Source organism: Streptomyces sp. NPDC093510, assembly GCF_040683555.1.
In the GTDB taxonomy this organism is placed as follows: Bacteria; Actinomycetota; Actinomycetes; order Streptomycetales; family Streptomycetaceae; genus Streptomyces.
In genome coordinates this window covers 1-115,343 of record NZ_JBFBEE010000009.1, presented here as the reverse complement: position 1 = coordinate 115,343, position 115,343 = coordinate 1, and the positions used below count along the sequence as shown (strand labels likewise).

At 71.5% G+C, this 115,343-nt stretch carries 97 protein-coding genes and 1 tRNA gene (1 of these 98 running past the window's edge); 59 read left to right on the top strand and 39 right to left on the bottom strand.

Translation table 11 applies throughout. From position 1 onward, the window contains the following. Nucleotides 1–2,412 carry the 3' portion of an endopeptidase La gene (gene lon / locus AB0N81_RS16305; RefSeq protein ID WP_365358621.1) on the top strand. 9 nt of this gene lie to the left of the window's left edge, so only the last 2,412 of its 2,421 coding nucleotides appear in the window; its start codon lies off the left edge, out of view; the stop codon is at nucleotides 2,410–2,412. Nucleotides 2,413–2,497: 85 nt separating this feature from the next. On the opposite strand, the gene AB0N81_RS16300 is transcribed toward lon, so the two are convergent. Continuing rightward, nucleotides 2,498–3,331 carry a lysozyme gene (locus AB0N81_RS16300; protein ID WP_365358969.1) on the bottom strand — a complete coding sequence of 278 codons (834 nt, stop codon included), beginning with the start codon at nucleotides 3,329–3,331 and terminating at the stop codon, nucleotides 2,498–2,500. A 259-nt stretch (nucleotides 3,332–3,590) separates the two neighbouring features. Here AB0N81_RS16300 and AB0N81_RS16295 point away from each other — a divergent pair, with 259 nt between their 5' ends. Next, a complete protein-coding gene (locus AB0N81_RS16295; protein ID WP_365358619.1) occupies nucleotides 3,591–4,124 on the top strand; it encodes a MarR family transcriptional regulator in 534 nt (177 codons plus the stop codon). A 95-nt stretch (nucleotides 4,125–4,219) separates the two neighbouring features. Here AB0N81_RS16295 and AB0N81_RS16290 read toward each other — a convergent pair whose 3' ends face one another. Continuing rightward, nucleotides 4,220–5,065, bottom strand: coding sequence for a hypothetical protein (locus AB0N81_RS16290; protein WP_365358617.1), 846 nt, complete (start codon nucleotides 5,063–5,065; stop codon nucleotides 4,220–4,222). Between the two features lie 359 nt (nucleotides 5,066–5,424). On the opposite strand from AB0N81_RS16290, the gene AB0N81_RS16285 reads away from it, so the two are divergent. From AB0N81_RS16285 to AB0N81_RS16265, 5 genes are read left to right on the top strand one after another with little or no spacing between them, the layout of a single operon-like run. Next, on the top strand, nucleotides 5,425–8,379 hold the full coding sequence (locus AB0N81_RS16285; protein WP_365358615.1) for a nitrate- and nitrite sensing domain-containing protein: 2,955 nt from the start codon (nucleotides 5,425–5,427) through the stop codon (nucleotides 8,377–8,379). An 8-nt stretch (nucleotides 8,380–8,387) separates the two neighbouring features. Next, nucleotides 8,388–8,957 carry a roadblock/LC7 domain-containing protein gene (locus tag AB0N81_RS16280; RefSeq protein WP_365358613.1) on the top strand — a complete coding sequence of 190 codons (570 nt, stop codon included), beginning with the start codon at nucleotides 8,388–8,390 and terminating at the stop codon, nucleotides 8,955–8,957. Continuing rightward, nucleotides 8,954–9,382: a DUF742 domain-containing protein gene (locus AB0N81_RS16275; RefSeq protein ID WP_365358611.1), complete on the top strand. Its 429-nt coding sequence runs from the start codon at nucleotides 8,954–8,956 to the stop codon at nucleotides 9,380–9,382. Before AB0N81_RS16280 ends, AB0N81_RS16275 begins: the two co-directional genes overlap by 4 nt. Then, nucleotides 9,363–9,986 (top strand): ATP/GTP-binding protein, encoded by a 624-nt coding sequence (locus tag AB0N81_RS16270; RefSeq protein ID WP_365358609.1) that lies wholly within the window; start codon nucleotides 9,363–9,365, stop codon nucleotides 9,984–9,986. The genes AB0N81_RS16275 and AB0N81_RS16270 overlap by 20 nt, the downstream gene beginning before the upstream one ends. Before the next feature lie 42 nt (nucleotides 9,987–10,028). Further along, nucleotides 10,029–11,267 (top strand): styrene monooxygenase/indole monooxygenase family protein, encoded by a 1,239-nt coding sequence (locus AB0N81_RS16265; protein ID WP_365358607.1) that lies wholly within the window; start codon nucleotides 10,029–10,031, stop codon nucleotides 11,265–11,267. Here the strand turns inward: AB0N81_RS16265 and AB0N81_RS16260 are convergent. The 4 genes from AB0N81_RS16260 to AB0N81_RS16245 form a co-directional block, all read right to left on the bottom strand. Further along, nucleotides 11,237–12,388, bottom strand: a complete 1,152-nt coding sequence (locus AB0N81_RS16260; protein ID WP_365358605.1) for a C40 family peptidase — start codon at nucleotides 12,386–12,388, stop codon at nucleotides 11,237–11,239. The two genes, AB0N81_RS16265 and AB0N81_RS16260, sit on opposite strands and share 31 nt — an antisense overlap. Nucleotides 12,389–12,671: 283 nt before the next feature. Next, a complete protein-coding gene (locus tag AB0N81_RS16255; RefSeq protein ID WP_365358603.1) occupies nucleotides 12,672–12,944 on the bottom strand; it encodes a hypothetical protein in 273 nt (90 codons plus the stop codon). Nucleotides 12,945–12,978: 34 nt separating this feature from the next. After that, nucleotides 12,979–13,704 carry a TetR/AcrR family transcriptional regulator gene (locus AB0N81_RS16250; RefSeq protein ID WP_365358601.1) on the bottom strand — a complete coding sequence of 242 codons (726 nt, stop codon included), beginning with the start codon at nucleotides 13,702–13,704 and terminating at the stop codon, nucleotides 12,979–12,981. 164 nt (nucleotides 13,705–13,868) lie between these two features. Beyond that, the gene (locus tag AB0N81_RS16245; RefSeq protein ID WP_365358599.1) at nucleotides 13,869–14,807 is read right to left on the bottom strand and encodes a diiron oxygenase; all 939 of its coding nucleotides are present in this window, start codon (nucleotides 14,805–14,807) and stop codon (nucleotides 13,869–13,871) included. A 126-nt stretch (nucleotides 14,808–14,933) separates the two neighbouring features. Here AB0N81_RS16245 and AB0N81_RS16240 point away from each other — a divergent pair, with 126 nt between their 5' ends. Beyond that, a complete protein-coding gene (locus AB0N81_RS16240; protein WP_365358597.1) occupies nucleotides 14,934–16,040 on the top strand; it encodes a ferritin-like domain-containing protein in 1,107 nt (368 codons plus the stop codon). Between the two features lie 23 nt (nucleotides 16,041–16,063). Here the strand turns inward: AB0N81_RS16240 and AB0N81_RS16235 are convergent, their stop codons facing one another. From AB0N81_RS16235 to AB0N81_RS16210, 6 genes are all read right to left on the bottom strand, one after another. Next, nucleotides 16,064–17,524: a penicillin-binding transpeptidase domain-containing protein gene (locus AB0N81_RS16235; protein WP_365358595.1), complete on the bottom strand. Its 1,461-nt coding sequence runs from the start codon at nucleotides 17,522–17,524 to the stop codon at nucleotides 16,064–16,066. Beyond that, nucleotides 17,521–18,894 (bottom strand): FtsW/RodA/SpoVE family cell cycle protein, encoded by a 1,374-nt coding sequence (locus tag AB0N81_RS16230; protein WP_365358593.1) that lies wholly within the window; start codon nucleotides 18,892–18,894, stop codon nucleotides 17,521–17,523. Before AB0N81_RS16230 ends, AB0N81_RS16235 begins: the two co-directional genes overlap by 4 nt. A gap of 62 nt (nucleotides 18,895–18,956) precedes the next feature. Beyond that, nucleotides 18,957–19,316 carry an SH3 domain-containing protein gene (locus AB0N81_RS16225; protein WP_365358591.1) on the bottom strand — a complete coding sequence of 120 codons (360 nt, stop codon included), beginning with the start codon at nucleotides 19,314–19,316 and terminating at the stop codon, nucleotides 18,957–18,959. Between the two features lie 93 nt (nucleotides 19,317–19,409). Further along, a complete protein-coding gene (locus AB0N81_RS16220; RefSeq protein WP_365358589.1) occupies nucleotides 19,410–20,756 on the bottom strand; it encodes a HAMP domain-containing sensor histidine kinase in 1,347 nt (448 codons plus the stop codon). Further along, nucleotides 20,753–21,499, bottom strand: a complete 747-nt coding sequence (locus AB0N81_RS16215; protein ID WP_365358587.1) for a hypothetical protein — start codon at nucleotides 21,497–21,499, stop codon at nucleotides 20,753–20,755. The genes AB0N81_RS16220 and AB0N81_RS16215 overlap by 4 nt, the downstream gene beginning before the upstream one ends. Nucleotides 21,500–21,570: 71 nt before the next feature. Then, entirely contained in the window at nucleotides 21,571–21,849 is a 279-nt protein-coding gene (locus AB0N81_RS16210) for a sortase (RefSeq protein WP_365358585.1), read from the bottom strand. A 349-nt stretch (nucleotides 21,850–22,198) separates the two neighbouring features. On the opposite strand from AB0N81_RS16210, the gene AB0N81_RS16205 reads away from it, so the two are divergent. After that, a complete protein-coding gene (locus tag AB0N81_RS16205; protein ID WP_365358583.1) occupies nucleotides 22,199–23,008 on the top strand; it encodes a nuclease-related domain-containing protein in 810 nt (269 codons plus the stop codon). A 32-nt stretch (nucleotides 23,009–23,040) separates the two neighbouring features. On the opposite strand, the gene AB0N81_RS16200 is transcribed toward AB0N81_RS16205, so the two are convergent. Together AB0N81_RS16200 and ligD are read right to left on the bottom strand one after the other, a co-directional pair. Further along, complete coding sequence (locus AB0N81_RS16200) at nucleotides 23,041–23,469, bottom strand: nuclear transport factor 2 family protein (protein ID WP_365358581.1); 429 nt, start codon at nucleotides 23,467–23,469, stop codon at nucleotides 23,041–23,043. A gap of 117 nt (nucleotides 23,470–23,586) precedes the next feature. Further along, nucleotides 23,587–24,483, bottom strand: a complete 897-nt coding sequence (gene ligD, locus AB0N81_RS16195) for a non-homologous end-joining DNA ligase (RefSeq protein WP_365358579.1) — start codon at nucleotides 24,481–24,483, stop codon at nucleotides 23,587–23,589. A 69-nt stretch (nucleotides 24,484–24,552) separates the two neighbouring features. Here ligD and AB0N81_RS16190 point away from each other — a divergent pair, with 69 nt between their 5' ends. The 9 genes from AB0N81_RS16190 (at nucleotide 24,553) to AB0N81_RS16150 (ending at nucleotide 47,420) form a co-directional block, all read left to right on the top strand. Further along, nucleotides 24,553–25,710, top strand: coding sequence for a Ku protein (locus AB0N81_RS16190; RefSeq protein WP_365358577.1), 1,158 nt, complete (start codon nucleotides 24,553–24,555; stop codon nucleotides 25,708–25,710). A gap of 267 nt (nucleotides 25,711–25,977) precedes the next feature. Continuing rightward, nucleotides 25,978–26,184 carry an MbtH family NRPS accessory protein gene (locus tag AB0N81_RS16185; RefSeq protein ID WP_365358574.1) on the top strand — a complete coding sequence of 69 codons (207 nt, stop codon included), beginning with the start codon at nucleotides 25,978–25,980 and terminating at the stop codon, nucleotides 26,182–26,184. 55 nt (nucleotides 26,185–26,239) lie between these two features. After that, on the top strand, nucleotides 26,240–27,721 hold the full coding sequence (locus AB0N81_RS16180; RefSeq protein WP_365358572.1) for an MFS transporter: 1,482 nt from the start codon (nucleotides 26,240–26,242) through the stop codon (nucleotides 27,719–27,721). Then, nucleotides 27,714–31,730, top strand: coding sequence for an amino acid adenylation domain-containing protein (locus tag AB0N81_RS16175; protein WP_365358570.1), 4,017 nt, complete (start codon nucleotides 27,714–27,716; stop codon nucleotides 31,728–31,730). Before AB0N81_RS16180 ends, AB0N81_RS16175 begins: the two co-directional genes overlap by 8 nt. Next, on the top strand, nucleotides 31,715–32,803 hold the full coding sequence (locus AB0N81_RS16170; RefSeq protein WP_365358568.1) for a MupA/Atu3671 family FMN-dependent luciferase-like monooxygenase: 1,089 nt from the start codon (nucleotides 31,715–31,717) through the stop codon (nucleotides 32,801–32,803). Before AB0N81_RS16175 ends, AB0N81_RS16170 begins: the two co-directional genes overlap by 16 nt. Continuing rightward, complete coding sequence (locus tag AB0N81_RS16165; protein WP_365358566.1) at nucleotides 32,800–37,794, top strand: amino acid adenylation domain-containing protein; 4,995 nt, start codon at nucleotides 32,800–32,802, stop codon at nucleotides 37,792–37,794. The genes AB0N81_RS16170 and AB0N81_RS16165 overlap by 4 nt, the downstream gene beginning before the upstream one ends. A 32-nt stretch (nucleotides 37,795–37,826) precedes the next feature. Continuing rightward, nucleotides 37,827–41,873 carry an amino acid adenylation domain-containing protein gene (locus AB0N81_RS16160; RefSeq protein WP_365358564.1) on the top strand — a complete coding sequence of 1,349 codons (4,047 nt, stop codon included), beginning with the start codon at nucleotides 37,827–37,829 and terminating at the stop codon, nucleotides 41,871–41,873. 4 nt (nucleotides 41,874–41,877) lie between these two features. Further along, on the top strand, nucleotides 41,878–45,222 hold the full coding sequence (locus AB0N81_RS16155) for an amino acid adenylation domain-containing protein (protein WP_365358562.1): 3,345 nt from the start codon (nucleotides 41,878–41,880) through the stop codon (nucleotides 45,220–45,222). Next, nucleotides 45,219–47,420 carry a beta-ketoacyl synthase N-terminal-like domain-containing protein gene (locus tag AB0N81_RS16150; RefSeq protein WP_365358560.1) on the top strand — a complete coding sequence of 734 codons (2,202 nt, stop codon included), beginning with the start codon at nucleotides 45,219–45,221 and terminating at the stop codon, nucleotides 47,418–47,420. Before AB0N81_RS16155 ends, AB0N81_RS16150 begins: the two co-directional genes overlap by 4 nt. 35 nt (nucleotides 47,421–47,455) lie before the next feature. Here AB0N81_RS16150 and AB0N81_RS16145 read toward each other — a convergent pair whose 3' ends face one another. The 4 genes from AB0N81_RS16145 to AB0N81_RS16130 form a co-directional block, all read right to left on the bottom strand. Then, on the bottom strand, nucleotides 47,456–48,217 hold the full coding sequence (locus AB0N81_RS16145) for an alpha/beta fold hydrolase (RefSeq protein ID WP_365358558.1): 762 nt from the start codon (nucleotides 48,215–48,217) through the stop codon (nucleotides 47,456–47,458). A gap of 130 nt (nucleotides 48,218–48,347) precedes the next feature. After that, nucleotides 48,348–48,977, bottom strand: coding sequence for a YceI family protein (locus AB0N81_RS16140; protein ID WP_365358556.1), 630 nt, complete (start codon nucleotides 48,975–48,977; stop codon nucleotides 48,348–48,350). A gap of 770 nt (nucleotides 48,978–49,747) precedes the next feature. Next, nucleotides 49,748–50,770 (bottom strand): helix-turn-helix domain-containing protein, encoded by a 1,023-nt coding sequence (locus AB0N81_RS16135; protein ID WP_365358554.1) that lies wholly within the window; start codon nucleotides 50,768–50,770, stop codon nucleotides 49,748–49,750. Between the two features lie 220 nt (nucleotides 50,771–50,990). Continuing rightward, nucleotides 50,991–51,062 (bottom strand) — tRNA-Arg (locus tag AB0N81_RS16130). A 201-nt stretch (nucleotides 51,063–51,263) separates the two neighbouring features. On the opposite strand from AB0N81_RS16130, the gene AB0N81_RS16125 reads away from it, so the two are divergent. From AB0N81_RS16125 to AB0N81_RS16005, 25 genes are all read left to right on the top strand, one after another. Beyond that, a complete protein-coding gene (locus AB0N81_RS16125; protein ID WP_365358552.1) occupies nucleotides 51,264–51,782 on the top strand; it encodes a response regulator in 519 nt (172 codons plus the stop codon). Between the two features lie 499 nt (nucleotides 51,783–52,281). Beyond that, a complete protein-coding gene (gene nrtL / locus AB0N81_RS16120) occupies nucleotides 52,282–53,910 on the top strand; it encodes an ArgS-related anticodon-binding protein NrtL (RefSeq protein WP_365358550.1) in 1,629 nt (542 codons plus the stop codon). Nucleotides 53,911–53,936: 26 nt separating this feature from the next. After that, complete coding sequence (gene lysA, locus AB0N81_RS16115; RefSeq protein WP_365358548.1) at nucleotides 53,937–55,328, top strand: diaminopimelate decarboxylase; 1,392 nt, start codon at nucleotides 53,937–53,939, stop codon at nucleotides 55,326–55,328. 113 nt (nucleotides 55,329–55,441) lie between these two features. Beyond that, complete coding sequence (locus AB0N81_RS16110) at nucleotides 55,442–56,734, top strand: homoserine dehydrogenase (RefSeq protein ID WP_365358545.1); 1,293 nt, start codon at nucleotides 55,442–55,444, stop codon at nucleotides 56,732–56,734. A 6-nt stretch (nucleotides 56,735–56,740) separates the two neighbouring features. Beyond that, entirely contained in the window at nucleotides 56,741–57,799 is a 1,059-nt protein-coding gene (gene thrC / locus AB0N81_RS16105; protein WP_365358543.1) for a threonine synthase, read from the top strand. 261 nt (nucleotides 57,800–58,060) lie between these two features. Further along, a complete protein-coding gene (thrB, locus tag AB0N81_RS16100; protein ID WP_365358541.1) occupies nucleotides 58,061–58,978 on the top strand; it encodes a homoserine kinase in 918 nt (305 codons plus the stop codon). 394 nt (nucleotides 58,979–59,372) lie between these two features. After that, a complete protein-coding gene (gene rho / locus AB0N81_RS16095) occupies nucleotides 59,373–61,472 on the top strand; it encodes a transcription termination factor Rho (RefSeq protein ID WP_365358539.1) in 2,100 nt (699 codons plus the stop codon). A 330-nt stretch (nucleotides 61,473–61,802) separates the two neighbouring features. Then, a complete protein-coding gene (locus AB0N81_RS16090; RefSeq protein ID WP_365358537.1) occupies nucleotides 61,803–62,915 on the top strand; it encodes an LCP family protein in 1,113 nt (370 codons plus the stop codon). Nucleotides 62,916–63,075: 160 nt separating this feature from the next. After that, on the top strand, nucleotides 63,076–63,297 hold the full coding sequence (gene rpmE, locus AB0N81_RS16085) for a 50S ribosomal protein L31 (protein WP_098244794.1): 222 nt from the start codon (nucleotides 63,076–63,078) through the stop codon (nucleotides 63,295–63,297). A 128-nt stretch (nucleotides 63,298–63,425) separates the two neighbouring features. Continuing rightward, nucleotides 63,426–64,502 carry a peptide chain release factor 1 gene (gene prfA, locus AB0N81_RS16080; RefSeq protein WP_365358535.1) on the top strand — a complete coding sequence of 359 codons (1,077 nt, stop codon included), beginning with the start codon at nucleotides 63,426–63,428 and terminating at the stop codon, nucleotides 64,500–64,502. Between the two features lie 64 nt (nucleotides 64,503–64,566). Continuing rightward, nucleotides 64,567–65,412, top strand: a complete 846-nt coding sequence (gene prmC, locus AB0N81_RS16075; protein WP_365358533.1) for a peptide chain release factor N(5)-glutamine methyltransferase — start codon at nucleotides 64,567–64,569, stop codon at nucleotides 65,410–65,412. Nucleotides 65,413–65,458: 46 nt separating this feature from the next. Continuing rightward, nucleotides 65,459–66,106, top strand: coding sequence for an L-threonylcarbamoyladenylate synthase (locus tag AB0N81_RS16070; protein ID WP_365358531.1), 648 nt, complete (start codon nucleotides 65,459–65,461; stop codon nucleotides 66,104–66,106). Continuing rightward, on the top strand, nucleotides 66,103–66,756 hold the full coding sequence (locus tag AB0N81_RS16065; protein WP_362990248.1) for a protein-tyrosine-phosphatase: 654 nt from the start codon (nucleotides 66,103–66,105) through the stop codon (nucleotides 66,754–66,756). The genes AB0N81_RS16070 and AB0N81_RS16065 overlap by 4 nt, the downstream gene beginning before the upstream one ends. A gap of 49 nt (nucleotides 66,757–66,805) precedes the next feature. Next, complete coding sequence (glyA, locus tag AB0N81_RS16060; protein WP_365358529.1) at nucleotides 66,806–68,074, top strand: serine hydroxymethyltransferase; 1,269 nt, start codon at nucleotides 66,806–66,808, stop codon at nucleotides 68,072–68,074. Between the two features lie 130 nt (nucleotides 68,075–68,204). Then, complete coding sequence (locus tag AB0N81_RS16055) at nucleotides 68,205–69,527, top strand: MraY family glycosyltransferase (RefSeq protein ID WP_365358527.1); 1,323 nt, start codon at nucleotides 68,205–68,207, stop codon at nucleotides 69,525–69,527. Nucleotides 69,528–69,788: 261 nt separating this feature from the next. Then, nucleotides 69,789–70,226, top strand: a complete 438-nt coding sequence (locus AB0N81_RS16050; protein ID WP_365358525.1) for a hypothetical protein — start codon at nucleotides 69,789–69,791, stop codon at nucleotides 70,224–70,226. Between the two features lie 276 nt (nucleotides 70,227–70,502). Further along, nucleotides 70,503–71,273, top strand: a complete 771-nt coding sequence (gene atpB, locus AB0N81_RS16045) for a F0F1 ATP synthase subunit A (RefSeq protein ID WP_365358967.1) — start codon at nucleotides 70,503–70,505, stop codon at nucleotides 71,271–71,273. 74 nt (nucleotides 71,274–71,347) lie between these two features. Beyond that, nucleotides 71,348–71,593 carry an ATP synthase F0 subunit C gene (gene atpE, locus AB0N81_RS16040; protein ID WP_268773475.1) on the top strand — a complete coding sequence of 82 codons (246 nt, stop codon included), beginning with the start codon at nucleotides 71,348–71,350 and terminating at the stop codon, nucleotides 71,591–71,593. Between the two features lie 41 nt (nucleotides 71,594–71,634). Beyond that, the gene (locus tag AB0N81_RS16035) at nucleotides 71,635–72,183 is read left to right on the top strand and encodes a F0F1 ATP synthase subunit B (RefSeq protein ID WP_365358523.1); all 549 of its coding nucleotides are present in this window, start codon (nucleotides 71,635–71,637) and stop codon (nucleotides 72,181–72,183) included. Next, the gene (locus AB0N81_RS16030) at nucleotides 72,180–73,004 is read left to right on the top strand and encodes a F0F1 ATP synthase subunit delta (RefSeq protein ID WP_365358521.1); all 825 of its coding nucleotides are present in this window, start codon (nucleotides 72,180–72,182) and stop codon (nucleotides 73,002–73,004) included. The genes AB0N81_RS16035 and AB0N81_RS16030 overlap by 4 nt, the downstream gene beginning before the upstream one ends. 111 nt (nucleotides 73,005–73,115) lie before the next feature. After that, complete coding sequence (atpA, locus tag AB0N81_RS16025; RefSeq protein WP_365358519.1) at nucleotides 73,116–74,708, top strand: F0F1 ATP synthase subunit alpha; 1,593 nt, start codon at nucleotides 73,116–73,118, stop codon at nucleotides 74,706–74,708. Nucleotides 74,709–74,728: 20 nt separating this feature from the next. Then, nucleotides 74,729–75,649, top strand: a complete 921-nt coding sequence (locus AB0N81_RS16020) for a F0F1 ATP synthase subunit gamma (protein ID WP_365358517.1) — start codon at nucleotides 74,729–74,731, stop codon at nucleotides 75,647–75,649. Further along, entirely contained in the window at nucleotides 75,649–77,091 is a 1,443-nt protein-coding gene (atpD, locus tag AB0N81_RS16015; RefSeq protein WP_365358515.1) for a F0F1 ATP synthase subunit beta, read from the top strand. Before AB0N81_RS16020 ends, atpD begins: the two co-directional genes overlap by 1 nt. A gap of 131 nt (nucleotides 77,092–77,222) precedes the next feature. Further along, nucleotides 77,223–77,597 carry a F0F1 ATP synthase subunit epsilon gene (locus AB0N81_RS16010; RefSeq protein WP_150172272.1) on the top strand — a complete coding sequence of 125 codons (375 nt, stop codon included), beginning with the start codon at nucleotides 77,223–77,225 and terminating at the stop codon, nucleotides 77,595–77,597. A gap of 144 nt (nucleotides 77,598–77,741) precedes the next feature. Then, nucleotides 77,742–78,191, top strand: coding sequence for a DUF2550 domain-containing protein (locus tag AB0N81_RS16005; RefSeq protein WP_365358513.1), 450 nt, complete (start codon nucleotides 77,742–77,744; stop codon nucleotides 78,189–78,191). Nucleotides 78,192–78,273: 82 nt separating this feature from the next. On the opposite strand, the gene AB0N81_RS16000 is transcribed toward AB0N81_RS16005, so the two are convergent. From AB0N81_RS16000 to AB0N81_RS15990, 3 genes are all read right to left on the bottom strand, one after another. After that, nucleotides 78,274–80,088 (bottom strand): glycoside hydrolase family 18 chitinase, encoded by a 1,815-nt coding sequence (locus AB0N81_RS16000; protein WP_365358511.1) that lies wholly within the window; start codon nucleotides 80,086–80,088, stop codon nucleotides 78,274–78,276. A gap of 246 nt (nucleotides 80,089–80,334) precedes the next feature. Further along, entirely contained in the window at nucleotides 80,335–80,985 is a 651-nt protein-coding gene (locus tag AB0N81_RS15995) for a response regulator transcription factor (RefSeq protein WP_365358509.1), read from the bottom strand. Continuing rightward, nucleotides 80,982–82,172 (bottom strand): histidine kinase, encoded by a 1,191-nt coding sequence (locus AB0N81_RS15990; protein WP_365358507.1) that lies wholly within the window; start codon nucleotides 82,170–82,172, stop codon nucleotides 80,982–80,984. Before AB0N81_RS15990 ends, AB0N81_RS15995 begins: the two co-directional genes overlap by 4 nt. A 182-nt stretch (nucleotides 82,173–82,354) precedes the next feature. Here AB0N81_RS15990 and AB0N81_RS15985 point away from each other — a divergent pair, with 182 nt between their 5' ends. After that, entirely contained in the window at nucleotides 82,355–82,930 is a 576-nt protein-coding gene (locus tag AB0N81_RS15985) for a hypothetical protein (RefSeq protein WP_365358505.1), read from the top strand. A gap of 4 nt (nucleotides 82,931–82,934) precedes the next feature. Here the strand turns inward: AB0N81_RS15985 and AB0N81_RS15980 are convergent, their stop codons facing one another. Genes AB0N81_RS15980 through AB0N81_RS15970 form a run of 3 tightly spaced genes read right to left on the bottom strand, consistent with a single transcriptional unit; the run spans nucleotide 82,935 to nucleotide 85,087 of the window. Beyond that, the gene (locus AB0N81_RS15980; RefSeq protein ID WP_365358503.1) at nucleotides 82,935–83,507 is read right to left on the bottom strand and encodes a cob(I)yrinic acid a,c-diamide adenosyltransferase; all 573 of its coding nucleotides are present in this window, start codon (nucleotides 83,505–83,507) and stop codon (nucleotides 82,935–82,937) included. A gap of 13 nt (nucleotides 83,508–83,520) precedes the next feature. After that, nucleotides 83,521–84,276: an ABC transporter permease gene (locus AB0N81_RS15975; protein WP_365358501.1), complete on the bottom strand. Its 756-nt coding sequence runs from the start codon at nucleotides 84,274–84,276 to the stop codon at nucleotides 83,521–83,523. 28 nt (nucleotides 84,277–84,304) lie between these two features. Next, a complete protein-coding gene (locus AB0N81_RS15970) occupies nucleotides 84,305–85,087 on the bottom strand; it encodes an ATP-binding cassette domain-containing protein (protein WP_365358499.1) in 783 nt (260 codons plus the stop codon). 90 nt (nucleotides 85,088–85,177) lie between these two features. Here AB0N81_RS15970 and AB0N81_RS15965 point away from each other — a divergent pair, with 90 nt between their 5' ends. From AB0N81_RS15965 to AB0N81_RS15950, 4 genes are all read left to right on the top strand, one after another. Beyond that, nucleotides 85,178–85,819, top strand: coding sequence for a TetR/AcrR family transcriptional regulator (locus AB0N81_RS15965; protein ID WP_365358497.1), 642 nt, complete (start codon nucleotides 85,178–85,180; stop codon nucleotides 85,817–85,819). Between the two features lie 158 nt (nucleotides 85,820–85,977). Beyond that, nucleotides 85,978–86,826 carry a 3-hydroxyacyl-CoA dehydrogenase family protein gene (locus tag AB0N81_RS15960; protein ID WP_365358495.1) on the top strand — a complete coding sequence of 283 codons (849 nt, stop codon included), beginning with the start codon at nucleotides 85,978–85,980 and terminating at the stop codon, nucleotides 86,824–86,826. Between the two features lie 196 nt (nucleotides 86,827–87,022). Then, entirely contained in the window at nucleotides 87,023–87,346 is a 324-nt protein-coding gene (locus AB0N81_RS15955; protein WP_030792181.1) for an STAS domain-containing protein, read from the top strand. A gap of 207 nt (nucleotides 87,347–87,553) precedes the next feature. Then, nucleotides 87,554–90,043, top strand: coding sequence for an ATP-binding protein (locus tag AB0N81_RS15950; RefSeq protein ID WP_365358493.1), 2,490 nt, complete (start codon nucleotides 87,554–87,556; stop codon nucleotides 90,041–90,043). Between the two features lie 57 nt (nucleotides 90,044–90,100). Here the strand turns inward: AB0N81_RS15950 and nucS are convergent, their stop codons facing one another. Further along, on the bottom strand, nucleotides 90,101–90,772 hold the full coding sequence (nucS, locus tag AB0N81_RS15945; protein WP_365358491.1) for an endonuclease NucS: 672 nt from the start codon (nucleotides 90,770–90,772) through the stop codon (nucleotides 90,101–90,103). 265 nt (nucleotides 90,773–91,037) lie between these two features. On the opposite strand from nucS, the gene AB0N81_RS15940 reads away from it, so the two are divergent. After that, nucleotides 91,038–91,430: an SCO5389 family protein gene (locus AB0N81_RS15940; protein ID WP_355802756.1), complete on the top strand. Its 393-nt coding sequence runs from the start codon at nucleotides 91,038–91,040 to the stop codon at nucleotides 91,428–91,430. A gap of 73 nt (nucleotides 91,431–91,503) precedes the next feature. Here the strand turns inward: AB0N81_RS15940 and AB0N81_RS15935 are convergent, their stop codons facing one another. Next, nucleotides 91,504–92,541, bottom strand: coding sequence for an LLM class flavin-dependent oxidoreductase (locus AB0N81_RS15935; protein WP_365358489.1), 1,038 nt, complete (start codon nucleotides 92,539–92,541; stop codon nucleotides 91,504–91,506). A gap of 209 nt (nucleotides 92,542–92,750) precedes the next feature. Here AB0N81_RS15935 and AB0N81_RS15930 point away from each other — a divergent pair, with 209 nt between their 5' ends. Continuing rightward, nucleotides 92,751–93,083, top strand: coding sequence for an ATP/GTP-binding protein (locus AB0N81_RS15930; protein ID WP_365358487.1), 333 nt, complete (start codon nucleotides 92,751–92,753; stop codon nucleotides 93,081–93,083). Nucleotides 93,084–93,108: 25 nt separating this feature from the next. On the opposite strand, the gene AB0N81_RS15925 is transcribed toward AB0N81_RS15930, so the two are convergent. From AB0N81_RS15925 to mce, 8 genes are all read right to left on the bottom strand, one after another. Beyond that, nucleotides 93,109–93,897 (bottom strand): ABC transporter permease, encoded by a 789-nt coding sequence (locus tag AB0N81_RS15925; RefSeq protein ID WP_365358965.1) that lies wholly within the window; start codon nucleotides 93,895–93,897, stop codon nucleotides 93,109–93,111. 143 nt (nucleotides 93,898–94,040) lie between these two features. Continuing rightward, nucleotides 94,041–95,234: an ABC transporter ATP-binding protein gene (locus AB0N81_RS15920; RefSeq protein ID WP_365358485.1), complete on the bottom strand. Its 1,194-nt coding sequence runs from the start codon at nucleotides 95,232–95,234 to the stop codon at nucleotides 94,041–94,043. 110 nt (nucleotides 95,235–95,344) lie between these two features. Further along, complete coding sequence (locus tag AB0N81_RS15915) at nucleotides 95,345–96,175, bottom strand: hypothetical protein (protein WP_365358483.1); 831 nt, start codon at nucleotides 96,173–96,175, stop codon at nucleotides 95,345–95,347. Between the two features lie 47 nt (nucleotides 96,176–96,222). Then, entirely contained in the window at nucleotides 96,223–96,993 is a 771-nt protein-coding gene (locus AB0N81_RS15910) for an ABC transporter permease (protein ID WP_365358481.1), read from the bottom strand. Nucleotides 96,994–96,996: 3 nt separating this feature from the next. Next, nucleotides 96,997–97,956, bottom strand: coding sequence for an ATP-binding cassette domain-containing protein (locus tag AB0N81_RS15905; protein ID WP_365358479.1), 960 nt, complete (start codon nucleotides 97,954–97,956; stop codon nucleotides 96,997–96,999). A gap of 68 nt (nucleotides 97,957–98,024) precedes the next feature. Beyond that, the gene (locus AB0N81_RS15900; protein ID WP_365358477.1) at nucleotides 98,025–98,960 is read right to left on the bottom strand and encodes a cellulose-binding protein; all 936 of its coding nucleotides are present in this window, start codon (nucleotides 98,958–98,960) and stop codon (nucleotides 98,025–98,027) included. A gap of 182 nt (nucleotides 98,961–99,142) precedes the next feature. After that, complete coding sequence (gene scy, locus AB0N81_RS15895) at nucleotides 99,143–103,180, bottom strand: polarized growth protein Scy (RefSeq protein WP_365358475.1); 4,038 nt, start codon at nucleotides 103,178–103,180, stop codon at nucleotides 99,143–99,145. Between the two features lie 248 nt (nucleotides 103,181–103,428). Continuing rightward, nucleotides 103,429–103,869 (bottom strand): methylmalonyl-CoA epimerase, encoded by a 441-nt coding sequence (gene mce / locus AB0N81_RS15890; RefSeq protein ID WP_365358473.1) that lies wholly within the window; start codon nucleotides 103,867–103,869, stop codon nucleotides 103,429–103,431. Nucleotides 103,870–104,007: 138 nt separating this feature from the next. On the opposite strand from mce, the gene AB0N81_RS15885 reads away from it, so the two are divergent. Together AB0N81_RS15885 and meaB are read left to right on the top strand one after the other, a co-directional pair. Further along, nucleotides 104,008–105,210 carry an acetyl-CoA C-acetyltransferase gene (locus tag AB0N81_RS15885; RefSeq protein WP_365358471.1) on the top strand — a complete coding sequence of 401 codons (1,203 nt, stop codon included), beginning with the start codon at nucleotides 104,008–104,010 and terminating at the stop codon, nucleotides 105,208–105,210. Nucleotides 105,211–105,252: 42 nt separating this feature from the next. Next, a complete protein-coding gene (meaB, locus tag AB0N81_RS15880) occupies nucleotides 105,253–106,209 on the top strand; it encodes a methylmalonyl Co-A mutase-associated GTPase MeaB (RefSeq protein ID WP_365358469.1) in 957 nt (318 codons plus the stop codon). A gap of 54 nt (nucleotides 106,210–106,263) precedes the next feature. On the opposite strand, the gene AB0N81_RS15875 is transcribed toward meaB, so the two are convergent. Then, nucleotides 106,264–107,001, bottom strand: coding sequence for a PepSY domain-containing protein (locus tag AB0N81_RS15875; protein ID WP_365358467.1), 738 nt, complete (start codon nucleotides 106,999–107,001; stop codon nucleotides 106,264–106,266). Nucleotides 107,002–107,151: 150 nt separating this feature from the next. Here AB0N81_RS15875 and AB0N81_RS15870 point away from each other — a divergent pair, with 150 nt between their 5' ends. Together AB0N81_RS15870 and AB0N81_RS15865 are read left to right on the top strand one after the other, a co-directional pair. Further along, on the top strand, nucleotides 107,152–107,817 hold the full coding sequence (locus AB0N81_RS15870) for a response regulator transcription factor (RefSeq protein ID WP_365358465.1): 666 nt from the start codon (nucleotides 107,152–107,154) through the stop codon (nucleotides 107,815–107,817). After that, nucleotides 107,814–109,262 (top strand): HAMP domain-containing sensor histidine kinase, encoded by a 1,449-nt coding sequence (locus AB0N81_RS15865; RefSeq protein WP_365358463.1) that lies wholly within the window; start codon nucleotides 107,814–107,816, stop codon nucleotides 109,260–109,262. Before AB0N81_RS15870 ends, AB0N81_RS15865 begins: the two co-directional genes overlap by 4 nt. A gap of 31 nt (nucleotides 109,263–109,293) precedes the next feature. Here the strand turns inward: AB0N81_RS15865 and AB0N81_RS15860 are convergent, their stop codons facing one another. The 4 genes from AB0N81_RS15860 to AB0N81_RS15845 form a co-directional block, all read right to left on the bottom strand. Next, complete coding sequence (locus AB0N81_RS15860; protein ID WP_361722552.1) at nucleotides 109,294–109,770, bottom strand: MarR family transcriptional regulator; 477 nt, start codon at nucleotides 109,768–109,770, stop codon at nucleotides 109,294–109,296. Nucleotides 109,771–109,888: 118 nt separating this feature from the next. Further along, nucleotides 109,889–110,644 carry an AIM24 family protein gene (locus tag AB0N81_RS15855; protein ID WP_365358461.1) on the bottom strand — a complete coding sequence of 252 codons (756 nt, stop codon included), beginning with the start codon at nucleotides 110,642–110,644 and terminating at the stop codon, nucleotides 109,889–109,891. Between the two features lie 47 nt (nucleotides 110,645–110,691). Then, nucleotides 110,692–111,342, bottom strand: coding sequence for an AIM24 family protein (locus AB0N81_RS15850; protein WP_365358459.1), 651 nt, complete (start codon nucleotides 111,340–111,342; stop codon nucleotides 110,692–110,694). 1 nt (nucleotide 111,343) lies between these two features. Beyond that, entirely contained in the window at nucleotides 111,344–111,982 is a 639-nt protein-coding gene (locus AB0N81_RS15845; RefSeq protein ID WP_365358457.1) for an AIM24 family protein, read from the bottom strand. A 167-nt stretch (nucleotides 111,983–112,149) separates the two neighbouring features. Between AB0N81_RS15845 and AB0N81_RS15840 the strand changes: the two genes are divergently transcribed. The 5 genes from AB0N81_RS15840 (at nucleotide 112,150) to AB0N81_RS15820 (ending at nucleotide 114,996) form a co-directional block, all read left to right on the top strand. Beyond that, nucleotides 112,150–112,500, top strand: coding sequence for a DUF3817 domain-containing protein (locus AB0N81_RS15840; protein ID WP_365358455.1), 351 nt, complete (start codon nucleotides 112,150–112,152; stop codon nucleotides 112,498–112,500). Beyond that, nucleotides 112,497–112,790 (top strand): MTH1187 family thiamine-binding protein, encoded by a 294-nt coding sequence (locus tag AB0N81_RS15835; protein WP_359331887.1) that lies wholly within the window; start codon nucleotides 112,497–112,499, stop codon nucleotides 112,788–112,790. Before AB0N81_RS15840 ends, AB0N81_RS15835 begins: the two co-directional genes overlap by 4 nt. 156 nt (nucleotides 112,791–112,946) lie before the next feature. After that, nucleotides 112,947–113,660 (top strand): hypothetical protein, encoded by a 714-nt coding sequence (locus AB0N81_RS15830; RefSeq protein WP_365358453.1) that lies wholly within the window; start codon nucleotides 112,947–112,949, stop codon nucleotides 113,658–113,660. A gap of 29 nt (nucleotides 113,661–113,689) precedes the next feature. Then, on the top strand, nucleotides 113,690–114,346 hold the full coding sequence (locus tag AB0N81_RS15825) for a DUF4166 domain-containing protein (protein WP_365358963.1): 657 nt from the start codon (nucleotides 113,690–113,692) through the stop codon (nucleotides 114,344–114,346). Next, on the top strand, nucleotides 114,343–114,996 hold the full coding sequence (locus AB0N81_RS15820) for a TetR/AcrR family transcriptional regulator (protein WP_365358451.1): 654 nt from the start codon (nucleotides 114,343–114,345) through the stop codon (nucleotides 114,994–114,996). The genes AB0N81_RS15825 and AB0N81_RS15820 overlap by 4 nt, the downstream gene beginning before the upstream one ends. Nucleotides 114,997–115,343: the final 347 nt, after the last annotated feature.

Genomic DNA, 115,343 nt, shown 5'->3' with positions numbered 1-115,343 from the left:
GAGTCCACCTCGTACACACCGCTCACTCTGCCCGTGCTGCCGCTCGACGACGAGGTGGTCCTGCCCGGCATGGTGGTTCCGTTCGACCTGTCCGACGCCGACGTGCGCGCCGCGGTGGAGGCCGCACAGGCCGCCGCCCGGTCCAGTGGCGACAGCAAGCCGAAGGTGCTGCTTGTTCCGCGCATTGACGGGACGTACGCCGCGACCGGCGTCCTCGGCACCGTCGAGCAGGTCGGCCGGCTCTCCGACGGCGACCCGGGCGCCCTCATCCGCGGCCGGAGCCGCGTGCGCATCGGCGCGGGCACGACCGGTCCCGGCGCCGCCCTCTGGGTCGAGGGGCAGCAGGTCGAGGACTCCGTGCCCACCCCCCTGCCCGGCGCCGTCACCGAGCTCGTCAAGGAGTACAAGGCGCTCGCCACCAGCTGGCTGAAGAAGCGGGGCGCCTGGCAGGTCGTCGACCGGGTCACCCAGATCGACGACGTCTCCGCCCTCGCCGACAACTCCGGATACTCCCCCTTCCTCACCACCCAGCAGAAGATCCAGCTCCTGGAGACCGAGGACCCGGTCGCCCGCCTCAAGCTCGCCACCGAGCAGCTGCGCGAGCACCTCGCCGAGCAGGACGTCGCCGAGTCCATCGCCAAGGACGTACAGGAGGGCGTGGACAAGCAGCAGCGCGAGTTCCTGCTGCGGCGCCAGCTCGACGCGGTCCGCAAGGAGCTGCGGGAGATCAACGGCGACAGCAAGGACACAGCAGAGGAGTCCGACGACTACCGCGCCCGCGTCGAGGCCGCCGACCTGCCCGAGAAGGTCCGCGAGGCCGCGCTCAAGGAGGTCGACAAGCTGGAGCGCGCCAGCGACCAGTCGCCCGAGGGCTCCTGGATCAGGACGTGGCTGGACACCGTCCTCGAACTGCCGTGGAACGAGCGCACCGACGACGAGTACGACATCAAGGGCGCCCGGAACGTCCTGGACGCCGAGCACGCGGGCCTCGACGACGTGAAGGAGCGCATCACCGAGTACCTCGCGGTCCGCAAGCGCCGCTCCGAGCGCGGCCTCGGCGTCGTCGGCGGACGCCGCGGCGGCGCCGTGCTCGCCCTCGTCGGCCCGCCCGGCGTCGGCAAGACCTCGCTCGGCGAGTCCGTGGCGCACGCCATGGGCCGCAAGTTCGTGCGGGTCGCGCTCGGCGGCGTGCGCGACGAGGCGGAGATCCGCGGCCACCGTCGTACGTACGTGGGGGCGCTGCCCGGACGCATCGTGCGGGCCGTCAAGGAGGCCGGGTCGATGAACCCGGTGGTGCTCCTGGACGAGATCGACAAGGTCGGTTCGGACTTCCGGGGCGACCCGGCCGCCGCCCTCCTCGAAGTCCTCGACCCCGCGCAGAACCACACCTTCCGGGACCACTACCTGGAGGTCGAACTCGACCTCAGCGACGTCGTCTTCCTCGCCACCGCCAACGTCCTGGAGGCGATTCCGGAGGCCCTGCTCGACCGTATGGAACTGGTCAGGCTCGACGGGTACACCGAGGACGAGAAGGTCGTCATCGCCCGCGACCACCTGGTCCCGCGCCAGCTGGAGCGGGCCGGGCTCGACGCGGAAGAGGTGACGCTGGACGAGAGCGCGCTGCGCAGGCTCGCCGGCGAGTACACGCGCGAGGCCGGCGTACGCAACCTGGAGCGGTCCGTCGCACGGCTGCTCCGCAAGATCGCGGCCCAGCACGAACTGGGGGACAGGGAGCTGCCGTTCGCCGTCACCGACGAGGACCTGCGCGATCTGATCGGGCGGCCGCACCACGTGCCCGAGTCCGCCCAGGACCCGGCCGAGCGGCGCACGGCGGTGCCGGGCGTGGCGACCGGGCTCGCGGTCACCGGAGCGGGCGGCGACGTCCTGTTCGTGGAGGCGTCGCTCGCGGACCCGGAGACCGGAGCGTCGGGGCTCACGCTCACCGGGCAGCTGGGCGACGTCATGAAGGAGTCGGCGCAGATCGCGCTGAGCTTCCTGCGCTCGCGCGGCGCGGAGCTGGAGCTGCCCGTCGCCGACCTGAAGGAGCGCGGCGTGCACATCCACTTCCCGGCGGGCGCCGTCCCCAAGGACGGACCGAGCGCGGGCGTCACGATGACGACGGCCCTCGCGTCGCTGCTCAGCGGGCGGCTCGTCCGTACGGATGTGGCGATGACCGGTGAGGTCTCGCTGACCGGCCGGGTCCTGCCGATCGGCGGCGTCAAGCAGAAGCTGCTCGCCGCGCACCGCGCCGGGATCACCACGGTGATCATCCCCAAGCGGAACGAGGCGGACCTCGACGACGTCCCTGCCGAGGTCCTGGAGAAGCTGGACGTGCACGCGGTCACGGATGTGCGCCAGGTGCTCGAACTGGCGCTCACCGAGGCCGAGGTGAAGGTTCCGGCCGCCGCGTAGGCGTCATCGCGTAGACGTCATCGCGTAGGCGTCATGGGGGAACGGTGGCCGGCCCGGCAACGGGTCGGCCACCGTTCACGCGTGCTCAGCCGTTCGCGAGAGCCTGCACCCTGTCGTAGGCGCCGTTGAACTTGTTGTGGTCGCCGACCGTCGGCCCCGACGAGGTGTACTGCCACATCGTGTGGAAGCCCCAGCCGGCCGGGAGTTCACCCGGGCTGGTGTTGTAGCGGGCGATCCACAGCGGGTTGCTCGCGCCGAAGCCGCTGTAGTTGCCGGTGCACTGCTTCCACCAGCTGGTGGCGGTGTAGATGACGGCGTCGCGTCCGGTGCGGGCCTTGTAGGTGTTCAGGAAGTCCCTGATCCAGCTGACCATCCCCGACTGGGTCTTGCCGAAGCAGGCCGCCCCGTACGGGTTCCACTCGATGTCCAGCGCGCCCGGCAGCGTCCTGCCGTCGCGCGACCAGCCGCCGCCGTTGTCCACGAAGTAGTTGGCCTGGGCGGCGCCGCTCGTGGTGTCGGGCGTCGCGAAGTGGTACGCGCCGCGGATCATGCCCACGTTGTACGAACCGTTGTACTGCTGGGCGAAGTAGGGGTTCTTGTAGTACGTCCCCTCGGTGGCCTTGACGTAGGCCCACTTCACGCCGCTGTTCCAGAGCGTGGACCAGGCGACGTTGCCCTGGTGGCTGCTGACGTCGACGCCCTCGGTCTGCGTGGCGCCGCCGCCGCTGGGCAGACCGCCCTGGCCGTCGTGCTCGATGACGCCCTGGCCGAGGCGGGCGGAGCCGCGCGGCGGTACGTCGTCCGCCTGGGCCGCCGTGGGGAGCGTCAGGAGGAGGGAGAGGGCGGAGAGTGCTGCGAGGAGAACCCCCGCCGGCGACAAGCGCGAGCGGCGGGCCGGTCCGGGTCTGTGCACGGGCATGGGGATGCCTCCGAAGGCCTCGGTGGTGCGCTGGGGGGACCTTGCGACATGTCGCATGGTGTGAACATGTCACTTGAAAGCTACGCACGTAGACCGCCGCGGGGGAAGAGGGACAGAGTTATGCCGTTGGTCCACTCCTGTGGCGGTGACGGCCGAGCGGCACCGTCTCCACCTTGCGAAATACTGGTCAGACCGCTGCCGCCACGGCCGCGGCGCGAGGGCCTTCCGGCGATAACTTTCAGAATCGGGAAAGCGGGACATGGGTGCTGCAGAAGAGGACGTGAAGCGCGGCGCGCGGGGCGACATCGGGCAGGGCGGGCAGGAGACGCAGGGGGCACAGGGGGAGCAGGGGCCGCAGGGGGCGGACCGTGAGTTCCTCTCCCTGGAGCGGGAGTTGTCGCTGCTGCTGCGCCGCGCGCGGGCCTCGTCGGGCGAGATGGCGCGCCAGGTCCACCCCGACCTGGAACCCGCCGCGTACGGACTGCTCGTCTGCCTGGACGACTCCGGCCCGCAGCGGGCCACCGACCTCGCGGCCTACATCGGCGTCGGCAAGGCCACCATGAGCCGCCAGCTGCGGGCACTCGAGGAGCTCGGCCTGGTCTCCCGCGAGCCCGACCCGGCCGACGGACGCGCCTGGCTCATCCGGCTCACGCCGGACGGCCGCACCCGCTTCCGCACGGTGCGCGCCGCCCGCCGCGCCAGCTACGTGCGCAGGCTCGCGAGCTGGGAGCGGGCGGAGGTCGCCGAACTGGCCCGGCTGCTCGGCAGGCTCAACGCGAGCGCGGACACCTGAGCGGCCGCGTCGACGACGTCCGCCTCCCGGTACGCGACGACCTTGCCGCCCTCGCCCATGCCGACCGGCGTCGGCGCACCCTCGTCGGCGCCCTCTCACCATTCCGCGTACACGACCGCCGCGTCGTCGTGCCGCTTCCCGCGCGGGAAGGCGAGTCCGTCCGGGTCCGCGCGCTCCAACTCCCGCACCCGGTCGACCAGGTGCTGCGGCCCCTGCTTGCGCAGCAGTGCGAAGCAGTCGCCCCAGTCGCCCTCGCGGAACGTCTCGACCCAGCGCCCGGCCCCGTCGGTGAGCGCCGCCACCGCCGTGACATCCGCCCGCGGCGTCTCGCCGGTGACGGCGCGCAGGGCGGCCGAGGGGTCGGCGGCGGCCGTGAAGAAGCCGTCCTCGGCGTTGCGCAGCGCCTCGACCGCGGCTCCGTAGGCGCGGCCCGCCTCGTCGCGCTCGGCCGAGCCGCGCGGCAGGGCGCGCACCCGGTCGCGCAGGGCCCGCACGGCGGGCGGCAGTTCGGCGAGGCGGCGGTCGAGGACCGCGGTCACGTCGCCGCCGTGGCCCGCCAGGAGGAGCGCCGAATCGGACAGGACGAGATGTTCGACGCGTTCCGCGTCCCACCGCACCATCACGACCGTTGCCTGAGGCGTACGCGGGTGAGAAAGGTCACAGGTTGAACCATGGGAGTCGGCGGTACGCGCGATGGCCGCCGCGAGGATCTCAGCGAGCGTCATATCCCTGAGTGAAACGGACAGTTCGCCCAGCGCGCCGCCGAGCCGCGCGGTGAACCAGGGGACGGAATGCGGACAGCCCACCGACCCCTCGGGCGGCGTCACGCCGTCCAGGAGGACGAGCGATCCGCCCTGTCCGGACGCGGGAAGCGCGACCGCCGCGTAGTCCTCGTTGGGGCGTGCGGGGTCGCCTGGTTCGGTGGCGAGTTCGATACGCATCCGGCCAGTCTGCACGAGCCCTTCACAAGGTCCGCCAGAAGCCGCTCAAGGGTGGCGGACCAGCCCGTACGGGACGTCGGCGCGCCGGAATTCGACCGGAATGATCACCTCCGACACGGGTGTGGCGGCGCATCCTGCCAAAGCCTGTGGGAGACGTCCAACCGGCGCCCCGTAAGGGCCTCCTGGCGGCCGTTGCGGGACTTGCCCGCCAACTCCCCGCCGATGTTCACTCCTTCGGGTGGCCGGCCAGGCGATGCGCGACCGCCACTCACCGGCACTGGAAGGGTCAGGAGCCGTACCGGGGGGAGCGCTCGTGTTGACAGGTCGTCACCCGGGCCCAAGGGCAGACGAAAACAAGAATGCGAGCACCGGTGCAGAAGATGCGGCCTCGGCGCAAAGGCAAGCAGACGGCCCCGGAAGGGGCCACGCCGGGCGCGAACACTCCGACCGAGCGCGCGCCGGAGGGCACGGACGCGGCTCCCGCGGGCGCGGCTCCCGCTCCGGGCGCGGCATCCGCCCCGGGCGCCAAGGCTGCCGCGGCCGCCGCTGACGCCACCCCGGGCGCCGCTCCCGGCGCCCCCGCCGGACCCTCCGCGGCGCAGCCCGTCCCGCAGTCCTCCGCCGCGGCATCCCTCGCGCCCGCGGTCAACAAGGCGCCCACCGCCCGCGTACGCAATCGGCTGATCGTCGCCGTCGCCGTCGTGGCCGCCGCCATCGCGGGAGCGGGCGCACCCGGCGTCATCGCGGCGTCCGACCGGCTGAACGACACACAGAGCCTGGTGACCCTCGCCGAGCAGACCCAGCAGGCGGTCTCCCTCGGCCACTCGCTCGCCGACGAGCGGGACGAGGTCACGGCGTTCATCGCCTCCGGACGCCCGCAGGGCAAGGGGCTCTCCGAGAGCCGCAGCGCCCGCGTGGACCGGCAGGTCGACGAGCTCCGCGGCGCCGACACTCCTGCCGCGCTGCGCGCCGACCTCGCCGACATCGCCGCCGTGCGCAGAGCGGCGCTCACCGGCAAGAGCACCGCTCTCCAAGCGCACGAGGCGTACACGAAGGTGATCGCCGAACTCCACGGCCTCACCCGCGACCTGGCCGAGCAGCTGCCCCCCGAGGCCAACAAGGGCGCCCTCGCCCTCGCCGACCTCGACCACGCCGTCGAGCAGGCCGCCGCCGCCCGCGGCCTCCTCCTCGCCGCCCTCTCCCTGCCGCGCCCCACCGGCACCCCCGCCGTCGACCCCGTCACCGGCCTGCCCACCACCGGCACCGAGGAGGCCCCGGCCGACGCGAAGCGCCGCGACGAGCTCAGCGGCGCCGCCCAGCAGGCCCGCGTCCGCGAGCTGGCCGCGCTCGCCGACTTCCGCGACGCGGCGGACGACCCGGCCCGCGCCACGTACGAGTCGACCGTCACGGGCGCCGAGGTCGGCGCCGCGGAGAAGTACCTGGAGCGCCTCACCGACCGGCCCACTCTCTCCGCGGACGAGCGGCGCTACGACAGCAAGAAGGTCGACGCCGCGCTCTCCGCCCGTATCGAGACGATGCGCGGCGCCGAGTCCGCGCTCGGCGTCGAGCGCACCAAGCACCTCGCCCAGCTGCGCGACGACGACGTCACGGCGCTTGAGATCCGCATCGCGCTCGTCGGCGTCTGCCTGCTCGTCGCGGTCGGCTTCGCCATGGGCGCGGCCCGCTCGCTGACCCGCCCGCTCGCCGTCCTGCGCCTCGGTTCGGCCCGGCTCGCCACCGAGCCCGCGCCCCAGGAGCCGATCCGCTTCACCGGCCGCGACGACGAGTTCGCCCAGGTCGTACGCTCCGTCAACGCGCTGCACGGCCACGCGGCCGCCCTCACCGAGCGGCTCGCCACCCTCGAATCGGACCGCAAGCACCTCATCGGGCAGCGGCAGTCCATGGCCGACGAGCGCGCGGCGCTCCGCGAGGAGCTCGCCGAGGCCTCCGCGCACCTGGAGCAGGTGCGCCAGTCCATCCACGGCACCTTCGTCAACCTGGCCCTGCGCACCCTCGGCCTGGTCGAGCGCCAGCTCGCCGTCATCGAGAACCTGGAGGACCGCGAGCAGGACCCCGACCGGCTCGCCACCCTCTTCAAGCTCGACCACCTGGCCACGGTCATGCGCCGGCACAGCGAGAACCTCCTCGTCCTCGCCGGTGCCGAGCACGGCCACCAGCACCCCGGCGCGGTCCCGCTCGTCGACGTCGTGCGCGCGGCGGTCTCCGAGATCGAGCGGTACGAGCGGGTCCGCATCGCCACGCTGCCGCCGCACGCCCATGTGGCGGGCTTCGCCGCCGACGACATCAGCCACCTCACCGCCGAGCTCCTGGAGAACGCGACCTCGTTCTCGCCCCCGGACGCCTCCGTCGAGGTCTCCGGCTGGCTCCTGGAGAACGGCGAGGTCATGCTCTCCGTCCAGGACGAGGGCATCGGCGTGCCCCAGGACCGGATGCGGGAGCTCAACGCCCGCCTCGCGGACTTCGACCCCGACGCCGTGCACGACCAGGAGAGCGGGGACGGCCTCGGACTCGGCCTCTACGTCGTGGCGCGGCTCGCGGCCCGGCACGGGGCGCGGGTACGGCTGCGGGACCAGAAGCAGGGCGGCGTCGCGGCGGTCGTGGTGCTGCCCGAGGGCATCCTCGCGGACGCGCCCTCGCCGGCCGCCGTGGTCGCGCCGCCGCGGGCCGGTGAGCCCCTGACCCATCTGCCGGGGTCCGAGGCCGAGGCCAACTCCAACGTGCTGCCGGGGCGGCTGACCGGCGCGCCCGGCGAGGACCCGCTGATCGCGGCGGCCGAGCGGACGCTGGAGACGGCGCTGCCGTCGGCGGAGACCACGATGGAACTCGTGCCGCCGCCGGCACCCGACCCGGAGGCGGCCGCGGAACCGGCCCCGCAGTCGGAGACCGAGCCGGAGACCGAGGCCGCCGAGCCGGAGACCAAGGCTGCCGAGCGGGAGCGGGAGCCGGCCCCGGAGCCGGAAGCGGAGCGTCAGCCGGACCCCGCATCCGCCCTCGAGCCCGCCACGGACCCCGCGCCCCCCAAGTGGGAGCGCGTCACCGACAAGGGGCTGCCCAAGCGGACCCCGAAGATCACCGCGCCCGCCGCCGCGCCGAAGCCGCGTACCGGCTCCGTGGACGCGGAGGCACTCCGCCGCCGCCTCGGCGGCTTCCACCAGGGCGCGATCAGCGGCCGACGGGACGTGGAGGCCGAGATCGCCGGGGGAGAGCCGGTCGGCGAAGAGAACGAACGAGCCGCAGACGTACATCGAGACGCAGACGTAATGGGGGACTCAGTCGAGGAGGCAAGCAGTTGACTGCGCCCATGCGCACGCCCCGTTCTTCCGTCGAACCCGCTGGACCCGCCGGACCCGCCGGACCCGCCGGACCCGCCGGACCCGGCGGGCCCGCGGCGCCCGCCGCGCCCCCCGGGCAGGGTCTGAGCAGGGAAGCCCGCAACCTGCACTGGCTCCTGACGAACCTGGTGGAGGAGGTGCCGGGGCTCCTCTCCGTCGCGGTCGTCTCCTCCGACGGGCTCCTCCTGCTCTCGTCCGACCCCGGGCGGAACGCCGAGCACCCCGCGGCCAGGCCCACGGGCCCCAAGGGCTCCAGCGCCGACCTCGCGACCATCGTGTCCGGACTCGGCTCCCTCACCATCGGCGCCGCCAAGCTGATGGACGGCGGAGCGGTCAAGCAGACCGTGGTGGCGATGGAGGAGGGCAGCCTCTTCGTCACGGTGATCAGTGACGGTTCGCTGCTCGGCGTGCACGCCACCCCGGACTGCGACATGAGCGTCGTCGCGTACCACATGGCGCTCTTCGTCGGCCGCGCCGGGCACGTCCTCACCCCCGAACTCCGCAGCGAACTGCGCCAGTCGATGGAGAGTGCCCGATGAGCAGCAGCAGGAGCAGCAGCCGGAAGACGCCCAAGCTGCCCCAGCGCGGCGGCGACCGAAAACCCGCCCGCGTACGCCCTTACTCGCTGACCGGCGGGCGGACCAGGTTCGGTCACGTGCTGCTCGTCGAGACGTTCGTGGCCAGCAACGCCGCGATCGAAGCGCCCGACGAGCGTCTCGAACTGCCCAAGGGCACGCTGTCGAAGGTCATGCCGGAGATGCGGGCGATCGTCGAGATATGCCGTCGTATGCGTACGGTCGCGGAGATCGCCGCCCTCCTCAAGATGCCGCTCGGTGTGGTCCGCGTACTCCTCAGCGACCTGGCCGATCAGGGAAAGATCCGCGTGTACGGAACGGGCCACGGCCCGGGACAGCCCGACCGCGCACTGCTGGAAAGGGTGCTGAGTGGACTCCGCCGTCTCTGAACTCCTCGAGAACGAGAACGAGGGTCAGTTGCAGGCCTGGCAGACGGACAGGTCACGCGCCCCGATCGCCACGAAGATAGTGGTGGCGGGCGGTTTCGGCGTCGGCAAGACGACGCTGGTGACCGCCGTCTCCGAGATCACGCCCCTCCAGACGGAGGCGCTGATGACGCAGGCGAGCGCCGATACCGACGACCTGAGCGCGACCCCGGAGAAGACGACCACGACGGTCGCCATGGACTTCGGCCGCATCACGCTCGACGACGACCTGGTGCTCTACCTCTTCGGCACGCCCGGCCAGCAGCGGTTCTGGTTCATGTGGGACGACCTGGTGCGCGGCGCGATCGGCGCCGTCGTGCTCGCCGACACCCGCCGCCTGTCCGACTGCTTCCCGGCGCTCGACTACTTCGAGAGCTGTGGCCTGCCGTACATCGTGGCCGTCAACCACTTCGACGGCAGCGAGAGGTTCGAGGAGGCGGATGTGCGCGAGGCGCTGACGGTGCCGCCGCACATACCGGTGCTGATCATGGACGCGCGACAGCGCATCTCGGTGATCGAGTCGCTCCTCGCACTGGTCGGCCACGCGCTCGACGCAACCCCCGAGTAAGAGCTCCTGAGTAAGAGCCCCTGAGTAAGAGAAGGACCCCTCATGCGGAAGATACTTGTCGTCGGAGCCGGGCAGTCCGGGCTCCAGATCGCTCTCGGGCTCCAGGGACAGGGGTACGAGGTCACCCTGATGTCCAACCGCACGGCGGACGAGATCCGCTCCGGGCGGGTCATGTCCACGCAGTGCATGTTCCACACCGCGCTCCAGCACGAGCGCGACATCCAGGCGAACTTCTGGGAGTCGCAGGCCCCGAAGATCGAGGGTGCCGGCGTCTCCGTCGCGGGCCCCGACGGCTCCCGCGTCATCGACTGGGTCGGCAAGCTCGACGGGTACGCGCAATCCGTCGACCAGCGCGTGAAGATGGCGGGCTGGATGGAGACGTTCGCGCAGCGCGGCGGCCAGCTGGTCATCCACGGCGCGGCGGTCTCCGACCTCGACTACTTCTCGCGCACCTACGACCTGGTGCTCGTCTCCGCGGGCAAGGGCGAGCTCGTCTCGATGTTCGAGCGCGACGCGGCCCGCTCCCCGTTCACCGAGCCGCAGCGCGCGCTCTCGGTGGCGTACGTGCACGGCCTCGGCCCGCGCCCCGAGCACCCCGAATTCGACGCGGTGCGCTGCAACCTGGTGCCCGGCGTCGGCGAGCTCTTCGTCATGCCGACGCTCACCACCTCGGGCCGCGCGGACATCCTCTTCTGGGAGGGCATCCCTGGCGGCCCCCTCGACGTCTTCCAGGGCGTCAAGGACCCGAGCGAGCACTTGGCGCTCACCCTCGAACTCATGGAGAAGTTCCTGCCCTGGGAGTACGCGCGCGCCACGAAGGTCGAGCTGACCGACGCGGGCGGCACGCTGGCCGGGCGTTACGCCCCCACCGTGCGCAAGCCGATCGGCCGGCTGCCCGGCGGTGGCCTGGTCCTCGGCGTCGCCGACGTGGTCGTCGCCAACGACCCGATCACCGGCCAGGGCTCCAACTCGGCGTCCAAGTGCGCCGCCTCGTACATCTCCTCCATCGTCGAGCACGGCGACAAGCCCTTCGACGAGGAGTGGATGCAGTCCGCGTTCGACCGCTACTGGGAGACGGCGCAGTACGTCACCAAGTGGACCAACGCCATGCTGGGCGCCCCGCCGGAGCACGTCCTGAACATCCTCGGCGCGGCCGGTCAGCTCCAGCCGGTCGCCGACCGGTTCGCCAACGGCTTCAACGACCCGGCCGACTTCGAGAACTTCTTCTTCGACCCGGACAAGGCCGCCGCCTACCTGGAGTCGGTCGCGCCCGCCACCTGAGCCCGGTCGTACCCGAGGTCGCTGCCCGAGGTGGCGCCCTCGGGCAGCTTCGGCGGTGTGTACCCGGACACGGCCCGGCCCCCGGGGTCGGGCCGCACCGCCCCGAGCACCGGGTTCGCCGCGATCGGGGAGACCTTGACGCGGGAGCCGGGGCGCGGCGCATGCACGACCCGGCCGTCGCCCAGGTACATCGCCACATGGGTGGCCTCGGGGAAGTAGACGACCAGGTCGCCGGGGCGCAGCCGCGACAGGGGGATGCGGCGCAGCTCGGCCCACTGCTCCTGGCTGGTGCGCGGGATCTCGCGGCCCGCGTGCGCCCAGGCCCGCTGGGTCAGCCCCGAGCAGTCGAACGCCTTCGGGCCCTCGGCGCCCCACTTGTAGGGCCGCCCGATCTGCCGGACCGCGTAGTCGAGGGCCTTGTCGCCCTGCCGCGAGGGCGGCCGGGTGGCCGGACTGCCGCCGAGCGCGCCGGACGCCAGGAACTTCTCCTGCGCCTCGGCCGTGCCCGCCTCCTCCGCCTGGCGCAGCGCGGCCAGCTGGTCGACGCTCAGCGAGGAGAGCAGCTCCTCGACCTCCCTCAGCTGTCCGTCGGCCTTGTCCCGCTGCTTCTTCTGCCGTGCGGCGAGAGCGGTCTGCGCGGCCAGGGCCGTTCTCGCCGCCCTCGCGAGGCCGTCCGCCTTCTTCTCGCCGCCGGCCAGCCGCTCCACCGTCGCGGCGCGGCCCGCGGCCACCCGTCCGAGCACGTGCCCCTGGTCGAGGGCGCGCTGCGGGTCGCGGGCGAGCAGCAGGCGTACGTAGGGGGAGAGCTCGGTGGTGCCCTGGTACTGCTGCCGGGCGAACCGTCCGGCGTCGCCCCGGCCGTCGCGCACGGCGCCGCGTGCCTTCGCCAGCGCGTCGTCCAGGGCCTTGACCCTGGCTCTCTGCTTCTTCAGCTTCTCCTCGGTCGCGTTGTACGTCTCCGAGGCTTCCTCGGCGGATCTGTACAGCTGCTGAAGATCCGTCAGGAGCTGGGTGACGGGGCGCTCTTCCGGGGCCGGGGCCGCGTGGGCCGGGGGGCCCGTCGTGACCAGGGTGCCGACGACGGCACCCGTGCAGATCCACCTCAGCAGCCGTCCTGACACGTCATCACCTCCGGTGCGCGGAGGGCTCTCCTGCGCGCAGGGTGAGCTTCCGGCCCTGGCGAAGGGGCCGCCTCCCGGCGGGGGGCGGTCGGAGCAACTTGGGTCACCCTTGCAGGGGGCGTCGGCGTGGTGGGTTGCGTCCCATCGTTCATGACTGCGGGTGGGTGGGGGCTGGTCGCGCAGTTCCCCGCGCCCCTGAAACGCCCCTCCGGGGCGCCCAAGGGGCGCGGGACCGTGACATCCGCGGCTCCGCCGCGTGGGCGCGACCCGCGGAGACATGCGGTCAGCGAGGCTCCGGCTTCGACCACGGCCACTTCAAGCCGCCGCCCTTGTCGCCCTCCGCGTCGAACTCGTAGCGCCACTTCGCGCTCAGGGAGACGCGGGTGCTCGTGTCGGCCGGGGTTCGGCGGTAGACGAGGACGGTGGGCGGGCCGCCCGCGTCGTCCGGGACGGGCACGCGGTAGGTCTTCGGCGGGTGCCCGGTCGGCCCGACCAGGACCGGGAGCACCCGGCCGTCCAGGGGGCCGCCCACGAACGGGGTGTCTTCGCTCTTCACGGTCCCAGTGTCACACCCCGCCGTCCGAAGGGGGTCAGAGCAGGTGCGCCGCGTCGGCCACCACGGGCAGCACGCCTCGCGCGAGGTCGCCGACGGGGCCTTCCGGCGTCTCCAGGGTCAGCGCCCAGCGGACGACGTCCGCGGTCTGCGGGTCACGGCCCGCGGTCGTCACGAGCACCGCCATGAACTGCTCCACGAGCATGTCCCGCAGCTCGTCGAGCGGCGGCTGCTTGTCCTCGTCGAGCCAGATCAGCGAGGCCGCCTCGACCGCGGTGATCCACATCCGCACGGTCATCCGCAGCCGCGGGCCCGGCCGCGCCACGCCCAGGTGGCTGAGGATGTGCTCGGCGGCGGCCCGGCGCACGCCGTCCACGATCGCGGTCGTCCGGGAGGTCTCCACCACGCTGCCGCCCTGGAGCAGCGCGCTGAACCCCGTGTCGTGCTGGTCGACGAAGGCCAGGTACCGGTCGAGGGCCCGCGAGAGCCGCCGGGTGAGCGGGCCGTCCGGCGGCTCGGCGAAGCACTGCTCCAGGTCGTCGGCGGCGGACCTCAGCGCGGCCTCGTACAGCTGCTGCTTCCCGCCGGGGAAGTAGCGGTACACGAGGGGCCGCGAGACCCCGGCCGCCTCGGCGACGTCGTCGAGGTTGACCTCCTCGGGCGCGCGGTGCGCGAAGAGGGTGAGCGCGGAGTCCAGGAGCTGCCGCCGCCGCGCCTCGACGCTCATGCGGCGGTACGCGGGAGAGGCGGCAGGCGAAGTCATGCCCGCAGCGTAACTCGGGGTGCGTCCCTTCAGGGGTGCGGGACTGTGACATGTGCGTCCCTTCCGCCGCGCGGGCGCGACCAGCCCCTGGGGCGCCCCGCAGGGGGCGTTTCAGGGGCGCGGGAACTGCGCGTCCAGCCACACACGACCCGCAGCGAAAGAACTCAGGCCAGCAACCCCGAACTCCGCCAAAGCCGTCGCCCGACACCCCGCATCACGCCGATGTCGTCCAGGAAGTCCGTCAGCCTCTTCGCTCCCGCCTGCATGACCTCGCGACGGTGCCCGCTCGCCTTCACCTGGGCCACCGCCTCCCGGCGGTCCAGGCCGACGTTCGTGTACACCTCGGGGTTGACGAAGGCGATGGAGAAGACGCGCGCCGCCTCGCCGCAGCTGAGGCGGGTGAGCTCGCGCTCCCAGCGGGGCGCGGTCACCATCTGGCGCCGCAACTCCTCGCGCGCGTACCGGACGTGGCGGGCCTCCTCGACGACGTGGATGCGGGTCACGCCGCGCACCAGCGTCTGGACGCGCTCGTCCGGGAACGTGAGGCGCTGCATCCAGTCGAGGATCTCCTCGCCGAGCAGGGTGCAGGCGAAGGAGCCGGGGGTGGTGGAGACCGTCTTCAGGACGCGGGCGAGGTTGTGGTTGAGGCGCGTGACCGGGTACGTGGGGGCGCCGCCCTTCTGGATCATCCGCGCGAACATCATGGAGTGCCGGCACTCGTCGGCGATCTCGGTGAGCGCGTACCGCACATGGGCGCTGGTCACGGACTTGTCGTAGATGTGCCGGACGAGCAGCTGCATCAGGATGATCTCGAACCAGATGCCGAGCGAGGCGAGCGAGGCGGCCTCGTGGCGGGCGAGGTCGAGCCGCTGCTCCTCGGACATCCGCTTCCACATCGGTGTGTCGTAGAGGGAGACGAGCTCCGGCGGCCAGAACCACTTGCCCTCCTCGACCGGGGCGTCCCAGTCGAGCTCCTTGTCGGGGTCGAAGGAGTGCTTGGCGGACGACTCCAGGAGCCGGGCGGCCACCTGCTCCCGGTCCTTGAGCAGTCCGAGCGCGTCCCGCAGGCCTTCGAGCGAAACGTCTTCCGTCACGGTCGTCATGACTGTTCCTGCCTTGTCGCGGGGTTACCGGCGGTCAAGTCTTATGAGACTGCTTGTCAGCAAGGCCGTCAATCCCTTGCGCGCGACTTGTTGACCCCTTGTCCATCAGCGTGTGAGCCTGCCGTCATGGCGACGCACGAGCTTTACACCAGTCCGCCGGATGGGCTCAACTGGCAGGTTCCGTCTGCCGGTTCGGCCCGCTTCAGCTGGGAGTACGACGAAGGGCGCGACCGCCTCCTCGCTCTCTACCAGAAGGGCAAGGACAAGCAGTGGGACGGCGCCAAGCGCATCGACTGGGACCTGGAGGTCGACCCGCTCGACCCGCTCGGCACCCCAGACGAGTCGATGTCGCTCTACGGCACGCCCCACTGGGCGAAGATGACCGAGCGGGACAAGGGCGAGCTGCGCAAGCACTACGCCTCCTGGCAGTTCAGCCAGTTCCTGCACGGCGAGCAGGGCGCGATGGTGTGCGCGGCCCGCATCGTCGAGTCGGCCCCCGACCTGGACGCGAAGTTCTACTCCGCGACGCAGACCATGGACGAGGCGCGGCACGCGGAGATCTACGGCCGCTTCCTGCACGAGAAGGTCGGGATGCTCTACCCGATCAACGACAACCTCCAGTCACTCCTCGGCGACACCCTGCGCGACTCGCGCTGGGACATGCCCTACCTCGGCATGCAGGTGCTCATCGAGGGCCTCGCCCTGGCCGCGTTCGGCATGCTCCGCGACACCACGGACAAGCCGCTGCCCAAGCAGATCCTCGCGTACGTCATGCAGGACGAGGCCCGGCACGTGGCCTTCGGTCGGATGGCGCTGCGCGACTACTACAAGCAGCTCACCGACGCGGAACTGCGCGAGCGCGAGGAATTCGTCATCGAGGGCTGCTACCTGATGCGTGACAGGCTGCGCGGCGTCGAGGTCCTGGAGAACTTCGGCATCCCCAAGGCGCAGGCCGAGGAGTACAGCGAACAGTCCGAATTCCTGGCTCTGTTCCGGCAGTTGCTGTTCTCCCGCATCGTGCCGTGCGTCAAGGACATCGGCCTGTGGGGCAAGCGTCTGCAAGAGGCTTACGTCGACATGGGCGTCTTCGAGATGGGTGACGCCAATCTCGACCAGCTCATGGCCCAGGACGAGGAGATCGCCGAGAAGCTGGACGCCGAGCGCTTCGCGGCCGAGGAGCACGAGCGGGTGGCTGAGGTGCGGGACGCGATCACGTCCGGAGAGGCGGGATAGGGCCCGAGGGTCCCGGAGCGCGGTCAGCCCGCGCGGATCGCCGCCTCCATCACCGCCTTCGCGATGGGCGCCGCGCTGCCGCCCCCGCTGATGTCGCCCCGGTCCGCCGAGGCGTCCTCGACGACCACGGCGACCGCCACCGAGGGCTCCGGATCGTCGGCCGCCTGCGCCCAGGAGATGAACCAGGCGTACGGCGTACCGGAGTTGTCGATGCCGTGCTGTGCGGTGCCCGTCTTGCCGCCGACCGTCACGCCGGGGATCGCGGCGTTCGTGCCCGTGCCCTCCTCGACGACCTGCGTCATCATCTCGCGCAGCTGCGCCGCCGTGCCGGGACTCATCGCCTGCCGCAGCGTCCTGGTGCCCGTCGTGTCGATCACGTCGCCGTCGTCGGTCGTCGTACGGTCCACCAGGTGGGGGGACTTGACCGAGCCGCCGTTCGCCACGGCCGCCGAGACCATCGCCATCTGCAACGGCGTCGCCCGGGTGTCGTACTGGCCGATCGCGGAGAGCGCGAGCTGCGCCTTGTCCATCGACGTGTCGAAGTTGCTCGCCGCGACGGACGAGGGGATCTTCAGCCCGCCGTCGTTGAAGCCGAAGCCGAGCGCCGACTCCGTCATCGGGCCGGAGCCCGTGTCGACGCCGAGCTTCGCGAACACCGTGTTGCAGGACCACTGGAACGCCAGGCGCAGGCTCGCGTTCTTGCAGCCCTCCACCTCGTTGGTCAGCCGCGTGCTGGTGCCGGGCAGCGTGTACGGGTTCGGGGACTTCGTCGGCGCGTCCAGGTCCTTCACCGCGCCCGAGTCGAGCGCCGCCGCGGCCGTCACCACCTTGAACGTCGATCCCGGCGGATAGGTCTGGCGGATCGCCCGGTTCAGCATCGGCTTGGTGGGGCTGCCGTTCAGCTCCGCCCAGCTGTCCGCGACCGACTGCCGGGTCCCGGAGAGCCGTTCGGGATCGTACGAGGGGGCACTGACCAGCGCGAGGATCTTCCCGGTGGACGGTTCGAGCGCGACGACCGCGCCCCGCTTGCCGCCGAGGCCCGCGTACGCGGCCTGCTGCACCGGCGCCTTGACGGTCGTCTCGACCCTGCCGCCGGGGTTCTGCGTCCGCGTGATGTCGTTCCACAGGGGGAGCGGGGCGAGCATCGGGTCGGTGCCGGAGAGGATGTCGTCCTCGGCGTTCTCCAGGAACGCCGTGCCGTACATCTGGGAGGCGAAGCCGGTCACCGGCGCGTACAACGGCCCGTTCCTGTACGTCCGTTCGTGGCGGAGCTGCTCACCGGTGTCCCGGGAGCCGGTCACGGGCCGCCCGTCGACGAGGATGTCGCCGCGCGGCTGGCCGAAGCGGACGATGGTGTTGCGGCGGTTGGCCGGGTTGGCGTCGAGGGCGTCGGATTGGACGACCTGGACGCGCGCGGCGTTGACGAGCAGGGCGACGAGCAGCAGCGCGCAGAAGGCGGCGGCGTGCCGGATGTACCTCGTCACCTGGCCTCCGCGGGGAGGGGCTGGCCGCGCGCCGAGTCGCTGACCCGGATCAGCAGCGCCACGATGATCCAGTTGGTGACGACCGACGAACCGCCCTGCGCGAGGAACGGCATCGCCATGCCGGTGAGCGGGATCAGCCCCATGACGCCGCCCGCGATCACGAACACCTGGAGCGCGACGATCGACGCGAGCCCGATCGCCAGCAGCCGCCCGAACGCGTCACGCAGTGCGAGCCCCGCACGGAATCCGCGCTCCACGAGCAGGGCGTAGAGCAGGAAGATCGCACAGAGCCCCGCGAGGCCCAGCTCCTCGCCGGCCGTCGCCAGGATGAAGTCGGACTTCGCGGCGAACCCGATGAGGATGGAGTGCCCGAGCCCGAGCCCGGTGCCGAGCATCCCGCCGGCCGCGAACGCGAAGAGGGACTGGGCGAGTTGGTTGGGCCCCTGGCCCGCGTCGATGGAGGCGAAGGGGTGCAGCCAGTCCTCCACACGGCTGTGGACGTGCGGCTCCAGCGAGCCGACCGCGAACGCGCCGAGCGCGGCGAGCAGCAGGCCGACCGCGATCCAGCCGATGCGGCCCGTGGCGACGTACAGCAGGATCACGAAGAGCCCGAAGAAGAGCAGCGAGGTGCCGAGATCGCGCTCCAGGACGAGGACGCCGACGCTCAGCAGCCAGATCGCGACGATGGGTCCGAGGACGCGTCCGGTGGGCAGCTGGAGGCGTTCGAACCGCCAGATGGTGCGGCCGGTGTGGGCGAGCGCGTTGCGGTTGGCCGCGAGGTGGCTGGCGAAGAAGACCGCGAGCAGGATCTTCGCGAACTCGCCGGGCTGGATGGAGAAGCCGCCGAATCTGATCCAGATCCGGGCGCCGTTCACGGCGGGGAAGAAGATCGGCACGATCATCAGGATCAGCGCGGTGACGACGGAGAGGTAGGCGTAGCGCTGGAGGACGCGGTGGTCGCGCAGGAAGAGGACGGCGGCGATGAAGAGGCCGACGCCGGCCGTCGACCAGATCAGCTGGGCGGGCGCGGCCTCGTCGGCGGGGGTCTCCAGGTCGAGCCGGTAGATGAGCACCAGGCCCAGGCCGTTGAGGAGCACCGCGATGGGCAGCAGCAGCGGATCGGCGTACGGGGCGCGGAAGCGGACGGCGAGGTGCGCGAGGAGGGCGAGCACGCCGAGCCCGGCGCCGTAACCGGCGGCGCCGGGCGGGACGGTGCCGTTCCTGGCGAGGCCGACGTCGCAGTAGCCGTACACGGAGAGCAGGACGGCGACGACGAGCAGGGCGAGTTCGGTGCCGCGGCGCCGGGCGACGGGGACGGCCCGGACAGCGGGGGCCGCTGGGGGTGCGGGGTCCGCGCTCGTTCCGGCCATGCCCGGAACGTAGCAAGCAATCGTCCTGAAGTCCGCTTATGTCGGCTATGTCGGCCGGGGCGTCAGCACCAGCGTGGAACCTTCCCGATGTTGGCGATGTAGTGCGCGGAACCCCAGGCCCAGGTCCCGTCGGTGAGCAGGTACCAGAGGTTGTTGTTGACGACGCGGTCACCCTTCGTCTTGCAGAAGATGGTGACGACCTTGCCGTGGGGCACGCTGCGGACCACCTTGCTGCCGCGGGTCGGGGCGGTGCGGAGCAGCAGTCCGCTCTTGGCGGTGACGCGGCCCTTGTAGACGGGCGGCTTCTTGTCGGCGCCGCCGGTGTCGTCCAGGGCCGTGGCCGGGCCCGTGACGGTGAGTGCGGCGAGGGCGCCGCCGGCGGCGACCACGCCGAGCCGGGTGACGGTGGTCCGCAGGGACATGGGGACTCCTTGGGGGGTTGGACCGGGGCGGCCGTGGCGAGTGCCCGGGGGCCGCAAATCACACTAAAAGCGGCACTGTGCGCACGCGCAAGCTCACTCCGTGCCGTGCGGCCCGCCCGTTCTGCCCGTCCCGTCCCCGCTGTCGCCGTCGGCGCCCGCCCGCGCCGACTCCTCGAAGGGCAGCCGCAGCGTCGCCACCGCCCCGCCGTCCGACGCGTTGGAGAAGCTCAGCCGGGCGCCGAGCACCGCCGCCTGCCCGAGCGCGATGGTCAGCCCGAGCCCGTGCCCCTTGGTCGTCCCCTCGGTGCGGAACCGCTGCGGCCCGTGCTCCACGAGGTAGTCCGGGTATCCGTCGCCGTGGTCCCGCACGGAGACGACAGGACCGTCCACGGTCACCAGGACCGGCGGCCGTCCGTGCTTGAGCGCGTTCGCGACGAGGTTGCCGAGCACCCGTTCCAGCCGCCGCCGGTCGGTCTCCACGCACACGTCCCGTACGACGACGAGCTCCGTGTCCTCGCCGGAAGAGCGCACCACGCGCTCCGCCAGTGGAGCGAGTCGATGGGCGTCCAGGTCGACCCGCTCGCGCCTCGCGTCGAGCCGGGAGATCTCCAGGAGGTCCTCGGTCAGAATGCGCAGCGCGGCGACCCGGTCCCGCACCAGCTCGGTCGGCCGCCCCGGCGGCAGCAGTTCGGCCGCCGCGTGCAGACCGGTCAGCGGGGTGCGCAGCTCGTGCGCGACGTCCGCGGTGAACCGCTGCTCGCTCAGCAGCTTGCCCTGCAGCGTGGACGCCATCGTGTCCAGCGCCCCGGCGACCGCGGCCACCTCGTCCTGATGGCGGGGGACCCCGGTCGCGTCAGGGCCTGAGTGCGGGTCCCTGACGCGCGCGTCCAGGTCGCCCGCGCTGATCCTCCGCGCCACCTGCGCCGTCTGGTGCAGCCGCCGCGTCACCCGCGTCACGGCGAACGCGCCGACCAGCAGCGTCGCGCCGATCGCGAGCACCGAGGAGCCGAGGATCGCCCGGTCGAGCCCGTCGATGGTGCGGGCGCCCTGCGCGTAGTCGACCTGGACGGCGATGGCCCGGTGCCCGTCGGCGGGCCCCGCGGCCCACATCGTCGGCCGTGACTCGTGGGCGGCGACCATCGTGCCGCGCTCCCCGCCCACCGCGAGGTCGCGCAGGCTCGCGGGCAGGCCCGCGGGGTCGACGCCCGCGCCGGGCCCGAGCCGGTCACCCGCCTCGTACCGCTCGGTGGCCTCGGCGAGGCGCACGAGGGCGCGTTCTCGGGCCTGGCCCACGGTCTGGTTGGTCACCGAGACGTGCACGAGCGCGCCGAGCAGCGCGGCGAGCGCGCAGCACATGACGGTGATGAAGACCGCGGCCTTCCAGGTGAGGGTCGCCGTCCAGGCGGGAAGCCGCGGCCCGCGCGGCTGCCGGTGGCTCATCGCCCGCCGCCCGCGGAGGAGGAGGCGCTCGCCGAGGGCCGCACGGGGGAGGGGCGGGCCGTCTTGGGCCGCGGCGCGTTCGGTGCCCGGACGATCTCGTCGCTCGTCGGCAGCATCGCCTTCTGGTGCGCGTCCCAGGACCAGACCGTGTGGTACTCGTACCCGGCGAGGCTGGAGACGGCGCGGATGATCAGGTCGCGCCCGGCCAGCTCGACGCCGAGGACGGCGTCGCTCATCTCCATGATCTGCGTCAGCTGCCGTTCCTTCTCGGCGTAGACGCGGATGTCGAGGTTGTCGTCGGGCGTCGAGACGCCGACGATCAGATCCTCCTTCCCGTCGCCGGTCAGATCGCGGTAGTACGCCTTGAGGACCGGGCACCGACCCTTCTCGCCGGAGCCGTCCTCGGCACAGTCCTCCAGACGCTCCATGGTCCGCCGGTACGCGGAGTCGGAACGGTCGTACGTCCCCGGGTTCTCGGAGAAGTCCGCGCGGACCACGTCGACCGGGTCCACCTCGCGCAGGTCGCCCTTCGGCACCCGCACGCCCTCGACCTTGACGCTCTCTATGGCGCCGTAGTCCTCGGCGGGCACCGAAGGGGACGGCAGGTCGGGCCAGAGGTGGGTGGGGCCCACGGCGGTCGGCGTCGCACCGGCGCCCCGCAGCCCGCCCGGATCGCCGCAGCCGCCCGCCGCGAGCACGGCGAGGACGGCGAAGGCGACGGCCGCGAGCCGGCTGCGGTTCACTGCACTCCTGCCTGCCGCGGGGCGCGGCCTGTCGGGGCGCCGGCCCCGCTGTCACGGCAGCGGGTCGGCTGTCACGACACCAGGGCGGCGCAGAGGATGATGCTGTCCGAGCGGTGACCGCCCACGAGGGGCCCGCCGCAGGTCAGCAGGCGCAACTCGGGTCGGCCGGTCGCCCCGTACACCTTATTGGTGGGGAAGTCCTTCTTGTCGACCTGCTGGATCTCCCGCACTACGAACGTCGCCGTGCCGCCGTCCGCGCGCGGCACCTCGACAGTGTCGCCGACCCCGGCCTTCGCGACGTCCTTCATCAGCGCGCGGCCGTTCACCGTGTCGTAGTGCGCGACGAGCACGGCCGGGGCTTCCGCGCGGGCTCGGAGCCCCGCGTCGCCGTGGGCGGGGGCGCCGGCGCGTCCGCGAAGGCGCCGGCGGCCGGAACGAGCAGCGCTCCGCCGACGAGGGCGGAGGCGACGGCGGTACGGAGAGGGGCGGGGCGGCGGTGGGTGCTCGACCGGTCCGGGTGTGAAGTCCCTCCAGTCCCGTAACGGCACTGCCCGCACAGCTATGACCCGCTGATACATAGCTGCTGAGTCGCAGTCGGCGCAAAGTCGCCCCGACTTCCGTCGCCCGCCGCCGGGTTCCTGCCGCGTTCTTGCCGCGGGAGCGTGCGGGCTGTTCCCATGGTCCAGGGGGTGATGGCGCATGACCGGACTGCGCGTCGTACCGGACTGGCGGCACGGGCAGGAGCGGTTGTACGTGTGTCTCGCGGACGGCAGGAACGTCGCCTGGTACGACCGCGACGCGTCCCGCGTGAACCTGCTCGGCGAGGACCACGAGGCGGACGTCCTGGAGGTTCTCGCCCCCTTCCTGACCGGCCACGTCACCGTGGGGCCACCGCCCGTGCCCACACCTGCCGAGCTGGCCCGCCTCGCGCTCCACCCGGACGACGACCTCGCCCCGAACCGGCCCGGCGAGGCCCTGCGGATCTCCCTCGACCGCGACCCCGCGCCCGCCCGCAGGCTGCGCGCCGACCCGCGGCACCGCGCGCTCGCCGCCGAGCAGTCGGTCGGCGAGGCCCTGGACGCCCTCGAAGGCGCGGGCTGGCGGGTGCTGCACTCCCTGCCGCTGCCCGGTGGCGCCCGCATCCACCATCTGCTGATCGGCCCCGGGGGCCTGTTCTGTGTGAGCACCCTCGCCGTCCGCAAACAGCGGGTGCGCATCGCCGGCCCGATGGTCACGGTCGGCCGCGCCGAGCCGTTCCCACTGCTGCGCACGGTCCGCTCGGACGCGGGCCGGGCCTCCTTCGCGCTGACGGCCGAGGTCCGCCCCGTCCTGGTCCTCGCCGGGACCGGCGCCGCCGACCTGGACGTGGCGGCGCCGCCACGCGACGTGCGGGTGCTGCGCGAGGCGGACCTGGGGTCGCTGACCCGCCTCGGCGGGGTGTTGAAACCGGCCGATGTGGAGGCCCTGCACGCCCTGGCCAGGGACCGCCACACCTGGCGCCGGGTCTGACCCGCCCCAGGGTGCGGCCGGCGGCCCGGCTGCTACAGGTTGTCCCCCCAGCCGCCCTGGATCATGGTCTGGAAGGCCCAGGAGCCGCCGCGCCTGATCAGGACGTCGGCGTAGCGCAGCCGCTGCGTCTCGCCGTTCGCCGTCATCACCGAGTCGGTGAAGACGACGGCCATCGCGGGGGAGAGGAAGACGGGCGTGCGCGTGGACTCGAAGGTGATGTCCTCGCTGCCGTCCCCCATGACGTGCGTCATGGTCCCCACGAACTGCTCGCGGTCCCACTGCGCCGACCGGCCGTCGCCCGCGGAGTCGTCGCTGACCAGGTTGAGCGGGAAGACGGCCAGGTCGGCCATCCGCTCCACGTCGCGCTTCGCGCTGTGCGCGTCGTACTCGGCGAACCAGGCGTCCAGGCTCGCGCGGTCCTCGGCGGTCGGGACGTATCCGGTCTCGGGAAGAAGGGTCACGCGGTCTCCTCATCAACTTTGACTAGTGACAGAGAAGGTATGCCGCGAGGCGCCACTAGTCAAACTTGAATAGGTGTGATGCTGGTCACATGGCGGGTTGTGATGTGCGTCAGTGCGTCAGCGCGTCGGGGGCAGGGGGCTTGCCCGGTCGGGGTCGGCGAGGGGCTCGAAGAGGTCCCCGTGCCGTCGGAGCCGGCCCGCGATGTCCTCCGCGGCGAAGACCAGCTGCCCCGGCTCGTCGCAGCCCTCGACCTCGTCCCAGGTCACGGGGGTGGAGACGGTCGGCTCCGGGCGGGCCCGCAGGGTGTAGGGCGCGGCGGTCGTCTTCGCGGCGGCGTTCTGGCTGAAGTCGACGAAGACCTTGCCGGGGCGCAGGCTCCGCGTCATGCGGTGCACGACGAGGCCGGGCAGCTCGCGCTCCGCCTCGACGGCCAGCCCCTTGGCGTACGCCGTGACCCGTTCGGAGGGGGTCGGCTCCAGCGGTACGAGCAGGTGCAGTCCCTTGCTCCCGGACGTCTTGGCGTACACGTGGAACCCGTCGGCCGTCAGCCGCTCCCGCAGCCAGAGCGCCGCACGGCAGCATTCGACGACCGAGGCGGGCGGGCCGGGGTCCAGGTCGAGGATCATCCGGTCGGCCCGCGCCGGGGCGTCGGCCCGCCACTGCGGCACGTGGAACTCCGTCACCAGATTGGCCGCCCACATCAGCGTGGCCAGGTCCTGGACGAGGATCTGCCGCGCCTTCCCCTCGGAGCGGGAGCGCGGCACCTCGGCGGTGCGCACCCAGTCCGGGGTGCCCGGCGGCACGTTCTTGGAGAAGAAGCGCTCGCCGTCGGGCCCGTCCGGGTAGCGCAGGAAGGAGACGGGCCGGTCGCGGAGGTGGGGGAGGAGGGCCTCGGCGGTGCTCGCGTAGTAGTGCAGGACCTCGCCCTTGGTGAAGCCGCTCGCGGGATACAGGACCTTGTCGAGATTGCTGAGCGCGAGCCGTCGCCCCTCCACCTCTGTGATCGGCGTCATAGGATGAGAGTCCCATAAAACGCCTGTATCGCCACAAAGAGTGCCATTTCCTACTGTGAGGTGTCGGACGTGCGATCCATATGGAACGGCGCGATCTCCTTCGGCCTGGTCAGCATCCCGATCAAGCTCGTGAACGCCACCGAGAACCACTCCATCTCCTTCCGGCAGATCCACACCGAGGACGGCGGCCGCATCCGCTACCGCAAGGTCTGCGAGCTGGAGGAGCGTGAGGTGCCGACGGCGGAGATCGGCAAGGGGTACGAGGACGCGGACGGCTCGATCATCCCGATCACCGACCAGGACCTGGCCGCGCTGCCCATCCCGACGGCCCGGACCATCGAGATCGTCGCCTTCGTCCCCGCGGACCGCATCGACCCGCTCCAGATGGGCGCGGCGTACTACCTGTCGGCGAACGGCGTTCCGGCCGCCAAGCCGTACACGCTGCTGCGCGAGGCGCTCAAGCGGAGCCGGAAGGTGGCGATCGCGAAGTACGCGCTCCGGGGCCGGGAGCGGCTCGGCATGCTGCGCGTCGTCGACGACGTGATCGCCATGCACGGGCTGCTGTGGCCGGACGAGATCCGGGCACCCGAAGGGGTCGCCCCCGATGAGCACGTCACCGTCCGGGAGGCCGAACTCGGCCTGGCGGACGCCCTGATGGACACCCTCGGCGAGGTCGACCTCGACACGCTGCACGACGACTACCGCGAGGCGGTCGAGGAGCTCGTCGCCGCGAAGGCGGACGGCGCGGCCCCGGCGAAGCGTGCCCCGGCCGGTGAGGGCGGCGGCAAGGTCATCGACCTGCTCGCCGCTCTGGAGAACAGCGTGCGCGAGGCCCGCACGGCGCGCGGCGAGGCCGCGGAGGGCGATGCGGGCGGCGGGTCGGCGAGCGGGTCGGCCGGGGGTTCGATGGCCGAGGTGACGCGGCTCCCGCGCAAGTCGGCCCGCGCCACCCCCAAACAGGTGGGCGGCAAGAAGTCGACGGCGGCATCGGCGTCTGTATCGGCATCGGCATCGGCCAAGAAGAAGGCCGCGACCGGTGGAAGGGGTGCGGCGAAGTCGACCGCGTCGAAATCGGCGGCCGCCAAGACGGCGACAAAGACAGAGACAAAGACGGCGACAAAGACGGCGACAAAGACGACGGCCCGCAAGACGGCCGCCAAGAAGACGCCGGCGAAGAAGACCGCCACGGCGAAGAAGGCGACGGCGAAGCGCAGAGCCTCCGCCTGACCGGATGCGACCGGACGCGACCGGACGCCGAAGTTGACACGGACGGGAAAATCGCAAAGTGCGGCCTCCGGTCCCGGGGCGGCCGCGGGGAGCGTTTTACGAAGGCGCTGCTTTAACGCCACCAGTGAAATTCGGTCATATCGCACCCTGTCCTCCTTTTACGCCCTGTGATCAATGTCACAAATCCTTGATGGAATTAGATCCTCCGCGCAATGATCCCTGCGGACACAAAGGGATTCTTTGGGATTTCCGGGGGGTTTAAGATAAATGGCCAGTAATCCATTCGAAGATGAGGGTGCGGAATATCTGGTGCTCGTGAACGGCGAGAACCAGCACACTCTCTGGCCCGTCGGCCTGGACGTTCCGGACGGCTGGAGCGTCGTACAAGAGGCGAGTTCACGGGCGGATTCCCTGGCCTATGTGGAGCGGCACTGGACGGATCTGCGTCCTGCGAGCCCGATATCCGGCTCCTGACGTGGCCGATCGCAAAAGAGAAGAAGTGAAACAGGGGGCACAGGGAGTGCCGGGGGTGAAGAACGGTGGCGACCGGCCGCCCGGACGCTTCACCGGCGCCGGACCGCTGATGCTCGTCTGGTCGGGACAGGCCGTCTCACTCGTCGGAAGCGCCGTTCTCAGATTCGCTTTCATCATTGAGGTGTGGTCCACCGGCGAGCAGGCGTCCGCCGTCACGGCGCTGACTCTCTGCGCCGTTCTTCCGCAGGCGCTGTTCAGCCCCTTTGCGGGCGCGATTATCGACCGCATTCGTAAACGGTCCGCGCTGCAGATCGCGGACGTGGGCGGAATTCTTGCCGTCGGTCTCCTGGCCCTTGTCCACTTCTTCGGCGGCGGCCTGGAGCCGTGGCAGGTCTACCCCGCAACCGTCCTCCTCGGCATCTCCGCCGCGTTCCAGCTGCCCGCACTCACCGCCGCCGTTCCGCTGCTCGTGCGCAAGGACCAACTCGGCCGGGCCAACGGTCTGTTGGCGGGTGCCCGGAGCGCCGCAGGCATCTGCGGTCCCGCGCTCGGCGGCATCATGGTCGCCCTGTCCGGGATCGGCGCCGTCCTCGTCGTCGACCTCGTCAGCTACGCCTTCGCGCTGATCGGCATACGCATCGTGCGCATGAAGGGCGACAAGGTCCCCGAGGGCGCCGGTGCCCCGCGTACGAAGATCACCGCGGAGGCCGTCGAGGGCATGCGGTACCTCTTCCGGCACGCGAGCCTGCGTGACATGACCGTGAACTTCTGCACGGTCAACCTCGTCATGGTCTTCGGCTTCGCGGTTGTCCAGCCCATGGTCCTGCTCAAGTCGGGCAACGGCGCGCTCGCCGCCGTGAACAGCGCGATCGGCGTCGGCGGAGTCGTCGGCGGCCTGCTGATGGCTGCCTGGGGCGGGCCGAAGAACCGCGGCAGCGGCATGATGCTCGGCATCCTCGGCATGTGCTTGTCGGCGCAGATCGGCATGTCCCTCGTCGGCGGGGTCGCGGGCTGGTGCGCGGCCATGCTCGTCGGCGCGCTGCTCATGACGGTCGTCAACGCCTCGATGCAGGCCATCGTGCAGACCAAGGTGCCGCGCGAGTGGCAGGGCCGCGTGTTCGGAGCGGTGATGTTCCTGTCGCAGATCTCCGGGCCGTTGGCCATGGCGCTCTCCGGGCCGCTCGCCGACGGGCTCTTCGAGCCGCAGGCCGCCGACGGGACGGGCGTCTTCGTGTTTCTCGGCCCGCTCCTCGGCGACGAGCCGGGCAGCGGCATGGCGGGAATGCTGTTCCTCGCGGGCGTCGCGGGTGTCGGCGTCGCGCTGTGGGGCCTGGCGAGCCGCTCCATCCGGCACATCGACGTACTCCTGCCGGACGTCGACGAGCCCGAGCCCGAGCCCGAGCCCGAGCCCGAGCCCGAGCCCGAGCCCGAGCCCGAGGCGAAGCCGGAGTCGAAGCCCGAGTCCGGGCCGCGGGCCGATGCCGCGCTCGCGGCGGAAGACGGGGGCGGTGAGAAGGATGGCGCGGTGCGTGCATGAGCTGTTCGAGGAGCAGGCGGCACGGACACCCGGCGCGACGGCCCTGGTGTACGAGGACGAACGGCTGACCTACGCCGAACTCGACGTCCGCGCCGACCGGTTGGCCGGGCTCCTCGCGGCGCGCGGCGTGGTCCGCGGCGACACCGTCGGCGTACACCTGGAGCGCACCACGGAGCTGGCCGTCGCGGTCCTCGGCACGCTGAAGGCCGGAGCCGGCTACGTGATGCTCGACCCCGGCTTCCCGGCCGGACGGCTGCGCGAGATGGCGGCGGACGCGGGGATCACCGTGCTGCTCACCGCGAAGGGCGCGGCGAAGGGCGCCGCGAAGGGCGCCGCGAGAGGTGTCGCGAAGGGCGCCGCGAAAGGTGTCGCGAAGGACGCCGCGAAGGGCGCCGCGAAGGACGCCGCGAAAGGTGTCGCGCCGGAACAGCTGTGCTCCGACGCCGCGGTGTCGACGCTGCACATCGAAGACGCCGAGCGCGCCCGCCCGTTGGCGCGCGGGCCGGTGCGGGCGCGGCCCGACGACGTCGCGTGCGTGATGTTCACGTCCGGGTCCACCGGCCGGCCCAAGGGCATCGTCGCCCCGCACCGCGCCGTCACCGCCACGCTGACCGGCCAGGACTTCGCCTCCTTCGGCCCGGGGTCGGTGTGGCTCCAGTGCGCGCCCGTGTCGTGGGACGCGTTCGCGATGGAGCTGTGGGGGCCGCTGACGAACGGCGGCACGTGTGTCCTGCATCCGGGTATGCGCCCCGACCCGGTGGTGATCGCCCGCCTCGTCGCCGCGCACGGCGTCACCTCCATGTACCTGTCCGGCTCCCTCTTCAACGTGATCGTCGACGAGTACCCGCGCGCCCTCGACGGCCTGCGTGAACTCGTCGTCGGCGGCGAGGCGTTGTCACCCCCGCACGTGGCCCGCACCCTGGAGCGCCACCCCGGCCTGCGGCTCGGCAACGGCTACGGTCCCGTCGAGTGCATGGTCTTCCTCACCGTCCACCCGATCACACAGCGGGACGTGCGGGACGGAGGGCCGGTGCCGGTCGGCAGGCCGCTGCACGGCAAGCGGCTGTACGTGCTCGACGAGCGGCTCGCACCGGTCGCGGACGGCACCACCGGCGAGCTGTACGCCGCCGGGGAGGGGCTCGCGCGCGGCTACTGCGCGGCACCGCTGACGGCGGAGCGGTTCGTGGCCGACCCGTTCGGCGCGCCGGGCGGCCGCATGTACCGCACCGGCGACCTGGCGGTACGGCGCCCCGACGGCACCTTCGAGTACCGGGGCCGCGCCGACGGCCAGGTGAAGATCCGTGGCTTCCGGGTGGAGCCGGGCGAGGTCGAGAACGTGCTGACCCGGCACCCCGGAGTCGGCCGGGCCGCAGTCCTCGCCACCCCCGCGGGGCCGGACGGGGAGCGTCGGCTCGTCGCGTACGTCGTGCCGGTCCCGGGGCGCGAACAGGCGCCCACAGAGGCGGAGTTGCGCGCCCACGCCGCGAGCCTACTGACCGACTTCCTGGTGCCCGACGCCTTTGTGCGGCTCGCCGCCCTGCCGCTGACCGCCAGCGGGAAACTGGACCGGGCGGCGCTGCCCGCGCCGCCCGAGGGATTCTCCGCGGACACGGGTGGGGTGGCCACGGGCGGCGCGGGGACGAGTGCGGGCGGGTCCGGGAGCGAGAGCCGGACCGTGCGTGCGCTGTGCGGGCTGTTCGCCGATGTCCTCGGGGGCGGCGGGGGCGCGGGGGGCGCCGGGGTCGTCGGGGGCGGGAGGGTCGGCGCGCACGACGACTTCTTCGCGCTGGGCGGCCACTCGCTGCTGGCCGCGCGGGTCCTCGGCCGCGTGCACGCGACGCTGGGCGCGGCGGTCGACCTGCGGACGTTCTTCGAGGCGCCCACACCGGCCCGGCTCGCCCCGCATGTGGACGAGGCCGCCGCGTCCGGTACGCGGTCCGTGGACGGGGCCGGTTCGGTGCCCGGCACCGACTCCACCGCCCTCCCGGCCTTCTCCACTCTCCCCGTGTCCTCCACCCTCCCCGTCTCGGACGCCCAGCACCGCCTGTGGTTCCTCGACCGGCTCGGTTCCGGGGCGGCGTACAACCTGCCCATGCTGGTACGACTGCGGGGAGAGGTCGACGCGGACGCGCTGGGGGACGCGCTCGGGGACGTCGTGGCCCGCCATGAGGTTCTTCGCACCGTCTTCGACGAGGTGGACGGTGCGCCGGTGCGGCGCGTGCTGCGCGGGGACGACGCGATTCCTCCCTTCCGGCATGTCGCCGTGGCGGAGGGTGAGTTGGCGGCTGCGGTCGACGGGGAGGCCCGGTACCGGTTCGACCTCCGGGCCGAACTCCCCGTACGGGGCGTCCTGTTCTGCGTCCGCGAACGCCCTGACGAGCACGCGCTGCTCGTGACGCTCCACCACATCGCGGGCGACGGCTGGTCGCTCGCACCGCTCTTCCGCGACCTGTCGCGGGCCTATGCTGCGAGGGTCGGCGGGGTCGGCGGGGTCGGCGGGGCCGCCAGCACCGCCAGCACCGGCAGCAGCGGCGGGGCCGGTGGTGACGTGGGTGCCCCCGTGCTGCCGCCCCTCCCCGTCTCCTACGCCGAGCACGCCCGCCTCCGGGCCGCCCGGCTCGGCAGGCCCGACGACCCCGCGTCGCTCCTCGCCCGCCATCTCACGTACTGGCGCGAACGGTTGGCGGGTCTCGCCCCGGACGGCCCTCTGCTGCCCAGGCGGCCGGAGCGGCCCGCCGTGCCAGGACCGGCCGCCGCGACGGTCGTACGCAGGCTCGACGCCGCGGCCCATGCCCGCGTCGTCGACGCCGCCCGCGCCCAGGGCGCCACCCTCTTCATGGCCCTGCACGCCGCGCTCGCCGCGGTTCTCGTGCGGGCGGGCGCCGACGAGGACCTCGCGGTCGGCGTGCCGGTCGCCGGGCGCGCGGGGGACGACGGCGTCGAGGACGTCGTCGGGTTCTTCGTGAACATGCTCGTGCTGCGCGCCGACGTCTCGGGCGACCCGAGCGCACGGCAGCTCCTGGCCCGGGTCCGGGACGCCGACCTCGGCGCCTTCACCCACCAGGACGTGCCGTTCGAGCACGTGGTGGGTGAGCTCAACCCCGTACGGACGCCGGGCAGACAGCCGTTCACCGATGTCGTCCTCGCCCTGCAGAACAACGCGCGCGCCGAGGTGCGGCTCCCCGGCGCAGACCGGGGCGTCGAGGTGGTCCGTACCGGCGCCGCCCGTTTCGAGCTGCTCGTGGACGTCACGGAAGCGACGGGCCCCGGCGGCGTACCGGAAGGGCTGACCCTCACGTTCGAGTACCGTGCCGCCTCCCTGGAAGAGCGCTTCGTGACGTGGCTCGCGGACGCGCTGCCCCGCGCACTGGAGGCGGCGGCCACCGCCCCGGACACCCCGCTCTCACGGCTCGTCGCCCCGGACCCCCCGCGCCGCGCGGACGACCGTGACAGGCTCACGGCCCCGCCAGCCCCGCCAGCCCCGCCAGCCCCGGCACCCCCGGCGACCGAGCCCCCGGCCAACGCCCTGGAACGCGAGATAGCGGCCGTGTGGCGCGACGTACTCCGGGGGCTGGGCCCTGGGGCGGGCGCTGCCATGGACGGGGGGCAGGACCCTGTACAGAGCGGTCCCGCACAGAGCGGCCCCGTACACAGCGACGCCGGGCTGCCCGGCGGGAACGCTGGGCAAACCGGCGGCACCCCCCGCATCGGGCGGCACGACGACTTCTTCGCGCTCGGAGGGAACTCCCTGCGTGCCGTGCGGGTCGCCGCGCGCCTCAGCACCGACACCCGCCCCGTGACGGCCGCACAGATCTTCGCCGCGCCCACCGTCGCCGCCCTCGCCGCCGAACTGGCGCGGCCCCCCGCACACGCCGGACCCGCCCCGACCCCCATCCCCCGGCGGCCACGCGTACCCCGCGTACCCCGCCAGCAGGACCGGCAGAGCCGTCTCGGCGCACCCGGTCCCAGCAGCCCGACCCAGGAGGAGAAGCCGTGGACCTCAGCGTGATGTTCTTCGGCGCGGACAGCGGCGCCCCCACGCGGGGGCGCGGCCCCGGCCCCGCCGGCACAGGCGTCCGGCACGCGGACACGTACGACGACATCCTGACCGTCGCCCGCACCGCCGACCGGCTCGGCTTCCACGCCGTGTGGACGCCCGAGCGCCACTTCCAGCAGGTGGGCCAGGTCTTCCCCAGCCCGCCCGTGCTCAGCGCGGCGCTCGCCGTCGCGACCGAGCGCATCGGCATCCGTGCGGGCAGCGTCGTCCTGCCCCTGCACCACCCCCTGAAGGTCGCCGAGGACTGGGCCGTCGTCGACAACCTCTCGCACGGCCGGGTCGGCCTCTCCGTCGCGACCGGCTGGCACTCCGCCGACTTCACCCTCGCCCCCGACCACTACGAGGACCGCAGGGAACGGACCCTGAGGACCATCCCCGAACTGCGGCGCCTGTGGGCGGGCAAGCCCGGCGAGTACCCGGACGGCACCGGACAGCCCGTCAGCGTGGTGCCCCAGCCCCGGCCCGTACAGCGCCGACTGCCCCTGTGGGTCACCACGTCGGGCAACCCGGAGACCTGGGAGGCCGCCGGACGGCTGCGGGCCGGCGTGCTCGGCGCGACCGTCGGGCAGAGCAGGGACGAGCTCGCCGGGAAGATCGCCCGCTACCGCGCGGCCTGCGCCGCCGCCCCCGACCAGGCGGGCACCGACGCGCACGGCCGCGTGACGCTCATGGCGCACACCTACGTCGGCGCGGACGACGCGGAGGTGCGGCGCCTGGCCGCCGTGCCCCTCAAGGCGTACCTCGCCAAGTACCTGGGCCAGACCGCCGCCAACCGGGCGGCCGAAGGCCGGGAGGGCGAGCGGCTGACGGAGGAACAGACCGGCATGCTCGCCGAGTTCGCGTTCCAGCGCTACCTGAACTGGGGCAGCCTGCTCGGCTCGCCCGGCACCTGCGCCAAGATGCTCGCCGACCTGCGCGACCTGGGCTGCGACGAGGTTGCCTGCTTCATCGACTTCGGAATCGGACGCGACGAGGTCCTCGCCGGACTGCACCGCCTCGCGGAACTGAGAGAGGCCGCACTGTGACCCCGAACTCGACCCCGACCCCGACCCCGAATCCGCACCCGACCCCGAACCCGCACCTGACCCCGACCCCGTCCTCGACCTCAACCTCGACCCCGAACCCGCCCCCGCACCCGCGCGCGACTTCGGCCCCCTCCGCGGCCGACCGGTTCAGCGCGCTCAGCGGCGAGCAGCGGGTGCGGCTCATGCGCCGCCTCGTCGAGGCGGGTCGCGCCCGCGAGATCCCCGCCGTCGTACCGCCCCGCGATCCCACCGCCCCGGTGCGGCTCAGCTCCGCGCAGCGGGACCTGTGGGTGTACGAGTCGCTGTATCCCGGCACCCCGGCGCTCAACCTCTGCTGCGCCTACCACTTCGACGAGGCGCCCGAAGCGGACGGGGCCGACGGGACGGACAGGGCGAACAGGGCGGAATGGGCGGACAGGGCGGACAGGGCGGACGGGACCGTCGACCCGGCCCACCTGGAAGCCGCGCTCACCCTCATCCAGGGCCACCACGACATCCTGCGCACCCGCATCTCCGGCACGGCCGACGACCTGCGCGTCCACTTCCCCGACAAGGGTCCCTTCGTCCTGGAGCGTGACGACCTGCGCGGCACCGGCACGACCATCGAGGAGGCATTCCGGGCCTTCCGCCGCCGCCCGTTCGACCTCGGTGCCGAGCGTCTCATCCGGGGCCGCTTCGTGCGCGTCGACGAGCGGCGCTCCACGCTCATGCTGAGCCTGCACCACATCATCACCGACTGGTGGTCCTTCGACGTCCTCCAGACGGAGTTCGCGGAGGCGTACCGCGCCGTGCGCGCCGGCACCGAGCCGAAGCTGACCCGACCCGCCGTCCAGTACGCCGACTTCGCCTCCTGGCAGGGCGAGTTGGAGGCCGCCGGGGTCTTCGACGCGCGCCTCGACTTCTGGCGCGGCTACCTGGCCGACCCGCCGGGACCGCTGACCGTGCCGGGCCACGGCAGCCCGGGGGCCGGCGAGGACGGCATCGTCCAGATCCGCTTCCGCGTCGACGCGCCGACCGCCGAGGCCGTCCGCGCGCTGGCCCGCGAGCGCGGCGCCTCCGTCTACGTCGTCCTCATGACCGCCTTCGCGATCCTCGCGCACCGCGTCACCGGCGCCGACGACCTGGTCCTCGGCACTCCGGTCGCCAACCGCTCCGCCAAGGGCCTTGAGCAGGTCATCGGGTACGTGATGAACGCCGTACCGACCCGTTGGCGCATCGCCGAAGGGGACTCCTTCGCCGACGTCCTGGCCCGCTTCGGCACGGACTTCGCCGCCCTCATGGGCAACGCCGACCTGCCGGTGGGCCGTATCGTCTCGGCCGCCGCGCCCGAACGCAGCGCGGGCCGCTCCCCGTTGTTCCAGTGGGTGTTCATGCACCTCACGGAGCAGCCGAGCGTGTCGGCCGTACGCGAGTTCGCGGAGCCCGAGCGCATCCACACCGGCGGAGAGCACGATCTCGTCGGCGTCGTGCGGGACAGCGGCGACGGCATGGACGGCAGCTTCGAGATCCGCACCGACCTGTTCTCCGCCGACGCCGTGAACCGCTGGGCGGACAGTTACCTCGCGCTGCTCCAGCAGGTCACCGCCGACCCGACGGCGCTCGTACGGGACCTCGACATGCTGCCCGCCGCCGAGCGCCGCCGCGTCCTCGAACTGTCGGCGGGACCCGCCGCGCCCGAGCCCGTAACGCTGCCGGACACGGTGGCCCGGCACGCGGCCCGCACGCCGGACGCGGTCGCCGTCGAGGGTGACGGCGTGCGGCTCACGTACGCCCAACTGCACGAGCGGGTCGGCCGGTTGGCGGCCCTGCTCGCCCGGCACGGCGCAGGCCCGGAGCGGACCGTCGCCCTCGCGCTCGGACGGGGCGCGACACTGCCGCTGGCCGCGCTCGCCGTGCAGCGGGCGGACGCCGCCTATCTGCCGGTCGACCCCGACTACCCCGCGGAACGCCTCCGCCGCACGCTCGACGACGCGTCCCCCGTGCTCCTCGTCACCGACGCGCGTACGGTCGCGTCCGGCGTGCTGCCCGACACGGACCTGCCACGCCTCGTCCTCGACGACGAGGCGCGCGGGGAGGTGTACGGGGAGGCGCTGGGGGAGGCCGACCGCGACATCGCGGGCAGCGGTACGGCGCCTGCCCACGCCGCCTACGTCATCCACACCTCCGGGTCCACCGGCACCCCTAAGGGTGTCGTGGTCACCCACGCGGGCGTCGCCGCGCTCGCCCGCAGCCTCCAGGACCGCTTCGCGCTGGACGCGGACGTCCGGGTGCTGCAACTCGGCTCACCCGCGTTCGACATCTCCGTCGCCGAGATGTGCATGGCCTTCGGGCCCGGCGGCACGCTGGTCGTGCCCCCGCAGGGGCCGCTGGCCGGCGAAGCGCTCGGCCGGGTCCTCGACGAGCGGCGGATCTCCTGCGCGATGGTGCCGCCGTCCGTCCTCGCGACCGTGCCCGAGGGCGCCTACCCGGCGCTGCGGGCGCTCGCGGTCGGCGCGGAGGCCTGCCCGCCCGCCCTCGTGGCCCGCTGGGCCGTCGGCGGACGACGCTTCCACAACGCGTACGGGCCCACCGAGGCCACCGTCGCCGCCACCCTCTCGGGACCGCTGACCGGCGACGGCACGCCCCCGCCCATCGGCACCCCGGTCGCGGGCACCACCACCCACGTCCTGGACGCGAGGCTGCGCCCGGTGCCCACCGGAGTCGCGGGAGAGCTCTACCTGTCGTCGGCGGGCCTGGCCCGCGGCTATCTGAACCGCCCCGGCGCCACCGCCGAACGCTTCGTCGCCGACCCCTACGGCACCCCCGGCTCCCGGATGTACCGCACCGGCGACCTCGTGCACCGCGACGACGACGGCACCCTGCACTATCTGGGCCGCACCGACGAGCAGGTGAAGCTGCGCGGGCTGCGCATCGAGCCGGGCGAGGTCGCGGCGGCCCTCGCCGGGCACCCGGCGGTTGCCGCGGCCACCGCGGTCGTACGCGACGACGCCACCGGCAGGCCGCAGCTCATCGGCTACGCGGTGCCCGCCCCGGGCCACGCCGTCGACCCGAACGCGCTCCTCGCGTACGCCGCCACCCGGCTGCCCGCCCACATGGTGCCCTCGGACCTCGTGGAACTGCCCGAACTCCCCCTGACCCACAGCGGGAAGCTCGACCGGGCGGCGCTGCCCGCACCCCGCGCCGCCACGACGACGCGGGCGCCAGCCTCCGCGCGCGAGAAGGAGCTGTGCGTCCTCTTCGCACGCGTTCTGGGCGTCGCGGAAGTCGGTGCCGACGACGACTTCTTCCGGCTCGGCGGCGACAGCATCATGGCCATCCAGCTGACCGGGCAGGCCTCGGCCGTCGGACTCGTACTGGCCCCCCGGGACGTCTTCACGCTCCGCACGCCGTCCCAACTCGCCCTCCACGCGCGGACGTCGGCCGAAGCGCCCGGCGATGACCCCGCCGCCCCGGACACCGGCATCGGACGCCTCCCGCTCACCCCCGTGATGCGGTGGTGGCTCGAACAGGGCGGCGACAGTGCGGCGTTCACCCAGTCGATGGCCTTCCCCGTACCGCCCGGCACGGACCGGCCGCGCATCGAGGAAGCCGTCCGCGGACTCGCCGAACGGTACGGGGCGCTGCGGATGCGGCTGCTGCGGGACGACCTGGCGGCAGAGGTCACCGAGAAGATCCCGGCCTGTGCCCTTCCGGTGCGCGTCGGCGTCGAGAGCGAGGCGGCGGCCCTCACCGGCGCGCGGCAACGGGCGGCTTCGGCCCGCCTCGCCCCCGAGGACGGCGAGATGATGCGGGCCGTCTGGTTCGACGCGGGACCGCACCGCCCCGGCCTGCTGCTCCTGACCCTGCACCACCTGGCCGTCGACGGCGTCTCGTGGCGCATCATCGGCCCGGAACTGGCGGCTGCGCTGGCCGGGGAGGGCGCCGGGAGCACGGGCGTCTCCTTCCGCCGGTGGGCGGAACTGCTCGCCGAGGAGGCGGTGGGTCCGGAGGTCGTGAACGAACTGGACTACTGGCGGTCGCAGCTGGGTGGCGCCTCGGCGGAGGTTTCCGTCGCCGGCTCCGCGGGCTCTCCCTCCCACGCTGCAATGGGTGCTTCCGTGGGCGACGCCCGCATCGCCGACGGACGGGGCGCGGGCCCGGGTGCGGGTGCGGGTGCGGGTGCGGCTTCGGGCGAGGGAGCTGTCGCGCGGGCGCGGCGCGCGACCCTCACCGTAGAGCTGCCCGCCGACCTCACGACGGCCGCGCTCACCACGCTGCCCGCCGCCTACAACTGCGGCCCCGACGCGGTCCTGCTGACCGCCCTGACCGTGGCGGCCGTACGTCGCCGGGGGGCGGGCACCGGCCTACTCGTGCACCTGGAGGGCCACGGCAGGGAAACGCTGTCCCGGCCCGCGGACGTGTCCCGCACGGTCGGCTGGTTCACCACCCAGTATCCGGTGCTGCTCGACATCGGGCAGCACGCGGTGGCGGGTGACGCCGCGATCGGCGAGGCGCTCAAGACCGTGAAGGAGCAGCTGCGGGCCGTGCCCAACGGTGGCATCGGGTGGGGGCTCCTGCGCCACCTCAACCCGCGCACGTCACCCGAGCTCGCCGAACTCCCCGCCCCCGACGTGCGGTTCAACTACCTCGGCCGTCTCACCGCCGACGACTCGGCCGGTGGCGAACTGCTCGACGGCGGCCCCGACGCGGTACCGCTCGGCCATGCCGTAGAGGTCGACGCCCTGGCCGGAGAGGGCGCGGACGGGCTGCGCCTCGAAGCCACCTTCTCGTACGCCGAAGGGGTGTTCACGGAGGGTGAGGTGAGCGACCTGGTCGCGCTGTGGCGCGAGGCGCTCGACGCCCTCGCGCGGGAGGCGGAGCAGGGCGGCCCGGTCGGCGCGACCCCCTCCGACTTCCCGCTCGTCAGCCTGTCCGCCGACCAACTGGCGATGCTGGAGGGCGACATGGCCGGCCTCCTCGACGACGAGCCCGGACCGGAGAGCGCCCGATGAACGCAGAGCGCCCGATGAACGCCGATCGCCCGATGAACGCAGAGCGCCCGATGGGCGGGCAGCGCCCGATGAGCGGACGCATCGCGGATGTGCTGCCCCTGACGCCGGTCCAGGAAGGTCTGCTCTTCCACGCCGTGCGCGACGGGGCGGGACCCGACCCCTATCTCGTCCAGGCCCGCTTCCGCACAGGCCCCGCGGTCGCACCGGACAGGGTGCGGTCCGCGCTCACCGCACTCCTGGAGCGCCATCCCAACCTGCGCGCCTGCTTCCGGCACGAACGCCTCGAACGACCCGTGCAGGTGATCCCACACGCCGTCACCCTGCCGTGGACGGAAACGGACCTGACGGGACGGGCGACCGACGAAGTCGAGGCCGCCGTGGCCGAGATGCAGGCAGCGGACCGTACGCGCCGCTTCGACCCGGCGCGACCGCCCCTGATGCGCGCGGCGCTCGTACGCCACGACATGGGGTGCGAACTGCTCCTGTCCTTCCACCACATCCTGCTCGACGGCTGGTCGATCCCGGTCCTGGAGCGGGACATGTCGGCCCTCGTCACCGGTGGCACCCTGCCGCCCGCCGTGCCCTACCGGCAGTACGCCCTGTGGCTGAGCCGCCAGGACCAGGGACGGGCCGAGGCGGCGTGGCGCGAGGCGCTCGCGGGCCTGGAGCGACCGGCACCGCTGGTACCGGCAGGGGAGCCCGCCGGTCCGGTGGGGGAGCTCACCGGGCCGGTGGGTGAGGGGCCCGGTACGGAGTCCCGGGAGGCGGACCCCGACACGGTCCGGCTCCACCTCACCGCCGAGCTGACCGCGGCCCTGACGCGCCGCGCCGCCGAAGCGGGCGTCACCCTCAACACCCTGACGCAGGCAGCCTGGTCCCTGGTGCTCGCGCGCATGACCGGCACACGGGACCTCGTCTTCGGCGGCGTCGTGTCGGGCCGCCCGCACGACCTGCCCGGTGCCGGGGAAATGGTCGGCCTGTTCATCAACACGCTCCCCGTACGGGTCCGTCTCCGCGACGGCGAGAGCGTCGCCGAGCTGCTCACCCGCATCCAGGACGAGCAGTCACGCCTCGTCACGTACCACCATGTGCGCCTCGCGGAGGTGGCGAAGGCGGCCGGAGAGGGCGCGGCGCCGGGGCCGGGAGCCGGTGAGCTCTTCGACTCCGTCCTCGCGTTCGAGAACTTCCCGCGCGGCGCCGAGGGGGCGGACCAGGACGGCCCGGAGACGGTCCGCGTGGTGGACGTCCGCGACGCCACGCACTACCCCGTGACGCTCGCGGTCGTCGCGGGCGCGCGCATGCTCCTCGCGGTCAGCTGCCGCTTCGGCATCTCCGCGGCGGCCGTCGCGGCCCGCATGGAGAGGGCCTTCGAGCAGCTCGCCGCGGACCCGACCACCCCGGTCGACCGGATCGACGTACTTCCGGAGGCGGAACACCGGGCGCTGCTGGCGAGGGCTGCGGGAGCGCCGAGGGAAGGGGCGGCCACCGGCGGGGCGGCCGGGCAGGCCCCCGGCACGACGACGGTCCCGGCCACCATCACCGCGAGGTTCGCCGCGCTGGCCGCCCGTACCCCGGACGCGCCCGCTGTCGAGGCCGACGGCGACGTCATCACGTACGGCCGCCTGGACGCGGAGTCCGACCGCGTCGCCCGCCGTCTCGTCGCGGCCGGGGTGGCCCCGGGCTCCACCGTGGGCCTGCTGCTGCGCCGCTCACCGTCCCTGGTCGTCGCCCAGCTCGCGGTGCTCAAGGCGGGCGCGTGCTGGCTGCCGCTCGATCCGGCGCAGCCGGGGGAGCGGCTGGCCCGGCTGCTCGACGCGGCGTCGGCGGAACTGGTGCTGACGGATGCCCGACCGAACTCTGGGTGGAACACGCAACTGCCGTCCACAGTCCGCCAATTGAACATGCGCGGAACATCCCTGGAGGCGGAGGAGGAGACGGAGGCAAAGGCGAAGGCTCAGGTGGCTGAGGCCCCCCTCGGTGACGCCTCCCACCCCGAGTCCACCGCCTGCGTGATGTACACGTCCGGGTCGAGCGGCGAACCGAAGGGCGTCGCCGTCCCGCAGCGTGCCGTCGTCGAACTCGCCGCGGACAGCCGCTTCGCGGGCCCGGCGCACCGCCGCGTACTGCTGCACAGCCCGCACACCTTCGACGCCGCCACCTACGAGGTGTGGGTGCCGCTCCTGACCGGCGGCACGGTGGTGATCTGCCCCGAAGGGCCCGTCACGCCCGCCCTGCTGGCCCGCGTGCTGCCCGAGCGGGGCGTCACCGCGCTGTGGCTCACCGCCGAACTCTTCCGCACGGTCGCGGAACTGTCGCCCGAGGCGTTGCGCGCGGCGCGCGAGGTGTGGACCGGCGGCGACGTCGTGGACCCCGAGGCGGTGCGCAGGGTCCGCGCGCACTGCCCCGGCACGACCGTCGTCAACGGCTACGGCCCCACGGAGACGACCGTGTTCGCCACGGCCCACCCCGTCACGGAGCCCGTCTCGCGGGGCGGCCACGTGCCGATCGGCCGCCCGCTCGACGGCACCCGCGTCCATGTGCTCGACGCCCGGCTGCGGCCCGTCCCGGGCGGCTGCGTGGGGGAGGTGTACGTCGCAGGGGCGGGCCTCGCACACGGCTATCTCGGCCGGCCCGGCGCCACCGCCGAACGCTTCGTCGCCGACCCGTACGGCCCGTCGGGGTCCCGCATGTACCGCACCGGCGACCTGGCCCGCAGAACCCCTTCGGGCGCCCTGGTCTTCGCGGGCCGCACCGACGACCAGCTGAAGATCCGCGGCTTCCGCATCGAACCGGCCGAGGTCGAGGCGGCCCTGACGGCCTGCCCCGGGGTGTCCCGCGCGGTGGTGGCCGCGACACCCGCCCCGGACGGCGCCCGACGCCTGGCGGCCTGGGTGGTCCTGACCGAGGACGCCACGACCTCGGCCGGGACCGAGGGCCACGGCCCACTGGAACGCGTCCGGGAGGAAGCCGCCCGCGTCCTCCCCGCCCACCTCCTGCCCACCGCCTGGGCCCGTATCGACACCGTGCCGTTGACTCCGCACGGCAAGACCGACCGTGCCGCCCTGCCCGAACCCGTCACCGCGGCGGCACCGTCGCGGGCCCCGCGCACCGCCCGCGAGAAGGAGCTGTGCGTGCTGTTCGGCGAGGTGCTCGGGGTCGTGGACGCCGGTCCGGACACCGACTTCTTCGCGGCCGGCGGGCACTCGCTGAGCGCGCTGCGCCTCGTGGGGCGTATCGAGGGGGAGTGGGGCGTACGGGTCCCCGTGGCCACGCTCTTCGCCGCGCCGACGCCCGCCGCGCTCATCGCCCGCCTCGACGGGCCGGAACCAGGGTCGGACGACGTCGCCGACAGCCTCGCCCCCCTCATCGCCCTGCGCGCCGAGGGTGACGCCGCCCCGCTGTTCTGCGTGCACCCCGGGCTCGGCGTGAGCTGGGCGTACACGGCCCTGCTGCCCCACCTGGACCCCGGCCGCCCGGTGTACGCCCTGCAGACCCCCGCCCTGTCGGAGGAGGCCCACCGGCTCCACGGCAGCGTGGGCGAGCTGGCGGACGCGTACGTGGAGCGCGTGCGGGCTGTACGGCCGCACGGCCCGTACCTCCTGCTCGGCAGGTCCTTCGGCGGGCCCGTCGCCCACGAGATGGCGGTACGGCTGCGCGCCGCGGGCGAGGAAGTCGCGCTGCTCGCCGTGGTGGACGCCATGCCGAAGCCGCCGGAGACCGCCCGTACGCCGCTCGCACCCGACGTCGTCGAGGACGAGGCGCGGCGCATCCTCCGCGAGGAGGGGGCCGCACTCGACGGGATCGGCGAGCGCCGCCTCGACGCGCTGAGGCGGGCGATCGCCAACCACATCACGCTCGGCCGGAGTTGGGCCCCGTCCCCGTACGACGGCACCGTGACCCTCTTCGCCGCCACCCGCGACCCCGAGGCCGTTCCCACCGGGACGAAGGCGGCGGCCTGGCGGCGCGCCGCCGCGGCGGTCGAGGTGCACGAACTGGCCTGCGCCCACGCCGAGGTCCTCGACCCGGCGCCCGCGGCACGCATCGCCGCGGTCCTTGAACACACCCTCCAGGGAGAGTGAACCAGTGGACATCGAGGAGTACGAGTTCCCCGTCTCCGACGCCCAGAGCCGCCTCCTGGTCCTCGACCGGATGAACCCCGGCACCGCGCAGTACAACGTGCCCGCCGCCTTCGCCGTGCACGGCCCCTTCGACCTGAGTGCGTTCACGCGCGCGCTCGACGCCCTCGTGGCCCGCCACGAGTCCCTGCGCACCGTCTTCCGCACCGCGGCCGACGGCACGCAGGCGCAGATCGTCGCCGCGAGCGGCCGCGCGGACCTCACGGTGGAGAAGGACGTGGCGGCACATGAGGCGGACGCGAGGCTGCGGGCCGACGCCGCCCGCCCCTTCGACCCGGCGGCCGGGCCGCTGCTGCGCTGCACGGTGCAGGCCGTCGACGACGGCAGCCACCGCGTGCTGCTCGTCGCCCACCATCTGGTCTGCGACGGCTGGTCCCTCGGCGTCATCCTGCGCGACCTGTCCGCCGCGTACGAGGCCGAGTCCAGGGGAGCGCTCCACTCGCCACCCGAACTGCCGTTGCAGTTCCCGGACTTCGCCGCCTGGCAGCGCGAACGGCAGGCGGCAGGCGCCTACGCCGAGGCCGTCGCGCACTGGGCCGGCCGGCTGCGCGGCGCGCCCGAGGTCGTCTCGCCGCCCCTGGACCGCCCGCGCCCCGCCGTGCGCACGGCCGAGGGCGGCACCGAACGCTTCCTGTTGGACGCCGGGGTCCACGCCCGCCTCGCCGAGGCCGCCCGGACCCGCGGCGCCACACCGTTCATGGCGCTGTTCGCCGCGTACGCCGCGTTCCTCGGCCGGCTCAGCGGCCGCGACGACCTGGTCGTCGGCTACCCGGTGTCCGGGCGCGACAGGCCAGAGCTCCAGGAGATGGTCGGCATGCTGACCAACACCCTGGCGCTCCGCGTGGACCTCTCCGGCGACCCGTCGTACGGCGAGCTGATCGGCCGCGTACGTTCCGCCCTGCTCGCCGGACACCCTTACCAGGACGCCCCGTTCGAGGCCGTCGTGGACGCGCTCGCCCCGGCCCGCGACACCAGCCACGACCCGGTGGTCCAGCTGGTCTTCGCGTACGACGACGACACGGACCTGTCCCTCGCACTCGCGGGCGCTCATGTAGAGCGCTTGGAACTGCCTCTGAACACGGCCAAGTTCGACTTTCACCTGCACGTCGAGCGGTGGAATGCCGGTGCGGGTACCGGGCGCGGGGTCGACGGTGCTACGGGGCAGGGGCCGGGCCTCGCCGCCCAGTTCATCTACCGCAGCGACCTCTTCGAGGCCGCCACCGTGCGGGACTGGGTGCACAGCTTCGAGACGCTCCTCGACGAGGCCCTCACCCGCCCCGACGTACCGCTGTCCGCCCTCGACGCCGTCCCGGCCGACGTCCGCGCCCGCGCCGTCGCGGCCGCCGACCGCACAGCGGAGGCTGCGCCCACGGACCGGCTGGTCCCCGACCTGATCGCGGACGTCGCCGCCGCGCGCCCCGACGCCACCGCCCTGGTCTGCGGCGACGTACGGCTCAGCTACCGCGAACTCCTCGCCGCAGCCGACGCGTTGGCGGACCGGATGCGTGCCGCCGGGGTGCGGCCCGGCTTCCGGGTCGGCCTGCTGCTGCCCCGCTCACCGGAGATGGGCATCGCGGCGCTCGCGGTGCTCCGAGCGGGCGGCGCGTACGTACCCCTGGACCAGGCCCACCCGCACGCGCGCCTCGCGCACATGGTCGAGGCATCCGGCACGGGCCTGCTCGTGACGACGGCCGAGACCGCGGCCAAGGGGGAGGCGCTCGGGGCACCGTGCCTGCGCGCCGACGAGCCCGGTGGGCCCGGTGGGCCCGGTGGGCCCGTTGAGCCCGGCACACCCGGTGAGCCCGGCGATCCCGCTGAGCCCGGCAAATCCGTTGAGCCCGGCACACCGGCGACCCCCCGTCCGTCCCCGCAGGACCTCGCGTACGTCCTCTTCACCTCCGGCTCCACGGGCGTGCCGAAGGGCGTGGCCGTCGAGCACCGGGCGCTGCTGAACCTGACCGTGAGCGTGCGGCCGACGTTCCCCGTCACCGCCGAGGACCGCGTGCTGCAGTTCGTGTCGTTCGGCTTCGACGTGGCCGTCTCCGACCTGTTCTTCCCCTGGGTCGCCGGCGCCGAGCTGCACATCGCACGCGACGACGAACGGCTCGGCGACGCGCTGTACGCCCGGCTGCGGGACTCGCGCATCACGTACGTGTTCCTGCCGCCGTCCGCCGCGATGCTCCTGCCCGACGTGACGGGACGCCTGCCACATCTGCGGACGCTCGCCGTCGGCGGCGAGGCCTGCCCCGCCGAGCTCGTCGAGCGGCTCGCTGAACCGGGCCGCCGGATCGTCGACGCGTACGGGCCGAGCGAGGCCACCGTCTACGCCACCACCGCCGACCTCGAACCCGGCGAACCCGTGGTGATCGGCCAGCCGGTGCCCGGCGCCCGCGTACACGTCCTCGACGACCGGCTGCGCACCGTGCCGACCGGCGTGACCGGCGAGGTCTACATCGCGGGCGCCTCCCTGGCCCGCGGCTACATCGGCCGCCCCGGCATGACCGCCGAACGCTTCGTCGCCGACCCGTACGGCCCGGCGGGTTCCCGCATGTACCGCACCGGGGACCTCGCCCGCATCGACGCGCGAGGACGCCTGCACTACCTCGGACGCTCCGACTCGCAGGTCAAGCTGCGCGGCATCCGCCTCGAACTCGGCGAGATCGAGGCACTGTTGGCGAGCTTCCCGGACGTCGCGGTCGCCGCGGCCGCCGTGCGCGGCAGCGGCGCCGAGCAGCGCCTCGTCGCGTACGTGGTGCACAGGGAGGGAGCGACACCCACGGACGAGTCCCTGCGCGCCCACCTCGCCGAGCGGCTTCCCGGCTACATGCTGCCGGAGGTCTACGTCCACCTCGACGAGCTCCCGCTCAACCGCTCCGGGAAAATCGACCGGCCCCGGTTGCCCGAACCGGCCGACGGGCGGCGGGAGTCGGCCCGTACGTACACGGAGGCGCGTACCGCCACCGAGCGGCACGTGGCAGAGGTGTGGGCCCGCGTACTGACCCTCGACCGGGTCGGCGCGCACGACAACTTCTTCGAACTGGGCGGCAATTCGGTGCGCCTCATGGGTGTGCTCGACGCCCTCCGGGAGACGGCGGAGGACCTCACCCTGGTCGACCTGTTCCGTCACCCCACCGTCGCCTCGGTCGCGGCACACCTCGACGAGGCCGCCGCCCGGACACCCGAGCGTGCCTCCTCGGCGGCCGCCGAGGCCCAGCACCGCGGCAGTGACCGCCGCACACGCCAGAACGCCGCCGCACAACGGCTCCGCTCCAGAAAGGGCACGTCACGATGACCGAGCCAGCACCCCGTGCCACCCACGACCCCGCCCCCGACGCAGCCTCGGCAGACGCGGCGGGCGAGCTCGACTCGGCCATCGCGATCGTCGGGATGAGCGGACGGTTCCCCGGCGCCCCCGACCTCGACGCCTACTGGGCGAACCTCCGTGACGGCGTCTGCTCCATCGTCGACTTCACCGAGGAGGAGCTGCTGGCCGACGGCGCGGACCCGGCGGACCTGCGCGGCCCCGCACACGTGCCCGCAAGGGGCCACCTCGCCGGCGCCGACCGCTTCGACGCGGAACTCTTCGGCTTCAACCGCACCGAGGCCGCCGCGCTCGACCCCCAGCACCGGCTCCTCCTGGAGAGCGCCTGGGCGGCCCTGGAGGACGCCGGGCACGACCCGCTCGCCGCACCGGCCCGCACGGGCGTGTACGTCGGCGGCAGCCCGACCGAGCACATGCTGGCCGCCCACACCGACCGCCGCCTGGCCGCCTCGATCGGCGCGATGCAGATCCGCATCCTGACCGACCGCGAGTTCCTCGCCCCGTGGATCTCCTACCGCCTCGGCCTCGAAGGACCGAGCCTCACCGTGCAGACGGCCTGCTCGACCTCCCTGACGGCGGTACACCTCGCCGCCCAGGCGCTGCTCCTCGGCGAGTGCGACACCGCGCTCGCGGGCGGCGTCAGCGTCGACACCGTCCGCAGACAGGGATACGTCCACCAGGAAGGTGGCATCTTCTCCGCCGACGGCCGCTGCCGCCCCTTCGACGAGGACGCGGGCGGCACCGTGCCGGGCAGCGGGGTGGGCGTCGTCGTGCTGCGCCGCCTCTCCGACGCGCTCGCCGACGGCGACCCCGTCCGTGCGGTCGTGCGGGGCACCGCGCTGACCAACGACGGCGCCACGAAGGTCGGGTTCACCGCCCCCGGAGTCGAACAGCAGACGGCGGCCGCCGTCGAGGCGTGGTCGGCGGCGGGCCTCGAACCGTCCGCGGCCCAGTACGTGGAGACGCACGGGACGGCGACGCGGCTCGGCGACCGCATCGAACTGGCGGCGGCGACCGAGGCGTTCACGGGCGCCCCGTCCGCCGCCATCGGCATCGGCTCCGTGAAGTCCAACATCGGCCACCTGGACGCGGCCGCGGGCGTGGCCTCGCTCATCAAGGTGGTCCTCATGCTGGAGCACGCCACGCTGGCACCCACCGTCAACGTGACCCGCCCCCACCCCGAACTGCGCCTGGAAGCCTCCCCGTTCCGCGTCGTGGACCGTCCCGCCCCCTGGCCGCGGCCCGCCGCGGGCACGCGCCGCGCCGGTGTGAGCTCGCTCGGCATCGGCGGCACGAATGTCCACGTGGTCGTGGAAGAGGCACCGCAACGCCCCGGACCTCCGGCCACCACGCCGCCCGGTGCCCAAGCCCTCCACGCCCTCCACGGCCCCCGCACCGAGATCCTGCCGCTCTCCGCCCGCACGGAGCAGGCCCTCACCGCGCTCGCGGGCAAGCTCGCCACGGCCCTGCGCGCCCCCGATGCCCCGTCCCTCGCGGATGTCGCGCACACCCTGCGCACGGGCCGTGCCCCCATGGACGTACGCGCGTACGTCCTGGCCTCGGACCCGGCGGAGGCCGCCGAACGGCTGACGGCGCTCGCGGAGGGCCGCCCGGCGCACAGTACGGACGGCGAGCCGGACGCCGAGCCGGACACCGAGCCGGACGTCGACGGGCTGAAGGAGCTCGGCGAGCTGTGGCTGAAGGGCGGCACGGTCCTGTGGCCCGAGGAGACGGGCGCGGGGCGCCGGGTGAGCCTGCCGACGTACCCGTTCGCGGGGGAGAGCCACGGAGCACTCACGCTGCCACGCCCGACGCCGGAACCGTCGGCGGAAGGGGCGGAGGAACCGTTGGCGGAACCGGCGGAGGAGCCGGCACAGGAACCGGCCGACGACCTGACCGGGGCCGTCTCCGCGCTCCTGGGCGAAGCCCTCGGCCTGGAAGGCCCCGCGGCCCCGGAGACCACCTACTTCGCGGCGGGCGGCGACTCACTGACCGCCGTCCACCTGGTCGGCAGGCTCCGGGACGACTTCGGTATCGACGTGCCCATCACCCTGTTCCTGGAGGAACTGACCCTCCAGGAACTGGCGGCCCGCATCGTCGGGTCGAAGGAGCCGGACACGGCGGAGGACTCACTGGACGCGCTGCTCTCGGAGTTCGAGGCGGAGTAGCACTCCGGAACCCACCGTCCAAGGCCATCACCGCGTCACTGCGTCGTCGTGCTCCGGCCCGCCGGCGACGAGGCGATGACCTCGGTGACGTACGCCCGATGGCGGTCGAGGAAGAAGTGGCCCCCGTCGAGCACGTGGCAGGAGAAGTCGCCGCTCGTCTCGCTCTCCCAGGCGCGCACGCCCTCGACCGTCACACGGGGGTCCGCGTCACCGGTCAGGGCGATGACCGGGCAGTCGAGCGGGGGACCGCTCCGGTGGACGTGGTTCTCCAGGAGGCGGTAGTCGGCGCGGACCGGCGGCAGGATGATCGGCAGCAGTTCGGGAGTGGCCAGGAGCTCGTTGGCCGTACCGGACAGTTTCCGCATCTCCTCCACGAGCTCGGTGTCGGACATCTCGCTGACCGGCCGCTCCACCGCGACGCGCGGGGGCACCGTGGGCGCCTGCCGCCCGGACACGAACAGGGCCACGGGCGGATGCCCGGCCGCGGTCATGCGCCGCGCGGTCTCGAACGCGAGGATCGCGCCCATGCTGTGCCCGAAGAGCGCCGTCGGCGCGCCCTCGTCCCAGCCGGGAAGCGCGGCGAGCACGGCCTCGGCGACCTCGTCCGCCCGCTCGGCGAACGGCTCCCCGATCCGCTCCTGGCGGCCCGGGTACTGCACGACCAACGGCTCGACGACACCCGTGACGGCCGCCGACAGCGGGTGATAGGCGCTGGCGGAGCCGCCTGCGTGCGGGAAACAGAGCAGACGGGTCCCGGCGTGGGGTGCCGGGTGGAAGCAACGTATCCAGTCGCCCACGGCGCGCCCTCCTTTCGCGTGCCGCTTGCGGCGGCGGTGCTCGCGGTGTTCGGTGTACGACGTCCGCCAGCATGCCCGAAGAAGACGCGGCGCAGGTCACGGGGTCACATACCGCTATACCGCTATACCGCTATACCGCCGGCGCCGTGGCCCGGATCGCGGAGATGTCGAACTGCAGCCGGACCTTCTCGCTGACCATCGTGCCGCCCGCCGCGAGGCGCTGGTTGTAGACCAGCCCCCACTCGGTGCGGTCGATGGTGGTGGTGCCGTCGAAGCCGACCCGCTCGAAGCCGAAGGGGTCCACGACCGACCCCAGGTAGTCGAGTTGCAGCTCGACGGGCCGGGTGACGTCCCGGATGGTCAGGTCACCCGCCATGCGGAAGGTCTCCCCGCCCTCATGGACGGTGGAGGTGCTGCGGAACACCATCTCCGGATAGCGCCGCGCGTCGAAGAAGTCGGTGCCGACGAGATGCGCGTCCCGCTGCTCCACGCCGGTGTCGACGCTGGCGACCCGGATGACGATCTCCGCGCGCGACTCGGAGGGCTGGTCGCCGTCGAAGTACAGCGTGCTGTCGTAGTCGGCGAAAGCGCCCCGGACGGTCGTGACCATCGCGTGCCGCACGGAGAACCCGACGCGGCTGTGCGGCCCGTCGATGGTCCACTGCCCCGTCAGCCCGCGCAGCGCGGAGTCGAGCGCGACACCGCCGGCCGGCGTCGGCTCCAGGGTGGCGGTGGTCTGGCGACGGCTGAAGATGCCCACGAGGTCATACCCTCCTTCGAAATCGATCCCCCCGTGCTATCACGTCATTCGAAGGCCCCACCCAGCGAGATGGGCGGCCTCGTCCGGCTTCCATGGTGCCGACGGCAAAGATGCACAGGATCGACATCATGTGGATGCACTGACGGACGGCCACACGTCACGGACGGTCACGGGGAGGAGGAGGCGGAGGCGGAGGCGGAGGCGGAGGGGCGGAGGCGGCGGCGGAACGGAGAACGGCCCGACCGAAGACGCTCCGGCCGCGATGCTCCCGGCCGTCAACGCTCCGGGGCCGCGATGACGCCCCCGGGCTTCAACGCTCCGGGGCTGCGATGACGCCCTCCGGGGCTTCAACGTCCCGGGCTGCGACGCCACTCCCCGGGCCTCAATGCTCCGGGGCGGCGACGCACCCGGTCCTCAACGCTCCGGGGCTGCGACGACCCCCCGGGCCTCAATGCTCCCGGGCCGCGACGCCCCCCGGGCCTCAACGCTCCCGGGCCTCGACGCCCTCGGGCCTTGAGGCCGTCGGGCGGCGCACCGGCCCACCCCCCGGACCATGCCACCCCCCCGGGACCATGCCCCCCGGACCATGCCACCCCCCCCGCAACCGGCCCGGAACCCCCGTCACAGGGCCCGGCACACCACCCATCCCCTTCCCCTTCCTTCCAACCATCGTGTGCGCCCCTACGCCCTCCCCCGTTCTTCTGGGCGCAGTGGCGGACACCGGCGGCGGCCCCCCGATCCCGCCGCCGCGCCACAGTCTTCCCACCGCCTCACCCGACGTCATTGACCAAGGGCGCACACTTGTTGACCCCCGACGCACTCCGGTAGTCCGCCAAGGTGCGTGCGCGTACCTCGCTGGGAGTCAGCCCGTACGTGGCGCGGAAGGCGCGGGTGAAGACGGCGGGCTGCGGGAACCCCCAGCGGGCCGCGACCACGCCGACCGGCACGGCGGCGAACGCCGGGTCGGCCAGCACCCGGTGGCAGCGCTCCAGCCGCAGCCGCCGGATCCAGGAGGACACGGTCAGCCCCTGCTCCTGGAAGAGCCGGTGCAGGTAGCGCGTGGAGATGTGGTGCGCGGCGGCGATGCTGTCCGGGTTCAGCCCCGGGTCGCGCAGATGCCGCCGGACGTGGCTCTGCACCCGCAGCAGCAAGGTGCGCTTCCGGCTCTCGACCGGCAACTCGTCCGCACGGTCGAGGTGCTGGGCGGCAAGATGCCCGACCAGGTCGACGAGCGTATGGGTGAGCCGATCGGCGGCGCCGCTACCGCTCCCGAACTGCCCCACGTCATCCGTGACTTGATGCATGAACTGGGCGAGCAGAGCCCCGAAGCCCTCACGGCTGGAGAGCGGCCGGGAGACGAGGTCGGAGAGCCGGTCGACCGGGAACGGCAGCAGATGCAGGGGCAGCGTGGCCACGATGCTCCGCGTCGGATCGCCGCCGCCCCCTTGCCGCATCCACCCTTCGAAGGGCGAGGACGACTCGTACAGCAGAAAGTGCCCGGCCCCGAACTGCACGTTCCGCCCGGCCTGTTCGAACCCGCTGAGCCCCTGCAAGGTCAGAGACACCTGCAGGCTCCCGGGGTCCCCTTTCCGGATGTGCCGCGCCGTGCGCCGCACCTCGGCCGACGGGTACGACATGGTGGTCAACGTCGCGGCACCCAGGTCGACATGGTCGACGGCCACAGGGAAGTCGTCGGTGTAGTCACTCCGCAGAGTGGTCGCGATGGGCGAAGCGGACTTCAGCTCGCCCCACCACCCGAACCGCTCCTCCGGAGGCACGCTGTCACTGGTCAAGCACGACCGGATCATGCTCTCCCCTCTCCCTCGATCACCGCCCCCCTTCTCGCCTCCCCACCCTTACGACGCCCCACCCCCTGCCCACCCGTTCCCGCCCCCATTCACCAACTCCTTGCGGCGGACCACTCCGGGGAAAGGCAAAGGGCCTGGACATACGCAAAAACCCCGTCCTCAGCGTTTCCGCTGGTGACGGGGTCTTCGGACACCTTCTGCAAGGTGCCCCCGGCAGGATTCGAACCTGCGCACACGGCTCCGGAGGCCGTTGCTCTATCCCCTGAGCTACGGGGGCGTACCGCCGCGGGTTGCGCGGCGACGGGTAGAACCCTACCAGCTCTTCGGGCCTCCCCATGAACAGGTATTTCCGTGCTCACGGGGAGGCCGGGCACGTGCCTCGGGACGTCGGGGCGGTGGTCCTCGCCGGGCCGGGCGGCGGGTGGCGGAAGTAGGGAAAACCGGGACGCGGCGGGGGGAGCGGACCTACTCTCGAGTTGTGCCAGGCGTGCCCGGCCGCGTGCTTGTTGTGGACGACAACAAGGTCATCCGGCAGCTGATCAGGGTCAACCTCGAGCTGGAGGGCTTCGAGGTCGTGACCGCGGCCGATGGCGTCGAGTGCCTGGACATCGTGCAGCAGGTCCAGCCCGATGTGATCACACTCGATGTCGTGATGCCCCGGCTCGACGGGCTGCGGACCGCCGCCCGGCTCCGTGCCGACGCGCGGACGAGTGACCTGCCCATCGTCGTCGTCAGTGCCTGCACGCAGTACGAGGTTGAGAGCGGCCTGGAGGTCGGGGTCGACGCCTTCCTCGCGAAGCCCTTCGAGCCCAGCGAACTGGTCGACATAGTCCGGCAGTTGATGTCGGAGGGGGTGAGGGAGGAGGGGCGCCCGGCGGACCGGCGTGACCGTGAGCGCGACCGCGAGCCCCTGGAAGCGGAGTGCCGGGCCAGTGGGTGCGGAGGCGGGGGCGGCGGCATCGGAGGATCCGAGCGCGCGGCCCACCCCGGAGCCTGACCTCCACCACGCTCCGGCGCCGGGCCCCCTCCGCGCGGCGGTATCGAGGGAGCGGAGCGCGCGGCCACCCGGAGTCTGACCTCCATCACGTTCGGGCGCCGGGCCCCTTCCGCGCGGCGGTATCGAGGGGTCCGAGCGCGCGGCCACCCGGAGTCTGACCTCCACGCCCCGCCATCGGGGCCTCCTACGCCACCACCCCCGCGCTACCCGCGCTCCGGTACCGGGGACCCCCTCCGCCGCCACGCCCACGCCCCGCTGCCGGTGGCCCACCGTCGCTACCCCGCGCCTCCGCCACCGTTTCCCGCACCCCGGGCCCGGCCCCCGCACCCCGGCCCCCGCACCCCGGCCCGGCACCTGCGCCCCCGCTCGGCCCCCGCGCCTGCTCCCGCCCCTCCCGGCCTCCCGCCCTCGGTGCCTCCGCCCGCCCCCTCGTCCACATGCCGGACCATCCGGAAACCGAGTCGCCTCCCCACCCCCCTCCTCCCATACGCTTGGTCCCGTGACCCCCGTCGAGCTTTCCCGCACCGTGCTGCGCGCCATGCGTCAGGCCGTCGACGCCGGTGAGCTCAGCGTGGACGTGCCGGTGGACGCGGGGCGCGTACGGGTGGAGAGGCCTCGGCCCGGGGGATGCGGGGACTACGCGACCAGCGTCGCCCTCCAGATCGCCGGCGCCGCGGGGCGGCCGCCGCGTCAGGTGGCCGAGGTGCTGTCCCCGCGGCTCGCCGCTCAGCCCGGCATCGCCGGGGTCGACATCACCGGGCCCGGGTTCCTCAACATCACCCTCGCGGGTGCCCGCGAAGAAGCGCTCGTGCGGGAGATCCTGGAGCGCGGCCACTGCTACGGCCACGTGCATCCCGACACCGGAGCTCTCGCCCAGATCCACGTACCCCGTGAGGTCCGCGCCGTCGTCGTCGCCGACAGTGTCCGGCGCATCCTGCGCTCCCAGGGCGTCCTCGTCCGCGTCACCTGCGACGACGCCCCGGATCCCGCCTGGACGGATGTCCTCGGCGTGCGCGTCGACGCCCACGGGCGTCCGCCCCAGCCGCTGCCCACCCTCCGCCCCGTCCCCGCCGCGGAAGGCTCCCGGCCCTCCGGCACGGATGCCCTCACCTCCACCCCCGCGCCGGACCCCGAACCTTCCGGCCCCCTCCGGCCCGCCGGCACGGATGCCCTCACCTCCACCCCCGCGCCGGACCCCGAACCTTCCGGCCCCCTCCGGCCCGCCGGAACGGATACCCCGACCTCCACCCCCACGGCGGACCCGGCCCCCTCCGGCCCCCTCCGGCTCGGCCGCGACGCAGCCCGCTGGGCCCTGCTCCACCCCGCCGCTCACGACCGCCCCCGCGTCACCCCCGAGCAGGGCGGCGACCAGCACCTCGTGCAGCGTGAGAGCAACCCCCTCTTCCGCGTCCAGTACGCCCACGCCCGCACCCGCGCCCTCACCCGCAACGCCGCCGACCTCGGCTTCACCGCCACCCCCGGCACCACCGACACCGCCCCCCGCGGCACCGTCACCCCCGCCACCACCGACGCCGCCCCTCACGAGGCCACCGCGCCCGGCACCACCGACACCGCCTCCCGCGGCACCGTCACCCCCGCCACCACCGACGCCGCCCCTCACGAGGTCACCGCGCCCGCCACCCCCGCCACCACCCCCCGCGGCACCCCCGCCACCACCCCCCGCGACACCGCCCCCCGCGACACCACCCCCCGCGACACCACCCCCCGCGACACCGTCACCCCCCTCCTCGACGCCCTGGACGAATACCCCGCCGTTCTCGCCGCCGCCGCACGCCACCGCGCGCCCGACCGGCTTGCCCGGCACCTCGTAGCCGTAGCCGACGCCTTCCTCTCCTTCCAGAGCCCCCCGCAGGCCGGCGTCCTGCCGACGAGCACCTCGCACGGAGCCGTCCTGCCGACGAGCCCCCCGCAGGAAGCCGTCCTGCCGACGAGTACCTCGCACGGAGCCGTCCTGCCGACGAGCCCCCCGCACGGAGCCGTCCTGCCGATGGGGGACGAGAAACCCTCGGCCGCCCACCGTGCCCGGCTCGCGCTTGCCGAAGCTGCCGGGGTGGTGCTTGCCGGTGGCCTGTCCCTGCTCGGCATCAGCGCACCCGACCACCTGTGACATGTGAAAGACGAGACGACACCGCCATGAGCCGTTCCGCACACCCCGCCGGTCCCCGTCACGCCGACGTATTCCCCGAGGGCCACTACAGCGCCCCGCCCGCCGACCTCAACGCCCTGGACCCCAAGGTCTGGTCCCGCACCGTCACCCGTACGCCCGAAGGTGTCGTCAGTACGGGCGGCATCGAAGTGACGCGGCTCGCCGAGGAGTTCGGCACCCCGGCGTACTTCATCGACGAGGCCGACTTCCGCGCCCGCTGCCAGGCCTGGCGTGACGCCTTCGGCAGTGACGCCGATGTGTTCTACGCCGGCAAGGCGTTCCTTTCGCGGGCCGTCGTGCGGTGGCTGCACGAGGAGGGGCTCAACCTCGACGTGTGCAGCGGCGGCGAGCTCGCCACCGCCCTCGCCGCCGGCATGCCCGCCGAGCGCATCGCCTTCCATGGGAACAACAAGACCCCGGACGAGATCGAGAGGGCGATCGAGGCCGGCGTCGGACGCATCGTGCTCGACTCTTTCCAGGAGATCGTGCGCGTCGCGCACATCGCGGAGCGGCTCGGCAAGCGGCAGCGCGTGCAGATCCGCGTGACGGTGGGCGTCGAGGCGCACACCCACGAGTTCATCGCCACCGCGCACGAGGACCAGAAGTTCGGGATCGCGCTCGCGGGCGGGCAGGCCGCCGAGGCCGTTCGGCGTGCGCTCAAGCTCGATGGGCTCGAGCTGATCGGGATTCACTCCCACATCGGGTCGCAGATCTTCGACATGGCTGGGTTCGAGGTCTCTGCGCGGCGCGTTGTGCAGTTGCTCGCCGAGGTGCGGGACGAGCACGGTGTCGAGCTGCCCGAGATCGACCTCGGGGGCGGGCTCGGCATCGCGTACACCTCCGACGACGATCCCCGCGAGCCGCACGAGATCGCGAAGGCGCTGCACGAGATCGTCACGCGGGAGTGCGAGGCCGCGAATCTGCGGACGCCCCGCATCTCCGTGGAGCCCGGCCGCGCCATCGTCGGCCCGACCGCCTTCACGCTCTACGAGGTCGGCACCATCAAGCCCCTCGAGGGGCTCCGTACGTACGTGTCCGTGGACGGCGGCATGTCCGACAACATCCGTACCGCGCTGTACGACGCCGAGTACACCGTCGCCCTGGTCTCCCGCTCTTCCGACGCCGACCCGGTCCTGGTGCGCGTCGTCGGCAAGCACTGCGAGAGTGGGGACATCGTCGTACGGGATGCTTTCCTTCCGGCGGATCTCGCGCCCGGCGATCTGATCGCCGTGCCGGCGACCGGTGCGTACTGCCGCTCGATGGCGAGCAACTACAACCACGCTCTTCGCCCGCCCGTCGTCGCCGTCAGGGACGGTGAGGCGCGGGTGATCGTCCGGCGTGAGACGGAGGAAGATCTCCTGCGTCTCGACGTCGGATGACGGAGTAAGACAGAAAAGATGAAATACATGTCTCAGGATCCGGACAATGGACAGAAAGTCTGTTCCGGTGGGTGAGACTGGTTCCACCGTAGATGTAAAAGAAGTGAGGTCGGATGATGCGTACGCGTCCGCTGAAGGTGGCGCTGCTGGGCTGTGGAGTTGTCGGCTCAGAGGTGGCGCGCATCATGACGACGCACGCCGACGACCTCGCAGCCAGGATCGGCGCCCCGGTGGAGCTCGCCGGGGTCGCCGTCCGCCGGCCCTCCAAGGTGCGTGAGGGAATCGACCCGGAGCTCGTCACCACCGACGCGACCGCGCTGGTCAAGCGGGGTGACATTGACGTCATCGTCGAGGTGATCGGTGGTATCGAGCCCGCTCGGACCCTCATCACCACCGCCTTCGAGCACGGCGCCTCGGTCGTCTCCGCGAACAAGGCGCTCATCGCGCAGGACGGCGCCGCGCTGCACGCCACCGCCGCCGAGCACGGCCGGGATCTTTACTACGAGGCGGCCGTCGCCGGTGCCATTCCGCTCATCCGGCCGCTGCGCGAATCCCTCGCCGGTGACAAGGTCAACCGCGTCCTCGGCATCGTGAACGGGACCACCAACTTCATCCTCGATGCCATGGACACCACCGGTGCCGGCTATCAGGAAGCGCTCGACGAGGCCACCGCGCTCGGGTATGCCGAGGCCGATCCGACCGCCGACGTCGAAGGGTTCGACGCCGCCGCCAAGGCCGCGATCCTCGCCGGAATCGCGTTCCACACGCGCGTGCGGCTCGACGACGTGTACCGCGAGGGCATGACCGAGGTCACCGCCGCCGACTTCGCGTCCGCCAAACGCATGGGCTGCACCATCAAGCTCCTCGCTATCTGCGAGCGCGCCGCCGACGGCGGGTCCGTCACCGCGCGCGTGCACCCCGCGATGATCCCGCTCACCCACCCGCTGGCATCGGTGCGCGAGGCGTACAACGCCGTCTTCGTGGAAGCGGAGGCCGCCGGGCAGCTCATGTTCTACGGGCCCGGCGCGGGCGGCTCGCCCACCGCGTCCGCCGTGCTCGGCGACCTCGTCGCCGTCTGCCGCAACAAGCTCGCCGAAGCCACCGGGCCCGGCGACTCCGCGTACACCCAGCTGCCCGTGAGCTCTATGGGCGAGGTCGTCACGCGGTACCACATCAGCCTCGACGTGGCCGACAAGCCGGGTGTGCTCGCCCAGGTCGCGACGGTCTTCGCCGAGCACGGCGTATCGATCGATACGGTCCGTCAGACGGGCAAGGACGGCGAGGCCTCCCTCGTCGTCGTCACCCACCGCGCGCCCGACGCCGCCCTCAGCGGCACCGTCGAGGCGCTGCGCAATCTCGACACCGTGCGTGGTGTCGCCAGCATCATGCGGGTTGAAGGGGAGTAAGCAGCAATGACCCACCAGTGGCGCGGAATCATCGAGGAGTACCGGGACCGTCTTCCGGTCTCCGACACCACGCCGGTCGTGACGCTCGGCGAGGGCGGCACGCCGCTCGTGCCCGCACAGGTGCTCTCCGAGCGCACGGGCTGCGAGGTCCACCTCAAGGTCGAGGGCGCCAACCCCACCGGGTCCTTCAAGGACCGCGGCATGACCATGGCGATCACCAAGGCCAAGGAGGATGGCGCGAAGGCCGTCATCTGCGCCTCCACGGGCAACACGTCGGCGTCCGCCGCCGCCTATGCCGTACGCGCGGGAATGGTCTGCGCCGTCCTCGTGCCGCAGGGCAAGATCGCGCTCGGCAAGATGGGGCAGGCCCTCGTCTACGGTTCGAAGATCCTCCAGGTCGACGGCAACTTCGACGATTGCTTGAACCTCGCTCGAGGCCTGTCGGAGAACTACCCGGTGGCGCTGGTCAATTCGGTGAACCCGTTCCGCATCGAGGGCCAGAAGACCGCCTCGTTCGAGATCGTCGACGCCCTCGGCGACGCCCCCGACATCCACGTCCTTCCCGTCGGCAACGCCGGCAACATCACCGCCTACTGGAAGGGCTACAAGGAGTACGCGGCCGACTCGGTGTCGACCCGTACGCCCCGGATGTGGGGCTTCCAGGCCTCCGGCTCCGCGCCCATCGTGCGCGGCGAGGTCGTCAAGGACCCGTCGACGATCGCCACCGCGATTCGCATCGGCAACCCCGCCTCGTGGCAGTACGCCCTCGACGCGCGCGACGAGTCGGACGGCTTCATCGACGAGGTGACGGACCGTGAGATCCTGCGCGCCTACAAGCTGTTGGCGTCCCAGGAGGGTGTCTTCGTGGAGCCCGCGTCGGCCGCCTCGGTCGCCGGTCTGCTGAAGGCCGCCGAGCAGGGCAAGGTCGACAAGGGGCAGCGCATCGTCTGCACCGTCACCGGAAACGGCCTCAAGGACCCGGACTGGGCCGTCGCGGGCGCCCCGCAGCCGGTCACCGTCCCGGTCGACGCGGCCGCCGCCGCCGAGCGCCTCGGCCTGGCGTGACCGGCCCCGGTCCCGCGTAACGGCAGACAAAACCCGCGACTCCGTACAGGGGGTGGCACAGGGGGCTTACGACACGCATCGTGCGCCTCCTGTGCGCCCTATGTCGCCACAGAACCTTCCTTCGATAGGCTGTACCGAACCCGCCCCGCCGCATATGCCGCGGTGCCGCCGTTGTCGCGGCCTTCGGGTGTTCCGTACATGTGGCACGTACCGAAAATACGCAGCCTTAAAAACACGCAGCTCAAGGAGAGTCATCGAGCGATGGCCGGTCCCGCGTTCCGCGCCGCCGCCGTCCGGGTGCGCACCCCCGCCACCAGCGCCAACCTCGGCCCGGGCTTCGACGCCTTCGGCCTGTCGCTGGCTCTGTACGACGACGTCGTCGTCCGGGTGGCCGACTCCGGCTTGCACATCGACATCGCAGGGGAGGGCAGCGACAACCTCCCGCGCGACGAGTCGCATCTGCTCGTACGATCCCTGCGTACCGCCTTCGACCTGCTCGGCGGACAGCCGCGCGGACTCGAGATCGTCTGCGCCAACCGCATCCCGCACGGCCGCGGCCTCGGCTCGTCGTCCGCCGCGATCTGCGCCGGCATCGTCGCCGCGCGCGCCGTGACGATAGGCGGCGAAGCGCGTCTCGACGACGCCGCTCTGCTGGAGCTGGCCACCGAGATCGAGGGCCACCCCGACAACGTCGCCGCCTGTCTCCTCGGCGGCTTCACGCTCTCCTGGATGGATGGGGGAACGGGACGGGCCATCCGGATGGAACCCGCCGGGTCCATCGTTCCGGTGGTTTTCGTACCGGGAAAGCCCGTGCTCACCGAGATGGCCCGCGGCCTCCTGCCGCGCACCGTTCCGCACGTCGACGCGGCCGCCAACGCGGGCCGGGCGGCCCTGCTCGTCGAGGCCCTGACCAGGCGCCCCGAGCTGCTGCTGCCCGCCACGGAGGACCGGCTGCACCAGGAGTACCGCGCCCCGGCCATGCCGGAGAGCGCCGCCCTGGTGGAACGGCTGCGCGCCGACGGCGTGCCGGCCGTGATCTCCGGCGCGGGCCCCACGGTCCTCGCGCTGGCCGAAGACAGTGCGGCCGACAAGGTCGCACGCCTGGCGGGGGAGGGCTGGGCGGCCAACCGCCTGGCGCTCGACGCCACGGGTACGAGCGTGTTGCCGCTCGCGCCCTGAAAGCAGTGGACGAAGGGATTCGGGGTGTCCCGATCCTGAGAGGGGGAATGTTTGTTGGATCCGGTAGTGTTAATCTCAAGTCTGCACCCGACCTCACCATGGCGAGGTGCTTTGTGTCCCCGTCCGGGACAACCATTCTTCCGGGAGCCTCCCAAACTGCTTTGTGCCCCGCACTGAGCGGTCCTGAGCACGCTCCGGAACCGGCGTGACCGAGCCGGGTGACACCGCACATCAGTGGCACCGCACCGGGACTCGCCATCACCAATGAATTCTTCCGCCGCGTTGGCGGACCACCGCCCCGGCACGGTCCACAGAATGCAAGGACCGACAGCCGGACAGCACAACCGGTCGCCGAGCCAGACAGGCCGACGTCCGCTCCAGGGAAGGACCCTTCGTGAGCGACACCACCGATCTGATGGGCGTGACTGCCGACACGCCCGCCACGGACGCCTCCGCGGCGCCTGCCACCGGTGCTTCGGCCGGGTCCCGGCGGCGCCGCGGCACCGGCCTTGAGGGCATGGTGCTGGCGGAACTGCAGCAGGTCGCATCGGGCCTTGGAATCAAGGGCACCGGGCGCATGCGCAAGAGCCAGCTGATCGAGGTCATCAAGGAGGCGCAGGCAGGGGGCGGAGCCCCGGCGAAGAGCGCCGCGGCTTCCGGTGAGACCACCGAGACCAAGCCCAAGCGCCGGGCCACCTCGAAGGCCCGCACGGGCGAGGACGCCGCGGAGCCCGCCGCCAAGGCGAGCGCTTCCGCCAAGTCCGACACCGCCAAGGCCGGCAAGTCCGACGACGCCAAGGGCGACAAGGCCGCCGGCCAGCAGCAGATCGACATCCCCGGCCAGCCCGCCGGAAGCCCCGCCCGCTCCGGCGACGCCGAGCGTGGGGCAGAGGACCAGCCGGCCGGCGAGCGCCGCCGGCGCCGGGCCACCGCCGACGCGGGCAGCCCGGAGACCGTCACCGCCGAGGCAAAGACCGAGGCCAAGGGCGACGGATCCGGCGACAAGGGCGGCGACAGCTCCGGTGACGGCGCCGAGGGCCGCCGCGACCGCCGTGACCGGCAGGGCCGCGGCCGCGACCGCGACCGCCGTGGCAACAAGGGCGACGACCAGCAGGGTGGCGGCCAGCAGGGTGGCGGCCGTCAGGACCGCCAGGACCGTCAGCAGCAGGGCGGCGGCCGTCAGGACCGACAGGACCGCCAGGACCGTCAGCGTGACAACGGTCCGCAGGATGACGGCTACGACGACGACGGGAGCGGCCGCCGTGGCCGTCGCGGGCGCTACCGCGACCGCCGTGGCCGTCGCGGCCGCGACGAGCAGGGCTTCGGCAACGAGCCGCAGGTCTCCGACGACGACGTCCTGATCCCCGTCGCGGGCATCCTGGACATCCTCGACAACTACGCGTTCATCCGTACGTCGGGCTACCTCCCGGGCCCCAACGACGTGTACGTGTCGCTGGCCCAGGTCCGCAAGAACGGCCTGCGCAAGGGCGACCACGTCACCGGCGCGGTCCGCCAGCCCAAGGACGGCGAGCGCCGCGAGAAGTTCAACGCGCTCGTGCGCCTCGACTCGGTCAACGGCATGGCGCCCGAATCCGGGCGCGGGCGACCGGAGTTCAACAAGCTGACGCCCCTTTACCCGCAGGACCGGCTCCGCCTGGAGACCGACCCGGGCGTGCTCACCACCCGCATCATCGACCTCGTCGCGCCCATCGGTAAGGGTCAGCGCGGTCTGATCGTGGCCCCGCCGAAGACCGGCAAGACCATGATCATGCAGGCGATCGCCAACGCGATCACGCACAACAACCCCGAGTGCCACCTGATGGTCGTCCTGGTCGACGAGCGTCCGGAAGAGGTCACCGACATGCAGCGGTCGGTGAAGGGCGAGGTCATCTCCTCGACCTTCGACCGCCCCGCCGAGGACCACACCACGGTCGCCGAGCTCGCCATCGAGCGCGCCAAGCGCCTGGTGGAGCTGGGTCACGACGTCGTCGTGCTGCTCGACTCGATCACGCGTCTGGGCCGTGCGTACAACCTCGCCGCCCCGGCCTCCGGCCGCATCCTGTCCGGTGGTGTCGACTCGACGGCCCTCTACCCGCCGAAGCGCTTCTTCGGTGCCGCGCGCAACATCGAGGACGGCGGCTCGCTGACCATCATGGCCACCGCGCTCGTCGACACCGGCTCGCGCATGGACGAGGTGATCTTCGAGGAGTTCAAGGGCACGGGCAACCTCGAGCTCAAGCTGGACCGCAGGCTCTCCGACAAGCGGATCTTCCCGGCGGTGGACGTCGACTCGTCCAGCACCCGCAAGGAAGAGATCCTGCTCGGCAGCGACGAGCTCGCCATCACCTGGAAGCTGCGCCGCGTGCTGCACGCGCTCGACCAGCAGCAGGCGATCGAGCTGCTCCTCGACAAGATGAAGCAGACGAAGTCGAACGCCGAGTTCCTGCTGCAGATCCAGAAGACGACCCCGACGCCGGGCAACGGCAACGACTAATCGTCCTCAGTCGTCCTCAGCGGTCCGAAAGCCGCCCCGTCACAGGAGTGACGGGGCGGCTTTCGCGTTGTCCGCCGTGACCGGAGCGAGACCTTGGCCACACGCCTAAGAGATTCTCACGGTCACGGGCGGTAGCGCCGCTCGCCATGAAAGCGCAGGTGAAAGCCCAAAAGCGGAAACCCGATGCGCACATTGCGTAGCGGTCGGTACCCGGGGCGCACACAGGCCGTCGTGCAACCCTTCTTTCGGCTTTTCCGTCTGACAAGTGACGGAAAACCACGCCTGGCCCTGAAAGCAGGGGGTAACCGACCGACGAGGACTGAGGAGCGCATGACTGACGAGAGCAGGGCCGCCGACGCGCCCAAGCGAGGCAAGCGCGGCCGCCGGCGCAAGCCACGCAGCACGCGCAAGAAGGTGCTCGTCGTCACGGCCTGGACCGCCGCGGGTGTGGCCGTCCTCGGAGGCACCGGCCTCGGCTACGTCTACTTCAAGCTCAACGGCAACATCAAGGGCGTCGACATCAACGCCGCGCTCGGCACGGACCGCCCCATGGATGTCGACAACGGCTCCCAGGACATCCTCGTCCTCGGCTCCGACTCGCGCTCCGGCGACAACGCCAAGTACGGCAAGGACGAGGGCGCCGCCCGCTCGGACACCGCGATGATCGTCCACGTCTACAAGGGCCACAAGACGGCCAGCGTCGTCTCCATACCCCGCGACACCCTCATATCCCGGCCCGCGTGCAAGACGGGCGACGGCAAGTCGGACCCCGGCGGGCAGCGGCAGATGTTCAACACGGCGTACGAGGTCGGCGGCCCCGCCTGCGCCGTCAAGACCGTCGAGAAGATGTCCGGCATCCGGATGGACCACTACGTAGAGGTCGATTTCACGGGCTTCAAGAAGCTCATCGACACCCTCGGCGGCGTCGACATCACCACCAAGAAGGCCATCCACGACAAGGACAGCCACCTCGACCTGGACGCCGGCACCCACACGCTCGACGGCGAACAGGCACTCGGCCTGGTCCGCACCCGGCACGGCGTCGGCGACGGCAGCGACCTCGGCCGCATCCAGCTCCAGCAGGCCTTCATCAAGGCCCTCCTCGACCAGGTCAAAGACGTCGGCGTCTTCAGCAACCCCAAGAAGCTGTACGACCTGGCGAACGACGCGACCAGCGCCATCACCACCGACTCCGACCTGAACGACGTCAAGAGCCTCGCGAGCTTCGCGAACGGCCTCAAGGGCATCGGCGCGGGCGACATGAAGATGGTCACGCTGCCCATCCAGTACGACCCGAACGACCTGAACCGCGTCCTGCCCCTGGAGGAGGCCGACCAGGAGGTCTGGGACGCCCTCAGGGCCGACAAGGCCATACCCAAGTCCGCCACCGAGAAGTCGGCGGGCGACAAGGGCGACGCGGGCGACGTGGTCACCAGCCACTGACCCGGCCACTGTCCCGGCTGCGCACCCGCCAGGAATAGAACGGCACCTACCCCGGTTTTGGGAGATACGGCCTGTCCTGGCAGACTGGTACGTCGGCCCCGGTTCACGTACGAGCAATCCGCACGTACGACCCGGCGCCCTCCCGAAACTAGGAGACACCTTGAAGCGCGACATCCACCCCGAGTACGTCGAGACCCAGGTCAGCTGCACCTGCGGTGCGTCGTTCACCACCCGCAGCACGATCTCCAGCGGCACCGTCCGCGCCGAGGTCTGCTCCGAGTGCCACCCGTTCTACACGGGCAAGCAGAAGATCCTCGACACCGGTGGCCGCGTGGCCCGCTTCGAGGCCCGCTTCGGCAAGGCTGCAGGCGCCAACAAGTAGCGAGCCACTGCGCCGGTCATCGGCCGCCCTCGGGAGGGGGTGGCCGGGACCGGCGCTTTTGCCGTCCCGCAGCCAATTCGCGTAGAACGCTCGCGTAGAACCTTCGCGCAGAAACCCAGGAGCCCCCGATGTTCGAGGCGGTCGAGGAACTGATCGGTGAACACGCCGATCTCGAGGAGAAGCTCGCAGACCCGTCGGTCCACGCCGACCAGGCCAATGCGCGCAAGCTCAACAAGCGCTATGCCGAGCTGACCCCGATCGTCGCGACATACCGCTCCTGGAAGCAGACCGGGGACGACATCGAGACCGCGCGCGAGTACGCCGCCGCCGACCCCGACTTCGCCGCCGAGCTCAAGGACCTGGAGCGCCAGCGCGAGGCGCTCACCGAGAAGCTGCGGCTGCTCCTCGTGCCCCGGGACCCGTCCGACGACAAGGACGTCATCCTGGAGATCAAGGCGGGCGCGGGCGGCGACGAGTCGGCCCTGTTCGCCGGTGACCTCCTGCGCATGTACCTGCGGTACGCGGAGCGCGTCGGCTGGAAGACCGAGATCATCGACTCCACCGAGTCCGAGCTGGGCGGCTACAAGGACGTCCAGGTCGCCGTGAAGACCAAGGGCGGCCAGGGCGCCACCGAGCCGGGCCAGGGCGTCTGGGCGCGGCTGAAGTACGAGGGCGGGGTGCACCGTGTGCAGCGCGTGCCCTCCACCGAGTCCCAGGGCCGCATCCACACCTCCGCGGCCGGTGTCCTGGTGACGCCCGAGGCCGAGGAGATCGACGTCGAGATCCACGCGAACGACCTGCGGATCGACGTCTACCGCTCCTCCGGGCCCGGCGGCCAGTCCGTCAACACCACCGACTCCGCGGTGCGCATCACGCACCTGCCCACCGGAGTCGTCGCCTCCTGCCAGAACGAGAAGAGCCAGCTGCAGAACAAGGAGCAGGCGATGCGTATTCTGCGCTCCAGGCTCCTCGCGGCGGCCCAGGAAGAGGCGGAGAGCAAGGCCGCGGACGCCCGCCGCAGCCAGGTCCGCACCGTCGACCGCTCCGAGAAGATCCGTACGTACAACTTCCCGGAAAACCGGATCTCGGACCACCGCGTCGGCTTCAAGGCGTACAACTTGGACCAGGTGCTCGACGGAGAGCTCGACCCGGTCATCCAGGCCTGCGTCGACGCGGACTCCGCCGCCAAGCTCGCCGCGGCGTAAGGCCACGTAAAGCCACGTAAGGCACCCCTGTACGACCCTTCACGACCCGCCCCGGAGGACCAGCGTGAACCTGCTGCTCGCGGAAGTGGCCCAGGCCACCCAGCGGCTGGCCGACGCCGGCGTGCCCTCGCCGCGCAACGACGCGGAGGAGCTCGCCGCCTTCGTGCACGGCGTGAAGCGGGGCGAGCTGCACTCCGTCAAGAACGCCGACTTCGACGCCCGCTACTGGGAGACCGTCGCGCGCCGCGAGGCCCGCGAGCCGCTGCAGCACATCACGGGGCGGGCCTTCTTCCGCTACCTGGAGCTGCAGGTCGGCCCCGGCGTCTTCGTGCCGCGCCCGGAGACCGAGTCCGTCGTCGGCTGGGCCATAGACGCCGTCCGCGCGATGGACGTCGTCGAGCCGCTCATCGTCGACCTGTGCACCGGCTCCGGCGCCATCGCGCTCGCCATGGCCCAGGAGGTCCCGCGCTCGCGCGTGCACGCCGTGGAGCTGTCCGAGGACGCCCTCAAATGGACGCGGAAGAACGTCGAGGGGTCCAGGGTCAAGCTCCGCCAGGGAGACGCCAGGGACGCCTTCCCGGAGCTCGACGGGCAGGTCGACCTCGTGATCTCCAACCCGCCGTACATCCCGCTCACCGAATGGGAGTACGTCGCACCCGAAGCCCGCGACTACGACCCCGAACTCGCCCTCTTCTCCGGCGAGGACGGCCTCGAGCTGATCCGCGGCATCGAGCGCACCGCCCACCGGCTGCTGCGCCCCGGCGGCGTCGTCGTCATCGAGCACGCCGACACCCAGGGCGGCCAGGTCCCATGGATCTTCACCGAGGAGCGGGGCTGGGCCGACGCGGCCGACCACCCCGACCTCAACAACCGCCCGCGCTTCGCGACCGCCCGCAAGGCGATGCCGTGACGACCCAGATCATCAGTGTCAGCTTTTCAGTGAGGAGTCCGGACTAATGGCACGGCGATACGACACCAACGACGCGACCGACCGTACGACCGGTCTGCGCGAGGCCGCGTCCGCCGTCCGCCGTGGCGAGCTGGTCGTGCTGCCCACCGACACCGTCTACGGCATCGGCGCCGACGCCTTCACCCCGGAGGCGTGCTCCGACCTGCTGGACGCCAAGGGCCGCGGCCGCAACATGCCGACGCCCGTCCTGATCGGCTCGCCGAACACCCTGCACGGCCTGGTCACCGACTTCTCCGAGATGGCCTGGGAGCTCGTCGACGCGTTCTGGCCGGGCGCCCTCACCCTCGTCGCCAAGCAGCAGCCGTCCCTCCAGTGGGACCTCGGCGACACCCGCGGCACGGTCGCCATCCGCATGCCGCTGCACCCCGTCGCCATCGAACTGCTCACCGAGGTCGGCCCCATGGCCGTCTCCTCGGCGAACCTCACGGGCCACCCCGCCCCCGAGGACTGCGACGCCGCACAGGAGATGCTCGGCGACTCCGTCTCCGTGTACCTGGACGGCGGCCCGACCCCCGGCATCGTCCCGTCGTCGATCGTCGACGTCACGGGCAAGGTGCCGGTGCTGCTGCGCGCGGGTGCGCTGACCGCGGACGAGCTGCGCAAGGTGGTACCCGACCTCGAGGTGGCGAATTGACAGCCCCTGAGACGGGGCGTGGCATAGCGGGCTTCCCGGGCTCTGCGGACGCCTTCCGCATCCTCCACGTCAGCACCGGCAACGTGTGCCGCTCGCCGATCACCGAGCGGCTGACCAGGCATGCCCTGGCCGACCGCCTCGGCGACCCGCTCACCGGCGGCCTCATCGTCGAGAGCGCGGGCACCTGGGGCCACGAGGGTGCCCCCATGGAGACCAACGCCGAGACGGTCCTCGCCGACTTCGGCGCGGACGCCAGCGGCTTCATGGGGCGCGAGCTCCTCGACGACCACGTCATCCGCGCCGACCTCGTCCTGACCGCGACCCGCGACCACCGGGCACAGGTCATCTCGATGGGCCACTCGGCGGGCCTGCGCACCTTCACGCTCAAGGAGTTCACGCGGCTCGTGCGCGCCATAGACCCGACGACGCTGCCCGAGCCGGACGGCAACGGCGTGGTGGAGCGCGCCCGCGCCCTGGTGCGGGCCGCGGCCGCGCTGCGCGGCTGGCTCCTGGCGCCGAACGTGGAGGCCGACGAGGTGTACGACCCGTACGGGGCGCCCCTGCCGTTCTTCCGTTCGGTGGGCGACGAGATCAACCAGGCGCTCGACCCCGTGGTGACGGCGCTGACCGGGGTGCCCGCGCACATGTAGCGGCCTACATTGGATCTGAGGTCACCCCCGCACGGCCCCGGAGCCCACGATGTCGCTCAGCACGGTCAGCACCGCCCCCTCCGCACCCACCGTCCCTACGGCGTTCACGGATCTCGAAGGGCTGCGCAGGCAGGACCCCGAGCTCGCCGAGGTCCTCATGGGGGAGGTGGCCCGGCAGTCCGACGCGCTGCAGCTGATCGCCGCCGAGAACTTCACCTCGCCCGCCGTCCTCACCGCCCTCGGTTCGCCGCTCGCCAACAAGTACGCCGAGGGCTACCCCGGCGCGCGCCACCACGGCGGCTGCGAACTGGTCGACATCGCCGAGCGGATCGCCGTCGACCGCGCCAAGGCCCTGTTCGGCGCCGAGCACGCCAACGTGCAGGCGCACTCCGGATCGTCCGCCGTCCTCGCCGCGTACGCCGCGCTGCTGCGGCCCGGCGACACGGTCCTGGCGATGGGCCTGCCGTACGGCGGCCACCTCACGCACGGCTCACCCGCGAACTTCTCCGGCAGATGGTTCGACTTCGTCGGCTACGGCGTGGACCCCGAGAGCGGCCTGCTCGACTACGACCAGGTGCACGCCCTCGCCCGTTCGCACCAGCCCAAGGCCATCGTGTGCGGCTCCATCTCCTACCCGCGGCACATCGACTACGCGGCGTTCCGCGAGATCGCCGACGACGTGGGCGCCTACCTCATCGCCGACGCCGCGCACCCCATGGGGCTGATCGCCGGGGGAGCGGCGCCCAGCCCGGTGCCGTACGCCGACATCGTCTGCGCGACCACGCACAAGGTCCTGCGCGGCCCCCGGGGCGGCCTCCTGCTGTGCGGGAGCGACCTCGCGGAACGGATCGACCGCGCCGTCTTCCCGTTCACGCAGGGCGGCGCACAGATGCACACGATCGCCGCCAAGGCCGTGGCATTCGGCGAGGCGGCCGCACCGGCCTTCACGGGGTACGCCCATCAGGTGGTCGAGAACGCGCGCATCCTGGCACAGGCACTGGCCACAGCCGGCTTCGCGATCACCACCGGCGGCACGGACACCCATCTGGTTCTGGCCGATCCCACACCCCTCGGAGTGGACGCGCGGACCGCCCGCGGCAGGCTCGCGGCGGCCGGGATCTACCTCGACACCTGCGCCCTGCCGCACGGCGATGCGCGCGGCCTGCGCCTTGGAACGGCCGCTGTCACAACCCAGGGCATGGGCGGCCCGGAGCTGGCGCGCATCGCGGGACTGCTGGTCGAAGCGGTGCGTGAGGACTCGAACGTACGAGAAGAGGTACGCGAACTGGTGGGAAGATTTCCGCCGTACCCGGCCTAGCACGGGACGGGCGCGTCAGGGACGGACAGGTACTCGTGCAACCATCGTCGCTACCCGGAAGTCCCCAACCGTATGCGCACAAAGCTAGGGTGTGGGGCTGTGATGGCCAGCGAGACCTGTGGGGAAGCCCGTGCGTGAATACCTGCTGACGCTCTGCATCACGGCTGCGGTGACTTACCTGCTGACCGGCCCGGTGCGGAAGTTCGCGATCGTGGCCGGTGCCATGCCGGAGATCCGCGCTCGTGACGTGCACCGGGAGCCCACGCCCCGGCTCGGCGGGATCGCGATGTTCTTCGGTCTCTGCGCGGGACTGCTGGTCGCCGACCACCTGCCGAACCTGAACACGGTCTTCGAGAACTCCAACGAGCCGCGCGCGCTGCTCTCAGGGGCGGCGCTGATCTGGCTGATCGGCGTCCTGGACGACAAGTTCGAGATCGACGCGCTGATCAAGCTCGGCGGCCAGATGATCGCCGCGGGCGTCATGGTCATGCAGGGCCTGACGATCCTGTGGATTCCGGTCCCCGGCGTCGGCACGGTCTCGCTCACCTCAGGCCAGGGCACCCTGCTCACCGTCGCGCTCGTCGTCATCACCATCAACGCCGTCAACTTCGTCGACGGTCTCGACGGCCTCGCGGCGGGCATGGTGTGCATCGCGTCGGCGGCGTCCTTCATGTACGCCTACCGCATCTGGTACGGCTACGGCATCGAGGCCGCGGCCCCCGCCACGCTCTTCGCCGCCATCCTCATGGGCATGTGCCTCGGCTTCCTGCCGCACAACATGCACCCGGCCCGGATCTTCATGGGCGACTCGGGCTCGATGCTCATCGGACTCGTCCTCGCGGCGGGCGCGATCTCCGTCACCGGTCAGGTCGACCCGGCCGCGATGAAGCTGAACTTCGGCGGCGGCCGCGATGCCACGCACGCGATGCTGCCGGTCTTCATCCCGCTCCTGATGCCGCTGACGATCATCGCGATCCCCTTCGCGGACCTGGTTCTCGCGATCGTCCGGCGCACCTGGAACGGCAAGTCCCCGTTCGCCGCGGACCGCGGCCACCTCCACCACCGGCTCCTGGAGATCGGCCACTCGCACAGCCGCGCGGTGCTGATCATGTACTTCTGGTCGGCGCTCATCGCCTTCGGCACCGTCGCGTACTCGGTGCACTCGACGAGCATGTGGATCCTGCTCCTGATCGTCGCGCTCAGCGGGCTCGGGCTCGTCCTGCTCCTGCTGCCGCGCTTCACCCCGCGCACGCCGCGGTGGGCGGAGGCCTTCGTGCCGCCGCGCTACCGCCGTCGCCGGGGCATGGCGGGGACGGACGCCCAGGAGGCGTCGTACGAGGGTTGTGAGGGCTCGGAACCGAAGACTCCGGTCGCCGCGGGCGTCAACGGAGCGACCGCGATCGGCGCCCGCTCGCGGTTCGAGGAGCGACGGGAAGCCGAGACGTCACGTTGACGCCCGATCCTAAACCGCCCCATTACCAGACAATTTGGCCCGCTGAGTGCACAGACGCGCGGATTACTTCTCATGTGTGACAGTGGGCACACCAAGCAGGTAAAGACCTCATCAAATAGTTTGTGATACGGTTCACGAGATCCCGGGACAGAGCCGAAGGACCGTAGTGCGACGGTCCATTGGCCCGAGGGCCCCTCTCGACCCGGGTCTACGCTCGTCCATGACGACACCCTGCCCCCATCAGTAAGCGGAGCTGCCGCCATGCCGTCTCAAGACACCCGAACTCTCCTTCAGTCCGCTGTGCCCACAGCTGCCGTCGGCGCGATCGTCGCCGCAGTCAGTGCCGTGGTGGCCGGCGGAAAGGGGGCCATCGGGGCTGTCGTCGGCACCCTGGTCGTCATCGCCTTCATGGGGCTCGGTCTCTTCGTCCTGCAGCGGACGGCAAAATCGCTTCCGCAGCTGTTCCAGGCGATGGGCATGATGCTTTATGTCGCCCAACTCCTGCTGCTGCTTGTCTTCATGGGCCTGTTCAAGGACACGGATCTCTTCAATCCGAGGGCCTTCGCGGCCGCGCTTGTGGCGGCGACCATCGTGTGGATGGCCGCACAGGCCCGCGCGCACATGAAGGCCAAGATCCTTTATGTCGAGCCTGACTCGGATAAGAGCGAGAAGCAGGAGAAGTCGGGGTCCCCGCAGTGAAGGGTAGGGGCGGGATAAATGCCCGTTCGAGATGCTGCTATCGTCCGGTGCCAACTGCGGCACTGCTGGCGCGGGCATCTGAGCTGACGCCTGCACGATCGCGAGGCTCGATGCCTGAACGCCGCTCACACTTCCGAAACACCAGTCCGGTGCCGAACCGCGGCCGCGTGCCGCGCCGACACGACAACGAGGTTGCCGTACCTATGCGTCACGCCGAAGGAGCCCGCGGTGAGTGCTGACCAAACTGAGCTCGCCTTTGACTGGAGCTGTCGGATCATGTCCGACAACGGCTGTGGCTTCCCGGCTCCGGGTCTGCACTCGTTCCTCTTCAAGCCGATCTTCACCGTCGGCGGGTTCGAGTTCAACAAGGTCATGCTGCTCGCCCTGCTGACCACGTTCGTCGTAGTCACCTTCTTCTACGTGGCGTTCGGCAAGGCCAAGCTGGTCCCGGGCAAGCTGCAGATGATGGGCGAGGCCGGCTACGACTTCGTACGCCGCGGCATCGTCTACGAGACGATGGGCAAGAAGGACGGCGAGAAGTACGTCCCGCTCATGGTCTCGCTGTTCTTCTTCATCTGGATCATGAACATCTGGTCCGTGATCCCGCTGACCCAGTTCCCGGTCTCGTCGATCATCGCCTACCCGGCGGTGCTGGCGGCCGTCGTCTACCTGGTGTGGGTCCCCCTCACATTCAAGAAGCACGGCTTCGTGGGTGGCTGGAAGAACATCACCGGTTTCGACAACTCGCTCGGCCCGATCAAGTGGCTCGTGTCGTTCATCGAGTTCTTCTCGAACCTGCTCGTGCGCCCCTTCACGCACGCGGTGCGACTCTTCGCCAACATGTTCGCCGGTCACCTGATGCTGGTGATGTTCACCGTCGCCTCCTGGTACCTGCTGAACAGCTTCCTGATCCCGGCCGCCGGTGTCTCCTTCGTGATGACCATGGCCATGATCGTCTTCGAGCTTTTCGTGCAGGCCGTCCAGGCGTACGTCTTCGTGCTCCTCGCCTGCTCGTACATCCAGGGCGCTCTCGCCGAGCACCACTGACCGCCCTCCCCGCAACCCCCTAAGCGCCCGGTGGCCAACCCCCACCGGTCCATGAAAGAGAAGGAAGTAACGGCATGTCCGCGACTCTCGAACTCGCCGCCGTCACCGGAGACCTCAAGGCTCTCGGTTCCATCGGCTACGGTCTCGCCGCGATCGGCCCCGGCATCGGCGTCGGCATTGTCTTCGGTAAGGGCACCGAGGCTCTCGCTCGTCAGCCCGAAGCTGCCGGCCTGATCCGTGCCAACCAGATCCTCGGCTTCGCCTTCTGTGAGGCGCTCGCCCTCATCGGCATCGTCATGCCGTTCGTCTACAGCTCCTGATCGCCGAAGACGACTAGCACCCTTCGACGAAAGGCATTGATGTGATCGCCAACCTGGTTCAGCTGGCGGCCGAGGAAGAGCAGAACCCGCTCATCCCGCCGGGCCCCGAGCTGCTCGTCGGCGCCATCGCCTTCGCCATCGTCTTCTTCTTCTTCTGGAAGAAGCTCCTCCCGAACATCAACAAGGTTCTGGAAGAGCGCCGGGAGGCGATCGAAGGCGGTATCGAGAAGGCCGAGGCCGCTCAGACCGAGGCCCAGAGCGTCCTTGAGCAGTACAAGGCTCAGCTCGCCGAGGCCCGGCACGAGGCCGCGCGTCTGCGCCAGGAGGCGCAGGAGCAGGGCGCCACGCTCATCGCCGAGATGCGGGCCGAGGGCCAGCGTCAGCGCGAGGAGATCGTCGCCGCCGGTCACGCCCAGATCGAGGCCGACCGCAAGGCCGCCGCGCAGTCGCTGCGTCAGGACGTGGGCCAGCTGGCCACCGACCTGGCCGGCAAGCTCGTCGGCGAGTCCCTCGAGGACTCCGCACGCCAGAGCCGCACCATCGACCGCTTCCTCGACGAGCTCGAGGAGAAGGCCGAGGCTGCTCGATGACAGCGCACGGAGCGAGCCGCGAGGCACTGGCCGCCGCGCGCGAGCGTCTCGACGCGCTGACGGACAGCACCTCGGTCGACGCCAAGCAGCTCGCGGACGAGCTCGCCGCGGTCACCGCGCTGTTCAGCCGCGAGGTCTCGCTGCGCCGGGTCCTGACCGACCCGTCGCAGTCCGGTGAGGCCAAGGCCGAGCTTGCGGGACGCCTGCTGTCCGGCCAGGTGGGCGGCGCGACCGCCGACCTGGTGGCCGGCATGGTCCGCTCGCGCTGGTCGCAGTCGCGTGACCTGGTGGACGCCCTCGAGGAGCTCGCCGACCTCGCCGACCTGACCGGTGCGCAGAAGGCCGGCGCCCTGGACAACGTCGAGGACGAGCTCTTCCGGTTCGGCCGGATCGTCTCTTCCAGCACGGGCCTGCGGGCCGCGCTGACCGACCGCGCCGCGACGGGCACGGCCAAGAGCGAGCTGCTGCGCAGCCTGCTCGGGGGTCGCGCCGAGGACGTCACGGAGCGTCTGGTCGAGCGCCTCGTCACCGCGCCGCGTGGACGTAGCCTGGAAGAGGGACTCGAGTCCCTCTCCAAGCTGGCCGCCGACCGCCGCAACCGCATGGTCGCCGTCGTCACTTCCGCCGTTCCGCTCTCGGACCAGCAGAAGCAGCGTCTCGGCGCCGTCCTGGCCAAGGTGTACGGACGCCCGATGCACCTCAACCTCGACGTGGACCCCACGGTCCTCGGCGGGATCAGGGTCCAGGTGGGCGACGAGGTCATCAACGGCTCCATCGCGGACCGCATCGAGGAAGCCGGCCGCCGCGTGGCCGGTCAGTAAGACAAGAAGCACGACCTACGGCCCTAGTTGGGCCGTGCAGAGGATTCCTGGGGGCTGACCCCAGACCCCCCAAGAAAACTTCGGGCCCAACAAGGAGAGCAGGGAACCCAGATGGCGGAGCTCACGATCCGGCCGGAGGAGATCCGGGACGCGCTGGAGAACTTTGTCCAGGCGTACAAGCCGGACGCGGCCTCGCGCGAGGAGGTCGGTACGGTCACCGTCGCCGGCGACGGTATTGCCAAGGTCGAGGGCCTGCCCTCGGCGATGGCGAACGAGCTGCTGAAGTTCGAGGACGGAACCCTCGGTCTCGCGCTGAACCTGGAAGAGCGCGAGATCGGCGCCGTCGTCCTCGGCGAGTTCAGCGGTATCGAGGAGGGCCAGCCGGTGCAGCGCACCGGTGAGGTGCTCTCCGTCGCCGTGGGCGAGGGCTACCTCGGCCGCGTCGTCGACCCTCTCGGCACCCCGATCGACGGCCTCGGCGAGATCGAGACCAGCGGGCGTCGCGCCCTTGAGCTGCAGGCCCCCACGGTCATGCAGCGCAAGTCGGTGCACGAGCCGATGGAGACCGGCTACAAGGCCGTCGACGCGATGACCCCGATCGGCCGTGGCCAGCGTCAGCTGATCATTGGTGACCGCCAGACCGGCAAGACCGCCCTGGCCGTCGACACGATCATCAACCAGCGCGACAACTGGCGCACGGGCGACGTGAACAAGCAGGTGCGCTGCATCTACGTCGCCATCGGTCAGAAGGGCTCCACCATCGCCTCCGTGCGCGGTGCCCTCGAAGAGGCCGGCGCGCTGGAGTACACGACCATCGTCGCCGCCCCGGCGTCCGACCCGGCGGGCTTCAAGTACCTGGCGCCCTACACCGGTTCGGCCATCGGCCAGCAGTGGATGTACGAGGGCAAGCACGTCCTCATCATCTTCGACGACCTCTCGAAGCAGGCCGACGCCTACCGCGCCGTGTCCCTGCTGCTCCGCCGCCCGCCGGGGCGCGAGGCCTACCCGGGTGACGTCTTCTACCTGCACTCGCGTCTGCTCGAGCGCTGCGCGAAGCTCTCGGACGAGCTGGGCAAGGGCTCGATGACCGGTCTGCCGATCGTCGAGACCAAGGCGAACGACGTGTCGGCGTTCATCCCGACCAACGTCATCTCCATCACCGACGGCCAGTGCTTCCTGGAGTCGGACCTCTTCAACGCCGGTCAGCGCCCCGCGCTGAACGTCGGTATCTCCGTCTCCCGAGTCGGTGGTTCCGCGCAGCACAAGGCGATGAAGCAGGTTTCCGGCCGTCTGCGCGTGGACCTCGCCCAGTTCCGTGAGCTGGAGGCGTTCGCCGCCTTCGGTTCCGACCTGGACGCCGCGTCGAAGGCGCAGCTGGAGCGCGGTCAGCGCATGGTCGAGCTGCTCAAGCAGCCGCAGTACGAGCCGATGGCGACCGAGGACCAGGTCGTCTCCGTGTGGGCCGGTACCACCGGTCGCATGGACGACGTGCCGGTCAACGACATCCGTCGCTTCGAGCGTGAGCTCCTCGCCTACCTGCACCGGCAGGAGCAGGGCCTCATGACCTCCATCAAGGAGGGCGGCAAGATGTCGGACGACACGCTGCAGGCCATCGGTGACGCGATCGCCGCGTTCAAGAAGCAGTTCGAGACCTCGGACGGGAAGCTTCTCGGCGAGGACGCTCCGGCCGCCGCCGGTAAGTGACGACGGAAGGGACCTGACTCATGGGAGCCCAGCTCCGGGTCTATAAGCGTCGCATCAAATCCGTCACCGCGACCAAGAAGATCACCAAGGCGATGGAGATGATCGCCGCCTCGCGCGTGGTCAAGGCCCAGCGCAAGGTGACGGCGTCCACGCCGTACGCGACCGAGCTCACCCGCGCGGTCACGGCGGTCGGCACCGGCTCGAACACGAAGCACCCGCTGACGACCGAGCCGGAGACGGCGACCCGTTCCGCGGTGCTGCTCCTCACGAGCGACCGCGGCCTTGCCGGCGCCTTCAACTCGAACGCCATCAAGGCGGCGGAGCAGTTGACCGCGCGCCTGGAGGCCGAGGGCAAGGAGGTCGACACGTACATCGTCGGCCGCCGTGGTCTGTCCCACTACAACTTCCGCGAGCGCAAGGTCGTGGAGTCGTGGTCGGGCTTCACCGACGAGCCCACGTACGCGGACGCCAAGAAGGTCGCGGTGCCGCTGATCGAGGCGATCGAGAAGGAGACGGCGGAGGGCGGCGTGGACGAACTCCACATCGTCTACACCGAGTTCATCTCGATGATGACGCAGACGGCCATCGACGGCCGCCTGCTGCCGCTCCGCCTCGAAGAGGTCGCGGAAGAGTCGAAGTCCGGCAAGGACGAGATCCTTCCGCTGTACGACTTCGAGCCGTCGGCGGAGGACGTCCTCGACGCCCTGCTGCCGCGGTACGTCGAGAGCCGTATCTACAACGCGATGCTCCAGTCGGCTGCCTCCAAGCACGCCGCCACGCGCCGCGCGATGAAGTCGGCGACCGACAACGCCGGGGATCTGATCAACAGCCTCTCCCGGCTTGCCAACGCGGCCCGCCAGGCCGAAATCACCCAGGAAATCAGCGAGATCGTCGGCGGCACAGCAGCGCTGGCCGACGCGACCGCGGGGAGTGACAAGTAATGACGACCACTGTTGAGACGGCCGTTGCCACGGGCCGCGTCGCCCGGGTGATCGGCCCGGTCGTCGACGTGGAGTTCCCCGTCGACGCGATGCCGGAGATCTACAACGCCCTGCACGTCCAGGTCGACGACCCGTCGACCGAGGGCGCGAAGAAGACGCTGACCCTCGAGGTCGCCCAGCACCTGGGTGACGGCGTGGTCCGCGCGATCTCGATGCAGCCCACCGACGGCCTGGTCCGCCAGGCCCCGGTCACCAACACCGGCAAGGGCATCTCGGTGCCGGTCGGCGACGTGACCAAGGGCCGTGTGTTCAACACCCTCGGCGAGGTCCTGAACGACGACCCGTCGACGGTCGCCGAAGCCGAGCGCTGGACGATCCACCGCAAGGCCCCGGCCTTCGACCAGCTCGAGTCGAAGACCGAGATGTTCGAGACCGGCCTGAAGGTCGTCGACCTTCTCACCCCGTACGTCAAGGGTGGAAAGATCGGTCTGTTCGGTGGTGCCGGTGTCGGCAAGACCGTTCTGATCCAGGAAATGATCGTCCGTGTGGCCAAGCTGCACGACGGTGTCTCCGTCTTCGCCGGTGTCGGCGAGCGCACCCGTGAGGGCAACGACCTCATGGTCGAGATGGAGGAGGCCGGCGTTCTCGACAAGACCGCGCTGGTCTTCGGCCAGATGGACGAGCCGCCGGGCACGCGTCTGCGCGTCGCCCTGGCCGGTCTGACCATGGCGGAGTACTTCCGCGATGTGCAGAAGCAGGACGTGCTGTTCTTCATCGACAACATCTTCCGCTTCACGCAGGCCGGTTCCGAGGTCTCGACCCTGCTCGGCCGCATGCCCTCCGCGGTGGGTTACCAGCCGAACCTGGCCGACGAGATGGGTCTCCTCCAGGAGCGCATCACGTCGACCCGTGGTCACTCGATCACCTCGATGCAGGCGATCTACGTCCCCGCGGACGACCTGACCGACCCGGCCCCGGCCACCACGTTCGCCCACCTCGACGCGACGACGGTTCTCTCCCGTCCGATCTCCGAGAAGGGCATCTACCCGGCCGTGGACCCGCTGGACTCCACGTCCCGCATCCTGGACCCGCGCTACATTGCGCAGGACCACTACACCTGCGCCATGCGCGTCAAGGGGATCCTCCAGAAGTACAAGGACCTCCAGGACATCATCGCGATCCTCGGTATCGACGAGCTCAGCGAGGAAGACAAGCTCGTCGTCGCCCGTGCCCGTCGCGTGGAGCGCTTCCTGTCGCAGAACACCCACGCCGCCAAGCAGTTCACCGGCGTGGACGGCTCGGACGTGTCCCTCGACGAGTCGATCGCGGCGTTCAACGCGATCTGCGACGGCGAGTACGACCACTTCCCCGAGCAGGCCTTCTTCATGTGCGGTGGTCTCGAGGACCTCAAGAAGAACGCCAAGGAACTCGGCGTCTCCTGAGCTCAGTAGCTCATGACGGTGAGGGACGGGGCCACCCCCGCGGGGGCCGTGTCCCGTCCCTCCCCGTACGCCCACTAGAATTTGACCCAACACCCGGCTGAACCGCCGGGTGGTGACCCGAGGAGCCACTCTTGGCTGCTGAGCTGCATGTCGAGCTGGTCGCGGCGGACCGCAGTGTCTGGTCCGGCGAGGCCACCCTGGTCGTCGCGCGCACCACGTCCGGCGACATCGGCGTCATGCCCGGTCACCAGCCGCTGCTCGGTGTGCTGGAGTCGGGCCCGGTGACCATTCGTACGAGCGACGGCGGCACGGTCGTGGCCGCCGTCCACGGAGGATTCATCTCCTTCGCGGACGACAAACTGTCGCTGCTCGCCGAGATCGCGGAGCTGTCCGACGAGATCGACGTCAAGCGTGCGGAGCGGGCGCTGGAGCGCGCGAAGTCGGAGGCCGACGCCTCCGCCGAGCGGCGCGCCGACGTCCGACTGCGTGCGGTGGCGACGCGCTGACCCCAGCGCGCGGCGTAACGTGACTCAGCCGCGGCCAGGTCCGGGAAGGTTCCGGACCGGGTCGCGGCTGAGGCAATGCGGGTGCAATGTATTGATCCGTTGTCGGCCCTTCGGCCGACGGTAGAGGCGAGGAGGTCGGTGCCGATGATCCTCACTCTGCTCGTGTGCGGACTTGCTTTGATCGTGCTGGTTCTGGTGGGGCTCTTCGTCTTCGGACTGCGGCGCCGGCTGATCCAGCGTTCCGGCGGCACCTTCGACTGCTCCTTGCGCTGGGAGGCCCCTGAGAAGGGCGACACCTCCGGCAAGGGCTGGGGGTACGGCGTCGCCCGCTACAACGGCGATCGGGTCGAGTGGTACCGCGTCTTCTCCTACGCTCCCCGGCCGCGCCGCGTCCTGGAGCGCTCCGCCATCGAGGTCGTGGACCGTCGCGCCCCGGACGGCGAGGAGGAGCTGGCCCTGCTCTCCGACGCCATCGTCCTCGGCTGCCTGCACCGGGGCGTCCGCCTCGAACTGGCGATGAGCGAGGACGCGCTCACAGGTTTCCTGGCGTGGCTGGAGGCGGCGCCTCCGGGGCAACGGGTGAACGTGGCCTAGTACATCCCGTACGGCATGAAGAAGCCGGGAAGACAGGGGGCGATCCTGTCTTCCCGGCTTCGTCCATGGGTGACGGCCGGTGTTACTTCAGGCCGTCATTGATCGCGGACACCAACTCACCGTTTGCCGTGTCACCGCTGAACTCCCAGAAGAACGCCCCGCCGAGCCCCTGCTCCTTGGCCCAGGTCATCTTGGAGCGGACCGTCGACGGCGTGTCGTACGACCACCAGTTGCTGCCGCAGTGGGCATAGGCGGTACCCGCGACCGTTCCGTTGGACGGGCAGGAGTTCTTGAGGACCTTGTAGTCCTCGATGCCCGCCTCGTACGTGCCGGGTGCCGCGCCCGTGGCCGTGCCGCCCGGCTCCTTCTGCGTGACGCCGGTCCAGCCGCGGCCGTAGAAGCCGATGCCGAGCAGCAGCTTGGAGGCCGGCACGCCCTTGGCCTTCAGCTTGGAGATGGCGGCCGCGGAGTTGAAGCCGTCCTGCGGGATGCCCGGGTAGGACGTGAGCGGGGAGTGCGGGGCCGTCGGGCCCTTCGCCGCCCAGGCGCCGAAGAAGTCGTACGTCATGACGTTGTACCAGTCGCTGTACTGCGCGGCGCCGCCGTAGTCCGCGGCGTCGATCTTGCCGCCGCTGGAGCCGTCCGCGGTGATGGCGGCGGTGACGAGGTTCTTGGCGCCGAACTCGTTGCGGAACGCCTGCATCATGTTCTTGAAGACGGCCGGGCCGCTGGTGTCGCAGGTCAGGCCGCAGGCGTTCGGGTACTCCCAGTCCAGGTCGATGCCGTCGAAGATGTCGGCCCAGCGCGGGTCCTCGACGAGGTCGTGGCAGGACTTGGCGAAGGCCGCCGGGTTCTTCATGGCGTCGGTGAAGCCGCCGGACCAGGTCCAGCCGCCGAAGGACCAGAGGATCTTGATGTTCGGGTGCTTGGCCTTCAGCTTGCGCAGCTGGTTGAAGTTGCCGCGCAGCGGCTGGTCCCAGGTGTCGGCGACGCCGTCGACGCTCTGGTCGGCGGTGTACGCCTTGTCGATGGCGGCGTAGGAGTCGCCCATGGTGCACTTGCCGCCCTGGACGTTGCCGAAGCTGTAGTTGATGTGTGTGATCTTCTCGGCGGAGCCGGAGGTCGCGATGTTCTTCGCGTGGTAGTTCCGGCCGTAGACGCCCCACTCGGTGAAGTAGCCGAGCTTGACCTTGTCGCCGGGGCCGGGGCCCGGGTCGCCGCCGCCGGTGGTGCGGACCTTGACGGCGCCGCTGGCCGGGCCCGTCTGGTCGGCGGTGTCGCGGGCCTGGACGGTGTACGAGTAGTCGGTGCCCTTGGTCAGACCGGTGTCGGAGTACGAGGTCTCCGTCACCGTCGCGACCTTGGCGCCGTCGCGCAGGACGTCGTAGTTCTTGACGCCCTTGTCGTCGGTGGCGGCCTTCCAGTCGAGCTTCACCGAGGTGTCGGTGATGCCGGAGGCGGCCGGGGTGCCGGGGGCGCTCGGCGGGTTGTCGCCGGGGACGCTGCCGCCGTCACAACTGCCGCCGTTGAGCGTGCACTTGGCGGGCGCTCCCGAGCCGGTGCCGTTGAACCCGAAGGAGACAGAGGCGCCGGGGGCGAGCGTCCCGTTCCAGCCGAGGTTCTTGGCGGTCCAGCGGGTGCCGGAGTTGGTGACGGTGGCGTCCCAGGCGGAGGTCACCTTGGTGTCGGAGGGGAAGTCCCATGCGACGTTCCAGGAGCTGATGCTCGTGGTGCCGGTGTTCTTGATGGTCCACTTGCCCTCGAAGCCGCTGCCCCAGTCCTGGGTCTTGGCGTACGTGGCGGTGGCCTCGGGAGCGGCGTCGGGGGCCGCCTCGGCGGAGGAGCCGAGGGCGACGAGGGTGGCGAGCGGGAGCAGCAGCGTGGTGACTCCCGCCACGGCTTTGTGTCTGAATTTGAGTCTCGAGCGGGTGGTGCTCTTCTTGAAGCGCACGAGGTGCTCCTCGGGTGAGATCCGGGGGTCTTAGGGGTTGGGACCCTGCGCCGCCCGTGAGCACGTGGACACGTGGGGGAGTGCTCACCGCAGTGCGGTGAGAATAGAAAGGTCTGGACCAGCGGTCAAGAGGTCTGAACCATTGGCCGAATCGCGACGGCCCCCCGGCCGGTCCACAGGTCGATCTCCGGGTCAGACACCCAACTCCTGCGCCAGTACGGCCGCTTGCACCCGGCTGCGCAGTTCCAGCTTGCCCAGGAGGCGGCTGACGTGCGTCTTCACCGTCGCCTCCGCCATGGAGAGGCGGGCCGCGATCTCCGCGTTCGACAGGCCCTCGCCGATGCAGGACAGCACCTCGCGCTCGCGGCGCGTGAGGCTCTCCAGGACGGCGGTCCCCGGCGCGTTCTCACCGCGCACCGCCTTCGAGGGGGCGGCGAACTCGGCGATCAGTCGGCGGGTGACGGCCGGCGCGATCAGGCCCTCGCCGCGCGCGACCGTACGGACGCCTTCGAGGAGGTCCTTCGCCTCGGTGTTCTTCAGGAGGAACCCGGAGGCGCCCGCGCGCAGCGCCCCGAACACGTACTCGTCGAGGTCGAAGGTGGTCAGGACCAGGACGTCCGCGAGGCCCTCGGCGACGACCAGACGCGTCGCCGACACGCCGTCCATGCGCGGCATCTGCACGTCCATCAGGACGAGGTCGGGGCGCAGCTCGCGGGCGAGCACGACGGCCTCCTCGCCGTCCGCCGCCTCGCCGACGACCTCGATGTCGGGCGCGCTGCGCAGGATCAGGACGAGTCCCGCGCGCACGGCTGACTGGTCTTCGGCGACTAGCACCCGGATCATTCCTTGGCTCCTTCGTCCGCGGGGTCGACGGGCAGGGTCGCGAAGACGTTCCAGACCTTGCCGTCAGTGGTGCTCTCGGGGCCCGATTCGAAGGTGCCGCCGAGCAGTTCGGTGCGCTCGCGCATGCCGACGAGGCCGGCGCCCGAGCCGGGCGCGCGGGGCCCCGAGGGATCTCCGTACGGGCTGGTCACGCGGACGGTGAGGGCGCGTGGGTGCTGGGTGAGGGACACGGTGACGCGGCCCGGCGACGCGTGCTTGAGGACGTTCGTCAGGGACTCCTGCACGATGCGGTACGCCGCGAGCTCCACCGGAGTGGGCAGCTTCGGCCCCTCCGGGAGACGGGCGTCGTCCAGGGCGATCTCCAGGCCGTTCGTCCGCGCGTTGGCGACGAGGGTGCCGAGGCCCTCCAGGGTGGGCGCGGCCGCGGGCTCCAGGTCGCCGCTGTCGTCGCGCAGGATGCCGATGAGGCGGCGCATCTCGGCCAGCCCCTCGACGCTGTTCTCACGGATGACGGCGAGGGCGTCCTTGCTCGTCGCCGGGTCGTCCAGGGAGAGCGCGGCCGTGGAGTGGATGGCGATCGCCGAGAGGTGGTTGGCGACCATGTCGTGCAGCTCGCGGGCCATCCTCGCCCGCTCGGCGGTGACGGCCTGGACGCGGTCCATCTCGGCGAGCAGCGCGGTCTGTTCGGCGCGCAGCTTCGCCGCGGCGGTGGCCTCGCGGTGGTTGCGCACGAGGACGCCGGTGGCGGCCGGGCCGAACGCCACGACGCCGATGGCGACACCGACGAGAACGGCCTCCGGCTCCTGCCACCAGGCCATGAACGCGATCGTGGCGGTCACCGTGAGGGTGCCGGTGGTCAGCGGGATGCGGCGGGCGGCGGCCGGTGTGCCGTAGACGACGGCCGCGTACATGATGTCGGTGAACATCAGGATCGACGCCAGGTTGCCCGTCGTGAACTGGTCGAGGACCAGCGCGAGCGTGGCCAGGACCAGCGCGGTCTGGGGCATGTTGCTGCGCAGCAGTTCGAGCCCCGCGAGGACGCAGAGCGGGACCAGCGACCAGTTGCCCCCGAGCAGCCGGCCCGGCTGCGCCTCCAGCCCGAGCGCCCACAGCGCGAGCCCGCTGAACAGGCTGACCACGGCGATCTGGACGTCGACGCGTTGCGGGCGGAGGAGGGGCAGGGCCATGCCTCCATCCAACACGGCACGGAGGGCCCGTGCCTGATCCTGAGGGAGGAACCGGCCGCTACATCGAAGGATGCAGTCCCACTTCGTCACTGACGACGACGATCGGCGGCGTACCGCGGGGGAGCCTTGAAGCCTGATCGAAAAATAAGCCTGATCGAAAAGGTGACCGTGAGGAGCGAACCGTGATCGTCACGCTGATCGTCGTCTGCGAGGTCGGCTTCTGGGTGCTGCTGGCCGCGGGCCTCGCCGCCCGCTATCTGCTGCGCAAGCCGCGCCTCGGCATCGCGATCCTCCTGTGCGAGCCGCTGCTGGAGGTCGTGCTGCTCGTCGTGACCGCCGTCGACCTGAAGAACGGCGCCGATCCGAGCTGGAAGCACGGCCTCGCCGCGGTCTACATCGGCTACACCGTGGGCCACGGCCACCGCACCGTGAAGTGGCTCGACGGCCACGCGGCGCACCGCTTCCAGGGCACGCCGGTGCCGCGCCCGCCGCGCTACGGCAGGCCCCGCGCCCTGCACGAGGCGAAGGTCTGGCTCGGCTCCGTCGTCGGGGCGGCCGTCGCGAGCGGGCTGCTGCTGCTCGCCATGTGGTACGTCGACGACCCCGACCGCACCTCGTCGCTGCAGAGCTGGATGTCCACGGCGTGGCGCACGGCGGGCATCCACGGTCTGATCGCGCTCAGCTACACGCTGTTCCCGAAGAAGGACCCGGCACCGGCCCCGCGGGAGCGGGACGACCGTCCGCTGACGAAGCGCTGAGGCGCTAGCGCTCACCGCCCGGCACCCACAGCACGTCCCCGACCTCCTTGTTGGCCGCGCGGGCCAGGATGAACAGGAGGTCGGAGAGGCGGTTGAGGTAGGTCGCGGTCAGCGGGTTCATGACCTCCCCGTGGACCTCGAACGCCGCCCACGTCGACCGCTCCGCCCGCCGCACCACCGTGCACGCCTGGTGCAGCAGCGCCGCGCCCGGGGTGCCGCCCGGCAGGATGAAGCTGCGGAGCTTCTCCAGCTCCTCCAGGAAGCGGTCGCAGTCCGCCTCCAGCTTGTCGATGTAGGACTGCTCGACGCGCAGCGGCGGGTACTTCGGGTCCTCGACGACGGGCGTGGAGAGGTCGGCGCCCACGTCGAAGAGGTCGTTCTGGACCCGCACGAGGACCTTCACGACCTCCTCGTCGAGGTTGCCGAGTGCGATCGCCGTGCCGATGGCCGCGTTGGCCTCGTTGGCGTCGGCGTACGCGGAGATCCGCAGATCGGTCTTGGCGGTGCGGCTCATGTCCCCGAGGGCCGTCGTGCCCCGGTCGCCGGTCCTGGTGTAGATGCGCGTCAGATTGACCATGCGGCCAGCGTAGTTATGCTCCGGCCCGCTTGAAGACGCGTGTGCCCACCGTCACGGACAGCAGGACGAAGGCGAGCGCCATCAGGACGCCGTACAGCATGGTCGTGGTCGCGTACTCCCCGACGTACCCCGCCCGCACCGCGTCGACGAGATAGCGGAACGGCATGAAGTGGGAGAGCACGTCCAGCCAGGTGGGCGCGAGGGCCATCGGCAGCATGAGGCCCGAGAGCAGCATCGAGGGCATGCTGATGGCGTTCACCGCGGGCCCGAACTCGTGCGCCTTGGAGACCTTCATGGCCAGCGCGTACGAGAGCGAGGCGAGCCCCGCGGTCAGCAGCGCCACGAAGGCGAACCCGATGAGGACGCCGCCGAGCGGTGCCCTGAGCCCCATCGCCAGCGCGGCGAGCACGAGCAGGACGGCCTGGAAGACGAAGAGCGCGGCGTCGCGCAGAACCCGGCCGAGGAGCAGCGCGAGCCGGCTGACGGGTGTGACGCGCATCCGCTCCACCACGCCGAACTGCTTCTCGATGATGAGCGCGAAACCGCTGAACGTGGCGCCGAACAGGCCGAGCTGGAGCAGCAGGCCGGGCACGAGCACCTGCCAGGAGTCGCCCTGCGAGCCGAGCGGCAGATCGGTGAGCAGCGGGCCGAAGAAGAGCAGGTAGAGCAGGGGTGTGAGGACGCCGAAGAGGATCTGGAACTTGGAGCGGAGGGTCTGCCGGGCGTACCGCCCGAAGATCAGCGCGGTGTCGGAGAGCAGTGCAGGCATGGTGGGGTCCCGGATCGGTGCGTGAGGGTCAGACGGCGACAGGGGTCGTGTCCGCGGGGGCGATGTCGCGCCCGGTGATGGCGAGGAAGGTGTCCTGGAGGGTGGCGTCGATCGAGCCGCCGTACTGGAGCTTGAGGGCGCTCGGTGTGCCCTCGGCGACGACGACGCCCCGGTCCACGACGACCAGCCGGTCGGAGAGCGCGTCGGCCTCGTCGAGGTAGTGCGTGGTGAGGAAGATCGTCGTGCCGTGCTCGTCGCGCAGCTGCCGCACCAGCTTCCACAGGTCGGCCCGGCTGCCGGGGTCGAGTCCCGTGGTCGGCTCGTCGAGGAAGAGCACCTCGGGCCGGTGGGTGAGGCCCATGGCGATGTCGAGGCGCCTGCGCTGGCCGCCGGAGAGCGCCGCGCAGGGGCGCTCCATCAGCTCGGTGAGACCGAGGTCGCGGCCCAGTTCCTCGGCGCGGGCCTCGGCGCGGGCTTTCGTCAGGCGGTAGAGCCTGCCCTGGGTGACGAGCTCCTCGCGTACGGAGATGCTGAGGTCGACGCCGCCGGACTGGGCCACGTATCCGATCCTGCCGCGGACGCCGGCGGGGTCGCGGGTCAGGTCGCAGCCCGCGACGGTGGCGGCGCCGCCGGTGGGCGGGAGCAGCGTGGTCAGCATGCGCAGCGTGGTGGTCTTGCCCGCTCCGTTCGGCCCGAGGAATCCGAGGATCTCGCCGGCCTGGACGCGCAGGTCGATGCCGCGCACGGCCTCGACCGGGCCGCCCTTGGTCTGGAAGGTCCGGGAGAGCCCGGAGGTGCTGATGATTGCCATGACGACCACAAAAACAGAGTCTCTTAAATTTTGCAATCCCTCCAAATTTTGGAGGCGCACCAAAATTTCAGAGTCTCTAGGATGGGAGGCATGAGTGAAGGCTTGAGGGAGCGCAAGAAGCGGCAGACGAAGCAGCGGATCTCGGACATCGCCACCGGGCTCTTCCTGGAGCGCGGCTTCGTCACGGTGACCATCGCGGAGATCGCGGAGGCCGCGGACGTCTCCGTCAACACGGTCTACAACTACTTCCCGGCCAAGGAGGACCTGTTCCTCGACCGGGGCGAGGCCGTCGTCGACCGGCTCTCCGGCTATGTGCGCGGCCGCAGGGCGGGCGAGTCCGCCGCCGCGGCCGTCCTGCGTGAGCTGCGCACCGACGTGGAGGGCGTCTCGCCCGGCGTCGGGCTCTTCCCCGGCTGGGCCGACTTCATGAAGGTCATCACCGAGGCGCACACCCTGCGCTCCCGGCTCTGGGCGATCCAGCAGGAAGCGCTGACGCACCTCACCAAGACCCTCGCCGAGGAGACCGGAGCAGCCGACGACGACCCCATGCCCGGACTGATCGCCGGACAGCTCTCCTGGCTCCACAGCACGCTCATGGCCTGGATCGGCGACGAGATGTCCAAGTGCCGCGAGCCCGCCGAGGTCTCCCGAGAGGCGCTCGTGCTGCTCGACGAGATGGAGGACCTGCTCAGTGAGAAGGTCCTCAACTACGCGGTGCGCGCCGCCGGATGAGGCGTACCGGAGGCGTATCAGTGTGATGTCCGTCATCTGAGACGTGACGCGCATCTCTTCACCGCCACAGGCGCGCTCACGAACGCTAACGTGCGCCGAAGAGGCATACGTAAACAGCGTGTAAGCCAAGCGTGATAAGCGGTAGGGGAGTCGGAACAGTGGCACGGAAGCTCGCCGTCATCGGAGCCGGACTCATGGGGTCCGGCATCGCTCAGGTCTCCGCCCAGGCGGGCTGGGACGTCGTCCTGCGCGACGTCACCGACGAAGCCCTGACCCGGGGCACCGACGGCATCAAGGCGTCGTACGACAAGTTCGTGAGCAAGGGCAAGCTCGCCGCCGACGACGCCGAGGCCGCGCTCGCGCGCATCACGACGACCACCGACATGGACGCCGTCGCCGACGCGGACATCGTCGTCGAGGCCGTCTTCGAGAAGCTCGAGGTCAAGCACGAGATCTTCCGCACGCTCGACAAGCTCGTGCGCGACGACGCCGTCCTCGCCTCCAACACCTCCGCCATCCCGATCACGAAGATCGCCGCCGTCACGGAGCGCCCGGAGCGCGTCGTCGGCGCCCACTTCTTCTCGCCGGTCCCGATGATGCAGCTCTGCGAGCTCGTGCGCGGATACAAGACCAGCGACGAAACCCTCGCCCGCACAAGGGAGTTCGCCGAGTCCGTCGGCAAGACCTGCATCGTCGTCAACCGCGACGTCGCCGGTTTCGTGACGACCCGGCTGATCTCCGCGCTCGTCGTCGAGGCCGCCAAGCTCTACGAGTCGGGCGTCGCCACCGCCGAGGACATCGACACCGCCTGCAAGCTCGGCTTCGGCCACGCCATGGGACCGCTCGCGACCGCCGACCTCACCGGCGTCGACATCCTGCTGCACGCCACGAGCAACATCTACACGGAGTCCCAGGACGAGAAGTTCGCGCCGCCGGAGCTGATGCGCCGGATGGTTGACGCCGGTGACATCGGGCGCAAGAGCGGGCAAGGGTTCTACAAGCACTGAACCAGCACTGACGTACGCCGTCTGACGCCCCGTCGGACGCCTCGGCGTCCGGCGGGTCACCCCTCGGAGTGAATTCGGTATCGGTTCGCTTACAGACGGCAACTTCCACGCCCAAGCGGCAGTCAGTTGCAGTGACATACGCAGACGGCCTACGTATCGGGCGTCACAGCAGACACGGCACTCTCGGGGAGCGCATATGCACATCAGGGGCGACCAGGCCCAGCTGGTCGTCGGGGGACGCCTCGACGTACGCAGCGCGGCGGACGCCCGCACGGTCCTGCACTCGGCCGTCGACGACGGCGCCGGCGATCTGGTGCTCGACCTGTCCGAACTCGACTCGTGGGACGCCACGGGACTCGGCGTCATCATGGGCGCGCACCGCCGCGCCGGGCGGTGCGGACGCAGACTCGTCCTGCGCCACGTACCACCGCAGATGCAGCGCCTCCTCGTCGCGACCAGGCTCCACCGGATCCTCGCGATCGAAGGCGGCATCGGGGTCGAATCACTCCCCAGAGCCTGAAGCGCACCTCACGCACAATCCTCACGAGACTGTGACGTCTCGGACGGGGCGGTACCCCGCCCTCTCGTAGATACTGAGCGAAGGTCTAGGGTTCGGTCGCCCACTGATAGACGAACCCGCACGGGGGCACCGGACCAGAAGCGACAGCGCAGTGTGCACGAAGGCCGGAGGGGGCTCTGCACACCACGCATCTGGGGGGCTAGGACCATGGACCCGATGAACCGGGGACCCGAAGAGTACGGCCACGACGGCATCGACGGCATCGACGGCAGCATCCACGACGACAGCGGCCATGACGGCGCCGACGACGGATCGACGCGTCCCGGGCGGCCGCCGCGCGATCCCCTGACCCCCGATTTCGGTCAGCCCGCACCCGCGCTCGCCCGCACCGTCCAGCTCGTCTCGGGCGACTTCCTGCTCACCGTCAACCCCGTCGACGGCAGCGAGATCGAACCCTGCCCGCCCGGGGAACGCCCGGAGCGGCCCGCCAAGCACACCTCCGACGAGCGCGCCGAACTGCGCCGGGCCGCGATGCCGCCCGTGCCGCCGGGACCCGCACTGCCCCGGCTGCCGCTCCTGGAACGCCAGGAGGAGCGCGAACGCCTCGTACGGCTCCTCGCACGCGGCCGCTCCGTACGACTGACCGGACCCGCGGGATCGGGCCGCACAGCGCTCCTGAACGCCGTCGCCGACGACTGCGCGGACCTCGCGCCCGACGGCGTCGTCCGCCTCTCCGGATACCGCAGGACACCCACAGAGCTGCTCCACGACCTCTTCGCCGCCGTCCACGACGCACCGCTGCACCGACCCGATCGCGCCCTGCTGCTCGACCTCGTCCACGACATCGGCGCCGTCGTCGTCCTCGACGACCTGGAATTCGGCGGCGCGGGACTCGACGAGCTGCTCGACGCGACGCCCGAGTGCGCCTTCCTCATCGCCACCACGCCCGACGTGGCGGCACCCTCCGCCGACTCCCACCTCGAAGAGGTCTTCCTCGGCGGACTCGGCAGGGGCGGCGGCCTCGAACTCCTGGAGCGCGCCGTCGGCCGCGTCCTCGACGACGAGGAGGCCAACTGGGCGGGCGACCTGTGGTTCGAGTCCGAGGGCCTCCCGCTGCGCTTCGTCCAGGCGGGCGCCCTGCTCCGCCAGCGCGACCAGCTGCGCGCCGACCCGCACGCCTTCGAGGAGTACGGCTACTTCGCCGAGACCCCCGTCGACGCGCCCTTCGACGCAGGCCCCGACGACGCGTACGAGATCCCGCTGCCCTCGCTCGCCGACGGCGCCGCACCCGCGGCCCTGCTCGCCTCGCGGCTCAGCCCGGCCGCCCGCGCCACGCTCAGGTTCGCCGTCGCCCTCGGCGGCGAGCTGCCGCACCAGGCCCACCTGCCCGCCCTGGTCGGCGACACCCACGCCGACGCGGCCCTCGCCGAACTGGTCAGCTGCGCCCTGGTCACCCCCGTCGGCGCGCACTACCGCCTCGCCGCGGGCGTGCGCACCCAGCTGGAGGCCGTCGGGTACGCCGACGAGGCAGCCGAGCACGCCCTGGCGGCCGCCCAGCACTACGCCTGGTGGGCCGGACATCCCTCCGTCACCCCGGAGCGGGTCGTCGCCGAGGCGGACGCCGTACAGGCCGCGCTCGGCGCCCTCGTCGCCACGGAGAGCGGCGCCGCCGTGCTGCTCGCCCGCACCGCCGCGCCCGCCTTCGCCGGCGGACTCGACTGGGGCGCCTGGGAGCGCGCCCTGCGCTCCGGCCAGGAAGCCGCGCGGAACGCGGGCGAGGTCGCCGAAGAGGCGTACTTCCACCACGAGTTGGGGGTCCTCGCGCTCTGCGGCGGACAGCTCGACCGGGCCCGTGCCGAGCTGGAGGCCTCCATCGGGCTGCGCGGCGCGCTCGCCGACAAGCGCGGCATGATCTCCGGACGCAGGGCCCTCGCGCTGGTCGCCGACCGCTCGGGCAGCGGCCTTGCGGGCGGGAGCACCGCCGCGGGCGAAGAGGTGCCCGACGCACGCTACGAGGAATCGGCGTCGCCCCCCGGCGGCATCCCCGCCGCGTTCGCGCTGCCCCAGCCGCCCCCGGAGCCCGACACCCTGGTCACCAGCAAGGTGACGCCCACCGTCGGACCGGGGCCCGCGCCGAGCCGCCGCTCCATCATCAGCGGCACCCGGCGCAACCTCGTCGCGGCCGGCGCCGGGGCCCTGCTCGCCGCCGTCCTCGGCACCGTCGTCACGCTCGGCGCCACGTCCGACAACAACGACCCGCCCGGCGACAAGGTCAAGACGGAGCAGTCGGCGAAGGAGGACGGCGACGGTGACGGCCTGACCGCCGACAAGCCGCAGAAGGACTCCACGAGCCGCGGCGAGGAACCGGTCGACGGCAGCGGCGGCACCTCCGGCGAGCCGACGCCGAGCGACAGCGGTGAGCCGTCCGCCACTCCGAGCGACAGCGACAAGCCGTCCGCCACCCCCTCGGACAAGCCGACGGACAAGCCCACGAAGCCCACGGACAAGCCGACCAAGCCCACGGACAAGCCGACCAAGCCGACCGACAAGCCGACGCCGCCGACCACTCCGCCGACGACGCCACCGACCACCCCGCCGACGACGCCGCCGACCACACCGCCCACGGACGGCGACCCGCCCACCTCGCCCGACATGTCGAAATCGGCGAGCGAATCCGGCGGGACGCCCAGCGCCTGAGACGGCACGCGGAAGGGCCGGGTCGCCATGACCCGGCCCTTCCCCATATGCGTACGGTCAGAACAGCCGCAGCTTGTCGTCCTCGATGCCCCGCAGCGCGTTGTAGTCCAGGACGGTGCAGCCGATGCCGCGGTCCGTGGCGAGGACACGGGCCTGCGGCTTGATCTCCTGGGCGGCGAAGATGCCCTTGACGGGCGCCAGGTGCGGGTCGCGGTTCAACAGCTCCAGATAGCGGGTGAGTTGCTCCACGCCGTCGATCTCGCCGCGCCGCTTGATCTCGACGGCGACGGTCTGCCCGTCGGCGTCGCGGCAGAGGATGTCCACCGGGCCGATCGCCGTCATGTACTCGCGACGAATGAGTGAGTATCCCTCGCCGAGTGTCTCGATCCGGTCCGCGAGCAGCTCCTGAAGGTGCGCTTCCACGCCGTCCTTGATGAGGCCCGGATCCACGCCCAGCTCGTGCGAGGAGTCGTGCAGGACTTCCTCCATCGTGATGATGAGCTTCTCGCCCGCCTTGTTCACGACGGTCCACACACCGGCGTCGTCCCCGGTCCCCTCCTTCAAGGTGCAGGGCGGAGACATCCAGTTGAGCGGTTTGTAGGCCCTGTCGTCCGCGTGGATGGAGACGCTGCCGTCCGCCTTCACAAGGATCAGGCGGGGCGCCGACGGGAGATGGGCGGTGAGCCGGCCCGCGTAGTCCACGGAGCATCGGGCAATGACGAGACGCATGGGGCGCAACGCTACTCGACTCGGGGCGGTGTACGCGATTCGCCCGTCCTTCTCCCGCCGCCTCGCCGGTGGCGATCCGTGCCGGGCGCGACTTGTCCGGCGATGAACCTGTTCGATCCTGGCCGGTTATGCGCCCAATCTTCTGGTGCGGGCCCCGTGCGGTGCCTACCGTAGAAGCAAGAGGTCGTCATCCGTGCACGCTGCGTAGGCGGACTCCATCCCTGTCCGTAGGCCCCCGCTCCCCGGGGGTGCGAGAGGAGAACCCATGTCGCTCGACGTCTCACCGGCACTGTTGGAACAGGCCGAGCGAGGCGAGGTCGACGAAGCAGAATTCGTCGACTGCGTCCGGACCTCCCTGCCTTACGCATGGGAGATGATCAGCTCCCTGGTGGCCCAGCTGAAGGTTGACGGCGGCGAGTTCGCCGACAACCAGACTCCGCCGCCGGACGAGCAGGCACGTGGCCAGCTGCTGCGCGCGCTCGCGAGCGACGCGATTCGCGGCGCCCTGCAGCGGCACTTCGGAGTGCGGCTCGCATTCCAGAACTGCCACCGTGTAGCGGTTTTCCCGCTGGATCCGTCGGTGGACGACAGGCTCGCCCGTTTCACTTCGATCCGCGGGCAGCTGCTCAACCAGTCGCCTGAACTGCGGGACTGCTGAAGTCGGTTGCTGCCGCTCCGTACGCGGGAGGTGTTCAGTCCGGAGCGGCAGCTCCACAGGCGGGCGGCGGATCTCAGCCGAGCTGGGGCAGCACTTCGGCGCCCAGCCTCCGTACGTTCTCCTCCGTGGCCGCCAGGTCGCCCGAGCCCTCGACGAGCAGCGCGAAGCGCGTGATGCCTGTGCGCTCCGATGTGGCGGCGATCCGGTCGGCGCACACCTGCGGAGTGCCCACGGGATGCAACCCGCAGAGCAGTTCGGTGTAGGCCCCGGGGTCCCTCATGGCACGGTGCCTGCCGTCCACGGTCACATGGGCGTCCAGGCCCTGCTTCAGCCAGCCGGGCATCGTCTTCTGTAAAGTCTCGGCCGCCTCCAGGCGCCGGTCCGCGATCTGCGCGACACCGGCGGACACGTGCGAGGCCGCGGCGACTTTCTCGGGGTCGTGCCCGGCGGCACGCGCGTGCCGGTCCCACAAGGCCACCATTTCGGCCTTCTCGTCGTCGCCCACGTGCATGCCGAGCAGCATCGGCAGGCAGCGCTGTGCCGCGAGCCGGACGCTGGACGGCGAGGTGCAGGCGACGACCACTTCGGGACCCGCGGTGTCGCCCTGGCCGGGCAGTGCCTCCTGCGGACGGGGCACGACGGCCACCTCGCGGAAGGCGAACCGGTCGCCGTTGCCCTCGACGCGGGGCTCGCGCAGCCAGCGGAGCAGCAGGTCGAGGGATTCCGGGAACCCCTTCTCGTACGCCTCCAGACCGGCTCCGAAGACTTCCAGGTCCACCCACGGGCCGCCGCGCCCGACACCGAGCGAGAACCGGCCGCCGGACGTCATGTGGAGCAGGGCCGCCTGCTCGCCGAGCGCCACGGGGTGCGCCGTCGGGAGTACGCTCACGGCCGTGCCGACGCGGATACGCCGCGTCCGCCCGAGCAGCAGGGCCGCGAGGGTCACCGCCGACGGGCATGTGCCGTACGGCACGAAGTGGTGCTCGGCGAGCCAGACCGAATCGAGCCCCGCCTCCTCGGCCACCTCGGCGGACCGCACCGCTCGGTGCAGTGCCTCCCCCTGCCCCTGTCCGGGGAACTGGGCGGCCAGAACAAAACTACCTACACGCATCGAACTCCTGCCTCCTTGGCGCCGACGCAGGCACTCCCCCTACGGGCAACAACGCGTGACACGTGCCAAAGGCACGGCCTGGCATGAAGATTGTTGGATATTCCGTGCAGGGGACGGGTTGTCGCCCGTACGTGCGGGCCGGGTACCCCTCGGCGCTGCGCGTAGGCTGGTCACCCCCCTGACCGCCGTACAGCCCGTGAGGTGTTTCCGTGTCCCCGCGTCGCAACCGCCCCAAGGGCGCCGGAGAGCCGAAGGCGTCCGCGGGCGCGGAACCGCCGGGCCGCTACGGCGGCTTCCAGTCCACCGAGAGCTGGCGGGGCGAGGAGTGGAGCGTGCGCCATGTCGCGGGCGCGAGCGCCGCGGGCAAGCGGTACCGCTGCCCGGGCTGCGACCAGGAGATCCCCTCCGGCCTCGCGCACGTGGTGGCCTGGCCCGAACATTCCGGCGTGGACGAGCGCAGGCACTGGCACAAGGCGTGCTGGAACGCGAAGGACCGCCGCACCACGCGGGTGCAGCGGTCCCGTAACGCGCCGAGGTACTAGCGCCTCGTGGAGCCGGTTCGTACGGCTATACGTCGCGCTTCTCCAGGAGCGCGAACGCGCCGGCGACGGCGGCCACCGTGACGACGACGAGCAGCATCAGCTGCGAGCCGCCGCTGGTGTCCACGCTGTCCGCCCCGAAGATCTTGGCGAGGGCGGTGATGGCGTTGTAGTCGTTCATCTTGTCGCCGAGCGGCTGCGTGCTCTCCCAGATCATCAGGAACGCGGGCAGGATCGCGGGGACCAGGACCACGCCGAGCATGGCGGTGATGGCGCCCGCGGAGTGCCGCAGCATCGAGCCGACGGCGAGCGCGAGCACACCGAGCAGCGAGACGTAGAGGCCGCCCTTGAAGACCGTGCCCGCCCAGGGCAGGTCGCCCGCCTCGGGGCCGCTGTGGGCGGCGGAGGCCGCGAGGCCCACCAGGAGGATGGAGCCCGCGGACACCACGAAGGCGACCACGAAGAAGATCAGGATCTTCGCGGTGAGGACGCGGTGGCGCTGCGGCGACGCGGTGAACGTCGTACGGATCATGCCCGTGCCGTACTCGGACGAGGTGACGAGCACGCCGAGCGTGATCAGGCAGATCTGGCCGAGCATCAGGCCGAAGAAGGCCGGGACGGTGAACGGCATGTCCGCGTAGTCGGCCTGGTTCGTGTTCGCCACGGCGAGCAGGCCGATGCCGATGACCAGGAGCAGGAAGATGCCCAGCGTCCACATCGTCGAGCGGACCGACTTGATCTTCGTCCACTCGGAGGCCAGGGCGTTGCCGAGGTGGGTCTTCTTGACCGGGATCGGCGACGTGTAGGCGTTGGCCATCGCCTGCTGCCAGGCGGAGGGTGGCGCGGGGGCGGCCGGCGGCGGGGCCATGGGGGCACCCTGCGGCGCCGGGGCACCGGCAGGCGCGTACATCTGCTGGGGCTGCTGCGCCTGCGGCTGCTGCTGCGGAGTCGGAGGCGTGGTCATCGTGCGGCGTCCTCGTTGTCGGTGGCGGTGGCGCGCTTGGTCATGTCGGGGGCGGGAGCCGCGGCCGGGGCCTGCTGCGGCGCCGTGGCGTAGGGGTTCTGCCCGTCCTGCGGCTGCGGCATCGCGAAGGGCTGACCGCCGCCCTGCTGGGGCGGCGGCGGGGCGTACCAGCCGGGCTGGCCCTGACCGGGCACCGGCGGCTGTCCCTGCGGCAGCGCGCCGGGGGGCATGGCGCCGGGCGGCATCTCCTGTTGGAGACCCGCGCGCTGGTCGACCGTGGAGCGGTAGTCGACGGCGCCCTGCGTCATCCGCATGTACGCCTCCTCCAGCGAGGCCTGGTGCGGGGAGAGCTCCCACAGGCGGACGTCCGCGCCGTGCGCGAGGTCGCTGATGCGGGGGAGCGGCAGACCGGTGACGCGCAGCGCGCCGTCCTGCTCGGGCAGCACCTGGCCGCCCGCCTCGGTCAGCAGGGACGTCAGCTTCTCGCGGTGCTGGGGCTCGCTGTCCGGCGTACGCACCCGCGCGAAGTCCGCGGAGTTGTGCGAGATGAAGTCCTTGACGCTCATGTCGGCGAGCAGCTGGCCGCGGCCGATGACGATCAGGTGCTCGGCGGTGAGCGCCATCTCGCTCATCAGGTGGGACGACACGAAGACCGTGCGTCCCTCGGCGGCGAGCGACTTCATCAGGTTGCGCACCCAGAGGATGCCCTCCGGGTCGAGGCCGTTGACCGGCTCGTCGAAGAGCAGCACCTGCGGGTCGCCGAGGAGCGCCGCCGCGATGCCGAGCCGCTGGCCCATGCCGAGCGAGAAGCCCTTGGAGCGCTTCCTCGCCACGTCCTGGAGGCCGACGACGCCGAGCACCTCGTCGACCCGGCGGGCCGGGATGCCGGAGAGCTGCGCGAGGCAGAGGAGGTGGTTGCGTGCGTGCCGGCCGCCGTGCACGGCCTTGGCGTCGAGCAGCGCACCGACCTGGCGCGGGGCGTTCGGGAGCTTGCGGTACGGATAGCCGCCGATCGTCACCTGCCCGGTGGTGGGCGCGTCGAGCCCGAGGATCATGCGCATCGTCGTCGACTTGCCGGAGCCGTTGGGCCCGAGGAAGCCGGTGACGGTTCCGGGCCGCACCTGGAAGGAAAGGTTGTACACGGCTGTCTTGGCGCCGTAGCGCTTCGTCAGGCCGACTGCCTCGATCATTCTCCGCACCCATCGAATGGTTCAGGACGTCGGGGCACACGCCCCCGTAAGGGTTAGGAGGATAACGGGGGGCTGACGGTTCCAGCCAAGAGAGGGTAAAAGCGCCGGGCTCAGCGGGACGGGTGCGGTAGCTCCGTCCACGGCAGCACCCAGCCCTCGTCGGTGAAGAGGCGGGTGCCCCGGGCGCGCAGCTCGGGGTCGGCGGCCGCCCGCCGCACCCAGGTCGCCGCGTCGGGCCCGAGCAGCTCGCGCAGGAGAGGCGACGCGTCGAGGAGCGCGTCGAGCAGCGCGGCCTGGTCACCGCCGCCGGGCCGCGGCAGTCCGGTGACCGGGTCGGCGAGGATGCCGCGCGCGCTGACGTAGACGTACGCGCCGTCGAGCGGCTCGCCGGACGGCAGGGTCATTCCGTACGCGTCGCCGGGCAGCGGGACCCGCCGGTAGTTGAGGAGTTCGGTGGCGTCGACCGCGGGCAGTTGCGCCGCGTCCAGCCAGGACACGACGAGCGTGGTCCGCGCGGAGGGGGCCGCGAAGGGGGCGGCCGCCACGTACCCGGCCCGGCCGATGTGCGCGGAGCAGCCCACGCCGAGGCCGCGCAGCCGCACGGGCACCATCGGCACGGTCCCGGGAACGCCGCGCCGGGTGAGCTTGTGGGAGAGCTGGCCGGGGGAGGCGTTGGAGCCGACGGCGAGCACGGGGAGGCGGGCGGCGACGGGTGCCTGGCCGAGGGCGGCGAGGACGTCGTCCAGTGAGCGGCGCGGCCCGTGACCGGCGCCGTCGACGGTCCACGCGCCGAGCCCGCCGGGACGCGGGCGCAGCTCCAGCAGCTCGGCGCCGGTCAGCAGGGAGGGGACGGTGGCCGGCAGGCCCGGGTAGGTGAGGGGCTGCAGTGCGGGCACGCCGTCGAGGCCGAGCGCCGCGAGTCCGCGGTCCTGCGTCGTCACGCGTCCCCCCGTGGCACCGCCGTCGTACGTCACTCGGGGCGCCGGCGTCACGCGTCCCGCTTCTTCAGCAGTACGTACCCGCCGAGCAGCGCGAGCACCACCCACGCCACCATGATCGCGAGGCCGCCCCACGGCCCGTACGGGGTGTCGTCGTCGAACGGCGACTTGACCTGCATGATCTTGCTGCCGGCCTGGTCGGGCAGGAAGCGGCCGATCTTCTTCGTCGCCGATACGTTGCCGAGGATGCTGGAGATCAGGAAGAAGAACGGCATCAGGATGCCGAGGGAGAGCATCGGGCTGCGCAGCATCGCCGCGACGCCCATCGAGAACACCGCGATGAGCGTCATGTAGAGCGCGCCGCCGATGACGGCCCGCAGCACACCGGGGTCACCGATCTGCGCCCTGTACGGGCCGAGCATCGCCTGGCCCACGAAGAACGTGAGGAAGCTGGTGGCCAGGCCCACCACGAAGGCGAGCAGCGTCGCGACGGCGATCTTGCCGAACAGGAACGTGGCTCGCTGCGGGACCGCCGCGAGCGAGGTGCGGATCATGCCGGTGCTGTACTCGTTCGCGACGACGAGCACCCCGAAGACGATCATCGCGAGCTGGCCGAGGGACATCCCGGCGAAGCTGATGTACGTCGGGTCGAAGGTCAGCTTGTCCTTGGTGTCCAGGCTGTCGTAGTCGTTCTTCGACAGGATGCTGAGCAACGTGCCGAGCGCGACCGTGACGACGAGGGCGAGGCCGAGCGTCCAGACGGTCGACGAGACCGAGCGGATCTTGGTCCACTCCGATCGCAGTACCTGTGCCGCGGCCATCGCTCAGGCCTCCTTCCGGGGCTGCCAGCCCTGGCCGGGACCGTCGTGCCCGTCGAGCCCGGCGTGCGCGTGGTACTCCACCGACTCCGCGGTGAGCTGCATGAAGGCTTCCTCCAGAGATGCCTGCTGGGGGCTCAGCTCATGGAGGACGAGCTGGTTTCCCGCGGCGAGCTCACCGAGCTCTTCCGCCGGCGTCCCGTCCACTTCGAGGGCGCCGTCGCCCGCCTCGACGGCGGTGATGCCCGCCTCGTGCAGGACGTCGAGGAGGCGTTCGCGCTGCGGGGAGCGGAGTCTGACGTACGACCGGGAGTTCTGCCGGATGAAGTCGGACATCGACATGTCGGCGAGGAGGCGGCCCTGGCCGATGACGACGAGGTGGTCGGCGGTGAGCGCCATCTCGCTCATGAGGTGGGAGGAGACGAAGACCGTACGCCCTTGTCCGGCAAGGGACTTCATCAGGGTGCGGATCCAGTGGATGCCCTCGGGGTCGAGGCCGTTGACCGGCTCGTCGAACATCAGGATCTCGGGGTCGCCGAGCAGGGCGCCCGCGATGCCCAGGCGCTGGCCCATGCCGAGCGAGAAACCCTTGGCCTTCTTCTTCGCGACGGCGGTCAGGCCGACGGTGTCGAGGACCTCGGTGACGCGGCCGCGCGGGATGCCGTTGCTCTGCGCGAGGCAGAGCAGATGGTTGTACGCGCTGCGGCCGCCGTGCATCGCCTTGGCGTCGAGCAGGGCGCCGATGTACTTGAGGGGGTCCTTCAGCCGGGAGTAGTGCCGGCCGTCGATGCGGACGGCCCCGGCCGTGGGGTTGTCGAGGCCGAGCATCATGCGCATGGTCGTGGACTTGCCCGCGCCGTTCGGGCCGAGGAAGCCGGTGACCATGCCGGGGCGGACGGTGAAGGTCAGATTGTTGACCGCCACCTTCTCGCCGTACCGCTTGGTCAGCCCCTCGAGCTCGATCATGCGGCAACGCTAAAACGGCTCGGAGCCCCCTGCCACTTGGGCAGAGGGCTCCGGCTCCGAGAGTGCCTTCAGCGGGTCTGCTGCGCGGGCACCCCACGAGAGACGGGCTCGTCGTCCGCGGGCGTACCCGCGGCAGCGACCGCCGCACCGGTGAGCGTCGCCAGCATCTCCCGCACATTGGTGAGCTGCGCGTTGATGCTGTCGCGCCGGTTCGTCAGAGCGGCGAGCTCGCGCTCGGACTCCGAACGAATCCGGTCCGCCTTGGCGTTCGCGTCGGCCACGATGTCCTCGGCCTGGCGCTGAGCGGTCTCGACGGTCTGCCGCGCACGGCGCTCCGCGTCGGTCCGCAGCTTCTCCGCCTCCAGGCGCAGCTGCTCCGCACGGTGCTCGATCTCCGCGAGGCGCTTCTCCGCCTTGGCCTGACGCGAGGCCAGGTCACGCTCGGACTGCTCCCGGCGCTTGGCGAGGTTCGTCTCGAAGTCCGCGGCGGCCTGGGCGGCCTTGGCGCGGGTCTCCTCGAAGAGGGCGTCCGCCTCCTCACGCTTGGACTGCGCGTCCTTCTGGGCCTCGGCCCGCAGCGCGCTCGCCTCGCCCTTGGCCTTCTCGACGATCCGGACGCCCTCGTCCTCGGCCTTGGCCTTGCGCTCGGCGGAGAACGACTCGGCGTCGTTGCGCACCTGCTGGGCGGCGGACTCGGCGAGCTCACGGTGCTGCTCGGCCGCGCGACGAGCCTCCTCGCGCAGGTCCTTCGCCTCCTCCTCGGCGAGGCGGAGGATCTTCTCGACGCGGGCACCGAGACCGGCGTACGACGGCTCGGCGTCGGCGACCTGGGCCTGGGCGTTCTGCGTCTCGAGGTGCAGCTCCTCGATGCGCTTTTCCAGAGCAGTGATACGGGCAAGAGCACTGTCACGGTCGGAGACGAGCTTGGAGATACGTTCGTCCACCTGAGCGCGGTCGTACCCACGCCGCACAAGCTCGAAGCCGTAGGGGGAAGTGTCGCTCATGGGGTTCCTGTCGAATGAGACCGGTGAGGTGATAGAGGGAATCCTAGGGGTCCAAGCGGCGTGTCATCGAGCAGATGCCTGTTTGATCTGGAGAATGACACCCCTTTTGAGTGGCTGACCGTCAGAGTGCTTGCCAGGGACAGGGCCAAAGGTCCTTTCGGAGCACGGCAGATTCCCTTTGACTACCCCTCCGACTGCTTGCCACTCGAACGTGTCGATCCGGCCGCGGCTCCCGCCTTGACGCCGCCCGCACCGGAACCGCTGCCCGACCCGGACTTCGCACCGCTCGACGGGGCCTCGAAAGACTCCAACGCCTCCAGCACGTCCTGGACACGGGAGATCTCCGCATTGATGTCCGCGCGGCGGCGCACCAAAACCTCCAGCTCCTGCTTCCCCTCCTCGACCACCCGCGTCGCCTCCGCCTCGGCCTCGGCCCTGATCCGCTCGGCCTCGCGCGTCAGCTCGGCCTTCTTCGTCTCGGCCTCCTTCAGGAGCGCCTCGGCCCTCTTCACCGCGGCGATACGGACCTTGCCCGCCTCCGAGTTGGCGTCCGAGACCAGCTCCTTCGCCTTCGCCTCGGCCTCGGCCAGCTGCTCCTCAGCGGCCTTGACCAGCGCGTCACAGCGCTCGCCCGCGGACTTCATCGCCTCGGCGGACTCACGGCGGGCGCGGTCGTGCAACTCCTCGATCTCGGCGGTGAGACGGTCGCGCTGCTCCTCCGAGCGCTCCCTTATGGCGGTCGCGTCGCGGCGGGCGCCGACGAGCAGCTCGTCCGCGTCCGTACGCGCCTTCTCCACCAGCGTGTTGCCCTCGACCTTCGCCGAGGAGACCAGGCGCTCCGCCTCCTTGCGGGCCGCGCCGACCATCGTGTCGGCCTGCGCCTCGGCGTCCGTGGTCGCCTTGAGCGCCTTCTCCTGGGCGTCCGCCGTCAGCTTCTCGGCCTCCGCCGCCGCCTCCGTGATGAGCGTGTCGACCTGCTCGGCGGCTTCCTGACGGCGCTTGTTGGCCTCCTTGCGGGCCTCGTCGAGCGTGCGCTCGGCCTCCTCGCGCGCCTGGGACGTGAGCCGCTCGGCCTCGCTCGCCGCCGCCGCTTTCACGCGCTCCGACTCGCTGCGGATCCGCTCGGCGTGCTGCTGCGCGGAGTTGACCGTCTCGGCCGCCTCGGCGCGCAGCCGCTCCGCGTCGCCCGAAGCGTCCGAGATGAGCTTCTCGGCCTTCGCCACGGACTCCGAACGGACCCGCTCCGCCTCGGCGGTGGACTCGGCACGCAGTCGCTCGGCCTGCTCGGCGGCTTCTGTGCGGACGCGCTCGGCTTCCGTGGTGGATTCGGCACGCAGTCGCTCGGCCTGTTCGGCGGCTTCTGTGCGGACGCGTTCGGCTTCCGCGGTGGACTCCGACTTGAGCCGCTCGGCCTCCGCGACCGTCTCGTTCTGCAGCAGCTCCGCCTCGCTGCGGGCCTCGCCGATCAGCGTGTCGGCCTGGCCTGCCGCGTCGTTGCGGATGCGGTTGGCGTCCTCGCGGGCGTCGGCCCGCGTGCGAGCGGCGTCCTGCTCGGCCTGCGCGATGGTGTCCGACGCCTCCGTACGCACCCGCTGGGCGTGCTCCGAGGCGTCCGAGCGCATCCGCTCGGCCTCCGCGATGGCGTCCGAAACCGTACGCTCCGCAAGCGACTTGGCGGCCTCCGAAGCCTCCGTCGCCTCGCGCCGGGTGCGGTTGGCGTCCTCGGTGGCGCGCTCCCGCTCGGCGTAGGCGTCGGCGCGGACGCGGTCGGCCTCCTCCTGCGCCTCCGTCCTCGTGCGCTCCGCGGCGTGCTCGGCGGCCGAGCGCAGACCCGCGACCTCCTCCTGCGCCGCCTCGTGCAGGCCGGCCACGGAGTCGCGTACGGACTGGGCGTGCTGTTCGGCGGCCGACACCATCTCGGTCGCGCGGCGGTCCGCCTCCTCGACGAGACGGATCGCCTCGGCCTGCGCCTCCTCGACGCGCTTACGGGCGGACGCGAGGAGCTCCTCGCTCTGCTCGCGGGCCCGCTCACGCTCCTGGTCGGCCTCCGCACGCGCGGAGTCGAGGGTCTCCTCGGCCTCGCGGCGACGGCGGGCCGCCTCCTCCTGCGCGGCGGCGAGCGCCTCGGCGGCCTCCGTGCCGACGCGCTCGGCGGCGGCCGCGGCCTCGGCGCGGACGCGGTCGGCGGACTCCTGCGCCTCCGTCTTGAGCCGCTCGGCCTCGGCGGCGGCCTCCGAACGCAGGCGTACGGCGATGTTCTCGCCCTCCGCGCGGGCCTGTGAGGCATCGGCGGCGGCCTCGTCGCGCACCCGCTCCGCCTCGGCCTCGGCCTGCGCCTGGAGCGTGCGGACGCGCTCGGCGGACTCCGTGCGCAGCCGGTCCGTCTCGTCCGTGGCCTCCTTGCGCATGCGCTCGGCCTCGGCGCGCGCGTCGGTCAGCGCCTGCTCGGCGGCGGACAGGCGCTCCTCGGCCTCCGTGCGCAGCCGCGTCAGCTCGTCGGCGGCCTCGGCCTGCCGCGCCGCTATGGCCCGCTCGGTCTCCTCACGGAGCGCCCGCGCGGCCTCCTCGGCCTCGGACTTCGTGGCCTCGGCCTGCTCGGCGGCCTCCTCGCGGTGCCGCTCGGCCTCCGCGCGGGTGCGCTCCAGGGTCTCCTCGGCCTGCGTGCGCAGGGTCGTCGCGCGCTCGACGGCCTCGGTGCGGACCCGCTCGCTCTCCTCGGTCGCCGCGGACCGCAGCTGCTGGGCGTCCGCCTTCGCCTTGGCGAGCAGCTCCTCGGCGGACTTGGCCGCCTCCTCGATCTGCTGGACCGCCTCGCGCCGCGCCTCGCCCCGGATGCGCTCGCCCTCGGAGACCGCGTCGGCCCGCAGCTGCTCGGCCTCGCCGCGCAGCCTGCGCGCCTCCTCCTGCAGCTCGACGGTCTTGGCGCGGTACTCCTTGGTGTCGTCCTTCGCCGCGCCCTTGAGCTCCTCGGCGATGTCGTGCGCCTCGGCGCGCAGCCGGTCCGCCTCGGTCTCCGCCTCGGAGCGGATCCGCTCGGCCTCCTCGGTGGCGGCCTTCGTCGTCTCCTTGGCGTCCTTGGAGGCCTTGTCCAGGACCTCCTCGGCGGTCCGCGCGGCCTTCGCGAGCTGGCCCGCGGTCTCCTCGGCGGTGATCGTGCGCGCCTTCTCCGCGGCGTCCGCGATCAGCTTCTCGGCCTCCGCGCGGGCGTCGGCGACCAGCTGCTCGGCCTCGGACCTGGTGGCCTCGGCCTCCTTGGTGGCCTCTCCGACCAGCCGGGCCACCTGCTCCTTGGCGGTGCGCGTGCGCTGTTCGTTGGCGCCCTCGACGGCCGCGAGCTGCTTGGCCGCGGAGTCCTTGGCCTCGGCGAGGACCTTCTCGGCCTCGGCGCGCGCCTCGCGCAGCGCCGTCTCGGCCTGGGTCATGCGCTGCTCGGCGGCCCGGCTCGCCTCGGCGGCCTGGCGGCGCGCCTGCTCGGACTCGGTCGCCGTGGTGGAGCGGAGCTGCTCGGCGTGGTCGGTGGCCTCCTGGGCCTGCGTGGACGCGGCGTTCAGGAGGCGCTCGGCGTCGGTGCGGGCGCGGCGCAGGATCGCCTCGGCCTCGGCGCGGGCGGCCTCGGCGTCGCCGGCCAGGCGCTGACGGGCCTCCTCGGCGATCCGGGCGGCCTCCGCGCGGGCGGCGGCCAGGGCCTGGTCGGCCTCGGCGCGCGACTCGTCCAGGAGGCGGCGGGCCTGCTGTTCCGTGCGGGCCCTCAGCTGCTCGGCCCAGGCCACGTTCTCGTTGACGTGGGACTCGACGGTCCGGCGGCGCTCGGACAGCTCCTGGTCGAGCTGCTGGCGGCGCGAGACGGCCTCGGCGTGCAGCTCGGACTGGAGGCGGGCCTGCTGCTCGGCGTGCTCCTGGAGGATGCGCTGGGTCTGCGCGCGGGCGTCGCGGAGCTCGCGCTCGGCGTCGGCGCGCAGCTGCTCGGCCTGGATCTGGGCATTGCGGAGCAGCTGCTCGGCCTGATACCCGATGTCCGCGCTGTCGTAGGCAGGCCGGGACGCGAGGTTGCGGCGCGCCTCGTGCAGCTTGGCGCGCAACACCTCGACCTGGTAGCCGAGGTCCTCGGCATGCTGGACGGCCTTCTCCCGCTCGGTCTTCAGCCGGTCCATCTCGGCCTCGAACCGCGACAGACTGTCGGTCTCAGCCCGCGAGTTCTCTTGGCGTTCGTAGCCCCGCACTGCGCGGTCCCATCCTTCCCCGAGCTCTCGGCTGCGCTCGAGCAGGGGAGGCCCCACTCCTGGTCGCAATTCTCTCCAACGAGCCCCGTCCATCCGCCGAACGGGGCCCCCGGGGGAATGGTGTCAGATCAACAGCGGGGCATGAGCTGCTGCCCCGACGCTCGTCCCCCGAAACCCGGACCCCGGTACGTGGCCGCCCCAAAGTTCGGACGGCCGCCGCTAACCCTACCGGCCCAGATATACGGAGGTCAGTGCTCCGGTGAGTCGGAGGGCGCCGAAGTGACAAGTTCCGTGAGGACGCCGTGACAGTCCTTCGGATGCAGGAACGTGATCCGCGAGCCCATGGAGCCGATCCGGGGCTCTTCGTAGAGGACGCGTACGCCCTTGTCCTTGATGGCCGCGGCGTCGCCGTCCACGTCCGCCGTGCCGAAGGCGATGTGGTGCACGCCCTCGCCGTTCTTGGCCAGCCACTTGCCGACCGCGGAGTCGTCGCGGGTCGGTTCCAGAAGCTGCAGGTAGGAGGCGCCCCCATCACTGGTCTCATTGATTTTCAGCATGGCCTCACGCACGCCCTGCTCTTCGTTGACCTCGGTGTGGGTCACCTCGAATCCGTACGTCGCGCGGTAGAACTCGACGGTCTTGTCTAGGTCGAAACAGGCGATCCCGATGTGATCGATTCGCGTCAGCATGCTTCAAGTGCAGCGCTAGATGCAGTGATTACGCAACGTGCGCGCGATCACAGTCGCCGCCCGGTGACGGCAGGGGTACTGCTCAGTACATTCAGATAAACCCTCGTTAACTCCTCTCCTCCCAAGGGGTCGTCGCACATGGCAGGAACGACCGGCACCACCTCAGTGATCGTCTCGGGCGCACGAACGCCCATGGGCCGTCTCCTCGGCTCGCTGAAGTCCTTCTCGGGTGCGGACCTGGGGGGCTTCGCGATCAAGGCCGCGCTGGACCGCGCGGGGATCGGCGGCGACCAGGTCCAGTACGTGATCATGGGCCAGGTGCTCCAGGCCGGGACAGGGCAGATCCCGGCACGCCAGGCCGCCGTCAAGGCGGGCATCCCCATGAACGTCCCCGCGCTGACCATCAACAAGGTCTGTCTCTCGGGCCTCGACGCCATCGCGCTCGCCGACCAGCTGATCCGGGCGGGGGAGTTCGACATCGTGGTGGCCGGCGGCCAGGAGTCCATGACCAACGCCCCGCACCTGCTCCCCAAGTCCCGTGAAGGCCACAAGTACGGCGCGATCGAAATGATCGACTCCATGGCGCACGACGGCCTGACCGACTCCTTCGACGGCGTCGCGATGGGCGAGTCCACGGAGAAGCACAACACCCGTCTGGGCATCCGCCGTCCGGAGCAGGACGAGATCGCCGCCCTCTCCCACCGGCGCGCCGCCGCCGCCCAGAAGAACGGCCTGTTCGAGGCCGAGATCACCCCGGTCGAGATCCCGCAGCGCAAGGGCGACCCGGTGCTCTTCGCCAAGGACGAGGGCATCCGCCCGGAGACCACCGTCGAGTCCCTCGGCAAGCTGCGCCCCGCCTTCGCCAAGGACGGCACGATCACGGCGGGCTCCGCCTCGCAGATCTCCGACGGCGCGGCCGCTGTCGTCGTCATGTCCAAGGCCAAGGCCGAGGAGCTTGGGCTCGACTGGCTCGCGGAGATCGGCGCGCACGGCAACGTGGCGGGCCCCGACAGCTCGCTCCAGTCGCAGCCGTCCAACGCCATCCAGCACGCCCTGAAGAAGGAGGGACTCTCGGCCTCCGACCTCGATCTGATCGAGATCAACGAAGCCTTCGCCGCCGTCGCGGTGCAGTCAATGAAGGACCTCGGGGTGTCCTCGGAAAAGGTGAACGTCAACGGCGGAGCCATCGCGCTGGGTCACCCGATCGGCATGTCGGGCGCCCGTCTCGTGCTCCACCTCGCCCTGGAGCTGAAGCGGCGGGGCGGCGGCGTGGGCGCGGCCGCGCTGTGCGGTGGCGGCGGTCAGGGCGACGCCCTGATCGTGAAGGTCGCCAAGGCCTGACCCGCACGCCGGTCCTTCCCGTACGTACTGAACGGAGCTGTGATGCAGGACGTCCCCTCCCTGGTGGCGCAGGCCCGCGAGGGCAGGCCGCGGGCCGTGGCCCGGCTGATCTCACTGGTCGAGGGGGCGTCACCGCAGCTGCGCGAAGTGATGGCGGCGCTGGCGCCGCTCGCCGGCCACGCGTACGTGGTCGGCCTCACCGGGTCGCCCGGTGTCGGCAAGTCGACATCGACGTCCGCGCTCGTCAACGCCTACCGGCGGGCCGGGAAGCGGGTCGGCGTCCTCGCCGTGGACCCGTCGTCCCCCTTCTCCGGCGGCGCGCTCCTCGGCGACCGGGTGCGGATGTCGGACCACGCGTCCGACCCCGGCGTCTACATCCGCTCCATGGCCACGCGCGGCCACCTCGGCGGGCTCGCGTGGGCCGCGCCGCAGGCCATCCGCGTCCTCGACGCGGCGGGCTGCGACGTGATCCTCGTCGAGACCGTCGGCGTCGGGCAGTCCGAGGTGGAGATCGCCTCGCAGGCGGACACGTCGGTCGTGCTCCTCGCGCCCGGCATGGGCGACGGCATCCAGGCGGCCAAGGCCGGAATCCTGGAGATCGGCGACGTGTACGTCGTCAACAAGGCGGACCGCGACGGCGCCGACGCGACCGCGCGCGAACTGAACCACATGCTGGGCCTCGGCGAGTCCCGCGGCCCCGGGGACTGGCGGCCGCCCATCGTCAAGACGGTCGCGGCGCGCGGCGAGGGAATCGACGAGGTCGTAGAGGCGCTGGAGAAGCACCGGGCGTGGATGGAGGAGCGCGGGGTCCTCGCGGAGCGGCGGGTCGCCCGCGCCTCGCGGGAGGTCGAGACGATCGCCGTCACGACGCTGCGGGAGCGGATCGGGTCCCTGCACGGCGACCTCAGGCTGTCCGCGCTCGCGGAGCGCATCGTGGCGGGCGAGCTGGACCCGTACACGGCCGCCGACGAGCTGGTCGAGGGCCTCACGGACAGCTAGGGCGCACGGGTACGGCCCGGACCTGAGGTCCGGGCCGCGATGGTGTTCCGTGCGTCAGTCGTCGGAGCCGTCGTTGTCGTGGTCGTCCTGGTCGTCGTGGTCGCCGTGGTCCTTCTGGTCGTCGTGGTCGTCCGAGTGGTCGGCCGTGACCTTGCCGGTCTTCAGGTCGACGTTGTACTCGGACTCGGCACCCTTGGCGCCGGTCGTCTCCACGTTCCAGGCGGTCGCCGTGCCGTCGTCGTCCAGGTCCACGGAGGTCACGGTGCCCTTGTCGGCGCCGGCCTTCGCGGCGTCCACGGCGCTGACGGAGGCACCCTTCAGCGCGGAGTTCAGCCGGGCGGCGTCGGCGGCGTCGTCCCCGTCGTCGTCCTTCTCGGTCCAGGAGCCCAGGACCTTGCCGGTGCCCGGGTCGACCTCGACGCTGTGCCACGTCTTGCCGTTCAGGATGTCGACGTCCCAGACCAGGCCGCCGTCCTCCTCGTCGAGCTCGGCGGAGACCGCGGTGCCCTTGGTGTCCGCGAGGGCGGCCTTGATGGCGTCCGCGGCGTTCACCTTGGCGGCCTTCACCTCCGCGGTGTTCTCCGCGGCGTCGTCGCGGTCGTCGTCCTTGCCGTCGTCGTCCCTGCGGTCGTCGTCCTTGCGGTCGTCGTTCGTGCTGCCGTTGTCCTTGAGCTGGACGCTGGAGCGGTTGGCTGCGCTGTCGTCGTCACCGCCGACTGCGAAGGCGGTGGCGGTGCCGCCTCCGATCAGGGCCGCTGCGGCGACGGTGGCGATCACGATGTTGCGCTTCATGAGTGTTCCTCCGAGACGGTGTGCGAGTTCGCCGCGGCCGGTGGGCCGCTGCCGTTCGCTTTCGACGAGGACCAATCTGGCGGACCGATCCTGAACCCACGCTGAAGCCGCCTGAAGAACTCTTCAGCTTCGCTCTGCCACCCTGAACGCATGCGTTTGTTGATCGTGGAGGACGAGAAGCGGCTGGCCCTGTCGCTCGCCAAGGGCCTGACCGCCGAGGGCTACGCCGTAGACGTCGTCCACGACGGCATCGACGGGCTGCACCGGGCGAGCGAGGGCACGTACGACCTGGTGGTTCTCGACATCATGCTGCCCGGCATGAACGGCTACCGCGTCTGCTCGACGCTGCGCGCGGCGGGCAACGAGGTGCCGATCCTGATGCTCACCGCCAAGGACGGCGAGTACGACGAGGCGGAGGGCCTCGACACAGGCGCGGACGACTACCTCACCAAGCCCTTCTCGTACGTCGTGCTGGTCGCCCGCGTGAAGGCGCTGCTGCGCCGCCGCGGCGGCGCGGGCCCGTCCCCGGTCCACACCCTGGGCGACCTCAAGGTAGACACGGCCGCGCGCCGCGTCTTCCGCGGCGAGGACGAAGTCACCCTCACCGCCAAGGAGTTCGCCGTCCTGGAGCAGCTGGTCCTGCGGGCCGGCGAGGTCGTCTCCAAGGGCGACATCCTGGAGCACGTCTGGGACTTCGCCTACGAAGGCGATCCCAACATCGTCGAGGTGTACGTGAGCACGCTGCGGCGCAAGCTCGGCGCGGCCCTCATCAAGACCGTGCGCGGCGCCGGTTACCGACTGGAGGCCCCGCGATGAGCAGGCTGTTCGGATCGGTGCGGGCCCGGGCCACGCTCGGCGCGACCCTCGTCGTCGCCCTCGCGCTGGTCGCCGCGGGCGCCGCCGTGCTGCTCGCGCTACGGGACAACCTCACCGAGCAGGCGGACGGCCGCGCCGCCTCCGCGGCCCGCGACGTCGCCGCGCAGCTGGTGGCGGGGCGCCCGTTCGAGGACCTCGACCTGCCGGACGAGGAGGACAGCCCGGTGCAGGTCGTCGACGAGCAGGGCAGGCTGGTCGCCGCCAGCGACGACCTGGAGCGGATCAGCGGCACCGGGACCGGCGCGGTCGAGCCCGTCGGGGCCGGCGCCGAGAACAAGGGCGACAACGAGGACGACAGGGCCGAGGCGGCGGAGCCCGGTGAGGCGCCCGATCGGGGTGAGATCGACGAGGACACCGAGCCCAGCTCCGGGTCCGCCACCGTCGACGGCGAGAGCGCCGACTACCGGTTCGCCGCCGTCGAGGTGAGCACGGAGGACAGGGGCGACTTCACGGTCTACGCGGGCGGCTCGCTCGCCGACGAACAGAGCGCGGTGTCAACGGCGTTGACGTCCATGCTGATCGGCTTCCCGCTGCTCCTCGCGGTCGTCTCCGGTGTCACCTGGCTGGTGACGCGGCGCGCCTTGCGCCCGGTGGCGGCGATCACCGCGGAGATGTCCGCGATCACCGCGTCGGAGGACCTCGCGCGCCGCGTGCCCGAGCCGGCCACGCACGACGAGATCGCCCGCCTCGCCCGCACCACGAACGAGACGCTCACCGCCCTGGAGACCTCGGTGGAACGCCAGCGCCGGTTCGTGGCGGATGCCTCGCATGAGCTGCGCAGCCCCATCGCCTCGCTCCGCACCCAGCTCGAAGTGGGCGCGGCCCACCCGGAGTTGCTGGACGTCGACGGTGCCGTCGAGGACACCGTGCGGCTTCAGGAGCTCGCCGCGGATCTGCTGCTCCTGGCCCGCTTGGACGCGGGGGAGAAGCCGGGCGGGGGCCGGGTCGATCTGGCGGCCTTCGTCCGTGAGGAGCTCTCGCAGCGCACCAGGGACCGCGTCGACGTGCACGCGGACCTGAAGAGCGTCGAAGTCACGGGCTCCCGCGGGCAGTTGGCGCGGGTGCTCGGCAACCTCCTGAACAACGCCCAGCGGCACGCGCGTTCCCGCGTCACGGTCACCACCCGGAGCGAGGGCGACCGGGCGGTCCTGGAGGTGTCCGATGACGGGAGCGGCGTGCCGGAGAGCGAACGGGAGCGGATCTTCGAGCGGTTCGTACGGCTCGACGACGCGCGGACCCGCGACGAGGGCGGGGCCGGTCTGGGCCTCGCCATCGCGCGGGACGTGGCGGTGCGGCACGGCGGCACGCTCGTGGTGCGGGAGGCGCCGTCCGGTGGTGCGCTGTTCGAGCTCCGGCTGCCCGGCCCTCAGTCGTCGGCGGAGTGAGGGTTCGCGCGGCCGGCCGTGGCGGAGCGGATCAGGGCTTCCCGCGCTGGGAACGCAGGTGCTCCGCGATCGGGGTCAGAGCTTTGCGCAGCTCTTCGAGGGCCTCGGCGGAGATGAGGTCGACGAAGTGCCGCCGCACGGAGGCGACGTGGTGTGGAGCCACCTTCTGCATGGTCTCCATGCCTTCCTCGGTGAGGACGGTGTAGAGCCCTCGCCGGTCGGACTCGCAGTTCTCGCGACGCACCAGGCCCGCGTTCTCCATGCGGGTGATCTGGTGGGACAGGCGACTCTTCGACTGCAGGGTGGCGGCGGCAAGATCACTCATGCGCATCCGCAGCTCTTCCGATTCGGAGAGATAAACGAGAATGTCGTAGTCGTTCATGGTCAGGTTGAACGGCTGAAGGTCCTTTTCGAGCTGATATGTCAGCATCCTGTTGACCTCCACGTGGGTACGCCAGGCGCACTGTTCCTCGTCGGTCAGCCACTGCGGGGCCGTCTCGGTCTCCATGGAATCGATTCTACCTAAGAAGTTGAAAGGTGAACGAATGGTGGGATGTGACGCGCCTCGCACCACCTGCCTCTCGGAGGGGCACAGGCGTTCGCCGTCACACTCCGCAGACTACCGCTCACAGCCCGAAGCGACGCTGGAGGTCCCCCAGTTGTCCGGGAAGGCGCGGTGCCCCCGGCTGCCGGCCCGGTTGCCCCGGAGTGCCCCCTCCGCCGGGCACGCCCGCCTGATGCGGCACTGTGCCCGCCGCCTGCTCGGACATCAGCACCTCCGTGGACTGCAGCAGGACCGTGCCGGCGCCCACGAACTCGAACTGGTGCTCCTCACCGGATGTTCCGCCGATGCCGGTCAGTGCCCGCACGCCTCCGATCACACCGGTGAGGTATCCGTGGTCGTAGTGATGGCACGGTGAAGGGCAGTCGGCCCAGCCCACCAGCGCCTGCGGATCGACGCGGACCGGCGGCTCCATGAAGACCACCGGGCCGTTCGAGGCGGCGACGAACTTGCCCGTGCCGATGAGGGTCAGGAAGCCCGGAACGATCGACTGCTTCAGCGCGAGAGTTGGCTGAAAAGCGAGGAGGTTGCCCGAGCGAATGGTCAGGTTGCCCTCTTCCAAGTCATACGAATTCACGTCGAAGGCCCGGTCGGCGAGGAGCATCTTGCCCTGCCCCTCCGCCACGACCCAGTCGCTCGCGTGCAGCGGCGAATGGAAACTGGTCCGGACCAGACGGTCGAGACGGCCGTGCCCGATGCCGTTGAATTCGATCCGTCCGTAATAGGCGATCATCTTTCCCTTCTGCAGGAACCACTGGTTCCCCTTGAGCTCCACGCAGAAGGTGTAGGGATTGACGCTGTCGTCGCTCGGCAGCGTCATGGGGTCGAAGACGGCGGGCGCCCCCGCGGGGGTCGACACATGCGGATTCACAGCTTGTCCTCCGACGCCTGGACGAACACCGAGCCGGTGCCCGACAGCTCCAGCTGGAAGGCCTCTCCGGAGCCGCGGCCCACCATGTCCCGCCAGCCGAGCGCGGTGGAGAGCTTGTTGCGCACGTCGCCGTGGTGCGCCACATACGCCTGGGGGTCCACGTGGACGGGGCGCTGCGGGGTGATCGGCACCTCGATGACGCCGCCGTGCGCCATGACGGCTGCCGCTCCGTGCCCCTGGAGGGTCGTGGTGAACAGGCCCTGGCCGCTGACCTGGCCACGCACCATGCCCATGACGCCGCCCTGCGAGCCCATGAACATCGTGCCCTGCCGGAGCGTGCCGTCGAAGGCGAGCAGCCGGTCCGCCTCCACGAAGAGGGTGTCTCCGGAGAGGCCGATCACCTGGATGTGATGACCGCCGTGCCCGAAGAGAACGGTGCCGCTGCCCTCCACGGTCATCAGCGGGGTGGCCTCGCCCGCGACCCGGCGGCCGATCATGGACGCCAGGCCGCCCTGGCCGCCCTGGAGGTTGGGGGTGAAGGAGACGTCTCCCTTGTAGGCGAGCATGGCGCCGCGCTGACTGAAGATCTTGGCGCCCGGCTGCACGGTGGCCTCGACCATCTTCGAATTGACCTCACGGAACGGCATGTCACACATCCCCCGCGATCGTGGCGCGCTCACTGGGCTGTACGTAGACGAGGCCGTCGCCCTCGAAGCGGATCTGGAAGGCCTCGCCGCCGCCCTCGCCCATGAACGTGCGGAAGGTGACGCCGGACTGGAAGCTCTGCCGCACATTCCCCTGATGAGCGATGTACGCCCCCGGGTCGACCGTCAGCGGATACTGCTGGGAGACGCGCAGGACCACCGCGGGCCCGGCGGAGACGATCGCGGCCTGGCCGGTGCCCTCGACGGTCGTCGTGAACAGTCCGTTCCCCTGGGTCGCGCCGCGCAGGCCCGTGAAGCTGGTGCCGGTGCGCAGCCCCGAGTCGGTGCAGAGCAGATTGCTCGCCTCCACATGGAGCTTCTCGCCCTGCAGCCGCACCAGATTGATCTCCGTGGCACGGTCGGCGAACCAGCAGGTGCCGTGCCCCTTCACCTCCATCACCGTCATCTGCTCGCCGGTGACGCGGCGGGTCACCATGCCCCGGATGCCCTCGCCGCCGCCGGTCATCTTCTTGAAGGCCATCTGGCCGTCGTACGCCACCATCGAGCCGTTCTTCGCCCTGACGGCGTCGCCCGTCATGTCGACGGCGAGCACTCTGCTCCCTTGGAGCCGGAACGTAGCCACGAATCGACGGTAGCCGCCGCGTACCCACCCAGAACAGGGTGAAGGGCCCTGAGGGAACCCGGAGAAGACCCCGATGTCACAATGGGGGTCGCTTGTGCGTCCGTTCACAAGATCGGCGCCGGCGAGCCCCCGCCCCAGCCTGCCGTCCGTCCCACCGAAGGTGACCCGTGGACATCAAAACCGCTTCCGCACTCCGCCGCCTCCGCCTGGTCTCCGTGCCCGAGGGAATCTCGTGGATCGTGCTGCTCGTCTGCACGATCATCAAGTACACGGTCGCGGAGAGCTTCAATGTCGCGCCGGTGCTCGGTCCGATCCACGGTGTGCTCTTCATTCTGTACGTGCTCTTCTGGCTCGACGCCTGGAACCGCACGAAGTGGGACTTCAAAACCGCCGCCCTCTACTTCGCGTACTCGTTCATCCCCGGCGGCGGCTTCATGGCCGAGCGCAAGCTGAAGCGTGAGGCCGAGGCCGCGGTGATCGCCTCCCGCGCCCGCCAGGAAGGCGTCGTCAACGCATGATCGTCGCCTTCTCCGTGACGCCGCTCGGGGTCGGCGAGGACGTCGGTGAGTACGTCGCCGACGCGGTCCGCGTGGTCCGCGAGTCCGGGCTGCCCCACCGGACCGACGCCATGTTCACGTCCATCGAGGGCGAGTGGGACGAAGTGATGGACGTCGTCAAGCGCGCCGTCGCCGTGGTCGAGGCGCGCGCGCCGCGCGTCTCCGTCGTCATGAAGGCGGACATCCGCCCGGGTGTGACGGACGGCCTCACGTCCAAGGTCGAGACGGTGGAGCGCCACCTGTCCGCATAGCTGCCGCCCTCCGAGAACACTCCGAGAAGCCCCCGCCCTTCGGGCGGGGGCTTTTCTGTGCCCACGGCCGCCCGCGCGCTACTTGAGCGACTGCTCAAACACCTGTACTTTCTGTTTGAGCAGTCGCTCAAAAAGACGTTGACGTGGGGGTTTGCCGTGAGCCTGTACATCGAGGCACGGATACGCGCCGATCTGGACGACCTCTGGGCACGGACCCAGGAGCCCGGCTCGCACCAGCGCTGGGACCTGCGCTTCACCGAGATCGACTACCTTCCGCGCCAGGAAGACGCGCCGCAGCACTTCCGGTACGCCACGCGCGTGCTGCCCTTCCTGACCATCGACGGCACCGGAATCTCCGCAGGGGAGAAGCAGCGCCCCGACGGCACCAGGACCTCCGCCCTGCGCTTCGCCTCCCCGCACCCGCTCTCCCTCCTCGAAGAGGGCAGCGGCTACTGGCGCTACGTACCGACGTCCGACGGCGACATCCGCTTCCTCACCGGGTACGACTACCGCCCACGCTGGGGCCGCTTCGGGAAGATCGCCGACCGCGTCCTCTTCCGCCCCCTCATGGGCTGGGCGACGGCCTGGTCCTTCGACCGCCTCCGGCTCTGGCTGGAGCGGGACATCACCCCGGAACGCGCCCTCCTGCACGCGGTCGCGGATTTCACCGCCCGCGTTCTCCTGGTCGTGGCCGCGGTCCTCTTCGCCCCCATGACGGCCCTCGCGACAGCGGCCCTGATGCTGATGCTGCCGCCCCTGCCCACGACGCCGGCGGCGCGCCGCTGCCTGCGCACCCCACCGCGGCGCGCGCGTGACCCACGCGTCCTCGCCGCGCTCGCCCCGCTCACCGCGCGCAAGGAGCACTCGTGAAGCAGCCCGCATCGATCTTCCGCACCGCGATGGGTGCCGACTTCGACCGGCTCCACCCGCAGCTCCGGCGCCGCTTCTCCGTGGGCCTCGCGAGCGGCGAGGCCTGTACCGGCCGGGGCGTCATGGACCGCATCTGGCACGGCCGCGGTTTCGTGAAGCCGTTCCTCGCGGTCGGCGGCACACGCAACATCCTCGTCCCGCGCCAGGGCACGGACGTCCCTTTCGTCATCGAGAACGTGCCGTACGTCGACACGTACGGCCGTGAGACGGTGACCTTCGTGCGCACCTTCGACCTGCCCGGCGGCCCCCGCCGCTTCGACGCCCAGATGGTCCTCGGACCCGGGGGCGACCGCGTGCTCGACTACCTCGGCACGCACCAGCACCTCGCCAGCGACCTGCACTTCCGGGCCGAGCCCGACGGCTCCCTCCTGATCCGCTCCGGCGAACACCGCTTCCGCGAAGGGCCGGTGGACTGCCGCGTGCCGTCCCTCATCGGCGGCGACGCGGAGGTCCGCGAGTCCTTCGACGACGAGACGGGACGTTTCCGCATCCGGGTGCGGGTCGCGAACCGGCACTTCGGGCCGCTCTTCGGGTACGAGGGGTCCTTCGAGGCGACGTACACCGACGTCCGCGCATGCGGGGTCAGGCCCGGGCTGCGCCCGGTCCGCGAGGAGGTGCGCGCGTGAGCGCCGCGAAGGACCCGTCCAAGGCCCAGGAGACCCGGGCCAAGCTCCTCGACGGTGCTCTGCGGACGCTCACGGAACAGGGCATCGCCAAGACGTCCGCGCGGAGCATCGCCGCGGCGGCCGGGGTCAACCAGGCCCTCGTCTTCTACCACTTCGGCTCCGTCGACGACCTGCTCGCGGCGGCCTGCCGACACGGAACGGAACAGCGCGTCTCCCGCTACCGGGAACGCCTCGCCGGGATCGACTCCCTCTCCGAACTGCTCGCCTTCGGGCGGGAGATGCACGAGGAGGAACGCGAGGCCGGCCACGTCGCCGTCCTCGGCCAGCTCCTCGCCGGGTCCCAGACCCAGCCCCGGCTCGCGGTCGCCACGGCGGCGGGCCTCGCCCTCTGGATCGAGGAGATCGAGAAGGTCCTGACCCGCGTCCTCTCCGCGTCCCCGCTCGGCGAGTTCGTCGACCCCGTGGGGCTCGCGCGGGCGGTGGCGGCGTCCTTCGTCGGCATGGAGCTGTACGAGGGGGTCGACGCGGAGGGTACGGAGCGGGCCCTCGACTCCCTCGAGCAGCTCTCCGTCCTCGTCACGGCGGTCGAGGACCTCGGCCCCCTCACACAACGAGCACTCCGCCACCGCCTACGCCGAACCCGCCCGTAACACCTCGCAGGGGCGGGGTGGGGCGTTCACCCTGCGATGTGGGGCGCGGCGTGAGGGGGGGGTGTGCGGGGTGCGCGGGCGTGTGTGCGTGCTCGTGGGTCTCGCCTGCGGTTCGTCTGTGGGGCGGGGTCGTGGGGCGTGTGTGCGTGGTCGCCGGTCTCGCCTGCTGTTCGTCTGTGGGGCGGGGCCGCGGGGGTATGTACGTACTCGCTATCCCTGCGTCACGCCTCAAGTCCAAAGACGCCACAGTTCGCTCGGTGCTCCGTGCGCACATACCCCCACGTCCCCTCGGGCGCGTTTGCGGCTGCGGCCCGGTGGGGGTTGCCAGCGCCCGGGCCCCGCGCCCT

Bases quoted from the DNA above. Each gene is read 5' to 3' on its own strand.
- AB0N81_RS16300 (WP_365358969.1), bottom strand. From the start codon at position 3,331: ATGCCCGTGCACAGACCCGGACCGGCCCGCCGCTCGCGCTTGTCGCCG.
- AB0N81_RS16295 (WP_365358619.1), top strand. From the start codon at position 3,591: ATGGGTGCTGCAGAAGAGGACGTGAAGCGCGGCGCGCGGGGCGACATC.
- AB0N81_RS16290 (WP_365358617.1), bottom strand. From the start codon at position 5,065: ATGCGTATCGAACTCGCCACCGAACCAGGCGACCCCGCACGCCCCAAC.
- AB0N81_RS16285 (WP_365358615.1), top strand. From the start codon at position 5,425: ATGCGAGCACCGGTGCAGAAGATGCGGCCTCGGCGCAAAGGCAAGCAG.
- AB0N81_RS16280 (WP_365358613.1), top strand. From the start codon at position 8,388: ATGCGCACGCCCCGTTCTTCCGTCGAACCCGCTGGACCCGCCGGACCC.
- AB0N81_RS16275 (WP_365358611.1), top strand. From the start codon at position 8,954: ATGAGCAGCAGCAGGAGCAGCAGCCGGAAGACGCCCAAGCTGCCCCAG.
- AB0N81_RS16265 (WP_365358607.1), top strand. From the start codon at position 10,029: ATGCGGAAGATACTTGTCGTCGGAGCCGGGCAGTCCGGGCTCCAGATC.
- AB0N81_RS16250 (WP_365358601.1), bottom strand. From the start codon at position 13,704: ATGACTTCGCCTGCCGCCTCTCCCGCGTACCGCCGCATGAGCGTCGAG.
- AB0N81_RS16245 (WP_365358599.1), bottom strand. From the start codon at position 14,807: ATGACGACCGTGACGGAAGACGTTTCGCTCGAAGGCCTGCGGGACGCG.
- AB0N81_RS16240 (WP_365358597.1), top strand. From the start codon at position 14,934: ATGGCGACGCACGAGCTTTACACCAGTCCGCCGGATGGGCTCAACTGG.
- AB0N81_RS16230 (WP_365358593.1), bottom strand. From the start codon at position 18,894: ATGGCCGGAACGAGCGCGGACCCCGCACCCCCAGCGGCCCCCGCTGTC.
- AB0N81_RS16225 (WP_365358591.1), bottom strand. From the start codon at position 19,316: ATGTCCCTGCGGACCACCGTCACCCGGCTCGGCGTGGTCGCCGCCGGC.
- AB0N81_RS16220 (WP_365358589.1), bottom strand. From the start codon at position 20,756: ATGAGCCACCGGCAGCCGCGCGGGCCGCGGCTTCCCGCCTGGACGGCG.
- AB0N81_RS16205 (WP_365358583.1), top strand. From the start codon at position 22,199: ATGACCGGACTGCGCGTCGTACCGGACTGGCGGCACGGGCAGGAGCGG.
- ligD (WP_365358579.1), bottom strand. From the start codon at position 24,483: ATGACGCCGATCACAGAGGTGGAGGGGCGACGGCTCGCGCTCAGCAAT.
- AB0N81_RS16185 (WP_365358574.1), top strand. From the start codon at position 25,978: ATGGCCAGTAATCCATTCGAAGATGAGGGTGCGGAATATCTGGTGCTC.
- AB0N81_RS16160 (WP_365358564.1), top strand. From the start codon at position 37,827: ATGAACGCAGAGCGCCCGATGGGCGGGCAGCGCCCGATGAGCGGACGC.
- AB0N81_RS16150 (WP_365358560.1), top strand. From the start codon at position 45,219: ATGACCGAGCCAGCACCCCGTGCCACCCACGACCCCGCCCCCGACGCA.
- lysA (WP_365358548.1), top strand. From the start codon at position 53,937: ATGAGCCGTTCCGCACACCCCGCCGGTCCCCGTCACGCCGACGTATTC.
- AB0N81_RS16110 (WP_365358545.1), top strand. From the start codon at position 55,442: ATGATGCGTACGCGTCCGCTGAAGGTGGCGCTGCTGGGCTGTGGAGTT.
- thrC (WP_365358543.1), top strand. From the start codon at position 56,741: ATGACCCACCAGTGGCGCGGAATCATCGAGGAGTACCGGGACCGTCTT.
- thrB (WP_365358541.1), top strand. From the start codon at position 58,061: ATGGCCGGTCCCGCGTTCCGCGCCGCCGCCGTCCGGGTGCGCACCCCC.
- AB0N81_RS16090 (WP_365358537.1), top strand. From the start codon at position 61,803: ATGACTGACGAGAGCAGGGCCGCCGACGCGCCCAAGCGAGGCAAGCGC.
- prfA (WP_365358535.1), top strand. From the start codon at position 63,426: ATGTTCGAGGCGGTCGAGGAACTGATCGGTGAACACGCCGATCTCGAG.
- AB0N81_RS16070 (WP_365358531.1), top strand. From the start codon at position 65,459: ATGGCACGGCGATACGACACCAACGACGCGACCGACCGTACGACCGGT.
- glyA (WP_365358529.1), top strand. From the start codon at position 66,806: ATGTCGCTCAGCACGGTCAGCACCGCCCCCTCCGCACCCACCGTCCCT.
- AB0N81_RS16050 (WP_365358525.1), top strand. From the start codon at position 69,789: ATGCCGTCTCAAGACACCCGAACTCTCCTTCAGTCCGCTGTGCCCACA.
- atpB (WP_365358967.1), top strand. From the start codon at position 70,503: ATGTCCGACAACGGCTGTGGCTTCCCGGCTCCGGGTCTGCACTCGTTC.
- atpE (WP_268773475.1), top strand. From the start codon at position 71,348: ATGTCCGCGACTCTCGAACTCGCCGCCGTCACCGGAGACCTCAAGGCT.
- AB0N81_RS16030 (WP_365358521.1), top strand. From the start codon at position 72,180: ATGACAGCGCACGGAGCGAGCCGCGAGGCACTGGCCGCCGCGCGCGAG.
- atpA (WP_365358519.1), top strand. From the start codon at position 73,116: ATGGCGGAGCTCACGATCCGGCCGGAGGAGATCCGGGACGCGCTGGAG.
- AB0N81_RS16020 (WP_365358517.1), top strand. From the start codon at position 74,729: ATGGGAGCCCAGCTCCGGGTCTATAAGCGTCGCATCAAATCCGTCACC.
- atpD (WP_365358515.1), top strand. From the start codon at position 75,649: ATGACGACCACTGTTGAGACGGCCGTTGCCACGGGCCGCGTCGCCCGG.
- AB0N81_RS16005 (WP_365358513.1), top strand. From the start codon at position 77,742: ATGATCCTCACTCTGCTCGTGTGCGGACTTGCTTTGATCGTGCTGGTT.
- AB0N81_RS15995 (WP_365358509.1), bottom strand. From the start codon at position 80,985: ATGATCCGGGTGCTAGTCGCCGAAGACCAGTCAGCCGTGCGCGCGGGA.
- AB0N81_RS15990 (WP_365358507.1), bottom strand. From the start codon at position 82,172: ATGGCCCTGCCCCTCCTCCGCCCGCAACGCGTCGACGTCCAGATCGCC.
- AB0N81_RS15980 (WP_365358503.1), bottom strand. From the start codon at position 83,507: ATGGTCAATCTGACGCGCATCTACACCAGGACCGGCGACCGGGGCACG.
- AB0N81_RS15975 (WP_365358501.1), bottom strand. From the start codon at position 84,276: ATGCCTGCACTGCTCTCCGACACCGCGCTGATCTTCGGGCGGTACGCC.
- AB0N81_RS15970 (WP_365358499.1), bottom strand. From the start codon at position 85,087: ATGGCAATCATCAGCACCTCCGGGCTCTCCCGGACCTTCCAGACCAAG.
- AB0N81_RS15965 (WP_365358497.1), top strand. From the start codon at position 85,178: ATGAGTGAAGGCTTGAGGGAGCGCAAGAAGCGGCAGACGAAGCAGCGG.
- AB0N81_RS15955 (WP_030792181.1), top strand. From the start codon at position 87,023: ATGCACATCAGGGGCGACCAGGCCCAGCTGGTCGTCGGGGGACGCCTC.
- AB0N81_RS15950 (WP_365358493.1), top strand. From the start codon at position 87,554: ATGGACCCGATGAACCGGGGACCCGAAGAGTACGGCCACGACGGCATC.
- nucS (WP_365358491.1), bottom strand. From the start codon at position 90,772: ATGCGTCTCGTCATTGCCCGATGCTCCGTGGACTACGCGGGCCGGCTC.
- AB0N81_RS15940 (WP_355802756.1), top strand. From the start codon at position 91,038: ATGTCGCTCGACGTCTCACCGGCACTGTTGGAACAGGCCGAGCGAGGC.
- AB0N81_RS15935 (WP_365358489.1), bottom strand. From the start codon at position 92,541: ATGCGTGTAGGTAGTTTTGTTCTGGCCGCCCAGTTCCCCGGACAGGGG.
- AB0N81_RS15925 (WP_365358965.1), bottom strand. From the start codon at position 93,897: ATGGCCAACGCCTACACGTCGCCGATCCCGGTCAAGAAGACCCACCTC.
- AB0N81_RS15920 (WP_365358485.1), bottom strand. From the start codon at position 95,234: ATGATCGAGGCAGTCGGCCTGACGAAGCGCTACGGCGCCAAGACAGCC.
- AB0N81_RS15910 (WP_365358481.1), bottom strand. From the start codon at position 96,993: ATGGCCGCGGCACAGGTACTGCGATCGGAGTGGACCAAGATCCGCTCG.
- AB0N81_RS15905 (WP_365358479.1), bottom strand. From the start codon at position 97,956: ATGATCGAGCTCGAGGGGCTGACCAAGCGGTACGGCGAGAAGGTGGCG.
- AB0N81_RS15900 (WP_365358477.1), bottom strand. From the start codon at position 98,960: ATGAGCGACACTTCCCCCTACGGCTTCGAGCTTGTGCGGCGTGGGTAC.
- mce (WP_365358473.1), bottom strand. From the start codon at position 103,869: ATGCTGACGCGAATCGATCACATCGGGATCGCCTGTTTCGACCTAGAC.
- AB0N81_RS15885 (WP_365358471.1), top strand. From the start codon at position 104,008: ATGGCAGGAACGACCGGCACCACCTCAGTGATCGTCTCGGGCGCACGA.
- meaB (WP_365358469.1), top strand. From the start codon at position 105,253: ATGCAGGACGTCCCCTCCCTGGTGGCGCAGGCCCGCGAGGGCAGGCCG.
- AB0N81_RS15875 (WP_365358467.1), bottom strand. From the start codon at position 107,001: ATGAAGCGCAACATCGTGATCGCCACCGTCGCCGCAGCGGCCCTGATC.
- AB0N81_RS15870 (WP_365358465.1), top strand. From the start codon at position 107,152: ATGCGTTTGTTGATCGTGGAGGACGAGAAGCGGCTGGCCCTGTCGCTC.
- AB0N81_RS15865 (WP_365358463.1), top strand. From the start codon at position 107,814: ATGAGCAGGCTGTTCGGATCGGTGCGGGCCCGGGCCACGCTCGGCGCG.
- AB0N81_RS15860 (WP_361722552.1), bottom strand. From the start codon at position 109,770: ATGGAGACCGAGACGGCCCCGCAGTGGCTGACCGACGAGGAACAGTGC.
- AB0N81_RS15855 (WP_365358461.1), bottom strand. From the start codon at position 110,644: ATGACGCTGCCGAGCGACGACAGCGTCAATCCCTACACCTTCTGCGTG.
- AB0N81_RS15850 (WP_365358459.1), bottom strand. From the start codon at position 111,342: ATGCCGTTCCGTGAGGTCAATTCGAAGATGGTCGAGGCCACCGTGCAG.
- AB0N81_RS15835 (WP_359331887.1), top strand. From the start codon at position 112,497: ATGATCGTCGCCTTCTCCGTGACGCCGCTCGGGGTCGGCGAGGACGTC.
- AB0N81_RS15825 (WP_365358963.1), top strand. From the start codon at position 113,690: ATGGGTGCCGACTTCGACCGGCTCCACCCGCAGCTCCGGCGCCGCTTC.